The sequence below is a fragment of the Streptomyces sp. NPDC003456 genome, assembly GCF_042878735.1.
Classification (GTDB): Bacteria; Actinomycetota; Actinomycetes; order Streptomycetales; family Streptomycetaceae; genus Streptomyces.
This window is the reverse complement of record NZ_JBIAOK010000002.1, coordinates 1069224-1182069: the sequence shown is the minus strand read 5'-3', so window position 1 is coordinate 1182069 and position 112846 is coordinate 1069224. Positions and strand designations below refer to the sequence as shown.

98 protein-coding genes and 1 pseudogene are annotated in these 112846 nt (G+C 71.3%); 37 read left to right on the top strand and 62 right to left on the bottom strand.

The features are described 5' to 3' along the window. The first annotated feature begins 169 nt into the window (after positions 1 to 169). On the top strand, positions 170 to 460 hold the full coding sequence (locus tag ACFYWG_RS10740) for a hypothetical protein (RefSeq protein ID WP_385418378.1): 291 nt from the start codon (positions 170 to 172) through the stop codon (positions 458 to 460). A 135-nt stretch (positions 461 to 595) separates the two neighbouring features. Here the strand turns inward: ACFYWG_RS10740 and ACFYWG_RS10735 are convergent, their stop codons facing one another. Both ACFYWG_RS10735 and ACFYWG_RS10730 read right to left on the bottom strand, forming a co-directional pair. Next, complete coding sequence (locus ACFYWG_RS10735) at positions 596 to 2428, bottom strand: FG-GAP-like repeat-containing protein (RefSeq protein ID WP_389200617.1); 1833 nt, start codon at positions 2426 to 2428, stop codon at positions 596 to 598. A 97-nt stretch (positions 2429 to 2525) separates the two neighbouring features. Then, positions 2526 to 3245, bottom strand: a complete 720-nt coding sequence (locus ACFYWG_RS10730; RefSeq protein ID WP_389200616.1) for a hypothetical protein — start codon at positions 3243 to 3245, stop codon at positions 2526 to 2528. 410 nt (positions 3246 to 3655) lie between these two features. On the opposite strand from ACFYWG_RS10730, the gene ACFYWG_RS10725 reads away from it, so the two are divergent. Together ACFYWG_RS10725 and ACFYWG_RS10720 are read left to right on the top strand one after the other, a co-directional pair. Beyond that, positions 3656 to 4750 (top strand): hypothetical protein, encoded by a 1095-nt coding sequence (locus tag ACFYWG_RS10725; RefSeq protein WP_385418372.1) that lies wholly within the window; start codon positions 3656 to 3658, stop codon positions 4748 to 4750. A gap of 45 nt (positions 4751 to 4795) precedes the next feature. Beyond that, complete coding sequence (locus tag ACFYWG_RS10720; protein ID WP_383507038.1) at positions 4796 to 5302, top strand: hypothetical protein; 507 nt, start codon at positions 4796 to 4798, stop codon at positions 5300 to 5302. A 66-nt stretch (positions 5303 to 5368) separates the two neighbouring features. On the opposite strand, the gene ACFYWG_RS10715 is transcribed toward ACFYWG_RS10720, so the two are convergent. Further along, positions 5369 to 6892, bottom strand: coding sequence for an RICIN domain-containing protein (locus ACFYWG_RS10715; RefSeq protein ID WP_389200614.1), 1524 nt, complete (start codon positions 6890 to 6892; stop codon positions 5369 to 5371). A gap of 469 nt (positions 6893 to 7361) precedes the next feature. Here ACFYWG_RS10715 and ACFYWG_RS10710 point away from each other — a divergent pair, with 469 nt between their 5' ends. The 3 genes and pseudogenes from ACFYWG_RS10710 to ACFYWG_RS10700 all read left to right on the top strand — a co-directional run. Next, on the top strand, positions 7362 to 8756 hold the full coding sequence (locus ACFYWG_RS10710; RefSeq protein ID WP_389200613.1) for an alpha/beta hydrolase family protein: 1395 nt from the start codon (positions 7362 to 7364) through the stop codon (positions 8754 to 8756). 227 nt (positions 8757 to 8983) lie between these two features. Beyond that, entirely contained in the window at positions 8984 to 10846 is a 1863-nt protein-coding gene (locus ACFYWG_RS10705; protein ID WP_389200611.1) for an alpha/beta fold hydrolase, read from the top strand. After that, positions 10843 to 12030, top strand: a pseudogene (locus tag ACFYWG_RS10700) (serine hydrolase domain-containing protein); the annotation flags it as partial. The gene ACFYWG_RS10705 and the pseudogene ACFYWG_RS10700, both read left to right, overlap by 4 nt. Before the next feature lie 319 nt (positions 12031 to 12349). Here ACFYWG_RS10700 and ACFYWG_RS10695 read toward each other — a convergent pair. Both ACFYWG_RS10695 and ACFYWG_RS10690 read right to left on the bottom strand, forming a co-directional pair. Then, positions 12350 to 13684: an MFS transporter gene (locus ACFYWG_RS10695; protein ID WP_389200609.1), complete on the bottom strand. Its 1335-nt coding sequence runs from the start codon at positions 13682 to 13684 to the stop codon at positions 12350 to 12352. Continuing rightward, positions 13681 to 15087, bottom strand: a complete 1407-nt coding sequence (locus tag ACFYWG_RS10690; protein ID WP_385418354.1) for an NAD(P)-binding domain-containing protein — start codon at positions 15085 to 15087, stop codon at positions 13681 to 13683. Before ACFYWG_RS10690 ends, ACFYWG_RS10695 begins: the two co-directional genes overlap by 4 nt. Before the next feature lie 244 nt (positions 15088 to 15331). Between ACFYWG_RS10690 and ACFYWG_RS10685 the strand changes: the two genes are divergently transcribed. Continuing rightward, the gene (locus ACFYWG_RS10685; RefSeq protein WP_383507119.1) at positions 15332 to 15709 is read left to right on the top strand and encodes an ArsR/SmtB family transcription factor; all 378 of its coding nucleotides are present in this window, start codon (positions 15332 to 15334) and stop codon (positions 15707 to 15709) included. A 7-nt stretch (positions 15710 to 15716) separates the two neighbouring features. Here the strand turns inward: ACFYWG_RS10685 and ACFYWG_RS10680 are convergent, their stop codons facing one another. The 3 genes from ACFYWG_RS10680 to ACFYWG_RS10670 form a co-directional block, all read right to left on the bottom strand. After that, the gene (locus ACFYWG_RS10680) at positions 15717 to 16478 is read right to left on the bottom strand and encodes an SDR family oxidoreductase (RefSeq protein ID WP_385418351.1); all 762 of its coding nucleotides are present in this window, start codon (positions 16476 to 16478) and stop codon (positions 15717 to 15719) included. Then, positions 16475 to 17524, bottom strand: coding sequence for a zinc-binding dehydrogenase (locus ACFYWG_RS10675; protein ID WP_389200606.1), 1050 nt, complete (start codon positions 17522 to 17524; stop codon positions 16475 to 16477). The genes ACFYWG_RS10680 and ACFYWG_RS10675 overlap by 4 nt, the downstream gene beginning before the upstream one ends. Before the next feature lie 65 nt (positions 17525 to 17589). Next, positions 17590 to 19524 carry a heparinase II/III family protein gene (locus ACFYWG_RS10670; protein ID WP_389200604.1) on the bottom strand — a complete coding sequence of 645 codons (1935 nt, stop codon included), beginning with the start codon at positions 19522 to 19524 and terminating at the stop codon, positions 17590 to 17592. Between the two features lie 300 nt (positions 19525 to 19824). Between ACFYWG_RS10670 and ACFYWG_RS10665 the strand changes: the two genes are divergently transcribed. Further along, the gene (locus tag ACFYWG_RS10665; protein WP_383507131.1) at positions 19825 to 20610 is read left to right on the top strand and encodes an SDR family oxidoreductase; all 786 of its coding nucleotides are present in this window, start codon (positions 19825 to 19827) and stop codon (positions 20608 to 20610) included. A 40-nt stretch (positions 20611 to 20650) separates the two neighbouring features. On the opposite strand, the gene ACFYWG_RS10660 is transcribed toward ACFYWG_RS10665, so the two are convergent. Continuing rightward, a complete protein-coding gene (locus ACFYWG_RS10660) occupies positions 20651 to 21472 on the bottom strand; it encodes a helix-turn-helix domain-containing protein (RefSeq protein ID WP_389200602.1) in 822 nt (273 codons plus the stop codon). A 220-nt stretch (positions 21473 to 21692) separates the two neighbouring features. After that, on the bottom strand, positions 21693 to 22526 hold the full coding sequence (locus tag ACFYWG_RS10655; RefSeq protein ID WP_385418339.1) for a helix-turn-helix domain-containing protein: 834 nt from the start codon (positions 22524 to 22526) through the stop codon (positions 21693 to 21695). 121 nt (positions 22527 to 22647) lie between these two features. Here ACFYWG_RS10655 and ACFYWG_RS10650 point away from each other — a divergent pair, with 121 nt between their 5' ends. Next, complete coding sequence (locus ACFYWG_RS10650) at positions 22648 to 23580, top strand: phytanoyl-CoA dioxygenase family protein (protein WP_389200600.1); 933 nt, start codon at positions 22648 to 22650, stop codon at positions 23578 to 23580. 66 nt (positions 23581 to 23646) lie between these two features. Here the strand turns inward: ACFYWG_RS10650 and ACFYWG_RS10645 are convergent, their stop codons facing one another. The 11 genes from ACFYWG_RS10645 to ACFYWG_RS10595 all read right to left on the bottom strand — a co-directional run bounded on the left by ACFYWG_RS10645 (position 23647) and on the right by ACFYWG_RS10595 (position 38031). Then, positions 23647 to 25122, bottom strand: coding sequence for a GH1 family beta-glucosidase (locus ACFYWG_RS10645; RefSeq protein ID WP_389200598.1), 1476 nt, complete (start codon positions 25120 to 25122; stop codon positions 23647 to 23649). Positions 25123 to 25174: 52 nt separating this feature from the next. Then, the gene (locus tag ACFYWG_RS10640) at positions 25175 to 25366 is read right to left on the bottom strand and encodes a hypothetical protein (RefSeq protein WP_389200595.1); all 192 of its coding nucleotides are present in this window, start codon (positions 25364 to 25366) and stop codon (positions 25175 to 25177) included. A gap of 137 nt (positions 25367 to 25503) precedes the next feature. After that, positions 25504 to 27432, bottom strand: a complete 1929-nt coding sequence (locus ACFYWG_RS10635; RefSeq protein ID WP_389200593.1) for a DUF2264 domain-containing protein — start codon at positions 27430 to 27432, stop codon at positions 25504 to 25506. 32 nt (positions 27433 to 27464) lie between these two features. After that, a complete protein-coding gene (locus tag ACFYWG_RS10630; protein ID WP_383507150.1) occupies positions 27465 to 28487 on the bottom strand; it encodes a hydroxyacid dehydrogenase in 1023 nt (340 codons plus the stop codon). A 9-nt stretch (positions 28488 to 28496) separates the two neighbouring features. Next, the gene (locus tag ACFYWG_RS10625) at positions 28497 to 30704 is read right to left on the bottom strand and encodes an alpha-galactosidase (RefSeq protein ID WP_389200591.1); all 2208 of its coding nucleotides are present in this window, start codon (positions 30702 to 30704) and stop codon (positions 28497 to 28499) included. 153 nt (positions 30705 to 30857) lie between these two features. Then, positions 30858 to 32507: an extracellular solute-binding protein gene (locus tag ACFYWG_RS10620; RefSeq protein ID WP_383507156.1), complete on the bottom strand. Its 1650-nt coding sequence runs from the start codon at positions 32505 to 32507 to the stop codon at positions 30858 to 30860. A gap of 163 nt (positions 32508 to 32670) precedes the next feature. Beyond that, the gene (locus ACFYWG_RS10615; RefSeq protein ID WP_383507160.1) at positions 32671 to 33558 is read right to left on the bottom strand and encodes a carbohydrate ABC transporter permease; all 888 of its coding nucleotides are present in this window, start codon (positions 33556 to 33558) and stop codon (positions 32671 to 32673) included. After that, entirely contained in the window at positions 33555 to 34562 is a 1008-nt protein-coding gene (locus tag ACFYWG_RS10610; RefSeq protein ID WP_383507190.1) for an ABC transporter permease, read from the bottom strand. The genes ACFYWG_RS10615 and ACFYWG_RS10610 overlap by 4 nt, the downstream gene beginning before the upstream one ends. 73 nt (positions 34563 to 34635) lie before the next feature. After that, the gene (locus ACFYWG_RS10605) at positions 34636 to 35790 is read right to left on the bottom strand and encodes a glycoside hydrolase family 88 protein (protein WP_389200588.1); all 1155 of its coding nucleotides are present in this window, start codon (positions 35788 to 35790) and stop codon (positions 34636 to 34638) included. Beyond that, complete coding sequence (locus ACFYWG_RS10600; RefSeq protein WP_389200586.1) at positions 35777 to 36481, bottom strand: RraA family protein; 705 nt, start codon at positions 36479 to 36481, stop codon at positions 35777 to 35779. The genes ACFYWG_RS10605 and ACFYWG_RS10600 overlap by 14 nt, the downstream gene beginning before the upstream one ends. Before the next feature lie 248 nt (positions 36482 to 36729). Beyond that, positions 36730 to 38031, bottom strand: a complete 1302-nt coding sequence (locus ACFYWG_RS10595; protein WP_389200584.1) for a polysaccharide pyruvyl transferase family protein — start codon at positions 38029 to 38031, stop codon at positions 36730 to 36732. Positions 38032 to 38279: 248 nt separating this feature from the next. Here ACFYWG_RS10595 and ACFYWG_RS10590 point away from each other — a divergent pair, with 248 nt between their 5' ends. Beyond that, positions 38280 to 39833 carry a right-handed parallel beta-helix repeat-containing protein gene (locus ACFYWG_RS10590; protein WP_389200582.1) on the top strand — a complete coding sequence of 518 codons (1554 nt, stop codon included), beginning with the start codon at positions 38280 to 38282 and terminating at the stop codon, positions 39831 to 39833. Positions 39834 to 40151: 318 nt separating this feature from the next. Here ACFYWG_RS10590 and ACFYWG_RS10585 read toward each other — a convergent pair whose 3' ends face one another. Beyond that, positions 40152 to 41165 (bottom strand): LacI family DNA-binding transcriptional regulator, encoded by a 1014-nt coding sequence (locus ACFYWG_RS10585; protein ID WP_389200580.1) that lies wholly within the window; start codon positions 41163 to 41165, stop codon positions 40152 to 40154. Positions 41166 to 41620: 455 nt separating this feature from the next. Between ACFYWG_RS10585 and ACFYWG_RS10580 the strand changes: the two genes are divergently transcribed. From ACFYWG_RS10580 to ACFYWG_RS10570, 3 genes are all read left to right on the top strand, one after another. Further along, entirely contained in the window at positions 41621 to 44233 is a 2613-nt protein-coding gene (locus ACFYWG_RS10580) for a glycoside hydrolase family 9 protein (RefSeq protein ID WP_389200578.1), read from the top strand. 117 nt (positions 44234 to 44350) lie between these two features. After that, positions 44351 to 44923: a TetR/AcrR family transcriptional regulator gene (locus ACFYWG_RS10575; RefSeq protein ID WP_385418306.1), complete on the top strand. Its 573-nt coding sequence runs from the start codon at positions 44351 to 44353 to the stop codon at positions 44921 to 44923. After that, on the top strand, positions 44920 to 45750 hold the full coding sequence (locus ACFYWG_RS10570) for an oxidoreductase (protein WP_385418303.1): 831 nt from the start codon (positions 44920 to 44922) through the stop codon (positions 45748 to 45750). The genes ACFYWG_RS10575 and ACFYWG_RS10570 overlap by 4 nt, the downstream gene beginning before the upstream one ends. 68 nt (positions 45751 to 45818) lie before the next feature. Here ACFYWG_RS10570 and ACFYWG_RS10565 read toward each other — a convergent pair whose 3' ends face one another. Then, complete coding sequence (locus tag ACFYWG_RS10565) at positions 45819 to 46457, bottom strand: phosphatidylserine decarboxylase (protein WP_389200575.1); 639 nt, start codon at positions 46455 to 46457, stop codon at positions 45819 to 45821. 287 nt (positions 46458 to 46744) lie between these two features. On the opposite strand from ACFYWG_RS10565, the gene ACFYWG_RS10560 reads away from it, so the two are divergent. Beyond that, positions 46745 to 47590 (top strand): hypothetical protein, encoded by an 846-nt coding sequence (locus ACFYWG_RS10560; RefSeq protein WP_389200573.1) that lies wholly within the window; start codon positions 46745 to 46747, stop codon positions 47588 to 47590. Positions 47591 to 47675: 85 nt separating this feature from the next. Here ACFYWG_RS10560 and ACFYWG_RS10555 read toward each other — a convergent pair whose 3' ends face one another. The 9 genes from ACFYWG_RS10555 to ACFYWG_RS10515 all read right to left on the bottom strand — a co-directional run bounded on the left by ACFYWG_RS10555 (position 47676) and on the right by ACFYWG_RS10515 (position 59543). After that, the gene (locus tag ACFYWG_RS10555; protein ID WP_383508956.1) at positions 47676 to 48668 is read right to left on the bottom strand and encodes a LacI family DNA-binding transcriptional regulator; all 993 of its coding nucleotides are present in this window, start codon (positions 48666 to 48668) and stop codon (positions 47676 to 47678) included. Positions 48669 to 48776: 108 nt separating this feature from the next. Then, a complete protein-coding gene (locus tag ACFYWG_RS10550; RefSeq protein WP_389200771.1) occupies positions 48777 to 50900 on the bottom strand; it encodes an alpha-galactosidase in 2124 nt (707 codons plus the stop codon). 80 nt (positions 50901 to 50980) lie between these two features. Next, a complete protein-coding gene (locus ACFYWG_RS10545; RefSeq protein ID WP_389200571.1) occupies positions 50981 to 53014 on the bottom strand; it encodes a beta-galactosidase in 2034 nt (677 codons plus the stop codon). Further along, entirely contained in the window at positions 53011 to 53910 is a 900-nt protein-coding gene (locus tag ACFYWG_RS10540; protein WP_383508961.1) for a carbohydrate ABC transporter permease, read from the bottom strand. The genes ACFYWG_RS10545 and ACFYWG_RS10540 overlap by 4 nt, the downstream gene beginning before the upstream one ends. After that, entirely contained in the window at positions 53907 to 54818 is a 912-nt protein-coding gene (locus tag ACFYWG_RS10535; protein WP_383508964.1) for a carbohydrate ABC transporter permease, read from the bottom strand. Before ACFYWG_RS10535 ends, ACFYWG_RS10540 begins: the two co-directional genes overlap by 4 nt. Positions 54819 to 54882: 64 nt before the next feature. Then, a complete protein-coding gene (locus ACFYWG_RS10530) occupies positions 54883 to 56244 on the bottom strand; it encodes an ABC transporter substrate-binding protein (protein ID WP_389200568.1) in 1362 nt (453 codons plus the stop codon). A gap of 333 nt (positions 56245 to 56577) precedes the next feature. Continuing rightward, positions 56578 to 57933, bottom strand: coding sequence for a pentapeptide repeat-containing protein (locus tag ACFYWG_RS10525; protein ID WP_389200566.1), 1356 nt, complete (start codon positions 57931 to 57933; stop codon positions 56578 to 56580). Next, positions 57917 to 58264, bottom strand: coding sequence for a hypothetical protein (locus tag ACFYWG_RS10520; protein WP_389200564.1), 348 nt, complete (start codon positions 58262 to 58264; stop codon positions 57917 to 57919). The genes ACFYWG_RS10525 and ACFYWG_RS10520 overlap by 17 nt, the downstream gene beginning before the upstream one ends. A gap of 103 nt (positions 58265 to 58367) precedes the next feature. Next, the gene (locus tag ACFYWG_RS10515) at positions 58368 to 59543 is read right to left on the bottom strand and encodes an FG-GAP and VCBS repeat-containing protein (RefSeq protein ID WP_389200562.1); all 1176 of its coding nucleotides are present in this window, start codon (positions 59541 to 59543) and stop codon (positions 58368 to 58370) included. A gap of 565 nt (positions 59544 to 60108) precedes the next feature. Here ACFYWG_RS10515 and ACFYWG_RS10510 point away from each other — a divergent pair. The 4 genes from ACFYWG_RS10510 (at position 60109) to ACFYWG_RS10495 (ending at position 62940) form a co-directional block, all read left to right on the top strand. Continuing rightward, positions 60109 to 60648, top strand: a complete 540-nt coding sequence (locus ACFYWG_RS10510) for a hypothetical protein (protein ID WP_383508976.1) — start codon at positions 60109 to 60111, stop codon at positions 60646 to 60648. Positions 60649 to 60700: 52 nt separating this feature from the next. Continuing rightward, positions 60701 to 61444, top strand: a complete 744-nt coding sequence (locus tag ACFYWG_RS10505; protein WP_389200560.1) for a transporter substrate-binding domain-containing protein — start codon at positions 60701 to 60703, stop codon at positions 61442 to 61444. 9 nt (positions 61445 to 61453) lie between these two features. Continuing rightward, the gene (locus ACFYWG_RS10500) at positions 61454 to 61765 is read left to right on the top strand and encodes a hypothetical protein (protein ID WP_389200558.1); all 312 of its coding nucleotides are present in this window, start codon (positions 61454 to 61456) and stop codon (positions 61763 to 61765) included. A 293-nt stretch (positions 61766 to 62058) separates the two neighbouring features. Further along, a complete protein-coding gene (locus tag ACFYWG_RS10495; RefSeq protein WP_389200556.1) occupies positions 62059 to 62940 on the top strand; it encodes a universal stress protein in 882 nt (293 codons plus the stop codon). Positions 62941 to 62987: 47 nt separating this feature from the next. Here the strand turns inward: ACFYWG_RS10495 and ACFYWG_RS10490 are convergent, their stop codons facing one another. Continuing rightward, entirely contained in the window at positions 62988 to 64094 is a 1107-nt protein-coding gene (locus ACFYWG_RS10490; RefSeq protein WP_389200554.1) for an SPFH domain-containing protein, read from the bottom strand. Positions 64095 to 64123: 29 nt separating this feature from the next. Continuing rightward, entirely contained in the window at positions 64124 to 64558 is a 435-nt protein-coding gene (locus tag ACFYWG_RS10485; protein ID WP_383508990.1) for an NfeD family protein, read from the bottom strand. A 209-nt stretch (positions 64559 to 64767) separates the two neighbouring features. Here ACFYWG_RS10485 and ACFYWG_RS10480 point away from each other — a divergent pair, with 209 nt between their 5' ends. The 6 genes from ACFYWG_RS10480 (at position 64768) to ACFYWG_RS10455 (ending at position 71242) form a co-directional block, all read left to right on the top strand. Next, positions 64768 to 65367 (top strand): molybdopterin-dependent oxidoreductase, encoded by a 600-nt coding sequence (locus ACFYWG_RS10480; RefSeq protein ID WP_389200551.1) that lies wholly within the window; start codon positions 64768 to 64770, stop codon positions 65365 to 65367. Then, entirely contained in the window at positions 65337 to 66092 is a 756-nt protein-coding gene (locus ACFYWG_RS10475; protein ID WP_389200548.1) for a ferredoxin reductase, read from the top strand. Before ACFYWG_RS10480 ends, ACFYWG_RS10475 begins: the two co-directional genes overlap by 31 nt. Position 66093: 1 nt before the next feature. Further along, a complete protein-coding gene (locus ACFYWG_RS10470) occupies positions 66094 to 66393 on the top strand; it encodes a DUF6510 family protein (protein WP_383509000.1) in 300 nt (99 codons plus the stop codon). A gap of 465 nt (positions 66394 to 66858) precedes the next feature. Beyond that, positions 66859 to 67224, top strand: a complete 366-nt coding sequence (locus ACFYWG_RS10465) for a peptidase inhibitor family I36 protein (protein WP_383509003.1) — start codon at positions 66859 to 66861, stop codon at positions 67222 to 67224. Beyond that, positions 67218 to 68117: a hypothetical protein gene (locus ACFYWG_RS10460; protein ID WP_389200546.1), complete on the top strand. Its 900-nt coding sequence runs from the start codon at positions 67218 to 67220 to the stop codon at positions 68115 to 68117. Before ACFYWG_RS10465 ends, ACFYWG_RS10460 begins: the two co-directional genes overlap by 7 nt. A gap of 347 nt (positions 68118 to 68464) precedes the next feature. After that, the gene (locus ACFYWG_RS10455; protein WP_389200544.1) at positions 68465 to 71242 is read left to right on the top strand and encodes a glycosyl hydrolase; all 2778 of its coding nucleotides are present in this window, start codon (positions 68465 to 68467) and stop codon (positions 71240 to 71242) included. A 136-nt stretch (positions 71243 to 71378) separates the two neighbouring features. Here the strand turns inward: ACFYWG_RS10455 and ACFYWG_RS10450 are convergent, their stop codons facing one another. Further along, positions 71379 to 72599, bottom strand: coding sequence for a metallophosphoesterase (locus ACFYWG_RS10450; protein WP_389200542.1), 1221 nt, complete (start codon positions 72597 to 72599; stop codon positions 71379 to 71381). 309 nt (positions 72600 to 72908) lie between these two features. Between ACFYWG_RS10450 and ACFYWG_RS10445 the strand changes: the two genes are divergently transcribed. Then, a complete protein-coding gene (locus tag ACFYWG_RS10445) occupies positions 72909 to 74162 on the top strand; it encodes a low temperature requirement protein A (RefSeq protein ID WP_389200540.1) in 1254 nt (417 codons plus the stop codon). Positions 74163 to 74300: 138 nt separating this feature from the next. Here the strand turns inward: ACFYWG_RS10445 and ACFYWG_RS10440 are convergent, their stop codons facing one another. Then, positions 74301 to 74570, bottom strand: a complete 270-nt coding sequence (locus ACFYWG_RS10440) for a hypothetical protein (protein WP_383509939.1) — start codon at positions 74568 to 74570, stop codon at positions 74301 to 74303. Between the two features lie 208 nt (positions 74571 to 74778). Between ACFYWG_RS10440 and ACFYWG_RS10435 the strand changes: the two genes are divergently transcribed. Beyond that, positions 74779 to 75384 carry a dihydrofolate reductase family protein gene (locus tag ACFYWG_RS10435; protein WP_383509942.1) on the top strand — a complete coding sequence of 202 codons (606 nt, stop codon included), beginning with the start codon at positions 74779 to 74781 and terminating at the stop codon, positions 75382 to 75384. 11 nt (positions 75385 to 75395) lie between these two features. On the opposite strand, the gene ACFYWG_RS10430 is transcribed toward ACFYWG_RS10435, so the two are convergent. Further along, positions 75396 to 75773, bottom strand: coding sequence for a MerR family transcriptional regulator (locus ACFYWG_RS10430; RefSeq protein WP_385418251.1), 378 nt, complete (start codon positions 75771 to 75773; stop codon positions 75396 to 75398). 243 nt (positions 75774 to 76016) lie between these two features. Here ACFYWG_RS10430 and ACFYWG_RS10425 point away from each other — a divergent pair, with 243 nt between their 5' ends. Next, positions 76017 to 77927 carry a Na+/H+ antiporter NhaA gene (locus ACFYWG_RS10425; protein WP_389200537.1) on the top strand — a complete coding sequence of 637 codons (1911 nt, stop codon included), beginning with the start codon at positions 76017 to 76019 and terminating at the stop codon, positions 77925 to 77927. A 51-nt stretch (positions 77928 to 77978) separates the two neighbouring features. Here the strand turns inward: ACFYWG_RS10425 and ACFYWG_RS10420 are convergent, their stop codons facing one another. Then, positions 77979 to 78377 (bottom strand): STAS domain-containing protein, encoded by a 399-nt coding sequence (locus ACFYWG_RS10420; RefSeq protein ID WP_385418247.1) that lies wholly within the window; start codon positions 78375 to 78377, stop codon positions 77979 to 77981. A gap of 131 nt (positions 78378 to 78508) precedes the next feature. Then, positions 78509 to 80173, bottom strand: a complete 1665-nt coding sequence (locus ACFYWG_RS10415) for a SpoIIE family protein phosphatase (protein WP_389200535.1) — start codon at positions 80171 to 80173, stop codon at positions 78509 to 78511. A 289-nt stretch (positions 80174 to 80462) separates the two neighbouring features. On the opposite strand from ACFYWG_RS10415, the gene ACFYWG_RS10410 reads away from it, so the two are divergent. Next, entirely contained in the window at positions 80463 to 80795 is a 333-nt protein-coding gene (locus ACFYWG_RS10410) for an STAS domain-containing protein (RefSeq protein ID WP_389200533.1), read from the top strand. A 29-nt stretch (positions 80796 to 80824) separates the two neighbouring features. Here the strand turns inward: ACFYWG_RS10410 and ACFYWG_RS10405 are convergent, their stop codons facing one another. The 8 genes from ACFYWG_RS10405 to ACFYWG_RS10370 all read right to left on the bottom strand — a co-directional run bounded on the left by ACFYWG_RS10405 (position 80825) and on the right by ACFYWG_RS10370 (position 89191). Next, the gene (locus ACFYWG_RS10405; protein WP_389200531.1) at positions 80825 to 82441 is read right to left on the bottom strand and encodes a SpoIIE family protein phosphatase; all 1617 of its coding nucleotides are present in this window, start codon (positions 82439 to 82441) and stop codon (positions 80825 to 80827) included. Beyond that, positions 82438 to 84336, bottom strand: a complete 1899-nt coding sequence (locus tag ACFYWG_RS10400) for an ATP-binding protein (RefSeq protein ID WP_385418236.1) — start codon at positions 84334 to 84336, stop codon at positions 82438 to 82440. Before ACFYWG_RS10400 ends, ACFYWG_RS10405 begins: the two co-directional genes overlap by 4 nt. Next, positions 84333 to 85370, bottom strand: coding sequence for an ATP-binding SpoIIE family protein phosphatase (locus tag ACFYWG_RS10395; protein ID WP_389200529.1), 1038 nt, complete (start codon positions 85368 to 85370; stop codon positions 84333 to 84335). Before ACFYWG_RS10395 ends, ACFYWG_RS10400 begins: the two co-directional genes overlap by 4 nt. After that, the gene (locus tag ACFYWG_RS10390) at positions 85367 to 85789 is read right to left on the bottom strand and encodes an anti-sigma regulatory factor (protein WP_383509968.1); all 423 of its coding nucleotides are present in this window, start codon (positions 85787 to 85789) and stop codon (positions 85367 to 85369) included. Before ACFYWG_RS10390 ends, ACFYWG_RS10395 begins: the two co-directional genes overlap by 4 nt. Continuing rightward, positions 85786 to 86163 (bottom strand): STAS domain-containing protein, encoded by a 378-nt coding sequence (locus ACFYWG_RS10385; RefSeq protein WP_383509970.1) that lies wholly within the window; start codon positions 86161 to 86163, stop codon positions 85786 to 85788. The genes ACFYWG_RS10390 and ACFYWG_RS10385 overlap by 4 nt, the downstream gene beginning before the upstream one ends. Continuing rightward, positions 86160 to 86984: an STAS domain-containing protein gene (locus ACFYWG_RS10380; RefSeq protein ID WP_383509973.1), complete on the bottom strand. Its 825-nt coding sequence runs from the start codon at positions 86982 to 86984 to the stop codon at positions 86160 to 86162. The genes ACFYWG_RS10385 and ACFYWG_RS10380 overlap by 4 nt, the downstream gene beginning before the upstream one ends. Positions 86985 to 87137: 153 nt before the next feature. Beyond that, complete coding sequence (locus ACFYWG_RS10375; protein WP_389200526.1) at positions 87138 to 88382, bottom strand: FAD-dependent oxidoreductase; 1245 nt, start codon at positions 88380 to 88382, stop codon at positions 87138 to 87140. 212 nt (positions 88383 to 88594) lie between these two features. Then, positions 88595 to 89191, bottom strand: a complete 597-nt coding sequence (locus tag ACFYWG_RS10370; protein ID WP_389200524.1) for a hypothetical protein — start codon at positions 89189 to 89191, stop codon at positions 88595 to 88597. 172 nt (positions 89192 to 89363) lie between these two features. Here ACFYWG_RS10370 and ACFYWG_RS10365 point away from each other — a divergent pair, with 172 nt between their 5' ends. Then, the gene (locus ACFYWG_RS10365; protein ID WP_383509982.1) at positions 89364 to 90125 is read left to right on the top strand and encodes an isocitrate lyase/phosphoenolpyruvate mutase family protein; all 762 of its coding nucleotides are present in this window, start codon (positions 89364 to 89366) and stop codon (positions 90123 to 90125) included. A gap of 282 nt (positions 90126 to 90407) precedes the next feature. Further along, the gene (locus ACFYWG_RS10360) at positions 90408 to 90983 is read left to right on the top strand and encodes a dihydrofolate reductase family protein (protein WP_389200521.1); all 576 of its coding nucleotides are present in this window, start codon (positions 90408 to 90410) and stop codon (positions 90981 to 90983) included. On the opposite strand, the gene ACFYWG_RS10355 is transcribed toward ACFYWG_RS10360, so the two are convergent. Next, complete coding sequence (locus ACFYWG_RS10355) at positions 90965 to 91675, bottom strand: helix-turn-helix domain-containing protein (RefSeq protein ID WP_385418220.1); 711 nt, start codon at positions 91673 to 91675, stop codon at positions 90965 to 90967. The two genes, ACFYWG_RS10360 and ACFYWG_RS10355, sit on opposite strands and share 19 nt — an antisense overlap. Before the next feature lie 176 nt (positions 91676 to 91851). Here ACFYWG_RS10355 and ACFYWG_RS10350 point away from each other — a divergent pair, with 176 nt between their 5' ends. Next, positions 91852 to 92607 (top strand): DNA polymerase beta superfamily protein, encoded by a 756-nt coding sequence (locus ACFYWG_RS10350; RefSeq protein WP_385418217.1) that lies wholly within the window; start codon positions 91852 to 91854, stop codon positions 92605 to 92607. Between the two features lie 35 nt (positions 92608 to 92642). Here ACFYWG_RS10350 and ACFYWG_RS10345 read toward each other — a convergent pair whose 3' ends face one another. Beyond that, complete coding sequence (locus ACFYWG_RS10345) at positions 92643 to 93200, bottom strand: DM13 domain-containing protein (RefSeq protein ID WP_389200519.1); 558 nt, start codon at positions 93198 to 93200, stop codon at positions 92643 to 92645. Between the two features lie 239 nt (positions 93201 to 93439). On the opposite strand from ACFYWG_RS10345, the gene ACFYWG_RS10340 reads away from it, so the two are divergent. The 4 genes from ACFYWG_RS10340 (at position 93440) to ACFYWG_RS10325 (ending at position 96411) form a co-directional block, all read left to right on the top strand. After that, the gene (locus tag ACFYWG_RS10340; protein ID WP_383511657.1) at positions 93440 to 94273 is read left to right on the top strand and encodes a DUF4397 domain-containing protein; all 834 of its coding nucleotides are present in this window, start codon (positions 93440 to 93442) and stop codon (positions 94271 to 94273) included. 83 nt (positions 94274 to 94356) lie between these two features. Next, complete coding sequence (locus ACFYWG_RS10335) at positions 94357 to 95031, top strand: sortase domain-bontaining protein (RefSeq protein WP_389200516.1); 675 nt, start codon at positions 94357 to 94359, stop codon at positions 95029 to 95031. Between the two features lie 47 nt (positions 95032 to 95078). Beyond that, the gene (locus tag ACFYWG_RS10330; protein WP_383511661.1) at positions 95079 to 95639 is read left to right on the top strand and encodes an RNA polymerase sigma factor; all 561 of its coding nucleotides are present in this window, start codon (positions 95079 to 95081) and stop codon (positions 95637 to 95639) included. After that, entirely contained in the window at positions 95623 to 96411 is a 789-nt protein-coding gene (locus ACFYWG_RS10325; RefSeq protein WP_383511663.1) for an anti-sigma factor, read from the top strand. Before ACFYWG_RS10330 ends, ACFYWG_RS10325 begins: the two co-directional genes overlap by 17 nt. A 215-nt stretch (positions 96412 to 96626) precedes the next feature. Here the strand turns inward: ACFYWG_RS10325 and ACFYWG_RS10320 are convergent, their stop codons facing one another. From ACFYWG_RS10320 to ACFYWG_RS10310, 3 genes are all read right to left on the bottom strand, one after another. Further along, entirely contained in the window at positions 96627 to 97754 is a 1128-nt protein-coding gene (locus tag ACFYWG_RS10320; RefSeq protein WP_389200513.1) for a ferrochelatase, read from the bottom strand. A gap of 173 nt (positions 97755 to 97927) precedes the next feature. Then, positions 97928 to 98527, bottom strand: a complete 600-nt coding sequence (locus ACFYWG_RS10315; protein ID WP_383510900.1) for a lipocalin family protein — start codon at positions 98525 to 98527, stop codon at positions 97928 to 97930. A gap of 208 nt (positions 98528 to 98735) precedes the next feature. Continuing rightward, positions 98736 to 101408, bottom strand: coding sequence for a SpoIIE family protein phosphatase (locus ACFYWG_RS10310; RefSeq protein WP_383510902.1), 2673 nt, complete (start codon positions 101406 to 101408; stop codon positions 98736 to 98738). A 174-nt stretch (positions 101409 to 101582) separates the two neighbouring features. On the opposite strand from ACFYWG_RS10310, the gene ACFYWG_RS10305 reads away from it, so the two are divergent. Next, positions 101583 to 102710 carry a PP2C family protein-serine/threonine phosphatase gene (locus ACFYWG_RS10305; protein WP_389200510.1) on the top strand — a complete coding sequence of 376 codons (1128 nt, stop codon included), beginning with the start codon at positions 101583 to 101585 and terminating at the stop codon, positions 102708 to 102710. A 12-nt stretch (positions 102711 to 102722) separates the two neighbouring features. Here ACFYWG_RS10305 and ACFYWG_RS10300 read toward each other — a convergent pair whose 3' ends face one another. The 4 genes from ACFYWG_RS10300 to ACFYWG_RS10285 form a co-directional block, all read right to left on the bottom strand. Then, positions 102723 to 103097: an STAS domain-containing protein gene (locus ACFYWG_RS10300; RefSeq protein WP_383510904.1), complete on the bottom strand. Its 375-nt coding sequence runs from the start codon at positions 103095 to 103097 to the stop codon at positions 102723 to 102725. A gap of 40 nt (positions 103098 to 103137) precedes the next feature. Next, positions 103138 to 104334, bottom strand: coding sequence for a PP2C family protein-serine/threonine phosphatase (locus ACFYWG_RS10295; RefSeq protein ID WP_389200769.1), 1197 nt, complete (start codon positions 104332 to 104334; stop codon positions 103138 to 103140). A 301-nt stretch (positions 104335 to 104635) separates the two neighbouring features. Beyond that, positions 104636 to 105382, bottom strand: coding sequence for a DUF1275 family protein (locus ACFYWG_RS10290; protein WP_389200508.1), 747 nt, complete (start codon positions 105380 to 105382; stop codon positions 104636 to 104638). Positions 105383 to 105463: 81 nt separating this feature from the next. Beyond that, positions 105464 to 106507 (bottom strand): zinc-dependent alcohol dehydrogenase family protein, encoded by a 1044-nt coding sequence (locus ACFYWG_RS10285; protein ID WP_383510908.1) that lies wholly within the window; start codon positions 106505 to 106507, stop codon positions 105464 to 105466. A gap of 110 nt (positions 106508 to 106617) precedes the next feature. On the opposite strand from ACFYWG_RS10285, the gene ACFYWG_RS10280 reads away from it, so the two are divergent. After that, the gene (locus ACFYWG_RS10280; RefSeq protein WP_383510909.1) at positions 106618 to 107532 is read left to right on the top strand and encodes a LysR family transcriptional regulator; all 915 of its coding nucleotides are present in this window, start codon (positions 106618 to 106620) and stop codon (positions 107530 to 107532) included. 42 nt (positions 107533 to 107574) lie between these two features. Here the strand turns inward: ACFYWG_RS10280 and ACFYWG_RS10275 are convergent, their stop codons facing one another. The 6 genes from ACFYWG_RS10275 to ACFYWG_RS10250 form a co-directional block, all read right to left on the bottom strand. Continuing rightward, complete coding sequence (locus ACFYWG_RS10275) at positions 107575 to 107910, bottom strand: STAS domain-containing protein (RefSeq protein ID WP_376334907.1); 336 nt, start codon at positions 107908 to 107910, stop codon at positions 107575 to 107577. Positions 107911 to 108220: 310 nt separating this feature from the next. Beyond that, entirely contained in the window at positions 108221 to 108655 is a 435-nt protein-coding gene (locus tag ACFYWG_RS10270; protein ID WP_389200505.1) for a hypothetical protein, read from the bottom strand. Then, on the bottom strand, positions 108652 to 109074 hold the full coding sequence (locus tag ACFYWG_RS10265; protein WP_376334922.1) for a phage holin family protein: 423 nt from the start codon (positions 109072 to 109074) through the stop codon (positions 108652 to 108654). The genes ACFYWG_RS10270 and ACFYWG_RS10265 overlap by 4 nt, the downstream gene beginning before the upstream one ends. A 389-nt stretch (positions 109075 to 109463) precedes the next feature. Continuing rightward, positions 109464 to 110012 (bottom strand): phosphatase PAP2 family protein, encoded by a 549-nt coding sequence (locus ACFYWG_RS10260; protein WP_389200503.1) that lies wholly within the window; start codon positions 110010 to 110012, stop codon positions 109464 to 109466. Positions 110013 to 110115: 103 nt separating this feature from the next. Further along, complete coding sequence (locus ACFYWG_RS10255; RefSeq protein ID WP_376333120.1) at positions 110116 to 111168, bottom strand: YihY/virulence factor BrkB family protein; 1053 nt, start codon at positions 111166 to 111168, stop codon at positions 110116 to 110118. An 84-nt stretch (positions 111169 to 111252) separates the two neighbouring features. Then, a partial coding sequence (locus ACFYWG_RS10250) for a SpoIIE family protein phosphatase (protein WP_389200500.1) occupies positions 111253 to 112846 on the bottom strand: 1594 nt, incomplete at its 5' end.

The window sequence follows — 112846 nt, the reverse complement described above, 5'->3', positions numbered from 1 at the left end:
CGGTGGGCGGCGGGCATGCGCAGGCCCTCTCGTGGCGGCGTCCCGGAGACGTCCAAGCACGGCTTCGCACACCGGTCCGGCGGCAACGGCCCTGCTCGACGGTGCATGGCAGGGACCGTACTTGTGAAAGGGGCATCAGCAGCGATCCCGATCAGGCGGAAGCTTCGTTGTGCAGGACATGAACCGAACTTTCACCACCACCTGTCTCGCTCTGCTGGCTTCCGGTGTTGCCGCGGCACCGGCATCAGCGGGCGGTCTTCTGCCGATCGGCTCGCCGGCGTTCGGCACCTTCTGCGGCAACAAGGGCACCAGCCAGACCAGCGGAGCGACGTCCCACGCCACCGGCGCAGCCAGCGCAAACTTCGCCGGACTGCCCATCAGCAATCCCACCAACCAGTGCGGTGGAGCCGACGATCCCGCGCAATCTCTCCAACTGCTCCTCACGGAGCGGGGCTTCTGAGCCTGACCACCGCTGGCGCGGCCGGTGCTCATCGACCCCGCACCGGCCGCGCGGTGCATCAGAAACCGATGGTCTTCCTGGCACGCGATCGGCAGGCATGTCAGCGTCGCGACTCGGGATGACAGATGTGCGGCGTCACCGGGTCTCGAAGCGGCGGTGGAGGTTTCGGGCCACGTAGACGCCCGGGCCGCCGAACCCGACGATGTCGACCCGTCCGTCACCGGTGATGTCGGTGAGGAAGCGGGGGTGGCGGTCGACCCGCCAGCCGCCCGCGTCGTCGTGGTACCCGAAGCCGCGGCACACCAGTTGCGCCTGCTCGAAACGGCCGTCGCCGCGGTTGTGCGACACCCAGACTCCTTCGTCGCCGAAGCCGACGATGTCCGGGGTGCCGTCGCCGGTGACGTCGGCAAGCAGGCGCAGGTGTTTGTCGCCTGTCCACCCCTGGGCGAGTCCGAAGTCGTTCAGGACGAGTTGTGCCGGCTCGAACGTGCCGTCGCCCCGGCCGCGTGCGACGACGACGCCCTGCGGGCCGAATCCGACGAGGTCCGCCGCACCGCCGTCGGTGGTCCGGAGCACGAACCGGGGGTGCTGCCGGACCGAGCTCCACCCTTGGTCGGTCCCGAACTCGTCCAGCACGTACAAGGGTTCGGCGAACATGCCGTCCTCGCCCTGGAGCGAGATCCACACGCCGTCGTCGTGGCAGCCGACGAGGTCGGTGCGCCCGTCACCGGTGGTGTCGACAAGGAACCGCGGATGTCGGTCGACGAGCCAGCTACCCGCCTTCTCGCCGTGGCCGAACGCGCGGAGGACCGGGGTGTCTCCGACCGGGGCGAACGTGCCGTCCTCGTTCTGGAGCGAGATCCACACGCCGTCGTCGTGGCAGCCGACGAAGTCGGCGCGGCCGTCACCGGTGGTGTCGACGAGGAAGCGGGGGTGCTTGCCGGCGAGCCAGCCGCCGGCCTGCCGGCCGTGTCCGAATGCCTTGAGGACCAGCTTGCCGCCGGCGGGTGCGAAGGAGCCGCTCGTGTCCTGGGAGGACACCCGGACACCGTCGACGGCGAGCACGACGACATCGGGCTTGGGATCGTCCGGCTTCTGCAGTGAAGTCCACACGTCAGCGGGATGAGGGCCAGGTGCGGGCGGGTGCAGGACGCGCTCGTCGTCGTCGAAGGTCCCGTCGCCTCTGCCGGACGCGGTCACCGCGCCCTTCGCGGCTGTGATCGCGACGATGTCCACACGCCCTGTTCCTGTGGTGTCGGCGAGGAACCGCGCGCCGGGCCCGGCCCACCGGGTGGGTTGCCCGTGGGAGAGGTGATCCGTCCCGTCGTCCTTCCATCCGCCGGCCTCCTGGTCGCTGCCGAATCGTCTGAGGACCAACAGCACATCGCTGAAGGAGGGCGTGGCGTCGGGCGCCGGCCGCAGTGAGGCCGACCGGGTCAGCCGCCACGATCGGCGGCCGTTCCAGTGATCCAGGGGTGACCAGCGCAGCACCGGGTCACTGGTGCGCTCCGGCTCGGCCGGGACGAACCTCCAGCGCTGGGTCTCCGCCACGTCGTCGTACTCGCGCAGGACGACCCGGGTCTCTGCCGCACCCGCCTCGCCGAGGTCCAGGACAGCACCCTGCGTTGCTTCCTCGATGAAGTAGAGACCCGCTTCGCCGTCGACGGGGACGACCCGCCACTGCTGACTCCTCTTGCCGGCAGCAGCGTCCCCCTGACGTACTCCGCGGTCGGCGGTCGCCGGATTGTCGAGCACCTTGCCGCTCATCGCGTTGCGGATCACGTGGATCAGGTCGTCCTGCACAGTGCGCACAGGGGCGAGTTGCCACAGTTGCCGGCTCGGGTCGCCGTCGGGCAGTTCGCGGACGACGAGCGCTCCGTCCGCGCCCGGCACGGGCTTGGCCCAAAGAGCCGTCCCCGTGGCGGCGTTGACGATCTGGACCTTCAGGTCTTCCAGGGGCACGGGCATCGTGATGCCTCTTCCAGGCGAGGGGGGCGCCGAGGCAGGTCGGCGGCAGCCGGCCGGCCTCGGCTCGGGACGGGTGCGGCGCGGCGGTGGCCGCGCATCACGTGAAGACGTGGTGGTAGGGGACGTCCCACTCGTGGGGCAGCCGCGGGTAGAAGGTGTTGATGACGGTTCCGGTGAAGTCACCGCCCCAGTTACGGGTGACGCGCACCTCGCTGTCGGCGGTCACCGCGTGGTCCTTGAACCCGAGGATGGTGTCGGGGTGGGTGATCGGCACGAAGGTGATCCCACCCCAGGGCGTCACCGTGACGACCCAGAGCTGCGTGTCCTCGGGTGCGCCGTTCCTTCCGCGCCATTTGTCCCCCACTTTGTCGGGCAGGCCGACCTGGACGGTGTCGCACGTGCTCTTGGGGGCGTCCTGGTGGACGGTGATACGCCTGCGCTTCGGCTTCGGCACACCGTCATCGCCGCGTCCTTCGTCGGCGTCGCCCGCAGCGGCGGGCTTGGGCGAGACCTGGCCTGCGGCGCTCTCGACGAAGTACAGCGGTCGTTGCCCGAAGAAGCCGGCGGGGGTGATGTGCCAGAGGTGGCCCTTCGCCTCCTTGGTGGCTTCGTCGAGCGCGGTGGCCAGCTTGACGCCCTTGTCGTGGCTCTCCTCCTTCAGTTCCGCGGGGCGCAGATAGCCACCGTTGAAGGCGTGGACGAGCATGACCGGCCGGTTCTCGACCAGGGCCGCCACGATGGCGTTGTCGTAGCTGTTCACCGCGACCGGGCCGCCGACCACCAGGTTCGACATCGCCGTGCGTTCTTGGGTGTACATCTCGAGACCTCACCTCTTTCCGAAGGGGGAGAGCGACGGGTCGGACGTTCCTGGAAGTGCCCTGTCGCGATCTGCAGCCGCAAAATCGACTGAACGCGCGGAAAGGAGCAGCGGAAAGGAAGGGAACGACTGAAGCACAGAACCGGCCACAGCAACGAAAGAGCCTGTACCGAATCCGCTGTCCAGCATTGCTACCAGGTTGCATCCGATTGCCCGACAGCTTCCCAAAATACTGTCCACGCAAGCGAGTTGAGGACGCGGCAGGAGATTTATCACTCGATTGAGCGCATGGTCCGGTGACCCCTTTGTGGCGAATGAAGGAAGTGCTAGCTTCACACTTCGGGACCGCGCGGAGATTCTTGTTCAGATTGTCACCGGTGACATCCGGTCAGATGAGTCGAGGACGAGGAATGCCTTCCACTGCGTACAACTTGGTGCAGGCCAAGCGTCAGCCGCTGACGAAGAAGAACCTGCGGGAACTCAACATCCAGCAGACCTGGCAATCCATTCTGAACCACCCCAACCTGATCTACGTCGACGGCAACGGAGCGAAGCACAAGCCCATCGGGTTCTCCGTGAACAAGTCGAGCTTCGGCGCCTTTCCCGGCACCGCGTTCCAACTGGGCTGGCTCGCCTACATGAACCTCGGGGAGCCGCTGATCGAAGTGCGGGGCGACATCGGCCAGCCTCCGCCCGACACCTTCTCCTCGCGCACCTATGTCAACCGCAGCCAGTCCGAGATGACCTTCACCGACTCGGTCGACTTCACCGTCTCGAACGGAGTCTCCTGGTCGCTCCACGGAGACGCAAAGCTCACGTTCGGCGGGACCGTCGGCGCCTCGCTCCAGCTGCAGTTGCAGAACCAGCTCCGGTTGGACCTCCAGTCGCAGCTTCAGGCGTCGTGCCAGAACGGGACGGCGAACAAGAACGCGAACACGGTGACCAACAAGAACAGCAAGGACAGCGTCGGCGTCGACAACGCCAACACCACCGAGACGTCCGCGAGCAGCTCGGCGACGAACTCCGCGTCGAACGGGATGACCCATTCGGTGGGATTCACGACCACCGGCAGCGCGACCGGGAACGCGTCGCTCAACGCGCAGCTGGCACTCGGCATCGCGGCGACCGTGGGTGGGTCCCTCAACACCAGTTGGGCATCGAAATCGCAGATTTCCGGCAAGGTCCCGCCGAACTCGCGCGTGCAGACCCTCGTCACGCAGCGACGCAGCCGTAAGCAGTACAGCTATGAGATCCCGGTGACCTTCTCCGGACTGATCGCGGTGCAGTACGCCGTACCGGTGACCGTTCTGTCCCCTCCGCAGTCCGGCCTCTACCCGGGCCTCGATCAGGTCGTCGCCCGGGACATCGGCGACATCGACCTGACCCCCGGCGGCTTCCGCATGAAAGGACTGGCCGAGGTCGTGTCCGCTCTGGAGGTCCACCACACGATGCTCGAAGGCGAGAGTCTGGCCGTCAGCCCTCAGACGCTGTACAAGCAGCCCTGACGGCACCGAACCGCCACCACAACGACGACGATCGAGGTGACGACCATGGTGTTCGACAACATCTTCAACTCCGCCGGCACGGGCGCGGGATTGTTCTCCGTGACCACCGGCAGCGCAAAGCCCCGCTACGGCGAGGACGTCGATTTCGAGGACGCCGACGACGACGCGTACGACGACACCAGCACGAGCCTCTTCAGCAGCGCGATCCACGGCGCCTCCTCCCGGGCGAAGGTCGTGCAGGAGACGTCACCGGAAGCGCGGGCCGTCCTGGGTTTCCTCGGCTCCTTCATCCGGACCACCCAGGCCTCCGCCGAGGCACAGGCCCAGTACGCCGGCGATCCCGGGTCGGTGAGCCAGGCTGCGTCCAGCGGCATGAACAAGGCGAGCGCGACAGTGACCGATCACAGCGATCTGCAGAAGGACGAGGACTTGCAGAGCAGGCCGAGGCGAAGCGACCACGCCCAGCCGCCCAGGACCCCGCAGACACCGAAAGCGCCCGAGGCACCCACCGCCCCCAAGGCGACCGCGGAGCAGCCGTCCCGTTCCCAGTAGGAGCGACCCGGACCGCCTGACGGGCACGTGGAGGGCAGGGGCGAGGGCGCCCCTGCCCTTCACGCGTCATGCGGGAAGCAGTTGCCACTGCCGGCTCTGGTGGTCACCCTCCGATCCGTCCTGCGTGATCGCCACGCGGGCGTTGGTGTCGGCCCGCAGCAGCAGCCCACTGTTGCGGTTCGCGATCTCGAAGACCCGGGGAACGCCGTCCACCTCGCCCACCGGGATCAGACGCCACTGCTGGTGATGTGCTTCCGGGCCCTCGTAGCCGCGCTGCGCGATGACGGCCCCGGACCTCGCTTGTGCTCCGACGACCTCGAGAACCTTGCCGCTGCGTACGTTCTCGATGCGGTACAAGACATCGCCTTCGTGCCGGCCGGCCGCGACCACCCTCCACCGCTGATGGTCTCTGGGCACGGCGAGCAATTGGTGGACCTCCGCCCCGTCCCTGACGGACTCGCGCACGACCCCCATTCGCAACCGGCTGCGCACGTTGGCCCACGAGACCACCGTGCCCGAGTCGGGCAGCCCGGCCAGCCTCACCGACGCGACCCTCCGGACCCGGTTGTTGACGTGATCGGCGACGTAGAGGGTGTCGACGCAGTCCACAGCCAGGCCGTACGGGTGGTACAGCTGGGCCTTTCCGGCGGCGCCGCCGTCACCGCCGAAGCCCGCCGTTCCTGTGCCGGCCACCGTACTGATCCTTCCGTCCGCCGCGACCATGCGGACGCGGTGGTTGCCGTAGTCGGCGATGTAGAGGACGCCCGCGCTGTCCGCCACCACGCCCACCGGGCCGTTCAGCCGGGCCGAGGTGGCGGGACCGTCGTCCCCGCTGAAGCCCGCGGTGCCTGTGCCGGCCACGGTGCTGATCTCCCCGTCGGCCGTCACCTTGCGGATCCGGTGATTGGCATAGTCCGCGATGTAGAGGGCGCCCGTGTCGTCGATCGCCAGTGCGTGCGGGCGGTTGAGCTGCGCCGAAGCAGCCGGGCCGGCGTCGCCACCGGCGCCGACGGCCCCGGTGCCGGCGAATGTGCTGATGCGGCCGTCGGTCGTGATCCTGCGGACGCGGTTGGTGTGGTACTCGGAGATGTAGAGGGCGCCGCCACTGTCCACGGCCACCCCCATGGGTAGGTTCAACCGGGCGGCGACGGCCGGGCCGTCGTCCCCGCTGAAACCCGCGGCGCCGGTGCCGGCGACGGTACTGATCCGTCCGTCCGGGGTGACCTTCCGCACCCGGTGATTGTTGCCATCGGCGATGTAGACGGCGCCCGCACCGTCCACCGCTACCTCACGGGGCCAGTTCAACTGCGCTGCCGTGGCGGGGCCGTTGTCCCCGCTGAACCCCGCGACCCCGGTGCCCGCGACCGTGCTGATCCTCCCGTCGGTGGTGACCTTCCGGACGCGATGGTTGTTGAGGTCGGAGAAGTAGAGGGTTCCGGCGCTGTCCACCGCGACGCCGTACGGGCGATTCACCTGTGCCGACACGGCCGCCTCACCGTCCCCCTTGAACCCCGCGGCCCCGGTCCCCGCGACCGTACGGATCGGCGCACCGGCTTCCTCACCACCCGTGCTCGACTGGGCAGTACTCATCGTCCCTCCGTCCCTCGCACCCGCTCCGGACGGTCCTGGCCTACCGTCATACGGCTCCCCTGTCTCGAGATTCATCCTTTGGCACGCACCCGAAGGCGACCTGCGAAATTGATCCTCCCGGCGCCGAGGACTTCAGAAAATGGGAATGTGTGTGCAAAAGGGATTTCCGGACAAGGGGCGTCTAGACGCAACAACGTTTCCTCAGTGGGCGTGCACGTCCACCCCGCCTCGGGCCGGCACCGGGAAGCAGGCTGAGAGCAGGTCACCCACAGGGGTTCGCAGCGGTACGGCACGGGCAGCCCGGCACTCGGGGGGGTGTTTGCCGGAGTCGTCGAGATTGCTGATCATCGTGAACAGCGCGTCCTACGCACCCTGGGTTAGCCGAACGGGCCAGCCGCACGGGCCCGTTCGGAGCACCGGAGGGCGCGTCACGAATCCGCGCCGGGTGGAGCGTCGTAGCGTCCCCCGCATGACCGCAAGCACACCGCACCAGCCTGCTTCCCTCACCCGCCGCGCGGCCCTGACCGGGCTCGCCGCAGGGGCGGGCACGCTCGCCGTCGGGAGCGCCGCTCCTGGCGCGGCCGCCGCGCCCACCGCGCCTTCGGCGGCGCCCGATCCGACACCGGGAGCGATGCGGCTCTTCGCCGATCCCGGCTTCAACTTCGCGGGGTTGCTCGCGCTGGGGGCCGCGGGCATGCGCGCCTCCGAGGTCGGCGAGGTGCTGACCGCGGTCAACGCCATCAACGCGGCGGGGCTCTCCGAGCAGACCTACACCGACACCTTCCGGTCCTGGGGCGACCGGCTCTCCGCTCCCCCGGCCGTGGACCGGGACGGCCGCGGGACGCCGTCGCAGACCCGCCGTTTCCGCTCGCTGCGCGCGGCCCAGTACTACGCCCAGGCGCTGTTCTACGTCCTGGGCACCGACCAGCCCGGTGACGAGGAGGCGGTCTACGAGGCGGGACGCAGGGCCTGGGACACCTTCGCCCGGCTCTGCACGCCCGCTGCCGTCACCGCCCGGGTCCCGTGGGGCAGGACCCGGCTGCCGCTGTGGTTCTTCCGCCCGGACGGCCCCGTCGAGCGGCGCCCCACCGTCATCCTCACCAACGGCAGTGACGGGCAGAACGTGGACATGTGGACCTACGGCGTGTCCGCGGCCCTCGACCGCGGCTGGAACGCCCTCGTCTACGACGGCCCCGGACAGGGACAGTTGCTGTTCGTCGAGGAGATCCCTTTCACCACCCGCTGGGAGACGGTGGTCGCCCCGATCGTCGACTGGCTGCTGCGGCGCGAGGACGTGGACGGCCGGCGGATCGCCCTCACCGGCCTCAGCATGGGCGGCAACCTCGCCCCGCGGGCCGCCGCCTTCGAGCACCGGCTCGCCGCCTGTGTGGCCATGCCCGGATGCCTCAGCCCCTGGCTCGGCTTCGACGAGGCACTGCGTGACATCGTCACACCCGACAAGGAGGAGACCAACCGGATCTGGAACGAGGAGGTCGTCCCGGGGCTGTCCCCGCAGGAGGCCTTCATCGTCAAGAAGCGCTTCGAGATCTTCGACCGGAAGGCGCTGCGCCAGGCGCGCCGGGGCCAGGTCCTCACCGACCTCTGGACACCGGCGCAGGTGGCCATGGGCCTCGACATCACCGGGATCGTCGGCAGGATCAAGGTCCCGACGCTCGTCCTGGACTACGACTTCGAGCAGTTCTACCCGGGCCAGCCGCGGCAGATGTACGACCTGCTGCGCACGCGGCGCGACTACGTGAAACTGACGAAGGCCACCGGGGCCCAGTTGCACTGCTCCCCGATGGCGCCCCAGCAGCACTGCGACGTCGTCTTCGACTGGCTCGCGGACGTGCTCCGGCGCTGAGCGCCCGGGTGAGCGCCCCTCGGCATCGTCTCAGCCCGACCGGACGGCCTGCCGCGCCACGCTCCGGTCGGGCCCGGACCCGATCCGGGCGGCCGTGACCCCTTCGGGCCTGCCGGAGTGCGCAGCGCGCGTCGTCTTCGCAGCATGGCGTCTGACGCCCCCACCCTCCGGGTGACCGCATGCGACCGGTGCTGGTGCCTGTCACCGCATCGGTCCGGAAGGACGACATGCCCATACGCACCCGCGGCACGGCTGCCGCGGCCGCCATGTTCCTGACCGGTCTGACGGTACTGAGCGCGGTTCCCGCCCACGGCGCGCCCGGTGCAGCCTCCGTCCGCCTGACGTCCGCGGGCGAGGAGGGCGGCCCGCCTGTCGTGACCCGCCCTCAGCGCGTTGGGCAGCCGGGACGGGCGTCCGGTGATCCGCCGCCCGGGCCCGCGGCGGCCGGTGCGTACACCGTCGCCTCCGGGGACACGCTGTGGGACCTCGCACACCGCTTCCTCGGTGACGCCCTGCGGTGGGACAGTGTCTACGCCCTCAACCGACAGACCATCGAGAGTGCGGCCCGTCGGCACGGGTACGCCTCCAGCGACCGGGGGCACTGGGTCTTCCCAGGCACCTCGCTCACCCTCCCCGGGACCGAGCGGGCGCCGGCGCAGCCGTCGCCGCGCTTCGAACCCGCCGCGTGCCCGACGACGTACGGGCCGCTGGAGCACACCCGCTGCGGCTTCCTCGTCGTACCGGAGAAGCGGTCCCACCCCACGGGGCGCACCCTTCGCCTGGCCGTTGCGCTCGTCCGCTCGGCGTCGCCCGCACCACGCCCCGATCCGATCGTGTTTCTCACCGGCGGGCCCGGGGCGGACGCCCTCGGGAACATCGAGGAGCTGACCGAGGCCGGTGTGAACCGTGACCGCGACCTGGTCGTCCTCTCCCAGCGCGGCACGTTCTCCTCTCAACGGCCGCTGCTGTGCCCCGAGATCGACCAGTTCTACGCGGACCGCGTCCACCTCCGCTACGACGCACCCTCCACCGGGGACCGGTACGCCGGGGCCGCGGCCCGGTGCCACGAGCGCCTGACGGCCCAGGGAGTCGACCCCACCGCGTACAACACCAGCGAGAACGCCGCCGACGTGGCGGACCTGCGGAAGGCCCTGGGCATCCGGGAGTGGAACGTCCTGTCGCACTCCTACGGGACACAGCTGGCGCTGACCTACATGCGCATGTTCCCTCAGGGAGTGCGCTCCGTGACGGTCGACGGCGTCGTACCGCCCTCCGAGGCCACGCCCGGATGGACGTGGAGCAGCATGCGGGAGTCGTTCGACAACATCGTCGGCGCCTGTGCGGCGCAGCCCTCCTGCCGCCGGCGCTACCCGGACATCGGTGCCACCTTCCTGCGGATGGTGGGTCGGCTGGAGGCCCGTCCGGTCACCACATACGTGACGGTGCCGCAGGTCGGCCGGGTGAAGGTGGTCCTGGACGGCGGGGCGCTGCTGAACTGGATGGTGCGTGCCAGTCACGCCCCCGCCGACTTCCCGCTGGCCGTCGACGAGTTGGCCCACGGCCACCCCGAGCGCATCGCCGAACAGTGGGCGGCCGCCTGGCTTCCCGGTTCGCAAGGGATGTTCGCCCACGGATTCTCCCTGAGCGTCTGGTGCAGCGAATGGGTGCCGTTCGAGACACCCGGCGAGCAACTCGCCAAGGGCCGGCAGGCGTTCCCGGAACTCCCCCGTTCGGTCCTGGCCCAGGCCCCGCAACTGCCGTTCCTGCGGCAGGCATGCCAGAGCTGGCCCGTCCCCAAGGCGCCCGACTCCGTGCGCGAGGTCACTCGCAGCGACATCCCCACCCTTGCCATCTCCGGGAGCTTCGACGCCCAGACCGGGGCCCAGTGGGGGCGCTTCGTGGCCCGGACACTCCCCCGCTCCACGGTGGTGACGCTGGCCGGTGTCGCCCACGGCACGTTCGACAACCCGTGCGGCGCCGAGGTGATCACCTCTTTCTTCGAGGACCCCGAGCACCCTGACACCAGCTGCGTGAGCTCGGTGGAACCGGTGCCGTTCATCGTCGGCGATGAGGGGACCGGAAGCTCATGACCCCTGATCTGCTGTCGGACGGTTCGACTGCCCACCAGGCCGCGGACAGCCGGTGGTCCCGCCGCGGCTTCCTCGGCGCCGCGGCGGCGCTGGGCTGCGCGAGCGCCACCCTGGGCGCTGCGTCCCCGTCGGCCGCGTCCCCGGGCTCCGCCGTACGCGGCGGCGACACGGGCGACACCGGCGACCCGGGTGACACCGGGAACCCGCTGTTCGCCGCTCTCGACGCCAGGATCGAGCACGCCATGAAGGCCTATGCGATCCCCGGAGCGGCCGTGGGCGTGCTGTGGAACGGCATGGAGTACGTCAAGGGGTACGGGGTCACCAATGTCGATCACCCGGTCCCGGTCGACGGTGACACCGTCTTCCGGGTCGGCTCGACCACCAAGACCTTCACCGGCACCACTCTGATGCGGCTCTTCGAGCGGGGCGAGGTCGACCTGGACGCGCCGGTGCGCCGCTACCTGCCCGGTTTCACGGTGGCCGACCCCTATGCGTCGGCACAGGTCACCGTGCGTCAGCTGCTCGACCACAGCGCCGGCTGGCTGGGCGACGACTACCAGGACTTCGGCCCCGGGGACGACGCGCTGGCCCGGTTCGTGACGTCCATGGCCCGGCTCCCGCAACTCAACGCCCCCGGCAAGGTGTTCGCCTACAACAATGCGGCGTTGTGCGTGGCCGGCCGGATCATCGAGGTGGTGACGGGCACCACCTACGAGGCGGCGGTGCGCGACCTGGTCATCGATCCGCTTGGGCTCGACCACAGCCGGTTCTCCAGCGACGAGATCGTGGGCTTCAACGTCGCCGCGTCCCACGACGTCGTCGACGGCAAGGCCGTGCTGGAGCCGGCCTTCTGGCTCCAGCCCCGCAGCCTCGCGCCGACCGGCGGGCTGATCTCCAGCGTGCGCGACCAGTTGGCCTGGGCCCGCTTCCACCTCGGTGATGGAACCGCCCCCGACGGCACACGGCTGCTGAGCAGGGCATCGCTGGAACGGATGCGCTCCGACCCCGGACCGGGCGGCACCCTGGTCGTCGAACTCGACGGCATGGGGGTCACCTGGATGCTGCGCCCGACAGCCCAGGGACCACGGATCGTGCAGCACGGCGGGACCTGGCCGGGCCAGATGTCCGGCTTCCTGATGGTGCCCGCCCGCGGTTTCGCCCTGACCCTGCTGACCAACTCGGAAGGCGGAACGCTGCTCCGGGACGAGCTGTTCACCGACGACTGGGCCCTCAGCCGGTTCGCCGGGGTGACCAACCTGCCGGCCACGGCCGAGGTCCTGACCGGGCGGGAGCTGGCGCCCTACGAGGGCCGCTACACGGCCCAGCGGATCAATGAGGAGGGCGCCGTCGAGGACGTCGTCGTCGACCTGACGCGGCACGGCGGACGGCTGCGCGGCACCCGGACGTTCCTCGGCGCGGCGAGCGACATCGCCCCCGAGGAGGAAGAGGACGCGGCCGCGGGCGACACCAGCGAACTGGGGGCGGCCTTCTACCGACCCGACTTCACCCTGGACCTGGACGCCGAGGGCCGGCCGACCGGTACGCGCTCCGACTTCGTGCGCGGACCCGACGGCGAGGTGGTCTGGTGGCGCAATCACGGTCGGCTGTATCGCCATCAGGCCGATTGACGGTACCCGTCCAGGGCGCGGTGAGCGCGCCGGCCGTCGAGACGGCGGCGAGAAGGAAGAAGAGCGGTCCGTAGCCGCCGAGCGGTACCACCAGAGCGGCGCCGGCGAAGGGCGCGAGGGCTGCGGCGGTGGTTGCCGGTGCGGCCAGGAGTCCGGAGAGGCGCCCGTAGTGGGTGGCGCCCCAGCGGTCGGTGATGGCGGTGGCCTGGAGCAGGGTGAGATTGCCGCGGACCATGCCGGCCGCGATCGACACCGCGATGAGCAGCGCGTACGGGCCGGGGACGGCGGCGAAGGCGCTGGTGGTCAGGGCACCGAGTGCGACGAGCAACGTGGTGCGGGCCGTGGCGGTGGTGCGGCGGGCGAGCGTGGCGTACAGGGTGCGGCCGAGGGTCTGTCCGGCGCCGCCGATCCCGAGGGCCCAGGCGGCCTGGCTGGTGGTGTACCCGCGTTCCAGGAGGAGGGGGACGAGGGCGACGACGACAGCGTGCAGGGCGAAGCTCGACAGGGTGAAGGTGGCGGCGAGGAGGAGGAACGGGCGGCTGCGCCCTGTGCCGGCGGCGTCTCCTGTTCCGTGTGCGGGGGCGGTGGGGGCCGCGGGCCAGGGTGCGCGCAGGGCCAGCGCGTGGGCGGGGATGGTGACGGCGGCGAGGAGGGCGGCGAGGACGAGGTAGGTGTGGCGCCAGGACAGGTGGCCGGCGAGGGCCGCGGTCAGCGGGGCGAAGACGGTGGAGGCGAGTCCGCCGGCGAGGGTGACGACGGTCAGGGCACGGACGTGGTCGGGGGCCCACCAGCGGGTGAGGGCGGCGAAGGCGGGCTGGTAGAAGGTGGCCGCCATGGCGAGTCCGGCCAGCGTCCAACCGGCGATGAAGACCGGGATGTTCGGGGCTGCGGCCACGATCAGCAGGCTGATCACGCCGAGCACGGAACCGGTGGTCATGACGGTGCGCGGGCCGCGCCGGTCGAGGATGCGGCCGACGCGGATGCCGGCGAGGGCGGAGACGGCGAGGGCGAGCGAGAACGCCGCGGTGGTCGCGCCGGCCGGCCAGCCGGTCGCGGCGGTGATCCGGGGGTTGAGCACGGGGAAGGCGTAGTAGACGATGCCCCAGCTCGCTATCTGTGTGGCGCAGAGGGCGGGCAGGGCGGCGCGGGGCCGCGACCGGTCCCCTGTTCCGGTCGCGGCCCCGTGCGCTGTCGCGGCCGGCTGGGTCACGAGCCGCAGCAGCCGCCCGCCGGGGCCTGCTCGGTTGCCGCCGCCCCGACCGCGGCGGGGGCGCCGAGCTGGACGAGCTGCGGCGCGGGTGCGCAGCAGCCACCGCCGTCGCCCTCAGCGGCCTCGGGAGCATCGAAGAGGCCGGCGCCGCCGCACACACCGGTCTCGGGCAGGGTGAGTTCCACACGGTCGGCGGAGGCGAGGTCGCCCGCGATCGCCGCGGCCACGGAGCGGACCTGCTCGTAGCCGGTCATGGCCAGAAACGTGGGGGCGCGGCCGTAGGACTTCATCCCGACCAGGTACACGCCCTGCTCGGGGTGGGACAGCTCGCGGTGGCCGTGGGGGTAGACGGTGCCGCAGGAGTGCTGGTTGGGGTCGATCAGCGGCGCCAGCTCGACCGGGGCCTGGAGGCGCTCGTCGAGACCCAGGCGCAGCTCGTCGAGGAAGGACAGGTCGGGGCGGAAGCCGGTCAGGACGATCACTTCATCGACCGGGTCCAGGCGACGGCCGTCCTCACCGACCAGGACCAGGCGGCCGTCGGCGTCGCGCTCGATCGTCTCGGTGCGGAAGCCGGTGACCGCCTCGGCGTGGCCGTTGTCGACGGCGGCCTTGGCGGCCAGGCCCAGGGCGCCGCGGGCGGGGAGCTGGTCGGCCTCTCCTCCGCCGAAGGTGGAGCCGGAGATGCCCCGGCGCAGGATCCACACGCCCTTCGTGCCCGCGCCGCCGTCGGCCTCGGCGAGGTCGGCCAGGTAGGCGAGGGCGGTGAAGGCGGAGGCCCCGGAGCCGATCACGGCGGTGCGCTTGCCTGCGTAGCGGGCGCGGACGGCGGGGTCCTTGAGGTCCGGGACGCGGTAGGTGATCCGGTCGGCCGCGGCCTTCTCGCCGAGCGCGGGCAGCCCGCTGCCGCCGGCCGGGGACGGCGTGGCCCAGGTGCCGGAGGCGTCGATGACGGCGCGGGCGAAGAGGCGCTCCTCGCGTCCGTCGGCGTGGGCGACGTGCACGACGAACGGCTGGGCCTCGCGGTCGGCGTCCACGATCCGGTCCCGGCCGGCCCGGGAGACACCGGTGACGCGCGCGCCGGTGCGGACGCGGTCTCCGAGGACGTCGGCGAGCGGCTGCAGGTACAGCTCGGCCCAGTCGCCACCGCTGGGGTAGGTGGCCGGGTCGGGCCTCGTCCAGCCGGTGGGAGCCAGCAGCTTCTCGGCGGCGGGGTCGACGACCTCGCCCCAGGTGGAGAACAGCCGGACGTGGGACCACGCGAGCACGGCCGCGCCGGCGGTGGGCCCGGCCTCCAGGACCACGGGCTCGATGCCGCGGTCGACCAGGTGGGCGGCGGCGGCCAGACCGGCGGGTCCGGCCCCGATCACGACGACGGGCAGCTCGGGGTGGGCGGGCGCGTTCACGGCGACTCCTAGCGTGTTTCGACATCTGTCGATGGCTTGCGCGGCCCAGCATGGCACCTGTATCGATGGGCGTCAACATAGACAGTCATCAATTTTGCAGGGTCACTGTCGGAGGGCAGCGCACCTGCCGTCGGCCTCGTCGCGCGGTGCCGGGCGGGATGCGGAGCCGATCGCCCGACGCCTGACCGCCCATCCGCGGTGACGGACCTCGCCGTACTGGTTCGACATGTGTCAACATAGACGCATGTCGAACGCGAAGGTGCTGCCGCTGCTCGAACCCGCCGACGGTCAGGGCGTGGAGCCGTGCTGCCCGCCGCTGACCGAGCGCCCGATGACCGCCGACGAAGCCGAGACAGCCGCGCGCATGTTCAAGGCACTCGGTGATCCGGTGCGCCTTCGGCTGTTCTCGGCTGTGGCCTCGCACGAGGGCGGTGAGGCGTGCGTGTGCGACATCTCCGACGTCGGCGTCTCCCAGCCCACCGTCTCCCACCACCTGAAGAAGCTCAAGGAGGCCGGTCTGCTCACCTCCGAGCGGCGCGGCACCTGGGTTTACTACCGCGTCGAGCCGTCCGTGCTCGCCGCCATGGGCCGGCTGCTGGTGGGTGCCGCGGCCGCGGCATGACCGAGGGTCACCGGCCGAGCCATCCTCCGTCGACGGGCAGGACGGTGCCGTGCACGTACGCGGAGGCGTCCGAGGCGAGGAAGACGGTGGCGCCCGCGAGGTCGTCGGCGGTGCCCCAGCGACCCGCGGGGATGCGGTCGATGAGGGCGCGGCTGCGCTCGGGGTCGTCCCGGAGGGCCTGGGTGTTGTCGGTGGCGATGTAGCCGGGGGCGATGGCGTTGACGTTGACGCCGCGCGGCGCCCACTCGTTGGCCAGGGCCTTGGTCAGGCCGGCGACGCCGTGCTTGGCGGCGGTGTAACCGGGGACGTTGATGCCGCCCTGGAAGCTGAGCAGTGACGCGGTGAAGACGACCTTGCCCCGGCCGCGGGCGAGCATGGTGGCGCCGATCGCCCGGGTGAGGGCGAACTGGGCACTGAGATTGACCTGGAGCACCACATCCCAGTCGGCGCCCGGGTGTTCGGCGGCCGGGGCGCGGCGGATGGTGCCGGCGTTGTTGACGAGGATGTCCACGGGTCGTTCGCGCCCGGCGAGTTCGGCGCCGAGGGCGCGTACCGCCTCGGGGTCCGCGAAGTCGGTGCGCAGGGCCTCGAAGGACCGTCCCGTGGCGCGGACGTCCTGCTCGACGTCACTGCCGGTGTCCTCCAGGGTGGCGCTGACGCCGATGACGTCCGCGCCGGCCTCGGCCAGAGCCCGGGCCATGGCCCGGCCGATGCCCCGGCGAGCGCCGGTGACGACGGCGAGCCGTCCGGTGAGGTCGAAGAGGGTCATGGGCGGGCCTCACGGGTGTTGTCACCGCAGTCGACGAGGATCTTCATCACGTGGCCGCCGTCCTCCAGAGCGGCGAACGCGGACGCCGCCTCGGTCATCGGCACGACCCTGCTGATCAGCCGGCGGGTGGGGACGGTGCCGGCGGCGACCAGGCCGACGGCTGTCTCGAAGTCGGCGCGGTCGTACAGACGGGCGCCGACCAGGGTGAGCTCGCGCCAGAAGAAGCGGTGCAGGTCCACCTCGCGGGGACGGGGGTGGATGGCCACCAGGCACAGCCGGCCGCGTACGCGCAGTACCTCCACGACGGTGTCCATCCCGGCCGCGGCGCCGGACACCTCGAAGGCGATGTCGGCGCCCGCACCACCGGTCCACTCCCGCACCTGTGCAGGGACGTCCGCGGTGGCCGGGTCCCAGGCGGTCAGGCCAAGTTCCCCGGCGAGCTCGCGCCGGTGGGCGCTCGGTTCGACGACGCGGACGTCGGCGCCCGCGGAGGCGGCGACGAGGGCGATGAGGACGCCGACGGGGCCGCCGCCGACCACGACGATGCTCTCGCCGGCCCGGACACCGGCCCGGCCGACGTCGTGCACGGCGACGGCGGTGGGCTCGACGAGCGCGGCCTGGTCGAGGGGGAGCGTGTCGGGCAGCCGCACGAGGGCAGCGGCGGGGACGGTCCAGCGCTGTTGCAGGGCACCGGGCGAGTCGATGCCGATGAAGTCGAGGTCGTGGCAGATGTGCCGGTGACCGGCGCGGCAGGCCGGGCAGGTGCCGTCCCAGCGCAGCGGCATCACCGTGACCGCGTCACCGGGCCGCCAGCCTTCCACGTCGGGGCCGACGCGCAGGATCCGGCCGGACATCTCGTGCCCGAGGACGGCGGGCCGGGCCACCCGGGCGTCCATGTCGCCGTGGAAGACGTGCAGGTCGGTGCCGCAGATGCCGACGTACGCGGGGGCCAGTTCGACCTCCCCCGGGCCGGGGGCGGGAGGGTCGGCCGGGGCCGCGGCGGTGGTCAGGGTGCGGGCGGCCGTGTAGTGGACGGCGAGTGTCATCGTGCTCCTCACGAGATTCTGTGCGGAAGGGCGCGCCGACGAACGGTCCTGCCTGAGTGAGACCGTCAGTTTGCGGCCGGGCCGCGGGCGGTGGCATGGCGTGTGTCGATCCGTACGTGGGTGCCGTCCGGTCGTTCGACGTCGACGACGCCGGAGTCGTCGATGCCCACGTGCCAGCCGCGGATCTCGCTCTCGGCGTCCAGCACGATCGAGTACGCGGCGCGATGGCGCCTGGAGGGCCTCGGCGCGGTGACACCGCAGAGGACGCCGCTGCCCTCCCTGCCCTGCGTGGGCGAGTTCGGCTGCGGCTGGTAGATGTCGTGCACCGTGGCCCAGCTCCGCTCGAACGCCGGCGTGGTCTGCCCGCCGTCGTCCTCCGACCGCAGCACGAAGAACTTCGCGGCGGCCGCGCCGCGGCGAAGGACGAGCTTGGCGTCCGCGGCCTGGTTCACCCGCAGGGCGTGGTCCCGGTCGTTGAGCAGGAAGCGCGACTCGACGGTGACGGGTTCCGCGGCGACGATGTCGTCGAGGACGATCACGATGTGCGGGAGGACGGTGATCCACGAGCGCTCGGCACGCAGCACCGACGCGGGGTAGCTGTCCGCGAGGTCCACGGAGAACACCGTGCAGCCCGCGCGTTGCCCGGGTTCGCGCCGACGGCCCACCGGTGCGCCGTGGGCATGGCTCCGCTCGATCGTCGAGCCGGAGGCCGCGTCCTTGAGCACCCAAGTGCTGTGGCTCGCGGCCTGCTTGGCGATCTGCTGGGCGGGCAGCCGGTAGGAGCAGTGGCCGGGATCGGTGAAGAACAACTCGTTCCGGTGGCTGAGCACGAAGCTGCCGTGGTCGTCGTGGCGGTGGCCGTCGACGCGCAGCGTGGTGTTGCCGGCCTGGGCTGCGAGGACCGTTCTGGTGTCCTCCCACCGGTCTCGCACCGCGACCGTTCCGGTCTCGAAGGACCGGGCCAGCGGGAGCGAGAGCTGCTCGGGGGACTGCGGCTCCACGAGGTCCAGCGAGTTGACGACCGACCGCCAGCCGACCTGGGAGAAGAACCCGAAGGACGACAGACTCGACGGCTCCAGACGGGGATCGCGATAGGTGTGCTCGAACAACCACCGGGCGAGTGCGGCGTTCTCCGGTGTGGCGCCGCTGTCACGCCGGGCGATGCTCGTCAGAAGGTCGGCCGGAGGCCGCGCCGTCATGGCGGAGTCACCGAAGTTGACCATCGTGGTGTAGGTACCGGGTCCCAGTTCGGGGCGAGGCCCCTGGAACATGATCGACTGCGCCACCCACGGCATCAAGTCTGCGTCGGGGGCGGGCAGTTGCGCCATGGGCAGCTGTCCGTGGGCGGAGAGCAGCTCGCGGAGGTTGCTCAGATGCAGCGAGGCGTACCCGAAGTACTGGAGGCTCTCCCCGTAGCTGTCCCCGTTGTACAGACGGGCGGCCTGCGCGCAGCGCTCGGGCAGTGTGCCGATGCGGGCGTCGTCCCCGGTCAGCAGGGACACCGCGCCGAAGGCGTCGAGGATCACCAGGTACCAGTTGTTGAGGGCCGTGCCCTCCTCGCCGCGGCTCTTCGCGTGCAACTCGGCCTGCCTCTCGTACGAGCGGAGGGCGCGCTCGCAGAGGACCAGACAGTGGTCGACGAGAGCGTCCGTCACGGCACGCTGTTCACGGGTGGTGAAGATGTCCGGGGCGAGTTCGAGCACCTCGGCCACGCCCAGACCGACGTGAGCGGTCTCGAGCGCGCCGAGCAGCGGTGCCGTCCGTGTCCGGAAGTACGGTCCGACCCATGCGTCGACCGGAAGCGCGCACAGCCGCAGTGTCTCGGTCCGAAGCCAGCGGGCCGACTCGGGATCGGGGTGGAGCGCGTGGGTGAACGCCACGTCCCCGAGGCGCTCCCAGGCGACGTGCCACCACTCGGGGAGCTCGCCGGGCACGGACAGCGTGGGGTTGCGCTGCCAGCGCTCCGCCCGATCGCCGATCGTCCGTACGAGAGCGGCCACACGAGGATCCTCCGTCATGCGCTGCCGTACGGCATGGGCGTCCAACCGTGTGCCCACCTCTGGTGTCAACGGCGTCTGTCGCACCCCGGTGCTCCTCGTTCTCGAGATCTTCCGACGCCCTCATCATGCTGACGACCACCGCGGAAGGACCCGGGAAGCACAGCGACGTCTTTACACGAACTGCCGGTCCCGACCGCCGGGAAGCCTTCCAGGCACCGTCGTCGCTTCGGCGATCGGATCGGGTAAACATCCGGCGCCCGGCCGATGGTGCGAGCCGGCCAGCAGGGCGACGCTGTTGCCATGGCGAACTCCTTCGACGCACCGGCGGCCGCGCCCGCGCACATGTCGGCTCCTGACAGCTCGGACCTCCTCCTGGAGCAGGGGGCCGGGGCCATGGCCGGGCGGCGCATCGCCGTCATGGGTGCCACCGGCGGAATCGGCAGGGCGCTCGTCGACCGTCTTGTCGCGCAGGGCGGGCAGGTGGCGGCGGCAGGGATGTCGCATGAGCGGCTCGAGCAGGTGAGGGCCACGCATCCGCAGGTGCTCGCGCGGGCCACGGACGTCACCGACGAGGGCGACGTCGAGGCCTTCTACGCTGAGGCGCGGCGCTCGCTGGGACCCTTGGACGCCGTCGTGAACCTCGTCGGTGCCTCGGTTCCCGGGGACGTAGCGACGACGAGCGTGGAGACCTTCGACCGGCTGATGTCGGTCAACGTGCGGAGCACCTTCCTGTCGTGCAAGCACGCGCTGCCGAGCCTCCGCGACCACGACGGGCTCATCGTCAACGTCGGGTCGCTGGCCGGCGTCCGCCCCAATCCGGCTGCTCCGCTCTACTGCACGGCGAAAGCCGCCGTCGCCATGTTCACCCGGGCGTTCGCGACACAGGTCCAGGACAGGCGCGTCCGGGTCACCAACCTGACGCCGGGCGGCGCCGACACTCCGTTCTGGGGAGACCGCGCCGTGGACCGGGCCGCCCTCATGGCGAGCGACGACGTCGCGGACGCCATCCTGTTCGTTCTGTCACGACCCGCCCACATCGTGGTGCACGACATGCAGTTCGAGTCGACGGGCCGCGAGCGGGAGTGAACCGGGTGCGCGACGCGACGCTCCCTCCGGCGGGAGACCCTCAGGAGCGCGCGACGGCCGACGGATTGATCCCCGTGAGCTTCTTGTACAGGTAGCTGAAGTAGTAGACGTCGCGGAAACCGCTCGCGCGTGCCGCTTCGGTGACGTTGTACTCGCCGCTCGCGAGGAACTCGGTCGCTCGGGCGATCTTGAGGTGCTGCTGGTACTGGGTCGCGGTCAATCCGGTCGCGCGCTTGAACAGCGTACGGAAGTGGGAGGAACTGAGGTTGCACAGTCCTGCCAACTCCTCGACGGAGTAGGTTCGGTCGACGTTCTCCGCGAGCAACTGCGTGACCTTGCTGATTCTCCGCTGGTAAGGCGCTTCACGCTCCGGCGCATTGCCCGCGGCGATGATCTTGTTGAGCGTGAGCGCGATCGCGCCCCGAATGCGAAGCAGGTGGCCCGGGTCCTTCCCAGCCCAGGCCGTGTACATGTCCTGGAAGTACGGGGCTGCGTCCGTCCGCACCCCCCTCGTGATGACGGGGATGGCCTCCGGCTCCGACGGCTCGGCCAGCGTGGGATCGACCAGGGTGAACGCGGTGGAGACGAAGCGCCAGGGATCGCCGGAGTCGCTCGACGCGGTGTGCGGAGCGCCTCGGCGCATGTAGAGCACGTCGCCCGCCGTGACTTCGTAGGCCGTGCCGTCTATCAGGTAGTGAGCCCGCCCGGAGACGCAGTAGGCGAGGATCGAGGAGCGCGGGTTGGCGAAGTCCGTGATGCGCCAGTCGGGATGGGGCTGCCGCTCGATCACGTACTCGATGTTCGTGACGAGCAGGTCGTACGCGGTGCGGTCGCCGAACGTCTTCGACAACTGGGATGGCATCGATTCCTCACCGCACTGGTTCAGCTCGCGCGCCTCAGCGGAATTCGGGCGTTGCACCGTCCGCACATGACTCCCCGCGGTTGTATCGACCACGGCTGCGCTCGGGAAGCGTCGTCGAGCTGCGTGATCGTTCCGCGGTGAACGTACCGTACCCCGGAGCCTCGGGCCCAGGTCAAGACACCTGCCGCAGACCTCGCCGAGGGAAGAGCGGACCGAGCGACTACCGGCGATGCAGGCGCCGGTACGTCGCCGGGGGCATCCCGTGGGCAGCGGCGAAGCGGGAGTAGAAGTGGCTCTGCGAGCCGAATCCCGCTGTCGTCGCGACCTCCGCGACGGGCAGTTCCGTGGTCATCAGCAGGCGCCGCGCGTCGGCCAGCCGGCACTCGGTGAGGTAGGCGTGCAGGGTGGTGCCGATGACGTCCTTGAACACACGCATCGCGTAGTGCGGGTGCAGGGGGACGGCACCCGCCACCCGCTCGACGGTGAGCGGTTCACGGGAGTGCGTCGCCATGAAGTGCGCCAGTTCCGCCGCGTGGTGTGCGGCGACGTCCTGTGGGGATGTATGCGTTCCGCGGTCCTCCCGCACCGTGGCCAAGGCCAGCCTGCGCAGCCTGGCTTCGACTTCCAGCAGGACGATGCGGCGCAGTTCCTCGTTCTGCCGTGACAGGTCCTGCGACCAGCGGTCGAAGAGGGCCTGCTCGGCCTCCGGGTCGTCCGCGGGCCCGTCCGTCAGCACCGTTCCCCGCAGCAGTGCCCTCAGGAGCGGGTCGGGCATGCGCCAGCGCAGGAAGACGGCGCGCGGCACGGTCAGCCAGCGCATCGTGCTGTCCGGGTTCGCGGTGACGAGCTGGTGCGGGAGAGCGGCCCAGAAGAAGGCCGTCCCGCCGGGCCGCACCACGGTCCGCCGCCCTCGGAACAGGTAGACCAGCTCACTGTCACCGGAGAAGTTGATCTCGATGTCGTCGTGGCGGTGGGCGTGGCTCATGACCTCGGCCCGGCCTTCCCAGCAGGCGAGACCGAAGACGTCCCGTCGGGGTTCGTGTGACTGCAGCAAGTGACTTTCCAGGAGGCAGGGGCGAGCGAGGAGGAGGAACCTGCTCCTCGGTGCTGATTACGTGGGGCTCGCACGAGCCTGCCAACAGGCGTGTCCGATGTCCACAGAAGGAGCACAACCCATGTCCGTCCCGGCCGCAACCGCCATGTCCCCCCATCATCTGACGCCGGAGCAGGTGGCGTTCTTCGACGAGCACGGCTACCTGGTGCTGCGCGACCGCATACCGGAGGATCTGCTCGGCCGCCTGAAGCGGGCGGCCGAGCACTGGACCGCGTCCGCCCTGCGGCCCCCGCAGGACGAGCAGGACTACCACTTCGCCGATCGTCCCGGCGGCCGTGTCCTGTTCCGGGTGGACTACCTGCACGGCAAGCGTGAGGCCGCCTCCCTGGAACTGCTCGGTTCGCCCGCCGTGCTCGGGATCGCGGAGACGCTGGCCGGACCGAACTTCGTCCCCACGTACGAGTCGCTGGTGCTCAAGCAGGAGGGCGACGGCGCTCCCGTTCCCTGGCACCAGGACGCCGTCCACCCCCGCACGCACCGCATCTTCAACGTCGACGTGTACCTCGATGCCTCACGGTCCGCCGAGGGCGCCTTGCGTGTCGTCCCCGGCTCCCAGCGCCACAAGGCCGACATCTGCACGCTGACCGCCCGGCACGGCTGGGACGTCCCGGGCGCGGTGACGGTGGAGATGGAGCCCGGTGACGTACTCGTCCACGACGTGATGCTCGTGCACGGCTCGGCTTCCGTGCGGGGCAACAGGCTCAGGCGCACCCTCTACTACGAGTTCCGCGCGGCGGAGCAGATCCTCGCCGAGGGCCCGTGGGACGAGGCGTGGGTCGACGCGCGCCTGCGCCTGATGCCGCTGGCCCTGGAGCAGTACGGGGCCCTTCACCCGGGGGAGGCCGGCTTCGCCTGGAACGTCGCGGCGGCTCTCCGGCCCCGACCGCGCGGAGGAGACCGCCAGGCCGAACTGCGGTTGGTGCACGGGACCCACTCCCCCGGGTCGTACTGCAGCGCGGGAGACGTGCCCGACCGGGCCGGTGAGCCGGCCTGAGAGCATCCGTCCGCTGATGCGACGCCCGGCGCCGTGGCGTGCGGCGTCGCATCAGGCAGCGGCGCCTCAGGTGTCGAGCGGCTCGGCGTCGGCGATCGCCGGCAGGGTTCCGGTCGACGCGAGGCGGGCGTACCAGTACGCCGAGTCCTTCCACGTGCGCTCGCCCGTCGGGTACTCGACGCGGATGAGGCCGAACCGCTTGGAGTAGCCGTAGGCCCACTCGAAGTTGTCCATCAGGGACCAGGCGAAGTACGCACGCACGTCCGCCCCGGCGTCGACGGCCGCCCCCACGGCGTCGACGTGGTCGCGCAGGTAGCGTACGCGCCGTGCGTCGTGCACGCGGCGCCGGCCGGCCGCGTCGACGACCGGCTCGTCCGCGAACGCGGCCCCGTTCTCCGTGACGGCGAGCGGCAGGCCGGGGTACCGGCGGTGCAGGTCGACGAGCAGCCGGGTCATGCCCGCGGGCTCGATGTTCCAGCCCATCTCCGTGTGGGGGCCGGGCTGGGGCAGGAACTCGACGTCGGTCACCCCGACCCAAGGAGAGGCGCCGGCGGTCTTGTGCCCGTCGGCTCGCTCGGGCGTGCCGCCGCCGACGAGCTTACGCACGAGTGTCGTGAAGTAGTAGTTGACGCCCAGAACGTCCAGCGGCTGGCGGATCACCTCCAGGTCGCCCTCGTGCACGAAGGACCAGTCGCTCACCTGGGCGGTGTCGGCGAGCAGGTCGTCCGGATAGGCGCCGTCGAGCATGGGGCCGGTGAAGGCCCGGTTGGCCAGCGCGTCGATCTGCCGGACCGCGTCCGCGTCGGCCGGCGACGCGGGGTCGGCGGGATGGATGAGGTGCAGGTTGAGCGTGACGGAGGTGCGCGCGCCGGGAATCTCCTCGCGGATCGCCCGGATCGCGAGGCCGTGCGCCAGGTTGAGGTGGTGCACGGCCGCGAGCGCCGCCGCGGGTTCGGTCCGGCCAGGGGCGTGCACCTCGGAGGCGTAGCCGAGGTAGGAGCTGCAGAACGGCTCGTTCAGCGTGGTCCACACCTCGACCCGCTCCCCCAGTTCGCGGGCCATGTGCCGGGCGTACTCGGCGAACGCCAGCGCCGTCTCGCGGTTGGCCCAGCCTCCCGCGTCCTCCAGTTCCTGGGGCAGGTCCCAGTGGTAGAGCGTCACGTAGGGGCGGATCCCGTGTTCGCGCAGCGAGTCGAGCAGCCGCCGGTAGAAGGTGACGCCCTCGGGATTGAGCGGACCGCGCCCGCCCGGCTGCACACGCGGCCAGGAGAGGGACAGCCGATAGGCGCCGACGCCGAGCCGTGTCAGATGCTCGACGTCCTCGGCCCAGCGGTGGTAGTGGTCGCAGGCGGCATCGCCCGTGTCGCCGTCCTGCGTCCGTCCGGGGGTGTGCGAGAAGGTGTCCCAGATCGACGGGCCGCGGCCGCCCTCACGGGCAGCGCCCTCGATCTGGTAGGCCGCTGTCGCGGTGCCCCAGACGAAGTCGGTCGGGAAGGTACGCGGTGCGCTGGACGCCACCTGCGTCTCGGTCGGTTGATTCATGGTCCAGCCTTCGGATCGGGTCCCGCCGTGTCAGCTCCACGGCGGAACGGGTTCAGGAGGGTTCGTGCAGGGCTGTGCTGCCGCACCGCGCGAGAGCGCCGGCAGTGGTCTGCGACCTCAGGGCGATCGCGGGCCGGTGCCCCCGCTCGACGAGCGCGAAGAAGGCGTCGGCGAACTCCAGGTCCGGGGCGCGGTCGTCGTCGAGGACGAGTGCGAGCGGATGAAGCGCCGATGCCCGCCGCATCGGGCCGCCCTCGAGAGAAGGCTCGGTGGATGGTCCAGCATGGTCGGGCTGACGAGACGGGGGTGGGGCTGGAACAGCGGCCACGCCGAAGCGCGGTACATCCTGTTCTCCCGCTGCGTGGCTTCGCGGCCGGGTGCTCATGCGGTGGGCCCCCTGACGTCGGAAAGGCGTACGCGATGGGTGGAGCCGTCGTTCCAGGTGACGGTGCACAGGTCGGTCTCGAGTGCGACGCGCGGCGGCGGCGTCGGGTCCGCGCCGCTCAGTTCGACGATCGCGGCGTGCCAGAGTCCGCACTCCGGTTCGTCGAAGACGAGCCAGGGTGTGGCGGTCGCACCGGGCAGCGGCGTGGCGTCGGAGTCGGTCTGGACGCCGCTGCGGGGATTCCCGCTGACCGGTCGGACGCTGGAGCGCAGTCCGTCGGTGACGACGGCGGCGCCGCCGAGGGCCAGCAGGCGGACACCGGTGACCGGCCATCCGGTGACGGCGAGGGACGTGGCGCGGTCCGTCTCCCCGGGGTGGGAGTCGAGCCTGACCAGGCGGACTTCCCATGCGTCGCGCACGACGGACCCGACCGTGAGGACTGGCCCGTACCGGTTCGAGCCGTACCGGCCGTGGGCGATGTCCGGCTGGCCCTCGTGAAGATCCATCCATCGGCTCGTCCAGCGGGAGAACCCGAACGCCGTCCCGTCGGCCGCGCAGCCGGTGGCCAGCCGTTCGAAGCCCGCGCGATGGCTGGCCCGGCCCCGAACGTCCCGGACCACGACCGCGGAGTCGGGAAGACGGCCGGCCTCCGCTCGCACCAGGGGGAACGTCGCCGTCGAGTACGCCAGGCGCGCGTAGGTCGGCTCTTCGCTCACCTCGTCGCCGGGCAGGGCATGGTCGGTGCCGTGGTTGTAGACGCGGACGAGTCCGTCGGCGGCCGTCGAGCTGACCAGCCACCCGGGCGCCTGGATCACGGACACCATGTTCGACCGCTCGCTCGGCAGCGGCTCCTCGACGGCGTTCCACAGGGGATGGTCGGCCGGCAGCACCAGACCCATCAGGCCCTTCGCCGCCCAGTACGGAGAGCCGGTGCCCGAGTACGCCTGGGCGAGGTCCGGCCACTCGCGGAACCACCCCAGCGACAGGATGCCGCGCTCGTCGGGCACCCCGTGATCGACGAAGTGCCTGACCATGCCCATGGCCGCGCGACGGAGCTGTCCGAGCGGGAGTACGTCGCTGCCGATGAGCGCCGCCGTCCAGAACGGTGCGGCGGCGGCGAAGCGGTAGATCAGGCTCCGCCCCTGTGCCAGCGGGGCGCCGTCGGCTCCGACGAGCCGCGCCGCGTCGGCGAGGAAGCGGTCGAACCGCCTCCGCCAGGCCGCCTCGGCGGCCTGCGTTCCTCCTCCCATGGCGCGCCACAGGAAGGGGTACAGCTGCAGGGCCCAGCCGTTGTAGTGGTCGAAGGCCCGCGTGACGCCGTCCGCGTACCAGCCGCCTTCACGGGCGAAGGACTCGTGTGCCTGGAGGTCGGCGCGCACGTCGTCCGGGTCGCCGGCCCCTCCGGCCGTGTCGAGGAACTGCTCGACGACCAGGCGGAACCAGACCCAGTTGGTGTTCGGTCCGTCGGTACCGATCACGGTGGACAGGTACGCCACAACGTTGCCCTGTTGTTCCCCGGTGAGCCGGTCCCACACCCACACGCGGCTGAAGTGGAGGCCGATGGCCAGGGCCGCGGCCTCGACCTTCGCCTGAGGGTGCTCGTCCGGGCGCGGCCAGCGGCAGGGGTTCGCGGGGTCGACGCCGGCGGCCAGGCCCGAGGCGTACCACTCGGCGAGGCCGAGGGGGTCCTCACCCCGTTCTCCGGCCAGGCGGAACGCCGCGAGCAGAAAGGTTCTGGCGAATCCCTCGAGGCCGTCGATCGGTCGCACGTCGCGGCCGTCGCCTGCGGGGATCAGGATGTGGGAGCGGTCCGCGGTGGCGTACGGCCGCACCGCCAGCAGCAGTTCGTCGGCGAGGACGGCGAGGTGCTGCCGCGTCCATCCCGTGTGGGGCGCGAGGCGCCGGTCCTCGGGGACCTCGCGCATTTTCTGCCGGACGGTTGTCGTGCGGGGGGAGCTCAAGCCGATCTCTCCAGGTCTGTTCGCCGGACGGGGCTGAGGGGAGGCCGCCCGCGGGCCAGTCGTTCGAGTTCGTCGATCGCGCGGTCCGTGAGGCGGTGCGTCTCGGTGTTCAGCGACCCGGCGATGTGAGGGGTGAGGGACACGTTCTGCAGCGTGTGCAGGACACTCGTCTCCGGCAGCGGCTCGGGGTCGGTGACGTCGAGGACCGCGTTCAGCCGGCCGGAGGAGCACTCGGCCTCCAGCGCGGCGGTGTCGATGAGGCTTCCCCGGGCGGTGTTGATCACGGTCGCGTGGTCCGGGAGGAGGGCCAGTTGCCCGGCCCCGATCAGATGCCGGGTCTCCGGCAGCTCCGGGGCGTGCAGCGACAGGATCGACACCCTGGGCAGCAGGTGTTCCAGTGTGGTGAGCCGTCCGCCGGCAGCGGCGACCGCCGAGGCGTCGGCGTAGGGGTCCACGACCCAGCAGGTCGCCCCGTCCATGCCGCGGCTGACGCGCTCGACGACGAGGCGCCCGATACGGGAGAAGCCGACGATCCCGATCTCGGGGCGGTAGTTGGTCGGCGGGCCGAAGGGTCCGTGCGGTGCGTCCTTCCACACCACGCGCCGCGCGGTGCGGGAGCGGGCGAGGAACTGTGCCTTCTTCCCGGCGAGCAGGATCGACGCGAAGGTGAACTCGGCGACCGGTACGGCGTTGACGTCGGCCGTGTTGGTGAGCAGGATCCCCCGCTCCCAGAACGCGTCCCCGACCAGCTGCTTGACGGTCCCGGCGCAGTGGAGCACCGCCCGCAGCCGGGGCATCCGGTCCAGGGTCTCCTGGTCGAGGGCCGGCGTCCCCCAGGAGGTGAGCAGGACCTGGACCTCGCGCAGGAGCAGGTCGTGGCGCGGGTGGTGCAGGTCCGCGACGAAGGGGGGATCGCACAGCTCGGCGACCCGCTCCAGCCTCGCCAGGTGCGTGGGGGCGAACTGCTGCTCGTAGGCTGCTCGGCTCGCCGCGATCAGGGTGCGAAGGGAGTCAGGCATGTCGGTCGTTCACTTTCCGGCCGGGTCGGCGGCGCCGTGGCGCCGGGGAAGCGCGGTGAGGCGCGTGCAGGAACTCACGAAGTCCTCGGCGGAGAACCGCTGGGTGCCGTTGGTCGGGTGCGTCAGACGATCGGGGTGCACGGCCAGGCCGCGCTCCATGAGGAACGAGCCGCTGGCCTCGGTGGTTTCCCCCCTGCCGCTCATGTCCTCGACCCGGTAGCGGGTGTCCGGGTCCAGTCCGGTCAGCCGGAGCCGGCGGGGTCCGGCGTACAGCGAGCGGCGAGGGTCGTAGGCGAGCAGCACGGCTTCCTCGTCTCCGACGTAGAGCACGCCGCTCGGCTCGTGACCCGGTCGTCCCCCCACCCGGTGCTGGCACCCGTGCTGGACGGTCGCGCGGATCTGCTTGTACTGCGCGACAAGGCCGGCCGCCTCGGCCAGTTCGGCGTCGCTCCACCGGTTGAGGTCTCCCCCCACCCCGAGCACGCCGGCCATCGCGACGTGGAAGCGGTATCCGAGCGGCACGGCACGTCCCGACATGGGGTTCGGCGAGTCGGTCACCCAGTTGCACATGACCGAAGCGGGGTACAGCTGCGAGAAACCGTGCTGGATGGTCTGCCTGTCGAGCGCGTCGGTGTTGTCGGAGGTCCAGAACTGGTCGACCCGCTGCAGGATGCCGGCGTCGACCCGGCCGCCGCCACCGGAGCAGGACTCGATGCGCAGGTACGGATGACGCGACCGCAGCACGTCCATGACGCGGTAGACGGCCTCGGTGTGGCGGTACCAGATCCACCCCTGGTCGGTGGGGCGCTCCGGCCACCCCACCTGGGAGAACGGGCGGTTCATGTCCCACTTCAGGAAGTCCAGCCGGTACTCCCCCACCAGGGCGTCCAGCCGGCGCAGTGCCCACTCCTGGACGTCGGGGCGGGCGAAGTTGAGGACCAGCTGGTTGCGCGCCTCGTGCCGGACCCGGTCGGGGAAGTGCAGCACCCAGTCGGGGTGCTCACGGTAGAGGTCGCTGTCCGGGTTGACCATCTCGGGCTCCACCCAGAGCCCGAACCCCATGCCGAGGCCCCGCACGTGGGCGGCGAGCGGGTGCAGCCCTTTCGGGAAGCGGTCGGGGTTCGGGTGCCAGTCGCCCAGGCCGCGGGTGTCGTCGACGCGGCTGCCGAACCAGCCGTCGTCCAGCACGAACAGCTCCGCTCCCAGCCGGGCCGCACGCTCGGCGAGAGACATCTGGTCCGCCTCGCGAACGTCGAACCCGGTCGCCTCCCACGCGTTGTAGAGCACCGGTCGCACCTCGTCGGGCGAGGGCTTCACATGGGCGTTCAGGTAGTCGTGCCACGCCCGGGACGCCGCGCCGAACCCACCGACCGTGTAGCTGCCGAGCGAGGCGGGGCCCTCGTAGGAGTCGCCGGGCGCGAGCCGGAGGTGTACGCCCTCGTGCCCGAACCCCGCACCGACGGCGACGTCTCCCTCGCCTCGCCGCTGGAGGGTGAGGTGCCAGCTCCCGCTCCAGGCCAGGGCCACGCTGCGCACCTCGCCCTGGTCCTCCGTGGCACCGGGGGGATGCAGCATGACCCAGGGGTTGTTGTGGTGGCTCGTCGTTCCCGTGCGGGCCGTCAGGGTGAGTTCACCGTCGGGGACCGGGGACCGGCGCAGCCGGTTCTCCGCCCCCCAGTGACCGTGCACGGTGCTGAACCACGGGTCGCTCTCCTCCTCGACGCGCCAGGAGGCGGAGTCCGCTCGCAGCACGGTCAGGTCTCCGGTGGCGGTCTCGGCCCAGTCGAGCGTCAGCCACCGGCGGATGACGTCGGTGTCGTCCCGCACCGCGTAGTGCAGCGTCACGGTCAGGGGGAACAACCGGTCCCGCAACCGCAGGTGCAGCTCCTGCTGATGGGCGCTGTCGGTGGTCTCGTATCCGTCGTACTCGAGTTCCAGAGCCCGGACGTTGCCGGGGAACTCGACCTGCAGGCCCGGCAGCGCCCAGCCGAGACCGCCGTCCGGGATGATCTCCTGTTCGAGCTGGGCGGGGCGAGCGCTGTCCGTCTGCCACCGTGGCTGCTCGCCTCGGCGTACCGTCTCCCAGTCGCCTGGCGGCAGGGCGGCTCCCCAGTGGCGTTGCACGGGCAGCCCGGCCTCGGACAGGGCGACGGCGTACAGCGTGCGGGGTGTGCACAGAAACCACGCCCTGCGGTCGTCCGCGACATGAAGGGGCATCGGACGGTGTTCCTTCCTTTCGTGCGGGAGGGCCGGAGGGACGCCGCGCGGGGCGTCAGGAGTGAGCGGCGCCCCTCCGGGGATCAAGCGGGTACGGGCACGAACGCGTGCGGCGCACCCCGTTCGGGCGAGTGTCCTCGAGCCCGAGGCGTCTCACTGCTTGGCAAGCGCCTTCTCGTACTCGGTCCTGATCTGCTTGCCGCCCTGCGCCTTCCACTGGCCCACCAGGTCGTCGAGTGCGGACATCGGCTTGCGTCCCACCGTGACCGAGGTGACGGTGTCGTCGATCAGGGTCTGCAGCGACGAGGCGACCCGGGACTCCGTCGCGGAGGTCAGGCCGTGTACCGCATTTCTCACGCCGTTCTTCGACAGGTCGCTCTGCCATGCGTGGGCCGGCTTGACGTACTCGTCCACGTACTTCGCGTCGAACAGCACCTGCTCGGCGGCCCCCACGTACTGGTAGGAGAGGATGATCTCCTTCTGCCCCAGCTTCGTGAGGGCGGGGCCCGTCTTGGAGTCGGTGCTGTGTACCTTGCGCTGGCCGAAGTTGACGAGGTCGTACTCCTGGCTGCCGAAGGGAGCGGCGAGGTAGTCGGCGATCGCGAGGATCTCCTCGACGCGGTCCTCCGCCTCCTTCGTGATCACCGTCATGCCGAACGAGCCCGCGCCGAGGTTGTTCTGCCCGGGGCCGCCGTCGGCGCCGATCTGCGGGAGCGCGCCCACCAGCAGGTCGGGATCGACGCTCTGCCCGTCCCGCTGGATCGCTCCCCAGCCCTGGTTACCGCGGAAGGTGATCAGCGCCTTGCGCGTGGTGAACAGGTTCGCGCCCTTGTTCTGGTCCATCGAGGGGCTGTCCGGGTGGTAGACGCCCGCGTCCCACAGCTTCTTGCTGAACGCGACCGAATCCCGGAACGCGTCGGTCTCGATGAAGTGGGTCAGCTTCCCGCCGTCCTCGGCCCAGCCGTTGGGCACGCCGAACATGCCCCGGTAGTAGTCGATGCCGAAGGGGTTGGCGGGATTGGTGCCGGCTATGGCGTACTCACCGCGCCGGCGGTTGGTGAACTCCTTGCAGAACGCGACGAATTCGTCGGCGTTGGTGGGAAGGGCGACGCCCCGTGCCTCGACGATGTCCTTGCGGTAGAACGGGGCGGGCTGGAACGGGTTGCGTGGGATGGGGACACCCCAGATGCGGCCGTTGAGCCGGACACCGCTCCAGCTCGGCGTGGGGATCGCGGCGAGGTTCGGGTACTTCTTCACGGCGTCGCCGGCCAGGTGGTCCGACAGGTCGACGCACTTGGCCCGCAGGAACTCGGTCAGCCGCGGGAGCCCGAGGTACCACACGATCTCCATCGTGTGGGGAAGGTCGCCGCCGGCGACGACGGTGCTGAAGCGTTGCGCGTAGTCGGCCGCGGGCACCATCACCAGGTCGACGGGGGCGTTCAGGGCCTTGTTGACGGCCTCGAAGTACTTCGAGCGGGCGGGAGCCGGTGAGAAGGTCATGACCATCGACTTGAGCTCGGTCCCGCTGCCGGGCGCCTTGTCGACCGTCCGGATCAGCTGGTCCGGGTAGGTGAAGTAGCCGGGTGCCACACCGGCGGACGTGGCGGGGAGGTCGGGCTTCAGCCCCTTCGGCGCGACGTACGTCGGAAGGTCGACGGCGGCGCCGCCGCCGCTGCCCCCGGAGCCGCCGGAGCTGCAGCCGGTGAGCAGACCGGTGCCGACCGAGGCGCCGGCCAGCGCGGCCAGGGACAGGAACCGTCGTCTGTCGAGCGACGGGGTCGGGATGTTGCGGGAGCGGCTCATTGCTTCACTGACCCTTCGGAGAATGACGGACGTGACTGTCGTCGGCAGTTCGGCCGGGGCGCTGGGAGGGAACGCCGGAACGGCCGGCGGCCGTAGGAACGGCCCGGGGGTGACTCGGGGGCGGCCGGGGCCGCAAGCGGGAGGATCGCGTGGTCCTCACCGGTCAGCCCTTGATGGCGCCGGTGATGACTCCCTTCGTGAAGTGCCGCTGCACGAAGGGGAAGGCGATCAGGACCGGGATGACGGCGACGACCACGATCGCCATCTGCAGGGCCTGCTGGGGAGGAGGCGCTTCGCCGGAGACGGCCATGTCCTGGCCTTCGAGCACGAAGACCCTCAGGACCAGCTGGAGCGGCCACTTCGACTCGGTCGTCATGTAGAGCATCGCGCTGAAGAAGGAGTTCCAGTACGCGACTCCGTAGAACATCGCGATGACCGCGACGATCGCCTTGGACAGCGGGAGGACGACGCGTCGCAGGATCATGAACTCCCCCGCGCCGTCGATGCGCGCGGCCTCCCGCAGTTCGGCGGGGATGTCGAGGAAGAAGTTCCTGAGGATCACGAGGTTGAAGGCGTTGATCGCCGTGGGCAGGATCAGTGCCCAGTAGCTGTCCAGCAACCCCAGCTCCTTCACCACCAGGTAGCTGGGGATGATGCCCGGGGTGAACAGGAGCGTCAGTAGGACGATCGTCAGCAGGGGGCCGTGGCCGAACGAGTCGCGCCGGCTCAGCCCGTAGGCCGCCAGCACCGTGCAGGACACGCTGAGAAGGGTGCCGACGACGGTGATCACGATGCTGATGACGACGGCCCGGCTGACCACGCCGCCGCCCAGGATCTCGTTGTACGCGGCGAACGAGAGGTCCGTCGGCAGGACGACCATGCCTCCCGCGCGGGAGATCGCCTCCTGACTCGACACGCTGGTCGACAGGACGACCAGGAAGGGGAAGACGACGGCGACCAGTACGGCGGCCAGCACGGTGAACTTGACGGTGCGGGCGAGCAGGGAGGGCTTCTCCATCCACGCCGGGCGGTTCGCTGAGTATCGGCTCATCTCTTCGTGTACACCCCGTCCTGGCCGAACTTGTGGGCAAGCTTGTTCGCGCCGAGCACCAGGAACAGCGCCACGATCCCCTTGAACAGGCCGGCCGCCGCGGCGACCGACCAGTTTCCGTTCTCCACACCGAAGAAGTAGATGTAGGTGTCGAGCACTTCCGCGGCCTCCGGTCCCACGCTCGAGCGCTGCAGCAGGACTTGCTCGAAGCCCACCGTCAGGGCGTCCCCCAGGCGCAGGATCAGCAGCAGGATGATCACCGGACGCAGCCCCGGCAGGGAGACGTGCCACAGCCGCCGCCAGTACCCGGCCCCGTCCACGGCGGCCGACTCGTACTGGCTGGAGTCGATCGAGGCGAGCGCCGCGGTCAGGATGATGGACGCCCATCCCGCGTCCTTCCACGTCACCTCGGCGACCAGCAGCAACTTGAACAGCGACTCGTCGCCGATGATGTCGATGGTGTCCCAGCCGCGGTCCAGCATGAACTGGTTGATGACGCCGGCGTCGCCGAGGATCTGCTGGAAGAGCGCGACGATGACGACCCAGGAGATGAAGTGGGGCAGGAACATCGCGCTGCGGATGAGGCCCTTGATCCGCTCGTGGAACAGACTGTCGAGCAGCAGGGCGATCGCGATCGGGACGGGGAAGAACAGGACCAGGTTGAGCAGCGTGATGACCAGGGTGTTGCGGACGGCGTTCCAGAACGCCGGGTCCGCGAAGAGCGTCTCGAAGTTCTGCAGCCCCACGAACGGGGAGTCCGGGATGCCGATGAACGGAACGTAGTCCTGGAACGCGATGACGTTGCCCAGCAGCGGCAGGTAGTGGAAGACGAGGAACAGCAGCAGGCCCGGCAGGACCATCAGAAGCAGTGCCCGGTCGCGGACGAACCGCTTGCGTCGCGATGTCCCGGCCGGCTTGCGCCGGTCGGGGCTCCCGGCCGAGACCCCCGTGGGTTTGCCGTCGTTCGGTCCGGCCCTGCCGGTGCCGTGCGCGGCGCTCGGCATCCGAGACGGACGGGCCTGCGTCGCTGTGACGGCCCCGCCCTCGTCCGGCACGGTGCGGCCGGCTCTTGTGTGATCAGCCATGAGCGTGGCGCCCCTTCCATGGTTCCAGGAACGTGGTCTGCTGCGGCTCGGCGCGCAGGACCACGCGATCCACGCCCGCGACGGGCGCGACGCCCAGCGCCAGGACCAGCGGCCCGCAACCGTGCGGCTCGTCGCGGTACGGGGCCTGGGCGGTCAGATACGCCTCGACGGTGCCCCTGGCCGCGCCGGTTCCCGGGCACAGCGCGCCCGGACAGCTGTTCTCGATCGAGAAGTCCTGGTTGACGCAGCTCGCGGTGAGACCGGTCAGGCCGCGGCGCAGCGCGTCGCGCCACACGGGCCCTTCGAGGACGCCGCACTCGATCCCGACCCCGATGCCGTAAAGGATGAGACCGGTGCCGGAGGACTCCTCCCAGGCCGTGGGCAGCGGTATCTCCTGCCGCCACAGACCCCGGGGACTCTGATGCGGCAGCAGCGCCTGGGACAGGGCCCGGAACCGGCCGACCACCTCGCCCCTGCGGGGGTCGTCATGGGCCAGGCCGCGCACCAGCTCGGCCAGGGCGAAGTACCCCCAGCCGTTCCCGCGCCCCCAGTGGTCCTGGGAGAGGACTCCCGGGGCGATGAATCCGCGGCACTGGTGCAGCAGACCGTTCGCGCTATCCAGCAGTTCGTCGTACGGGAGCACCGCCTGGTCGACGGCCTCGTCGATGTAACGGCGATTCCGAAGTGCCTGGCCCGCGTGGAGGAGGAAGGGCGTCGCCGCCATCGCCGCGTCGATCCAGATGAGATCGCCGGAGCTGTGCGGGAGCTTGAGGATGCCCTTGCCGTCGCGGGGGGCCGCCATCATCTCCTCGGCGTACTCACGCACCCACTCCCGGCGCTCCGGCATGCGGCCCTGGGCGAGGAGGAAGCTCTGCGCCATCCCGCCGATCCGATAGCTCGGGAAGTTGTACGGAGGGTGCTCGATCTCGTCGGGGAACCGGCGCAGCACTCGCTCGACGCGGTCCAGCACCGCGGAGTTCCCGGTGCCCTGACCGACGCGCGCCAGCGCGTAGAGGGCCAGGAGTCCGTAGTAGGCCTTGACCTCGCCGGACCGCTCGTAGTGGTCGTACAGGTCCACGGCGAGAGAGGCCGGCGCGGCGACGGCAGGCGACCCGAGCCCGTGCGGGGCGTGCTCAGAAATACCCACCGCGCTCCACCACCTCTCTGGGGGTCAGCCCGTCGTGGATCAGCGACTTGATGTCGTTCTCCTGCTCCTCGACGGCCTCAGCGGCTAGCAGGACCTCGGCCGCTCGGTCCCTGGGCACCACGATGACGCCGTCCAGGTCGCCGACGATCACGTCACCGGGCTCGATGGTCACCGAGCCGATGCGGACCGGTGTCTGCCAGGCGGACATCCGGAATCTGCCGAGCATGCCGTTGGACGTGCGGTATCGGCAGAAGACGGGAAAGCCCAGTTGGAGCAGCTTCTCGGTGTCGCGCACACCCCCGTCGACGACCGCTCCGCGGGCGCCCCGGCGCATCGCCGCCAGGGTCATCACCTCGCCCCACTGGGCGGATTCGTCGTCCCCCGACGTGTCCCAGACGCACACCGAGTTGCTCGTGATCGCTTCGAGCATCGCGGCGCGCTCCTCCATCTCGTCGTCGAGGACCAGGTTCTTCGAGCCCTTGATCGTGAAGGCGATGCCGGCGGTGCGTGCCGTCGGCATCAGGGGTGTGACAGCCGGCGGGAGCACCTGGTGCAGCAGGCCGTGCGCCCGGAGCACGTCGTTGATGGCTGCCGTGGGTACGTCGCCGAAGCGGTCACACAGCTCGCTCTCGCCGATCTGCGGGGTAGGGACGACTTCGCCGGTGGCAGGGTTCGAGACATCGTTCGACAACGCCGGATCCTTCCTTCTTCGCCTGAGCATGCGGTCGGCCCGGGTTCCGCTCGTGGGGGCGACCTGCTGGTGTGTGCGATGTGGTCCCACGAAGGTATGGGGGCGTGAGGCCGGTGCGACGGTGCCGCCCGGCGAACCTTTGCACGATGTGACGGTCGTCGGAGTCGGCCCGGATCGAGCAGCCACCACGGTGCGGCGCCGGATGTGCGGGCACACGGGTGCGGCCGGGAGGCCGCCCGGGGAAGCCGTCACCGGCTCCTCGCGACGGCCCTGCTGACCGTCACCCGGATCGTCTCGACGGCGTCGCTGATCAGCGATTCCGCGGCGGCACGTACGTCCAGCGTCGCCCGGCCGGCTTCCTCCCGGTCGGAGAGGATCTCGCCCAGCACCCGGCCGGCGTCGCGGCCCGCTGTCGGCCCCGCCTCGACGAGCCGCCCGCCGATACCGAGGTCCCGGTACATGTGGCCCTTGATGGTGTCGGTGGGCTGGCGGAGGTAGATCGCGGGCACACCGGCCGCCAGTGCGATCAGCGGACTGTGGCACTCCATGCTGATCACCGCGGCCGCTCGGCGGTAGACCGCGGCGGCCTCCGTCAGGGACCAGAAGTGCGGAACGACGTGGACACGCGGCGCGACGTCGGCGGCGAGATCACCCGGACCGAAGTGCGCCTGCGCCAGCGGCACTTCGTACTCCATCTCCGGGCAGACCAGGACGTGCTGTCCGGTCCGGCGGACGTGACGCTCCACGATCTCGCGGAGGGCGTCCATGTCGGACTGCTCGAAGGTGGCGTTCACCGCGTCCTGCAGCACGTGCCGGCGCTCGGGTTCCAGGTCGAAGATCTGGTGGTACGGGGTGAACCGGAGCCGGGGGATGACACAGATGAAGTCCTCGCCGCAGCCGAGCCGGGTCAGCAGCGCACTCCCCGCTTCCGCGTCCTGGAGGTCGCAGCAGACCACGGCGTCGGGCATGAACGAGGCGGACACCAGGCCCTGGCTCCACAGGTACTTCACCGACAGCGAGTCCCGGCAGTAGAGGAAGGCCGCCCCCTCCAGCAGGCCGCGGTCCGCCGCACTGAGGATGGGCTGCGAGATGGCCTCGACCATCGCCGTCACCTCGTCGAGGGTGCCGAAGAATCCCGGCCCGGCCACCTGCGCCAGTGGATCGAACGTCACGCCGAAGAACCCGTAGGGCTTGTCGGTGTGGGCGCGCCAGGCCTCCAGCTCCGCACGGGCGAGGATGGACGGGCCGGAACCGTGCACGAGGACGTCGGACTCCTCGAAGAGCCGCAGGATCCTCCTGCTGGGGGCCTCCCCCTCGACCAGCCGCTCTTCGACGATGGTGACGTCGGGAAAGTGCTCGGCGAACATCTTCCGTTCGCGCTCGCCGGAGGACCACGCCCACAGGGTCACCTGCGCGCCCTCGCAGAAGCGCTGGAACGCCCTCAGGGCGCCGGGGCTGTGAGCGACGTCCCCGATGTTGATGGTCTGCCAGGACGAGACCAGCAGGATTCGCGGGGGACGATCTCGGACGCCGTCAACAGGGCGCATCATGCCACTCCATCATCGAGACACAGGGCTCGGCTTCGAACCGGCCGCGCCCCAAGGCTGGCAGTGATTAATCGAAAAATCAACGCTTCGTTCAGCTTGAGTTCGAGGGTGAGGACGGAAGCACCGGGACAGCCGCGCCCGTGGAGCCTCCGGGCGCCCCGGGCCACCGCGCGACGTGGAGCCGCTGCTTCGCTGTCTGTTACGGTCGTCGCGCCAACTCGCCCGGACCGCACACATGTTGAGGTCCTACCGTGCTGACGCTGATGGCCGGCTGCGCCGCCGGCGAGGAGGACGGCGCGCACGGGTCGGCCCCTGCGCAGACAGCCTCCGGCAGCAGTGGCGTGCCGGAGGCCGAGAGGAGTCCGACGCCGCCGGACAAGCCGGCGCCCAGCAGCAGCGAGCCCGGATCCTCAGCGACAAGCCGTGCTCCTCAGGAGACGACCGCCGACGAGATCGGTGCGGCCTCCGCCCGGGTACCGGCCCCCGCCTGGCAGGGCAACGCCGCACCCGTCGAGGTACTGCTCGTACGGGCCGGCGCGCGGGGCGGCAACGAGTTCGCCACCCTCGACGCGGCCCTGGAGGCCGCCCGCCGGCGCGGACCCGCCGGACTCCTCATCCGGGTGCAGGGTATGCACACGCCGACGAAGGAATCCGCGGTCAACCTGTCCGGGACGCGGGGCCGCCCACTGATCATCGAAGGCGCCGGACCCGGATCAGGGATCGACATGAGCAAGGCGCCCGCGGTGCCGCTCAAGAGCTTCCAGGGCCCGAACTGCCTCGCGGTCAACCACGCCGAGTACGTCGTGGTCCGCAACCTCACGTGCCGGAACAACCGCAGTGGTGCGGGCATCACCGTCTACGCGTCCGCCCATGTGCGGATCAGCAACACCAAGGTCCTCCACGTCAAGAACGCGGGAATCAACTCGCTGGGCACCGCGAAGCGACGCAACCGGCAGATCCTGCTCGACGGCAACGAGGTCACCGCGACCAGCACGCGGCACAGCCCCGCACTCCGGCCCCGGGGCGCCGACTGGAGTCCCGCGGTCGTGGCCCACAACACCGATGGCGTGACCATCACCGGCAACGAGGTCTACGAGAACTTCGGCGAGGGCATCGACTGTCTGCTGTCGACCGGCTGCACCGTCTCGCGCAACACCGTCCGTGACAACTGGAGCGTGAACGTCTACGTCGACAATGCGTCGCACGTCAGCATCGACCGCAACTTCATCACCAGCACCGGCAAGGAGACGTTCGAGCGCAACAGCCGGCCCGCCGCGGGGATCCAGCTCGCGCAGGAGCGCTATCGGGGTTTCGTGCCCCTGAAGAACGTGTCGATCACCCATAACGTGGTGAGTGGCTCCGCCGCCGCCCTGAGCTACTACCCCTATGAGTGCGACACCCGGGACGACGCCGCCGAGGCGTGCGGCATGCGCGATGTCCCGGTCGCGCACAACACCTTCGCCCGGCCCGCACGCCTCGCGAAGGTCTCCGAGGCGCTCGTCGTCGTCGGCGGAACACCCGACGAGCGCACGGTGGACAATCTCAGCCTCGTCAACAACGTCTTCGCGGCCCCGTCGCACGGCCTGCTGGAGATCGGCAGCGGCTCCGGGGTCCGCTTCGACACCAACTGCTGGTCGAACCGTCCGCCCCAGCAGGTCGACACCCGGGCGACCGTCGGCGACCCCCGCTTCAGGGACGCCGACAGCCAGAGTCCGAAGGACTATCAGGTCGGTTCGGGCTCTCCCTGCACCCGTACCCCGTCGAAGGCCGGTCGTCCCGGCGTGAAGACCCTCGGCGCGCTGTAGGGACGAGGGCGCCTGATGGCGGGACGGACAGGTCCACGCGGGAAACCTGTTCCGTCCCGCTCTCTTCTCGGCAGCGGCGTCAGCGTGTGCAGCCGTGCCTGGTCGTGGGCGTCACCGATGCGGCCCTCGTCCCCAGGCCGGCCTGCTCGACATGCCCGCCCGCCGCTCCGCCACCGGAAGCATGGATGTGCGCTTGCGAACGGTCGGGCTCGGCGCCGCCCGCGTACCGCCGCAGCCCGGGAGGGGACGCTCTGCGCGCACTCCGAGCACCCTGGGCGCCTCGTCGCTGCCGGGGCGGGGTCCGGCCGGCCCGGCCCGTTACGTCGGGCCGAGGGGAGCGGTGGAGCCCCGGTCGATGATCGTGGGAGCGGGCTTGCGGACGGTCGCGCTGCGGCCCTGGCCGCCGTCGATCATCCGCATCAGCGTCTCGTAGCCGCGGACGCCCGCTTCGTAGAGAGGCATCTTCACCGTCGACAGCGCCGGCCGGTAGAAGTCGGCCTGCGGGATGTCGTGATAGGCGATCACGGAGAGGTCGTCGGGCACCCGCAGGCCGAGGTCGGCGACCGCCGCGATGAGCCCACGCGCGAGCACGACGTTGTCGATCACGACGGCCGTCGGAGGGTCGCTCCGGCGCATCAGGGAGGACAGGCGCGTCTTCACGTCGTGGGGCTCGTACCCGGGCATGATCCACTCCCGGCCGGGAGGCGTCAGCCTCCGGCTTCTGAAGGCCGCGCGATAGCCGTTCCCCCGGGCGTCCGCGGTGAAGGGCGTGGGCGGACCGCCGATGAGCGCGATTCTCCGGTGGCCCAGTTCCAGGAGGTGATCCGTCGCGAGGAAGATCCCTTCGCGGTCGTCGACCCACACACAGACGTGGGTGCCGTCGGACGGGCCGTTCAGAATGACGCAGGGCACCCCTCGCGCGGTGAACGCCGCGATGTTCTCGTTGTCGACCGCCATGAACCGGACGAGGAAACCGTCCGCCATGCCCGTGCCCACGAGGCGGCTCATGAGATTGCTTCCGGGGGAGATGCGGTCGGAGTCGGATATGAGCACGACGCCTTCGTGGGCGTCCGCAGCATCCTGCACTCCGCGCAGCGCCTCGTCGAAGACAGGGTTGGAGATCTTCGGCGTGATCGTGGCGACGATGCCGGTGCGCGAGGTCTTCAGCGACCTGGCGGCGTGATTGGGCACGTAGCCGAGCTCACGGATCGCCTCGAGCACCCGCTGCCGCGTGGCTTCGCTCATGCGAACGGTGCTGCTGCCCGAGATGGCGGCGGACACGACAGCCGCTGAGACGCCCGCGTGCTCGGCCACCGTGCGGAGAGTAACCATGGGCACAGAATCTACCGCAACGCATTCTGCGTCCACCCCGGGCGGCCCTGCCGTGACCTGGCGCAATTCTCGCCTCGCCGGGGAAGCGGACACCGCTGAGGAAAGCCTCTGCAAGGCGTCGACCTCCGGGTCGGAACCAATGTGTGACGCGACCCTTGATTTTGCGTTCAATCGCCGTGACGATGGGGCCTCGAGTCAGGCACCCCATGCCCAACGCCTCTGCGTGGAGCGGACGTTCTGTGGTGACGCGACACCCGGTTCCGGGGCTGATGGATGCGGTGCCTCACCCCTGACCGTGCGACGGCTGATCGGGATGTCCGTCCGGTGGGCCGAGCGCCGTCACCCAGGAGTGGTGAACGGCGATCCGGAGGGGTCGACCGCCTGCTCGGCGTCCTGGCCCGGGCGCCCGGCGGGGACACGTCGACTCCGACGTCAATGAAGACAGGAGAGTGACCATGAACAAGCCGACGCCTCCGCGCGGCAGCGCGTCGCGCCGTACGTTTCTGACCGCACTGGGGGTCGCCACCGCCGCGGTCGGTGTGTCGTCCGCTGCGGCGAACGCGGCCGCGGGGACGGCGTCCCCGGCGGGTGCGGCCGCCGCCGGGCACCGGCCGCGGCCCGATCTGCCGCTCAACTTCCAGCCCTATCAGGGCGTTCAGCGTGCCCTGGTGCGCCAGGCCGACGGCGGGCCGGCGACGGCCGAGCCGAAGCTCCGGCACATCTACGCGGCGGCGCCCGACACGCTTGCCCTCGTGGTGGACGCCCAGTTCATCGTGGCTTTCCCCGTCGAGAAGTACGTGGCTCAGCCCGGCGACAGGGTGGAGCGCAGCCGGCTGGTGCCGTACGGCCCGAACGGTGAGCACAGTTGGGCGCGGGGGCGGGAGCTGCTCCGCGACGGCACGAGCCTGGGCACCCTGGCGGGACCGGACAACGACCTGTACCTGTGGCCCCACCGCCGGCTGCTGGGCGAGGAGTTGGACCTGGCATGGGCCGATGCCAGGTCCAGCTACGCGCTGGAGTCCAAGAACGACGTGGGCTACCGCCGCCCGGCCGAACCCCTGGAGGTGTTCCGCAAGAGCAGGCCGCAGATGGCCGAATGGGCCATGACGGACAACGGCCTCGTCGAGAACGTGAGCACGGCGCGGCACGAGATCTACCTGAAACTGCCGCGCCCACTTCAGCCGGGCGCCACCTACCGTGTTCGGCTGGCGGAGGGCTCGCCCCTCGGGCCCGAGCTGCGCTTCACCTTCGATGACCGGCGCCTGCGCACCGAGGCCCTCCACGTCAACCAGGTGGGACACCACCCGGAGGAGAAGGACAAGGTCGCCATGATGGCGATGTGGCTGGGCACCGGCGGCGACGCCGCGCTGTCGTCGCTGACGCGGTTCCATCTGGTGGAGGCGCGCAGCGGTGCGAAGGTGTTCAGCGGCAGGGTGAGGGTACGACAGGAAGCGGTGCCGGGCAAGATCACGCCGCTCTATCCGGCCAAGGATCCCGACGGCGCGGCGATGCCGGTGACGACGTACGCCCTGGACTTCTCCTCGTTCGACAGGCCCGGCGTGTACCGGGTCTGGGTGCCCGGGCTCGGCTGCTCCTTCCCCTTCCGTATCGACCGTCGGGTCTGGGAGGAAGCGGCCAGGGTCTCGGCGCACGGCTACCTGAACCAGCGCTCGGGCATCGAACTGGGCCGACCCCACACCGAGTTCCGCATCGCCCGCGCGCTGCACCCGGACGACGGCTTCAAGGTGCACTCCACCGACCCGGCGATCTTCTTCGACCCGGTCCGGTTCCCGAGCAAGTCGGGCGAAGGCAACCCGTTCAAGCGGATCCAGGCGTCCATTCTGCTGGACACCCACAACCCCGACGCCTGGGGCGGCTGGCACGACGCGGGCGACTACGACCGCAACATCGGGGGCCAGAACCACACCCGGGCGGTCCACGTGATGCTGGACCTGTACGAGAGCAACCCGCGGTACTTCGAGCGCCTGCGGCTGAACCTTCCCGAGTCCGGCAACCACCTCCCCGACCTCGTCAACGAGGCGCTGTGGTGCATGGAGTTGTTCCGTCGCATCCAGTACGCCGACGGAGGCATCCCGAGCAGCGTCGAGTCGATCGAGCACCCGGACGAGCCGGGCTTCGCCCACGGCATGCCGACCGCGGTGACGCCCTCGACTCCGCAGGTCTCCTACGCCTACGCGGCCGCCGCCGCCCAGCTCTCGACGGTCCTGCGCCGGTTCGATCCGCGGCTGAGCGAGGAGTACCGCGCCAGCGCGGCACGGGCGATGGAGTGGGCGGTCGCCAACCCGCAGGTCCCCGACATCTTCCACACCGGTCACTTCCCGCGGGACGAGACGCAGAACCTGGCGGCCGCGTGGATGTACCGCCTGACCGGCGAGTCTAGTTGGCATGACCTGTTCAAGGAGTCCTTGGGGCGCATCCACCCGGACGGCGATCTGCGACTGGACCGCTTCTCGTACTCCGGCCCGTGGGGCCTGGGCGTCTACGCGACGCTGCCGGCCTCCATGGTCGACGAGGACCTCCAGGCCCGGGCGATCGAGACGCTCGCCGCTCATGGTGACCAGGCGGCGGCAACCGTCGACGGCTCGCCGTTCATGCTCATGGCCACGCCCAGGGACTGGGAGGATCGCCTGGGCGAGCCGTACCCTCTGGTGCTGGCCCACCGGGTGACGGGTGACGACAAGTATGTCCGCGCCCTGGCACAGATGGGGCAGTTCGGCCTGGGCCGCAATCCGCACAACGCCAGTTTCACCGGCGGTCTGGGATCACGCCAGGTGGTGTCGTTCCACCTCCAGGCCTACTTCACCGGACAGCGCATCCCGAAGGGCCTGTCCGCGATAGGACCGCTGCACCAGTCGACCTGGGGCGCGCAACACGCCAAGGCGGCACTGACCCCCCGCATCCACCCGGCGTGGGAGCAGTGGCCCTGGGCGGAGAGCGCGTTCGACATCCGTCACTGGACGCTCACGGAGCACACCGTGGCCGGGGTGATGGCCAACCAGCTGCTGCTGCGGGGCTATCTGGCGCAGGCCCACGGCAGACGCCGCTGATCGCACGCGCCGTTGCCGTCGCTGGAGCCCGGGCCTGGTGGTGCGCCCGGGCTCCGGTTCGCGCGCACCGCACCACCCCGCATTGACACTCTGACATTCCATGCATAGATTGTCAGCGTGTTCACCGATGCCCGCATGGAGACCATCCTCGACGCGGCCTACGTCTGCTTCACCCGGCACGGCGTGCGCCGCACCACCATGGACGACATCGCCCGAGCAGCGGGCATGTCCCGGCCGGCTGTCTATCAGCACGTCCGCAACAAGCAGGACGCCTTTCACCGGCTCGTCCAGCGCATGCTCGACGACGCACTGGACGCCTCCCGGCGGGCGCTCGAAGGGGACGAGGCGCCGGCTGCCCGGATCCACGGGGTGCTGCGGCCCAAGCTGGAGATGGTGATGCGCATCTGGCGCGACAGCCCGGCACACGCCGCGGAACTGCTCGCCGTGGACGCGCGCGTCTCCTCCGACCTCCTCGCGCACTACGACGAGACGATGCGCACGCTGCTGCGCGGCGCCCTTGAGCAGTCCGGGCTGGGACCCGGATCCGCGCGGACCGCCGATCTGCTCCTGGCCCTCACCCGCGGACTGGAAGCGGACCCCACCGACCCCGAAGCCGCTCTCGACCTGCTGGGCCGAGGCGTCGACCTCATGATCGCCGGCCTGACCGCCGGCCGGGAGACCACACCATGACCACTGCCGTACTGATCACCGGAGCCTCTTCCGGCATCGGCCGCGCCACCGCGCAACGCCTGGCGCGCCGAGCCGATCTCACCGTCTACGCCACGGCGCGCCGTCCGGCCGTACTGGCCGGACTCGCCGATCAGGGAATCCGGTTGCTCGGCCTCGACGTCACCGACGAGGCATCGATGGCTGCCGCCGTGCGCACGGTCGAGGAGCAGCACGGCTTCGTGGGAGCCCTGGTCAACAACGCGGGGTACGGCCAGTACGGCACCGTCGAGGAGACCGATCTCGACGCCGTACGCCGCCAGTTCGAGACCAACGTCTTCGGGCTGGCCCGGCTGACCCAGCTCGTCCTGCCGGGCATGCGCGCCGCCGGCACCGGCCGCGTCGTCAACATCGGCTCCATGGGCGGACGGATCGTCTTCCCGTCGGGAGGCTACTACCACGCCAGCAAGTACGCCGTGGAGGCGCTCAGCGACGCCCTGCGCTTCGAGGCGGCCCCCTTCGGCGTGAAGGTCAGCCTGATCGAACCCGGTCTGATCCGGACCGGGTTCGAGGAGACGGCCTCCGGCACCCTGGCCGAGTCCGAACGGGGCGACAGCGCGTACGCCGCGTTGAACAGGGCCGCCGCTCGGCAGATGACGGAGTCCTACCGCTCCCGGCTGCTCACGGCCGGTCCGGAAGCGGTGGCAGCAGCCGTCGAGCGAGCCGTGACGGCCAGGCGTCCCCGCACCCGCTACCTGGTGACGCCGGCCGCCGTCGCCCTGGTGCACACCCGCCGGCTTCTGGGAGCGCGGGCCTTCGACGCCTTCCTGCGCCTGCAGTTCAGCAGCTGACGGCAGCCCCGCGCGAGCCGCCGCAACGAGCTTGCCCTTCGACAGGGCGCAGTGCGCAGGTGGCGGGCTCAGCCGCGATCGATGCGGGTCACCCCGGCCACGGTCTTCTGTCCCACCTCGACCGCGACCTCCACGCCCTCGGGCAGATAGAGGTCGACGCGCGAGCCGAAGCGGATCAGGCCGATCCGCTCGCCCTGCTCGACCTTGGTGCCCTGGGGCACGTAGGGGACGATGCGGCGGGCGACGGCGCCGGCGATCTGGATCATCTCGATGTCGCCGAGCTCGGTGTCGAAGTGCCAGACGACGCGCTCGTTGTCCTCGCTCTCCTTGTTGAAGGCAGGAACGAAGCCGCCGGGCACGTGCTCGACCGACGTCACGGTGCCGGCCAGCGGGGCGCGGTTGACGTGCACGTTGAGCGGGCTCATGAAGATCGCGACGCGGGTGCGGCCGTCCTTCCACGGCATGATGCTCTGCACCACACCGTCGGCGGGCGAGATGACCCGGCCCTGGGTGATCTCACGCTCGGGGTCGCGGAAGAACCACAGCATCCCCGCCGCCAGCGCGGTGGCGGGAACGGCCACGGCCCTCGCGGCGCCGGAGCGGCGTGCGCGGGCCAGGCTGAGTGCTGCGGTGGCGACGGTCGGAAGGAGCCACGGCGATGCTCCGCGCGCGAGACGTACGGAACGGGCGTCGGAAGAAGAGGGCACCAGGACTCCTTGCAGGCAGAACGTCGAAAAGAACTCTGGGTCCATCCTGCCGGTGCGGACGCAGGCCGGGAGTCCGCCTCGATGACGGTCCCGTCGTCCCGCTCCGGGCGTACCCGAACGTGCCGGGCTGGTACTGGAGCGGTACACACGCCTACACCCACGACGGTACGACGGCACCGAGCAGCGTCCGCGCGACTGCTTCACACGGATGGGCGCCGGGAAACCACCGCTTCGCGCCTCCTCCTCTGGCAAGGTCGACGGGTGATCAGCATCGCCGTCCCGTCCGCATGACGTCCACCGAGCAGCGCGCCCAAGGCGCCGGACCCTTCACCACCCGACTCACCTGGCAACCGCCCGGCGGCGGCAGCGCCGTATGGGAGTCCCGCCCGGCTCGTCGCCGCGGCGTCATCGCGGCGCGGCCGCCGGGAGCGTCGACCGACCGGAACGTCAGCGCCGACGAGCGCACGCTCCACCGGCTGCGCACGCTGAACGCGATCGCCGCGACGGCCTTCATCATCGGCGGCGCGCTCTTCGCGGCCGGAGCCGGTGTCGCCCAGTTCGGCTCCGCGGACGCCACCACCTGCGCCTCGATCTACTTCGCGGGTGGCTTGTTCTTCACCACCGGCGGGTACGTCTCCGTCCTCCAGGTCGTCAACGCCCCCCGCCATGACCCCGGGGGCGAGGGGCGCCTGTTCACCCACGGCTGGCGCTGGTGGAGCTACGAGCCGACCCGAGTGGACTGGCTGAGCGCGTTCGTGCTCCTGGCCGGCACCCTGGTGTTCGCCGTCGACCTCCTGGACTCCTTCCTCCAGGGGCTGAGCGTGCAGCAGGTCAACCGGCTCGTCTGGGCACCGGACGTCATCGGCTGCCTGCTGTTCCTGATCTCCGGCCACCTGGGCTTCGCCGAGATCTGCCACCGCGGATGGCCCTGCCTGCGCCGGCGGAGCATCGGCTGGTGGATCGTCGCCGTGAACCAGCTCGGTTCCGTCCTGTTCATGATCTCGGCCGTGGCTGCCTACACCCGCCCCGGCACCGGGGGGCTGATCAACGCCGACATCGCCGACTGGGGCACCCTCCTGGGTGCCGGATGCTTCTCCGTGGGCGGCCTGCTCCAGCTGTTCGAACGTCCGTGACCCTCGTGCTGGGCGCGACCGCGAGTACCGCCGGTGAACGTCGGCGGGAACCCCGCTCGGCTCCGGGGGCCGGTGACCGGGCGGGTCAGACGGAGGCCCGAGCGACGAACTCCGCCTTGACCCGCACCGTCTTGTGAATGCTCCGCCCGTTCAGGCGCTCCGTGAGCAGCCGGGCGGCCGCTCTGCCGACCTCGGTCGCGGGATAGCGGATGGTGGTCAGCCTCGGGCGTACGAGCGAGGCGAAGGACGCGTCGTCGTGTCCTATCAGCGCCACGTCGCCGGGGATGTCGATGCCCAGTTCGTGGGCCTTGTCCAGCGCGCCGACCGCGATCACGTCGTTGCCGCAGAAGACCGCGTTCGGGCGGTACCGGCGGCTCATCAGCGCGCCGAAGCCGGCCGCTCCGGCTTCCCGGGTGTGTTCTCCCCGGACCACGAGCTCGTGCGGCAGGGACATGCCGTACTGCAGCGCAAGTGCCCTGAGGTGTTCGAGGCGGGGATCGCCGCCCGTGGCATCGCGGGGGCCCGCGATCATGGCTATCCGCCGCCGCTGGGCCGCGACGACCGTCTCGAGCGCGCGGCGCGTGGCCGTCCGCGCGTCCGGCGTCACGAGGTCGATCGGGCCGAAGGAGACGTCGGCGCTGACGACGAGAGGCATGCCGGCGTCGACGAGGGGCTCGAAATCCTGCGGTTTCAGTCGGAACGGGGTGATCACCACCCCCGCGAACCGCTGCTGCACCGCCTCCGCCAGCAGGGCCCGCTCCTCGTCCCGGCGTGCTGCGGTGTTGCACACGACGACGTGCAGCCCCAGGCCGCGCAGCTCCTCCTGGAGGGTGGCCGCGAGCTGCGCGAAGAAGGGGTTGGAGATGTCGGGCACGATCAGCGCCACGAGGCTGGACCGACCGGTGCGCAGGCTGCGGGCGGCGACGTTGACGGTGAAGCCGAGTGCGGCGATGGCCGCTTCGACCGCGGCCCGGGTCTCCGGAGCTACCGGCCGCTTGCCGGACAGCACGTAGGAAACGGTGGCGGAGGAGACGCCGGCGGCACGCGCGACGTCGGCCATGGTGACCCGCTCTCGCACAGCACACCCTCCCTTCCGTGATCACCATACTTCACGCCCCTCCCCCGCCGGGAAAGCGCTCTCAGCGTCGCAAGAGGGCGGCGTCTCCACGGTGTGTGCCCCGGAGAGTCAGCCGTCGCACGGGTCCTGCACGCGGCGCAGACGGACCAGTGCGCTGGCGCAGTCTCCCGGCGGCAGGTCGGGCAGGGGCAGACCGAAGTTGGACAGGGTGGCACCGGACCACTCACGTCCGGTGTCCTCGTCGCGGTAGCGGGAGCCGTCGTGCAGTCCGCGCAGCCGCAACGGTGGCTGCGCGGGAGCGAAGGCCGTGCTCGGTCGCCAGATCAGCACGACGGTCCGGTCGCCGTCCTCCCCGAGGTACTGCACGGCCGTGACCGGCCCCTCGCCCGGAGCCAGGAGGCGGAACTGCCTGCCGTGCTGGACGACGGGGCGGATGTCCTTGTAGTCCCGGATCAGGTCGGTCGCCTCGGCGCGCTCGGCGTCGGTCCAGCGGGTCAGGTCGCCTCCGATGCCGAGGACGCCCGCCATGGCGCTGTGGAAGCGGAAGCGCAGCGGCACCGTGCGGCCGGTGAGCGGGTTCGGGCTGTCGGTGACCCAGGCGGCCATGACACCGGCGGGGTAGAGCTGGCTGAAGCCGTGCTGGATGGTGAGGCGGTCCACCGCGTCGGTGTTGTCGGACGTCCACACCTGGTCGGTGCGGGCGAGGATGCCCGCATCGGTACGACCGCCGCCGCCGGCGCAGGCCTCGATGCGCAGGCGGGGGAAGTCGCGGCGCAGCTGGTCCAGTACGCGGTACACGCCGCGCGCGTGGTGCACGTGGACCCGGCGGGCGTCGGGGCCGCCGGTGTGCACGCCGGCTTCCGTGAAGGACCGGTTGAAGTCCCATTTCAGGTAGTCGACGCCGTTCTCCGCCACGAGTTCGCCCAGCAGGCCGAGAGCCCACTCGGTCACCTCCGGGCGCGAGAAGTCGAGGACGCGTTGGTGGCGCAGTTCGGTGGGGGTGCGGTCGGGCAGGTGCAGGACCCAGTCGGGGTGCCGCCGGTACAGGTCGCTGTCCGCGTTGACCATCTCGGGTTCCACCCACAGGCCGAAGTCCATGCCGAGCCGGTGCACCTCGTCGGCCAGGGGGCGCAGGCCCCGGGGGAAGCGCTGCGGGTGGGGCGTCCAGTCGCCGAGGCCGGCCCGGTCGTTGTCGCGTCCGCGGAACCAGCCGTCGTCGAGGACGAACAGTTCGGCACCCAGTTCGGCGGCACGGCGGGCGAGGTCGAGCTGGTTGTCCTCGCTCACCTCGAAGGAGGTCGCCTCCCAGGAGTTGTAGAGCACGGGCCGCAGTTCCTCGGGGTGCGGCAGGACGTGGGTGCGCAGATGACGGTGGAAGGCGCGGCTCGCGCCGCCGAATCCGCCGCCGGTGTACAGCCCGAGGCTGACCGGAGTGCGGTGGCTCTCGCCGGGTGAGAGCCGCAGTTCGACGCCCTCGTGCCCCTCCCCCGCCAGCACGCCGGCCCGGCCGGCGGCGGTGCGCTGGGCGGTCAGGCGCCAGCTGCCGCTGGCCGCGAGCGCGACGACCCACACCTCCCCGTGCTCTTCGCCGGTGTGCCCGTCGTCCAGCGCCAGCCAGGGGTTGGCGTGGTGCCCGGTGTGCCCGCGCCTGCTGCCCAGGACGGTCTCCCCCACCGGCAGCCCGGACCGCTCCAGGCGCCCCTCGGCGGACCAGCCGCCGTGCACCGAGCCGATGCGCCAGTGCGGCCGCTGGGGCACGGGCCAGTGGGCCGCGGAGCAGCGCGGCAGCAGGATGTCCCCGTCGTCGGCGGTGCCCGTGTGGTGCACCTCCGCCCACCGCTCGATCACGTCGCCGTGCGGGGGGACGCGGTAGTGCAGGTGCCAGGCCAGAGGCCGGGCGCGGTCCCGGAGGTGGACCACCAGATGGTCGTCGGCGGCCAGGACCAGGTCCTCCAGCACCGCCTCGACGGGACTGGAGCCGTCCGCGAAGCGCACCTCCAGGGCGGGTACGCCGAAGCGGGCACCGCCCTCGACCGGGTACTCCTCCACCCCGTCCCAGCGGCCGGCGAAGCTGTTGTCGTGTTCCGACCACAGCGGCAGGGCGACCGCGTCGGCGAGGGGCAAGGGAGCGCCCCAGTGGACGTGGCGCACCGTACCGGTGTCCCGGTCCGCCTTCAGCACGTAGGCGCTGTGAGTGGTGCGCAGCAGCACGGTGCCGCTTGCCTCGTCCATCTGCACGGGCGGGGCCGGCGCGGTGTGCTTCGTCGTCACGGGGACGCTCCTTGCGGGTTCTGACTGGGTGTGACGGGTGGTCAGGCCGAGGCGGGGGCGAGGTCCTCGCGGATCACGACCACGCCGCCGGCCGGCACCACGGCCCGGCCGTCGGCCAGTTCGGCGCCGGCGAGGGCCGTGCCGTCGACGCGCACACGGACCGTCTGCGGCGTGTGGTTGATCAGGAAGAGGTAGGCGTGCCGGTCGCCGGTGCGGCGTACCGCCTCCAGTCCGGGCGGGGCCTCGACGACGGGGTGCGCCCCGGCCGTCTCGCACACGTCCCGGACCACCGTGCGCAGGGCGGGTACCGGCAGGCGGGCGGCCGTGTACCAGGCGGTGCCCCGGCCGTAGGTGTGCCGGGTGACGGCGGGTCCGCCGCGTGCCGGGCCGCCGTCGGCGGTGTCGGCGAAGCGGAGCACCGTGGCGCAGCCGCGGGACTCGACGCGTTCCGTCCACCGGCGCACGGCCGTTCCGTCTTCGAGCAGGGCGGTGTCCCCGGTGCGCAGCGGCAGGTACTCGTCGACGACGAGACCGAGGACGTCGCGCAGCGCGCCGGGGTGGGCCCCCGGGTGCATCCGGTCGTGCTCGTCGACGACGCCGCTGAAGCAGCCGACGGCGAGGTTGCCTCCTTGTTCCACGTAGCGGGTGAGGTTGTCGGCGTCGTCGTCGGTGAGCAGGTAGAGGCCGGGGGCGAGGACGGCGCGGTAGCCGCTGAGGTCGGCTCCCGGCTGGACGATGTCGCAGGTGATGTTCTGCGTCCACAGCGCCTCGTACCAGTCGCGCACCGCGTCGAGGTAGCGCATGCGGTCCGAGGGGCGGGCCTGCAGCTCCAGCGCCCACCAGGAGTGCCAGTCGAAGAGCAGCGCGACGTCGCCGCGTACCCGGCTGCCGGTCACCTCGCTCAGCGCGCCGAGTTCGGCGCCCAGCGCTGTGACCTCCCGGTGGATGCGGCTGTCGGCGCCCGCGTGCGGGAGCATCGCGGAGTGCCACTTCTCGGCGCCGGCGCGGGACTGGCGCCACTGGAAGAACATCAGGCCGTCCGCGCCGCGGGCCAGGTGGGTCAGGCTGTTGCGGCGCGTCTCGCCGGGCTGCTTGGCGACGTTCACGCCCTGCCAGTTGACGGCGGACGTCGAGTGCTCCATGAGCAGCCAGGGGCGGCCGCCCGCCATGCCGCGGGCGAGGTCGGCGTTGAGAGCCAGGTCGATGTGGCCGTCGGGGTCGGCGGCGGGCAGGTAGTGGTCGACCGAGACCAGGTCGCACTCGGCGGCGAAGGCGAAGCCGTCGATCTTCTTCTCCAGGGTGCCCATCACGTTGGTGGTGATGGGCACGTGCGGGGCCGTCCGGCGCAGGATGGCCGTCTCGGCGAGGTGCCGGGTCAGCAGCGCGTCGGAGGAGAAGCGGCGGTAGTCGAGTTCCTGGCCGGGGTTGCGGAAGGCGGTGGTGTCCCGGGGCGGGTCGATCTCGTCCCAGTCGCCGTAGCGCTGGCTCCAGAAGTCGGTGCCCCAGGCGTCGTTGAGTGCCTCCACCGTCTTGTACCGCTCGCTCAGCCAGGCGCGGAAGGCCTGTGCGCTGGTCTCGCAGAAGCACAGCGCGTTGTGGTTGCCCCATTCGTTGTGGACGTGCCACATGACCACGGCGGGGTGGTCGCGGTAGCGGGCAGCCAGTGCGGCGGTGAGGGCGTCGGCCGCTTGCGCGTAGGCCGGGCTGCTGGGGCAGAAGACCTGCCGGCTGCCGTGGGCGAGGCGGGTGCCGGTGGCGGTGACCGGGCGGGCGTCGGGGTGCTGCCGGGTGAACCAGGGGGGCGGGGCGGCGGTGGCGGTGGCGAGGTCCACCGCGATGCCGCCGGTGTGCAGCAGGTCGAGCACCTCGTCCAGGAGGCTGAAGTCGTGGACGCCGGGGCGCGGCTGGATGCGGGACCAGGAGAAGACGCCGACGGTGACGAGGTTGACGCCCGCCTCCCGCATGAGGCGCACGTCGTCCTGCCAGACCTCCCGCGGCCACTGCTCCGGGTTGTAGTCGCCGCCGTAGGCGATCCCGCCGAGGGCGCGGGTCACGTCGGTGAGGGGGTGGTTCACGATTTCACGGCTCCAGCGGCGAGTCCGGCGCGCCAGTAGCGCTGCAGGAGGAGGAAGGTGAGCACGATGGGAACGACGGAGACCAGCGCTCCTACGATGGTCAGGGTCTGCAGTTCGGGCAGGCGGCTGGTCTGCGACTGCCAGGTGAACAGGCCCAGGGTCACCGGGTAGAGGCGTTCGTCCTGCAGCATGATCAGGGGCAGCAGGAAGTTGTTCCAGATGACGACGAACTGGAACAGGAAGATCGTCACCAGAGCGGGGGCCATCAGGCGCAGGGCGATGGTGCGGAAGATGCGGAACTCGCTCGCGCCGTCCACGCGGGCGGCCTCCATCACCTCGTCCGGGACGGACGCGGCGGCGAAGATGCGGGAGAGGTAGACACCGAACGGGCTGACGATGCTCGGCAGGAACACCGACCAGAACGTGTTGGTGGCGTCGAGTTCGGCGAACATCAGGAACAGCGGCAGCGCGAGCGCGGTGGCCGGGACCAGGACGCCGCCGAGGACGACGGAGAAGACCGCCTCGCGTCCGCGGAAGGCGTACTTGGCCAGGGCGTACCCGGCCGCCGCGGCCAGCAGGGTGGCGACGGCCGCTCCCGCTCCCGCGTACAGCAGGCTGTTGAGGAGCCAGCGGGCGTAGACGCCGTCCTGCTGGGCGAAGAGCGAGGACAGGTTGTCGCCGAAGTGCCATTCGGCCGTGAGGAAACCGGGTGTGGTGACGAGGTCGCTCTGGCTCTTGGTCGACGAGACCAGCAGCCAGTAGACCGGCAGCAGCATGTAGCAGGCGACGGCGGCCATGAACGTCACGGCGACGACGGTGGACAGGCCGGTGCGGGGCCTTCGTGTCGCGCCGGCGCGGACGGCGTGGGCGCCTTCGGTGCGGGTGAGGAAGCTCATCCCTGCCTCCTGGAGGTGAAGCGCAGGAACGCGAAGGACAGGACGAAGGTGACCAGTGCGAGGACGACCGACAGGGCGGCGGCCTCGCTGTAGCTGTCGCCGGAGGCGAGGGAGTAGGCGGCGATGTTCGGCGTGTAGGTGCTGGTGACGCTGGTGGAGATGGAGCGGAAGACCTGCGGCTCGGTGAAGAGCTGGAAGGTGCCGATGATCGAGAAGACACCGGTGAGGATCAGAGCCGGGCGGATGATGGGCACTTTGATGCGCCAGGCGATGGTCCAGCCGCCGGCGCCGTCCATGCGGGCCGCTTCGCCGATGTCGGAGGGCACGGCCTGCAGGGCGGCGTAGATGATCAGCATGTTGTAGCCGGTGTAGGTCCAGGTCACGACGTTGGCGATGGACCACAGGATGGCGTCCGGGCCGAGCAGGTCGACGTGCGCACCAGCGGACCGCAGCAGGTCGACGACGGGTGACAGGCGCGGGTCGTACAGGAACGCCCACATCAGGGCGGCGACGACGCCGGGTATGCCGTACGGCACGAAGTACACGAGCCGGAAGAACTTCTTGGCGCGTGCGACGGCCGAGTCCAGCAGCAGGGCGAGGACCAGGGCCAGCAGCAGCATCACGGGGATCTGCACGAGTGCGAAGCCGAGGACGCGCAGCAGGCTCTCGCTGAAGTAGTCCTCCTGCAGAACCCGTCCGTACTGCTCGAACCCGGCGAAGACCGTCTGGGTCCTGCCGAAGGTGCCCCCCGTACGTTCGGTCTTGTGCAGGCTCTGCCAGAAGGCGTAGCCGACCGGGACGAGGGTGAACAGGACGAACGGGATGAGGAAGGGGGCGAGGAAGGCGTAGGGCGCGAGGGTCCGGCGAGGTCGGCGGCGCGCCGGGGTGGGTGCGGTGGTGGATGTCACGGGCAGCCTTAGAGGTGCTGTCCCCTGCCGCCCGGGGGCGGCAGGGAGGGCAGGAAGGGACCGATCACTCAGTCACGTCGAGCGACTGCTTGCGCAGGGAGTCGGCGCTCTGGGCGCCGGTGTCCTTGAGCACGTCACCGAGGGTCGTCTTGCCCGCGACGGTGTTGGCCGTGCCGTCGCTGAGGAAGCGGTAGGTGTCCGTCATCGTCGGACCCCAGGTGAAGTTCGTGTCGACCCCGGTGGAGGCCTGCGCGAAGACGTCGAAGATCTTCTGCTTGCCGTAGAAGTCCACCGGCTCCTTGAGCGCGGGCAGGTCCAGTCCGGCCTTGGCCGCCGGGTAGAGGCCGCCTTCGCGGTTGAGGATCTCCAGCGCCTCGGCGTCCGTGTTCAGCCACAGCGCGAACTTCGCGGCCTCCGCGGGGTGCTTGGTCCCGGACATGACCGTGGTGGTGGAACCGCCCCAGTTGCCCGCCTGCTGCCCGCCTTCCTGCCACTGCGGCATGGGGGCGACCGCCCACTTGCCGGCCGTGGACTTGGCGTTGTCGCGGATGGTGCTGTAGCCCCAGGCGGCGCTGACCCAGGTGACCACCTCGCCGCTGTTCCAGGCCTTGTAGAGCGCCGGGGAGAAACCCTGGAGGTCGGTCGCGACGAGCTTGTCGTCGATCAGCTTCTGCCAGTAGTCGGCCACCTGACGGCTCTCGGGGCGGTCGACGGTGACCTTCCAGGCGTCTCCGTCACGCTCGAACATCGTGGCCTTGTTCTGCCACAGCAGCCCGGTGAACCAGTTGGGGTCGGTCTGGGAGAAGTGGGTGATGTACTTGCCGTCCTTCTTGAGGGTGCGCGCCTGCTCCGCGTACTCGTCCCAGGTGGTCGGCGCCTTGAGGCCGAGCTTGTCGTAGACGTCCTTGCGGTAGAACAGCGCCATGGGCCCGGTGTCCTGGGGGACGGCCCACACCCCGTCCTTGCCGTCGGCGCCGAACTCCGCCTGGGACCAGGTCCAGTCGACGAACTTGTCGCCCGCTTCCTCGACGCCGGGGCAGGAGGAGATGTCGGTGAGGCCCTCCTTGAGGCGGAAGCTCGCCAGGGAGTCGTACTCGACCTGGCCGAGGTCGGGGGCCTTGCCGGCCTTCAGCGCGTTGGAGAGGTTCTGGTACGTGCCGGCGTTGCCCGACGGCGTCGTCTTCAACTTGACCTGTATGTCGGGGTTCTCACTGTTCCAGAGGTCGACGGCCTTCTGCATGCCCGGGACCCAGGACCAGTAGTCGAGCGTGACCTTGCCCGAGGACGGCTTGCAGGAGGCTCCGGCTGCACCGTCGGCCTTGTCGCCGCCGTCGCCTGCGCCGCAGGCGGTCAGAGCCGTCAGAGCCAGGACCGTTCCGCCGATCACACAGCGTCTGGCCAGGGATTCGCGATCACGCACTGCCATGGGTAGCTCCTTGTCCCGAGTCCGCTCCGGCGAAGCGGTGGGCACACGAGACAACAAGAACTCCCACAAGTCAACAGGTTCGGTGAGATTCGATGACCTCGCAGCGCTATCGTTACCACGCCAGGGCGTCTCGAAGGGGAGCTTGCAGTGCCCTGAACTGGCCTTTTACTGTTCGACCACGAATTCGAGCTTCCGGAACGCCGACGCGGAATCGATTACGTTACAGTGGCCGAAGTCGCGAGGAGGGGAGGGGCCTTCACGAGAGGCAGGCCGGACACGGGGCTCCCATGGGGGCCACTGCACAGACCGGGTGACCGCTGGGTCGCCCGTGCGTCACCGCTTCACGCGGCTGCGGACGGCGAGGACGGCCATGCCCAGGAGGACGGGCTCGACCAGCCGGGAGGCCATCTCGCTGTAGGTGCCGGCGGTGGTGAGGTCCTGGCCGGAGGAGCGGAAAGCCACCGAGTTGATCACTACACGCAGGGCCTTCTCGAACCGGTCGGTGGTGATGCGCTCGGCCAGGGGGCCGGTGGGGTTGGCCGGGGCTGAGGTCTCGGTGGTCCGAGCGGCCTCGACCTGCTGCCCGTTGACGAGCCGGCGGCCGGTGACGGTCGGCTCGGGAGCATCGGCCGGCAGGCCCCACAGCACCATGACCGCCAGCGTCACGGTCATGGCCGCGACCAGGCAGGCCAGGGCACGAGAGGCGCGCAGTCCGTATCCCGACAGGGCCCAGTAGACGCCCAGCAGGGCCCGCTCGGACCACGGGGTGGTGTCGGCGTCACGGCGGCGCATCTCGCACTCGCCGACGTAGAAGTGGGCCGCCCCCGGCTCGTTCTTGCCGTCCTCCAGAGACTTGCGCAGCTGCCGGTACAGCGCGGCCACCGCCGCCGGCCGCAGCTCGGGGGCGTCCTCCGGTGGAGGCGTCCAGCCGCGCGCGAGGGCGGGGTGGCGGGCCGTGCGCACCCGCCAGTGGTGCTCCTCAGCCAGCGTGTCGCGCCGGGCCCACCGCCAGGGGAAGCGCCGGCCCGCTCCTGTGGGGGTGCGGGCGAAGGTGCACCAGCCGTCCACCTTGAGCTGGTCCAGGTGGACCGCCCCGGCGAACCGGCACTCGCTCAGGTCGATGTCGTGCAGCGCCAGGTGCGCGGCGTCCACCCCGCCCAGCGTGGTCAGACGCACACCAGGGGGCAGGCCGGACAGCTCGGTCTCCGGCAGTCCCGGGGAGGGGAAGGGGGTGGGGCGGGCGGAGATCACCACCGGGTGCTCCAGGACCGCGTCCCGCAGGTCCAGCTCGGCGTGACGCAGGTGCAGCGTCGCGGTGGAGGCCCACCACGTGCGCGCGCAGCTGACCCGGCGGGCGGCGACCTCCAGCGTCACCGGTTGCTCGAACACGGCGCCGTCCAGCACGACCCGCTGACGGCATACCAGCGGCCCCAGGCGCGAGGCCGCCTCGAACCGCGCCCTGTCGAACCGGAGGTCGCCGGTGAAGACCGCCTGGCGGAGATCGGCGTCGCCGGTGAAGGTCACCTCTTCGAACTGGGCGTCGCGGGTGAAGGCCGCCCCGGCGAAGAGGGCACGGCCCGCGAAGGTGGCTCCGCCGAATACGGCTTGGTCGGTGAAGGTCGCCGCGGCGAAACTCGCTCGGCCGGTGAAAGCCGCCCCGGGAAACCGGACTTCACCGGAGAAGGTCACCTCGTCGAACTTCGGATCGCCGGCGAAGGGTCGCCCCGTCGAACAGGGCGGCGCCGGTGCGGGGCCGGTGGGTGGCGGGGTCGCGGAGGGCGGTGAGCAGCCGATGCAGCAGGTCCTGGGTGAACGGGGTGCCGCGGTGATCGATGTCGGCGCCGGGTGACAGGGTGTCCAGATAGGCGGCACGGTCGGTCTCGTTCAGGTGGGCCAGGCAGGCGGTGTGGCTTCCGGCGTGGACACCGGGGCAGCCGACCGGATCCTCGACCGTGGCGCCGTGGCCGCAGACCGGCCAGTTGCGAGCCGGCGGCAGCGGTGGAGGGCTCGGATGTGTCATGTCCGAAGGACGGTCAGCTGATACGGACCGGTTGCACGGACCGCTGTCCCGGAAGGACAGAGGCGCAACGCAGCCTGCTGGTGCAGCAGTTCGCCCGCGGGCGTCAGTTCCGCTCGTTCAGCCCTGCCTTGGCGCCCTCGGTGAGTTCCGGTTCCCTGGCGGGGAATCCTCCTGTGCCTCCCGGGAAGAGCAGAAGGCCGTCCGGTGTCTCGGCCACGACGTCCGTACACCCGTCGCCGTTGACGTCGAGCAGCGGCACGCCGGCCCTCATCGATCTCCCGCCGTAGGTCGTCGCGTCGAAGGCGGTGGCTCGGGACGGGTCGGGGCCGGAGCCGTCGGTTGCGCCGGGCAGCAGGGTGAAGCGGCCCGCCCTGTCCTCACCCGGGGTGTTGATCACCAGGTCCGGATGCCCGTCGCCGTTCACGTCGCCGGTGCCGGAGGTCGCGCCGAACATGTCCTTGCCCTGCGCATCGCCGGGGATGCCCGGAGTCTCCTGGCTGTACACGGTGTTGCGGCGACCCGTACCGGGGCCGCCCGGGGCGCCATGGACGACGGTGAGCTGTCCCGGATCGAGACCTTCGGCAGGCGACGCGATGCCGCCTCCTCCGACGAGGAGGTCGGTGATGCCGTCGCCGTTCACGTCACCGGCCAGCGGCGTCAGGACTCCGTCCTCGACGCCGTTGTCCAGCCCCCGGGGCGGGCCGGACCGGACGGGACCGTCGGCGCTGCCGCGGAAGTAGGCAGTTGCCGGGATCGCGTCTGCACCCGGCTCCTCGTCCTCCGCGTACGGCGGGCTTCCGGTGAACAGCAGGTCGTCGAAACCGTCGGCGTCGAAGTCCCCGGAGGTGGTCCCGCCTCCCGCGGCCACCCAGTCCTGCTCCACAAGCCGCGCCGGGGCGCCGCCTCGGTCGAACGGGCCGTACGCGATCCGGCCGGGAATCCGCTCCGGGTCCTTCTGCTGCGCTCCCTTGCCGCGGTCGATCAGGTCGACGGCCCCGTCACCGTTGACATCCGCGACGGCCACGGCGAGGAACCGGCGCGGGGCGGCCACCGGCACCGCCTTGCCGAGACCGTTCCTCCCGCCGAACATGACCACCGCCTCGTAGGTGCCGCCCGGCTCGGCCTTCCGGCCCTGGCGCGCGGGTTCACGGGTGGCGACCAGGTCCGTGAATCCGTCCCCGTCGAGGTCGCCGCGGAGCAGCGGGCCGCTGTAGACGTCGTCGTACCGCGTGGCTCGGGCCGCATCGAGCCCCTTCTTCGAGCCGGGGACCACGACCACGTGCCCCGATGACCCTCCGGAGCCGCGCTGGGGATCAACAGTGACGAAGTCGTCGTAGCCGTCCTTGTCGAAGTCGCCGGTACGGGACGTGCTGCGACCGTCACGGTCCCGGGGCGCCGGTCGGCTCTCCCCCGCACCACCGGCTGTGCCGTCGCGCCTCCCGCTGTCGCCTGTGCACCCGGTGAGCAACAGGAGCGCACAGCCCAGAACGGCGAACAGGAACCGGGACCCCCTCACATGAGCTCCTGACGCAAGAGCGTTGCGGGCGGACGACCTGCCATGCACCACAGCGGAATCCGGATTCGATGCCATGTCCGCCCCCGCGCCCCCACCGCCACCCCCGACGTCCAGCGCCGGGTGCGACTCGACTGTCGAGGGCACAAACCTAGTGATCATCAACCTCGGATGGCAACGCTCCGTTCGACGGCACAGGGACAGGGACTTCGGCGCTCACCGGTCTCCCCGGCTTCGTCCATCACAACGGCCAGCGGCCGTCGGCCTTTTCGGGTACTCCGTGAGCGCTGCCTCGCCGGAGGCTGTCAGTGCTCGTTCATAGGATCACGGTATGCCTGATGCCTTCACCGTCTTGTGGACCCATGACACCTGCCGTGCGCTGCGCAAGGCGGGCCGCGTGAACGAGCGGCCGCCGGTCGCGTTCAGCGGTGCTCACTCCTCATTGCCCGCCTGGACGGGTGCCCGCTCCGGGGACGAGGTGTACGCGCTGCACGTGAACCAGCGCGAGGTGTTCGTGGTGAGCCGGATGCGGGTGCTCGACATGGCGCGACGCGACTGCTGCGGCGCGGCCCCCGCGAACTGGGCGGACACTTCATATCCCGGACACGGCGACTGGTCGATGCTGGGCGCCGGCGGCTGCGGCGCCGAGGCGGTGCACGTGGACGCGACGCCTGTGCGCTTCGACGTGAAGATCCCCGGCGACCTGCTCGCGACGCTCACCTGGCGCAACAGCCGGGGCCGGACCCGCGGTCTGAAGTACGTCGTGGACGGCCGCCTCGAGAGGTCGGTCAGCCTTCAGGGGTTCTACCGTCTGACCCCCGAGGCCGCTGATGCGCTGGCGGACGTCGTCGACAGCTCCGCCCTTCAGTGAATCGAGCAGCACATCCCAAGGCTGCGATGAACTCACCTTCTAGGCTTGGGGCATGATGCCGACAGACGCAGAGCTCGTTCACGATCTGGCCCCCACCGGAGTGCTGCGTGCCTCCATCAACCTCGGCAACCCCGTCCTTGCTCAGGGCGACCCCGACAAGCCGTTCGGGGTCACGGTCGAACTTGCCCGCGAGGTCGCCGCGCGTCTGGCTCTGCCGGTGCAATTCCTCTGCTTCGATGCCGCGCGCAAGTCGTACGCTGCGATGGCCGAAGGCTACGCCGACCTGTGTTTCCTGGCCGTGGATCCGGACCGCGAGAAGGAAGTCGCCTTCAGCGCTCCGTACGTGCACATCGAGGGTGTGTACGCGGCACCGGTGACGTCCGCGTTCGTCTCCGCCGAGGACGTGGACCGGGACGGGGTGCGCGTCGGGGTCAAGAAGGGGTCCGCCTACGATCTCCACCTGACGCGCACCCTGCGTCACGCCACCGTGGTGCGCGGCAGCGAGGGGGTCGAGGTCTTCCACGCAGAGGACCTGGACGTGGCGGCCGGCATCCGCCAGCCGCTGACCGAACACGTCGCCCAGCGGACGGACCTACGGCTGCTCGAACCGGCTTTCATGACGATCCGCCAGGCCATGGGTACCACCACGGAGCGGCTTCCGAGGACCAAGCAGTTCCTCAACGAACTCGTGACCGAGCTGCTGACGTCCGGCTTCGTCGCCACGGCGCTCCGCCGATCCGGCCAGGACCCGGCGCTGGCGGCCCCAGCCGCACGAGCTTCCGGCTGTCGGTGGTGAGATGGCTGCATGCGACCCGAACATTGCGTGACCGGACATCACGTCAAGGTGTGGCATCAACAGGTGCTGCCGTCGGAGCCGGAACACATCGGACTCGGTGCGGTCCTGCGGGGCTCGCTCCTGCCGATTCTCGTCTGGGCCGGCATCGCGTGCTTTGTCTGCTTCATCTACAACCCACTTGTCTCGATGGCCCTGGGTGGGCTCTTCGCGCTGTCGTTCATCGTGGGATACGGACTGCGCCGGAAGGCGAAGCACTCGGTTCGTTGCAGCGTCTACGGTGCATTGGGTGGAGTGCTCGACAAGTCCATGGCGGGGTTCTGAGCGGTTGCGTCAACCACCGGGTCGGCGCGCTCGCGTGAGAGGCGCGCTGCGGATGCCCGGCGGCGATGCGGCCGGCGCGTGCGGAGATCATGGCGTCACTGGTACCGGCGAACGGCGGTTGCGACCGAGCCCAGTGCCTCACACCGGCCGTGCACGTGCGTCGGCGGGGCACTGCGGGCTCCCCCTGCGGCACTCTGGCGTCACAGCCCACGACGGTGGCGGACAACGGGCCGGGGCGGTCAGGATGGGAATGAGCTGAACCGTCGGGTGGCCTTCCGGGACGGGAGTACGCCATGAGTGATCCGGTGATCGTGGGGGTGGACGGCTCCGCCCGCAGTCTCGAGGCGGTCGTCGTCGCTGCCCGTGAGGCCCAGCTGCGTGCCGTGCCGCTGCGGATCGTGCACGCCCTGGGCCGCCACACGATGCACCCACCGTCGACCGCCACTGCGCACGACTCGACCGACCATGGATCGGCGGCGCCGACCCTGGCGCTGATGGCCGACGCCGAGGAGCGGGCGCAGACGACCGCACCCGGCATCGAGCTCTTCCGCCTCGTCCTGCCCGGTGAGCCCCGGCAGGTCCTGGAGAACGAGTCGCGCCACGCGGCGCTCACCGTGCTCGCGAACCGGGGACACTCCCGCATCGCCGATCTGCTGCTGGGCTCGACGGCGGTGCATCTGGCGAGTCACAGCCACTGCCCACTGATAGTGGTACGTGGTCGCTCCGACCCTGCGGGCCCCGTGCTGCTGGCCGTGAACGGCACCCCCACCGAGCAGACGGCGGTCGAGTTCGCGTTCGCCGAAGCCGCGCTGCGCGAGGCACCCCTCCGGGCGATGCACGTGTGGAACACCTGGAGCGAGCGGGCCTACGAAGGCCCCGGCGATCCACTGAACGCCATGGTGACCGACATCGAGCACCTCCGAGCTGCCGAGGGAGAACTGCTCGAGAGAACCGTCGCGCCGCTGCGGCGAACCTTTCCCCACGTCGCGGTCGAGCATCGCCTGGTGCGCTCCCGGACCCGGCCCGCCCTGATCGACGCCAGCCAGGAGGCACAGCTGGTCGTTGTCGACCCCGGGCCGCACGGAGCACGTACCGGCCTGCTCCTGGGCTCGGTCAGCCAGAGCCTGCTGCACCACGCGCACTGCCCGGTCGCCGTCATACGCGGCAGACGATGACTCTCGGGCCGTCGGCTCGTCGGGACCGGCCGTGGCCGAGCGGGGACTCAGCCGTCGGAGGCCGGCCCGCGCCGCGGTATCTGCGGGGACTTCGCCGCCTCGGCCTCCGCCTTGGCGTCGCTCACCGCGGCGGCAGCCTGCTTGCCGGCCTCGTCAGCCGCCGCCGCAGCGTCGAACGAAGCGGTCCAGCCCGCGTCCAGCTCCGGAGTCCGGCCTTCGGCCGCCCCGCCGGCGGCCTCGGCACCCGCCGCTCCGTCCGGTGGCGTGACGCCGGGGACGCCGGTCGACTGGTCACCGAACGCGCGCGTGACGGTCCGGACCGCCTCGGTCAGCTCCCCCGGAATCACCCAGAACGTGTTGTTGTCGCTGCTCGCCAGGTGCGGCAGCGTCTCCAGGTACTTGTAGGCCAGGACCTTCGGGTCTGCGTTGTTGCGGTGCACGGCCTGGAAGACGAGCTCCACCGCCTTCGCCTCACCGTCCGCTCGCAGGATCATGGCCTGCTGCGCTCCCTGCGCCTCCAGGATGTCCTTCTGCTTGGTGCCTTCCGCGGTGAGGATCTTGGCCTGCCGCTCCCCTTCGGCGTGCAGGATCGCCGCGCGCTTGTCGCGCTCGGCCCGCATCTGCTTCTCCATCGCCTCCTTGATGGTGTGCGGTGGATCGATGGCCTTGATCTCGACCCGGTTGACCCGGATACCCCACTTGCCCGTGGCATCGTCCAGGACCGCGCGCAGCCGGGAGTTGATCTCCTCACGCGAGGTGAGCGTCTCCTCCAGGTCCATGCTGCCGATGACGTTGCGCAGCGTGGTCACGGTCAGCTGGTCGATCGCCTGCAGGTAGTCGGCCACCTCGTACGCCGCCGCCCGCGGGTCGGTGATCTGGTAGTAGAGCACGGTGTCGATGTTCACCACGAGGTTGTCCTCGGTGATCACCGGGCGGGGATCGGACGAGTAGACCTGCTCGCGCACATCGAGTTTCGTGTTGATGCGGTCCGCCACCGGCACGACGAGGTTCAGCCCGGGCTGCAGGGTGCGGCGGTACCGGCCGAACCGCTCGATGTTGTAGCGGCGCGCCTGCGGCACGATCCGCACGGTGGAGGCCACCAGGAAGACGATCACCAGGGCCGCCACGAGGGCGAGGATGACAACAGCGTCCACAGTGCCTCCGTTGCTGTGTGCTCAGCCGATCACGGGAGGAGTTCCCGGGGGTAGACGACGGCCGTGGCGCCTTCGATCTCCAGGACGTCCACCAGCGCGCCCACCGGGATCACCAGGCTTTCGTCGTAGGCGCGGGCGGACCACTCCTCACCGGACAGCTTGATCAAGCCGCGTGTCGCGGTGACCTCGCGCACCACCTCGGCCCGCCTGCCGATCAGCGCGTCGCTGCCCTCGTAGGTGAGGGGCTGTTCCATGTGCCGCAGCGCGATGGGGCGGACGACGAGGAGGCCGGCAGCCGCTGCCGCGCCCAGCGCCAGGAGCTGGCCGAAGAGGCCGATGCCCACCCCGGCGACCACCGCGGCGACCAGGGCGGCCCCGGCCAGCAGTCCGAAGACCAAGGTTAAGGTGAAGAACTCCGCAGCACCCAGCGTCACGGCAGCGAGCAGCCACAGGAACCACGGCATCGAATCCCCCCTCCTACTGGGGCCTTCTCCTCCAAGCTACCGCCCAGAAGCTGGGGCAGACAGACGTCGCGACCGCCGTTCTGGAGTCCGCCGGGACCCGTCGGTGGAGCACGGGCAGCCGACGGCCTTGCGGCTGACGCCGCGGATGCTCCGATGCGCCGCGTCGCGAATAATGGCAGAGGGGTCATTCCTCAGAACGGCAGCACGGTATGGGCATTGTTTCGCGCGGATTCCGCGGCCGACCAGGCGATACGCACCACAGACTGCCTCCCGGGCAGTACGAGACCACCGACTTCCCGGTCCTGTCCGCGGGGCCCACGCCGAGGGTGGACCGTGACGCCTGGGAGTTCACCGTCCGCACCGAGACGGGCGTATCGCGCAGCTGGAACTGGGCGCAGCTCATGGCGCTGCCCAGCCAGACGCCGACCGTCGACCTGCACTGCGTCACCAAGTGGTCGAAGTTCGCCACCCAGTGGCAGGGGGTGTCCCTGGATCTCCTGCTGGAGGACGTCGAGACCGCCGCCGACTTCGCACTGGTGGACTCCTACGGTGGGTACACGACCAACCTTCCGCTGGAGGACCTGCTCGACGGGCAGGCGTGGATCGCCTACCGCTACGACGGGGAAGACCTGGCGCCCGCGCACGGCGGCCCGGCGAGACTGCTGGTTCCGCACCTGTATCTGTGGAAGTCCGCGAAGTGGGTGCACGGCATCCAGCTGCTTCTCGCCGACGAACCGGGCTTCTGGGAGAGCGCCGGCTATCACGATTATGGGGACCCATGGCGCGAGCAGCGGTATCAGGGCGACTAGGCGACCGGCTGCGGTGGAAGGCCGCCCGGCTGGCCGACCGGCGCCGCGAGTCTCCCACCGCGCACACCCTGGCCTTCGACGTTCCCGGCTGGCCGGGCCACCTGGCGGGCCAGCATGTCGATCTGCGGCTCACCGCGGAGGACGGCTACAGCACCCAGCGCAGCTACTCCCTGGCCTCCGCGCCGGACGGCGAACGCATCGAGCTGACCGTGCAGCGCGTCGCCGACGGCGAGGTGTCCCCCTACCTCGCGGACGACCTCGCGGTCGGGGACCTGCTGGAGCTGCGCGGGCCGGTCGGCGGCTGGTTCGTGTGGCGCCCTCAGCAGACGGAACCGGTTCTGCTGGTGGCCGGCGGCTCCGGTCTGGTCCCGCTCATGGCGATGATCCGCGTCCGTCGCGCGGTGGGCAGCCGCACGCCCTTCCGGCTGGTGTACTCCGTCCGTACACCCGAGGACCGCCTCTACCTGCCCGAGTTGCAACGGGACGACCCGGGTCTCGACCGGGCGTACGTCTACACCCGCTCGGCCCCGCCGCAGTGGCCGCGGCCCGCCGGGCGGCTCACGGCGGGGGACTTGTCACGCGCCGGGTGGCCGCCCGACTTCGAACCCACCTGCTACGTCTGCGGCCCGACGGACTTCGTCGAGACGGCCGCTGATCTGCTGGTGGCCCTGGGCCACGCCCCGGACCGCGTCCGCACCGAACGCTTCGGCCCCAGTGGAGGATGACATGTCCCACCACCTCGATCAGGACCCCGGCACCGGCCTGCACGAGTACGAGGACGGCAACGCCCTGGCCGGGCCCCTCTCCGAGATCCTCGCGGTCGACCCGACCACCGCTCTCGGCCGGTGCACCGGCTGCGGCAGCGACTGGCCCCTGGCGCAGCTGCACGTCTACAGCCACGCCCCGGGTTACGTCGGCCGCTGCCCCGGCTGCGACCAAGTGATCCTTCGCCTCGTCCGCAGCCCCGACGCCGCCTGGCTCGACCTCCGCGGCACCGTCGCCCTCACGTTCCCCCTCGGCACCTGACCGCCAAGACCCTTGGCACGGGGTGGTGCGACGGCGCCTGTCGCCCGAGTCGGCGCCGTTGGCGCGGGAGCGAGCAGCCCTCGGTTCACCTTCCGCTCCCCCGGGCGGGCGGCGGCAGCCATGACGCGGGGAACGAGGTGGCGGGCCGGGCGTAACCGATGATCCCGGGCGCGTTCGGGTGACGGACGCGGTCGACCGCCGCTTCAGCCACCGGCATCGGCTCGCCTCGCTTCGCGTGCGGTGTCACGCCTGCCCAACTATGGCCTGTTCTCTGGTGTATGAGGCCGCTGTCCGCTGAGAGCCTTGGCCGGACGGTCCTCCAGATGTCCTGGATGTCCCTCACATGGTCGGCGACGCCTCGCGGAAGTGCGACGCGCACCCCGCCCGGCACGTCGCCACCGTCTCGGCGCCACCTCTCACCCGTCATGACCGCTGAGCAGGGCGGCCACCGATCGAAGGACAGGTATGAAACAGATGGTCTCCAAGGCCGGTGTCGTCTTGGGTGCTGTGGCGCTGGCCGCCACGACGCTGCTGACCGCCGGCCCCGCCGACGCGGCGTGGTCCGACTGCCCGTCCGGGGCGCTGTGCGCGTACCTGGGCACCGGCGGCGCGGGCGACCCCGGCACGGTCTACGGCAACAACACCAACCTGCTGCAGTACAACAAGTTCAACAACGCGGAGTCGCTGTACAACAACGGGAACAACTGCGATGTCCGCGTCTACTCCGGCCTGAACTACACCGGTTCGGTGGCCTTGGCGCAGCGGGGCTGGACGTACTCCCCTCTGTACAGCCCGTGGAAGGACAACGTCGCCTCCAACCGCTGGTGCTGAGCCGAACCCGCGGGCGGTTCCCTTTCCTGGCGCTGATCACCGCGCTGGCCGCGGCCGGTTGCTCCTCCTCCGAGGAGCCCGGCCGCGGGCCGTCAGCCCCCGATGTCCGCCCGCTGTCGGGAGTCACCGCGGTCCGTCACGTCGACGCGGTGCGCCTGCACGACCGTACGGAGCGTGCCGTCACCGCCTGCATGACCGCCCGTGGCCACGCTTACACGGCGCAGCCGGCGAACTCCTCCGCGCGCGGTGCGGAGACCAACCCGTACGGATTGCTCACGCCGGAGCGGGCCGCGGCCGACGGGTACGGCATCGCCGGCGAGCACCTCCACCTGCGGTCGGCTCCGCCCCCTGCCGAGAAGCCGCGTGCGAAGGCCTGGCAGGAGGCCCTGACCGGAACCCCCAAGCACCGGGTGACGCTGCGCCTGCCGGGCGGGACCACGGTGCGGTACTCGGCGGACGGTTGCGTCGCCCGCGCCAACGCGGAGGTGTACGGGCCCGAGTGGAACACGCTGGAGCCGCTCACCATGAAACTGGCGCACCGGGTGCTCGCCTCCGTCGAGGAGGATCCGGCCTACCGTGAGGCGCTCCGGCGCTGGTCCGCCTGCATGACGAAGTCCGGGCATCCGGCGGCGGACCTCCAGGCCGCCCGCGCACCGCTCAACGCTCGTCTGACCGCTGCTGCGAAGGACGAGGACCGACTGCGCGCGCTGGGCCGTGACGAGATCGAGGCCGCGACAGTCGACGCCCGGTGCCAGACGAGGACGGAGCTGGCCGAGGCCGTTGCGGACGTCCAGCGGGACGTCGAGCGCAAGCTGCTCACGGCGGAGGACCGCAGGACCGTCGCGCGCTATCGGCAGGCCAAGGAACGGGCACTGCGCGACGCGACCGGGTGAGGCGACCGCGCCCGGCCCGCATGCGGCAGGCGCGCTGACCGGACCGGCGAGGCCGGCATCGGACTCGGCGACCGGCGGGTCGGGAAGTCCCCGACAGGCACGCGGGTCGCTGTACTGCGCGTGCCTGCGCGAGGTAAACGGCAGTCTTCGCCCGGCCCCCCTTCCCTGCTCCGCGCCGAACCCGGCCCGCCGCGCCCCGTCGTCAACCTGCGAAGGCACGACGCAGGCGACGGTTCGTCAACTAGCGGCTGCGTTCAAGCCATTGACACTTCTATTACCCAGCATTTACGTTCCGGCCATCTGAGAGCGCTCTCAGACTCCCCTCCGGTGAAGACTTGAGGTGCCGCATGCCATCCCCACACAGCAGACGGGCAGCGATCCTGCTGCTCGCCCCAGCCCTCGCCGCGTTCGGTCTGGGCCCGGCCGCCACACCGGCGGCCGCGGCCACCGTGCCCGTCGGCTCGGGCAGTTACTCCGACACCCGGCCGTCGGGCACGTCGGGCCCCTCCACCAACACGGGAACGCCGGTCACGCCCAAGGTGACCGCCGCCGCGCGGAACCGGGCCGTGCCCACCAACGACTGGTGGTCCTCCCTCGCCTTCCAGCGCTACGGCGACAATCCCTGGTCGACCCCCATGTACGGGCATCCCCTCACCTACCAGGCGACGTCCGGCGGGCTCGACGTCGGCTACCCGACCTCCCCCTCGATCGTCGGTGACGGCCGTCAGTACGAGTACGCCCACAAGCGCGACCTCACCATCGGCCTGAGCGGGCTCAACTCCCCCGACACCAAAGCCGACGACTGGTCCGACTGGACGGTCACCCCCCTGTGGTCCGACGGCACCCGCACCCTGCGCACCACCATCGGCCACGGCTCCCCGTTCGTATACGCCAAGGGCACGGGCGGCACCGCGCAGATCACCACCGCCGGCGCGCCCACGGTCTTCAGCGACCAGGGCAACGTCCTCGGCATCACCGTCGCCGGACATCACTACGCCCTCTTCGCGCCGACCGGCAGCGACTGGAACGTCTCCGGCTCCACCGTCACCGCGGGCTTGGGGTCGAAGGACTACTTCTCCGTCGCCGTGCTGCCGTCCACCGGCGCGCTGGCGACCTTCAAGAAGTACGCCTTCAGCTTCGTCACCGACTCCAAGGTCGCCTGGAGCTACTCCGGTGGCACCGTCAGAGCCACCTACACGCTCACCACGGAGGCGAAGGAAGGCACCGAGCGGGGCACGCTCCAGGCGCTCTACCGCCACCAGTGGCTGAACACGTCCGACGCGCTGACCTCCTACACCTACGTCTCCCCCCGCGGCACCATGAAGGTCCGCGAGTCGGCCTCGTTCACCACGAGCCAGAAGGCGGCGGCGGTCCTGCCCGGGCTGCCCAGGTCCAGCGGTGTGGACGCGGCCCGGCTGCGCGGTTACCTGAACGAGGTCGTGAACGCCTCCGACCCCTTCTCCGGCGCCACCGACACCTACTGGACCGGCAAGGCGCTCGGCCGTCTCGCCCAACTCGTCCCGCTCGCCGAGCAGATCGGTGAGACCGGCACCCGCGACCGCCTGCTCGGGCTGCTCAAGGGCAAGCTCCAGGAGTGGTTCACGGCGGGCGGCGCCAACGAGTTCAGCTACGACAAGGACTGGAAGACCCTCACGGGCTACCCGGCCTCGTACGGCAGCGACACCGAACTCAACGACCACCACTTCCACTACAGCTACTACGTCTACGCGGCGGCGATCGTCGCGCAGTACGACCAGGGTTGGGCCGCCGACTCGGCCTGGGGCGGCATGGTCAAGGCCCTCGTGCGCGACGCCGCCAACCCCAGCCGCACCGACACCGCCTTCCCCTTCCTGCGCGGCTTCGACGTCTATGCCGGCCACAGCTGGGCCTCCGGCCACCAGGGCTTCGCCGCCGGCAACAACCAGGAGTCGTCCTCCGAGTCCACGAACCTCAGCGCGGCCCTGGTGCTGTGGGGTTCCGCCACCGGAGACGCCTCTCTGCGCGACCTCGGCACCTACCTGCTGACCACCGAGTCGGAGTCGATCGCGCAGTACTGGTTCGACGCGGACGAGCAGGTCTTCCCCTCCTCCTTCACCCACGACACGGCCGGCATGGTCTGGGGAAGCGGCGCCGCCTACGCCACCTGGTGGACCGCCAACCCCGAGGAGATCCACGGCATCAACGTCCTTCCCGTCACGGGCGGTTCGCTGCACCTCGGCGGCGAGAAGGCCGCGATCCGGCGCAACATCGCCGAGATGGAACGGGAGAACGGCGGCCCCGCCGTCGAGTGGCGCGACATCCTCTGGGAGTTCCAGTCCCTGGCCGACCCCTCCGCCGCCAAGTCCAAGTGGGACGCGGGCCACGCGAACTACACGCCGGAGCAGGGAGAATCCAAGGCGCACACGTACCACTGGATCAACACGCTCGACGCACTCGGCGCACCGGACGCCTCGGTGACCGGCGACCTTCCCACCTCGGCCGTCTTCACCAAGGGGACGACCCGCACGTACGTCGCCCACAACCACGGGTCGTCGGCGCGGACCGTCACCTTCTCGGACGGGAAGACCCTCTCCGTCCCGGCCCGCTCCACCGCGAGCGGCACGGGGCCGGGCTCCTCGGACCCCGACCCCGACCCCGACCCGCCGACGGGGAACACCTTCCAGCTGCGCAGCGGTGGGGCCCTGACCACGGCGACCGGTGGCACCTCCGGCAGCGACACGATCGCCTCCGGCGGCGGCGCCAACCACGACGGCACGCCGTACCAGCCTCTCGTCTACGAGGTCCGCGGAGTCAACGGCACGCTCACCGCGGGTGCGGGCACGACGTTCCGGCTGCAGGTGGACGCCGGCACCACGGTCGGCCTCGGCCAGCAGGCACGGATCAGCTACGACCTCACCGGTGACGGCAGCTTCGACCGGACGGAGACGTACAACTACTTCGCCACCGACCCGGTCGCCGGGTGGGAGGAGTACACGCAGGCGCGGGGCCTCAAGGCGTCCACGGGCACCCTCGGCGATCTCAAGGGGGGAACCGTCCGGCTCGAGGTCTGGAGCGCCATCGGCAACGGCTCGTCGAAGCTGCAGACCGGCACGGACAAGTCCGTGGTGGTGATCCCCTACAGCTGAGCCGGCGCGTGCAGCACGTGCGGAGGGCAACGGCACCACCCCGTTGCCCGCCGCACCGCTGCGCAGCCCGGGCGCAGCTCTTGCCCGGGCATCGGACGCAGCTCACCCCCCCGGCACCACGCCCCACCGTCGACCGTCATGTGCGGGAAGGCGCCTGCGGGGAGCGCAGCACGAGCAGGGTGATCTCGCTGGGGGCGAAGATGCGGAACGGCGGCCCCCAGAAGCCGGTGCCCCGGCTCGTGTAGAGGACCGTGCGGTCGCCGTGGCGGCTGAGGCCCGCGAGGGCGGGCTGGTCGACGCGCACGAGGTGGTGGAAGGGCCAGATCTGGCCGCCGTGGGTATGGCCGGAGAGCTGGAGGTCGACGCCCGCGGCTGCCGCCCGGTCGACGAACTTGGGCTGGTGCGCCAGAAGCAGGACGGGCAGGTCGGGATCGGCGCCGTCCAGGGCTCCGGCCAGGTGGGCGCGATGACCGGCCAGGCCGGAGGACTCGGCGGTGACGTCGTCCACGCCGGCGACCACGAGGGAGTCGCCGCCGCGTTCGAGGAGAAGGTGGCGGTTGCGCAGCGGCTCCCAGCCGAGCTCGTCCATCAGGTCGACCCAGCCCTGGGCCTCGCTGTAGTACTCGTGATTGCCGGTGACGTAGACACGGGCACGAGTCGCCCGCACGGTGGCGAGCGGGGAGGCCTGGGCGCGGCGGCGGTCGGCGGTGCCGTCGGCGATGTCGCCGGTGTGGCAGACCAGGTCGGCGTCGAGCGTGTTCACGGTGTCACACACCCGTGCGGACCAGCGGGCCCGGTCGAGGGGCCCGTAGTGGGTGTCGGTGATGAGGACGACCCGGACACCGTCCAACCCCGGTCCCAGGCGCGGGAGCCGGACCTCGAGCCGGCGCACGCGCGGCACGCGGCGGGCCTCGCTGTACCCCCAGGCCAGCAGTACGGCGCTGACGCCGAGGACGGCCCAGGTGACGATGCGGGCCCGGTCCTGCGCCTCGCCGACACCGAGCACCGCGAGGGCGAGCCGCAGCGCGACCCCGAGGAGAACGGACCAGGTGAACAGGACCCAGCTGACGCCCAGCAGGGTGTCACCGGCGATGGCCGCCCGGTCCTCCTGGCGCCGGCCGTGGCCGCGCGCCATCGCGAGCGGCATGCCGGCGAGGCCGAGGGCGAAGAGGCCGGTGCCTGTGAGCGTGACGGGCATCGGCCAGTGCTGGCCCGTGTGCAGGAGGACCCAGCAGGGCACGGCCCACAGCAGGACGGGCGCGATCATGGGGAGGTAGCGCAGGACGCTGCCGAGCAGGCTCCGTCGCGGCGCCTGTGCTTCCCCGTCGGCGGGTCGGGTGTCACTCGTCTCGGTCATGCTTTCCCTCACAGACCAGGCTGCCGTTGCGCGCACTGTATCCGGCCGGGCTCGCTCCGGTGGGACCGGTGTCCGATCCGGCGCACCCCCCGGTCCGTCCCTCGCACGCCGCCCGGTCCGCACGCCCGGACGCGATCACGGCACTGCTTTGGCAGGATGAGGCCCGTGTGCGGGACGATCCGCCGCTGCTCCGCCGCGCCGCATCACCGCCGGCGGTCCGGCGTCGTGCGGCGTGCCCACGGACAGCGCGGCCGTGCAGCCGTCACGATCACTTCGCACCACGTCCGGCCGCTTCCGCAGGAGCCACGCATGTCCGACAGCGCCCCCGAGCCCCAGCCCGCCGCCCCGAAGGCAGTCCCGCTCGGTGCCGGTACCCGGCGATGGCTGTTCCGCCCGCCGCGGCGCCACGGCGAGGTGGATCCCGGTCGCGGCGTGAGTTTCCTGGAACTCTTCTACGACCTCGTGTACGTCGTCCTGGTCGGCCAGGCGGCCCACACGCTCGCGGAGCACTTCACCTGGCGCGGCACGGCGACCTTCGCGGTGGTCTTCGGGCTGATCTGGATCGCCTGGCTGAACGGCACGCTCTTCTACCAGCTGCACGGCCGGGAGGACGGCCACACCCGCTCGCTGATCTTCGTGCAGATGCTGCTGCTGTCCCTCATGGCGGTCTACGTCGGTCACGCGGACGGCGGCGACGGCCGCACCCTGGCCGTCCTCTACGCGGTGCTGCTCGCCCTGCTGACCTACCAGTGGTTCACCGTGTACCGGCTGGACCCGCCCGAGCTGCGCAGGACGCCCCGCCGCTATCTCGTCGTCATGCTCGCGGGCGTCGTCGTGATGGCGGCGTCGGCGCCCCTGTCGGCCGACGCCCGCCTCGCCGTCTGGGCGGCGTTCGTCGTCGCGTGGTGTGCCGTGGAGTGCGTGATCCTCATCTCCTGGCGCAGAGCACCGAGTTACGACGTGGTGACGGTAGCGCTGGTCGAACGGTTCGGCCTGTTCATCATCATCGTGCTCGGTGAGGTGGTCATCGGGGTCGTGAACGGGCTGGCGGAGACGGAACGCGGCGCCGTCGTGACGACGACGGGCCTGCTGGGGCTCGCCGTCGGCTTCGGGTTCTGGTGGAACTACGCCGATCTCGTGTCCCGGCGCCTGCCCCGCGAGACCGGCCACTCCCTCGCGACGTGGATCTTCGCTCACATGCCGTTGTCGATGGCCGTGGCGGCCGCCGGCGCGGGCATGGTCGGACTGGTGGAGCATGCCGCCGACGACCGGGCACCCGTCGCCGTGAGCTGGCTGATGGGCGGATCGGTGGCCGTCATGCTGATCACGACCGTGGTGCTGCTGCCCACCCTGGCGGACTACGACCGCCATCCCTCCCTGTACACGTCGGTGCAGGCGGCCCTCGTCACGGCGGCCGTCGCCGCCCTCGTGATCGGATGGGCCCGCCCCGCCCCCTGGCTCCTCGCCCTCGCCCTGCTGCTCGTGCTCTTCGCGACGTGGGTCTTCGCCTTCGTCCGCTGGCTGGGCGAAGGCTCCCTCGTCAACGAACGGCCGACCGCCTGACGGGCTCGCGTGGAGCGCCGCCCGGGCCGGGGGCACGAGAGCCCTGCTCCCCTCCCCTTAGCTGTGGCTCAGAGCCCGACCCGGGAGATGAGTCAGGCGCCCACGGGCGGCCTGACCGCAGCGCGGCGGGCCCCTACGTCACTCCGTGTCCCGCTTCGGCAGGGACGAGTAGCCGCTGGGGCCCGGGGTGCGGCCCTCGGGCGGGTACTCGCAGTCGAGGCTGCTGATCTCGTAGTCGCTGCCCTCGTTCTGCTCCTGGTCGACGACCACCGCCGCGGTGCAGACGCGGCCGTGCTTGTCGGTGAAGGTGACGATCTCGCTGTAGTCCGTCGGAGTGCTGCATCCTGCGACCAGCAACGCCGTCAACCCGGCGGTCACTGCCGCGCCCGCTCTGCACAGTCGCCTCATGTCCGGTCCCCCCAACTCTGCCTGGCAGCAGCCCAGTTGCCGCGCTCACAACGTAGCGTCCGGCCGACGGTGGCGTCACGGGGATATGGGGGCGACCTGACCGGCTGCGGCGTCATGAGGGGGTTTTCCCGTCGCTCCGGAGCGCGGCCGATGAGTTCGCGGCTCCCGGCCGGTCCACACTCGTGACACCTGAGGAAAGGACACCGCCATGTCGGAGCTTCTCGTCGACTTCATCACCTCCCTCGACGGCTACGCATCGGGAGAGGGATGGCCCGGGTTCTGGGGTCTGGAGGGCCCGGAGTACCTCGCTTGGCTCGGGGAGCAGCCCGAGGCCACCTATCTGATGGGAGCGAACACCTACCGCCTGATGTCGGGGTTCGCCGCGGGCGAGCTCCCTGACGGCCTGGAGGAGTTCAGGCCGGAGGAGGAGGCGTCCGTCAACGAGCTCACGCAGGCGTCGAAGGTCGTGTTCTCCTCCACGCTCGAGGAGCCGCTGAAGTGGGCCAACTGCACGCTCGTTCGCGACGACGCCGTCGAGACGGTCCGCGCCATGAAGTCCGGCGGCTCGGGGCTCCTCAGCACGATCGGCAGCCTCAGCCTGTGCCGCTCCCTGCTGCGAGCCGGACTCGTCGACCGCTTCCGGGTCGTGATGTTCCCGGTGATCACCGGGGCCACGGGCGAGGAGCGGATCTACGACGGCTATCCGGACGTCGCCCTCGAGATGATCGAGCACCGCACCTTCGACGGCCGTATCCAGCTGGTCGAGTACAGGCCCCAGGTGCTCGACCACCCGCCGCTCGCGGCGCCGGCGTGACCTCGGTGCGCCTACGGGTGTGCGTCGGTGAGGGCGATGATCTCGTCGAGGCGGTCCCGGGCGGCCTGCAGTTCGTCGATCTTGGCCTGGAGCCGCTCGCGCTCGACGCGCAGCATGGAGCGCTGGCCGGTGTCGGTGTGCCCGGAGTCCCAGCACGGAAGGAGCTCGGTGATCTTCCGGCTGGTGAGGCCGGCGGCGAACATCTGCTGGAAGAAGCGCACCCGGTCGATGGCGTCCTGGTGGTACAGGCGCTGACCGGACGGGCTGCGCCCCGCGGTGAGGAGCCCCTGCTGCTCGTAGTACCGCACGGCACGCACCGAGACGCCCGCTCCGCGCGCCACCTCGCCGATGCGGATCAACCGCTCGGCCCCGTCCGCCGCAACCGTCATCGTGACTCCTCCCGCCCGGCCCACGGGCCGGCGCTCGCCCCTGACGTCAGCGTCGGGTTCGAGCGTAACGGACATGAACATCGCCAACTCCGTCACCCATGTCCCGCCTGCCGTTGGCGCCGGAGGAGTGCGACGCCGCGATGAGCGGGCGCGTCCCCGCGCACCCTCCGCACGGAACGGGGCAGGGGGCCGCCCGTCGGGGCAAGCGGGACGGACGGTTCCGTAGCGGTCATAATCGGCGTCGTGAGCGATGAGGGACCCGTCGAGGCACGTCTGGAGCGGACTTCGCAGGGCGCGACGCGCTGGCGCACCTTCGCGCAGACGGAGACGGGCAGTGCGGTCCTGCTGCTGGCGGCCGTCGCCGCGGCCCTGCTGTGGGCCAACATCGACCCGCACTCCTACGAGGCGGTGTGGCAGGCCCACTTCACGATCGGCCTGGACTCCGCCCGTCTCTCGCTCACCCTGCACGAGTGGATCAACGCCGGCTTGATGAGCATGTTCTTCTTCGTCGTCGGACTGGAAGCGCGCAGGGACTTCGACATGGGGGAACTGCGTGACCGCCGCTGGGTCCTCCTGTGCGCGATCGCCGGCCTCGGCAGCATGATCGTGCCGGCGTCGGTCTACGTCGCGATCAACGCCGGGCAGGACTCGGTCCACGGCTGGGGCACGGCGATGTCCACCGACACCGCGTTCGCCCTGGGCATCCTGGCGGTCTTCGGCTCCAGGCTGCCCGCCTCTCTGCGGGCGTTCATGCTGTCGATCTCGGTGGTCGACGATCTGGTGGCCCTGCTGGTGATCGCCGTCTTCTACAGCGACGACATCCAGCTGCCCGCCCTGCTCGTCGCCCTCGGCGCCCTGCTCGCGATCGGGGTCCTGCGCTGGGCCGGTGTCCGCAACGGCCTGTACTGCGCGGTGCTGTCGCTGGTGGTGTGGGTCGCCTTGCACGAGGCGGGCGTCGACCCGGTCGTCACCGGCCTGGCCGTGGGCGCTCTGGTGGTCGCCTACCCGGCGCCCCGGGTGGACCTGGAGCGGGCCAGCCGGTTGTTCAGGTCGTTCCGCGAGCAGCCCACGCCCGAACTGCAGCGCTCGGCGGTGCGCGGGCTGGCAGCGGCGATCTCCCCGAACGAACGGCTCGAGCAGCGGTTCCTGCCCTGGGTGAGCTTCGGCATCGTCCCGCTGTTCGCCCTGGCCAACGCGGGCATCGAGCTGAGCGGCTCCGAGCTCGCCGACGCCTTCACCTCGCCGATCACGCTGGGCATCCTGCTGGGCTGCGTGGTGGGCAAGGTCGTGGGCACCGTGGGCTCGATGGCGGCGGCACGGTGGCTGTCCCGGGGGCGGCTGCGGCCGAACGTGGGCTGGGGCTCGGTGACGGTCGGCGGCGCGATCGCCGGGTCGGCCTTCACGGTGTCCCTGCTCATCGCGTCCATCGCGTTCGACGGTGAGCACCTGGAGCAGGCACGGATCGGCATCCTGGCCACGCTCGTCGGTGCCTTCGCGGCGAGCTGGGCGGTCTCGGCGGTCATCGGGCTGCTGCCGGCGGCCCGCCGGGCGCGGGCCCTGCTCGGTGACGCCGATCCGCTGACGGACCTGGCGGTCCCGGTCGACCTGCGCCACGACCGCATCCGGGGACCCGAGAGCGCTGTCGTGACGGTCGTCGAGTACGGGGACTTCGAATGCCCGTACTGCGGGCAGGCCGAGCCGGTGATCCGGGACCTGCTGGGCGACGAGACCGACGTCCGCTACGTGTGGCGTCACCTGCCGCTGACGGACGTCCACCCGAACGCCCAGCTGGCGGCCGAGGCGTCGGAAGCGGCGGCCCGGCAGGGCCGCTTCTGGGAGATGCACGATCTGCTGCTCCGACGCCAGGACGCCTTGGGGGGCCGTGACCTGCTGCGTTACGCCGGTGAACTGGGGCTCGACGTCGCGCGTTTCCGGCGCGACCTGGAGGCCGGTCAGGGTGCGCGCCGGGTGGCGGAGGACGTCGACTCCGCGGATCTGAGCGGAGTGTCGGGGACGCCGACCTTCTTCGTCAACGGCCGCCGCCATCACGGCGCTTACGACATCGGTGCGCTCAAGCAGGCCGTGCAGAGGGCCAGGCAGCAGGCCGCGGCAGCCCGATCCGGCGTCGTCCGGGCGGAATCGGCGGCGGATTGAGCGGGAGGGCGGCGATGTCGCCCGGCAGCGGGCTCGGCGGCCCAGTGGTGATCAGGGGACACCTGTTCCGCTGAAGCCTTCGCCTTCTTCCGTGCGCAGCACCCCGGTGCGGGCGGGTGGCGCGGTGAGATGGTCGAGGACGTTCGTGACGTGCAGCATGCGCTCCAGGTGGGCGGGCCGGTGGTCCAGGTGCAGGGTGGCGCCGAGGGCACCGGCGTGGCGGTGGATCATCAACAGGACCGCCAGTCCCGAGGAGTCGATGAACGTCAGCTCGCGGAAGTCGAGCCGGACGTCGCGGGGCGGTGGGTGGTACGCCGTCAGTCGAGTGGTGACCTCGTGGAGAAGGTCGTCGCCGGTGTCGTGGTCCAGTTCGCCGCCGACGCCGACGGTCAGGGTGCGGGGGTCGCGGAAGACGGTCAGGGTGAAGGGTCTGGGTGGCAGATGCGTCATACGTGTGGGTGGGGGGCCGGGGACGGGGCGGGGTGCTGTGCTGCCGGTGTGCGGGCTCGCCGCCGCTTCGGCGGCGCCCGGGGCTGCGCGGGTTCGGGCGGCTCCGGGGGCGGTTGCCGCGCTGGGGTGGGTCATGGTCTGTTTCTCCTCGTCGGCCCCCCGTCGACGATGCTCAGCGCTCCTGTCCTCGGCGCGGTGATGGCCATGACGGCCATGTCGTCGTGGCGGCCGCTGTTCAGCCACTGCGCCGCCAGCATCTGCACGCGCTCGACCACCGCTTCGGCGGGCATGCCCGCGCATTCGGCGAGGGCCCGATGCAATCGGATCTCACCGAAGAGTTCCTCGCCTGTCGGGCCGCCGCGGGCCTCGGTGATGCCGTCGGTGTAGAGCAGGCAGGTGTCCCCCGGTGCGAGGACTCTCGTGACCGTGCGCGCGGTGACGGCGGGCAGCGCCCCGACCAGGGTGCCCCGGGTGTCGACCTCCTCCACGGTGCCGTCGCCGCGGACGATGAGAGGAGGCAGGTGCCCGGCGCTGGTCAGCCTCAGCTGCGCCCTGCCGCCGCGGCGGCGGACGGAGACCAGGGCGAGAGTGGCGAAGCGCGTGTGGTGGGAGTTGAGCAGGGCGCGGTTGAGGAGGTTGAGGATGCGCTCGTGGTCCTCGGCCAGGGGCAGCAGCGCGTGCAGGGTGTTGCGGATCTTTCCGGTGAGGACCGCCGCCTCCAGGCCCTTGCCGGCCACGTCCCCGAGCACCGCCAGGGTCTCCTCGGAGGGGCCGGTCCCGGGGTGGACGTCGTAGAAGTCCCCGCCGATCCGCTCGTGGTCGGCCGAGGTGCGGTAGCTGCCGGCGTAGTCCACGCCGTGCACGGTGTGCAGGGCGGGCGGCAGCAGGTCCTGCATCAGTGCGGTGGTGATCGTGGCCTGCTCCGTGTAGAGGCGGGCGGCGGACAGGGCCGCCCCGGCGCGCGCGGCGAACAGGCGGGCGAAGACCTCCTCCCCTTCGGTGAAGGCCTGTTCCGTGCTCGAGCGCAGCAGGATGAGCGCGCCGGCGGGGACGCCGTGCCCGGGCAGCGGTGCGACGATGACGGAGCCGGCGGGACCGGCGAAGCCGTCGGGGATGGCCCAGGCGGGGATGCCTGCGGGGTCGATCCAGCGCGCCGGCACGGGCGGGAAGCCCTGGAGCGCCTCTCTCAGCCCGGGAACGCCCGCGATGTCGACCTGCTTGGTGGTGTGCACGGGGGCCCCGCCCCGGCTGGCGTAGGTGAGGGGGTGGCGGCGGCCTTGCGGCGGGGCGATCAGGACGGCGGCCTCGGCGAGGTGTTCCGCGGCCATGGAAGCGGCCAGCTCCGTGCACCGTGACACGTTCAGCGTGGACAGCAGCATGCTGGAGGCCGCCGACAGCACCTCGGAGCGCCGCTGCGCTTCGCCGAGCGCCTCCTCGGCCAGGCGGCGGTCGGTGTCGTCCATCAGCCACCACACCACGTCGCCGTCGGCTGCGCGGGTGGCGTGCGCGGAGAAGTGGCGGTCGCCGACGGTTCCGTGAGGCGTGTCGGCAGCGGGGCCGGCCCCCGCGGCGTCGCGCACCTGCAGGTGGGCCTCGGCGAGCCATTCGGGTACGTGCTCGGTGAAGCGGGCGCCGCGGGCGGCGTCCGGCAGGATCAGCCGGGCGGCGTCGTTGACGTGCGCCAGACAGCCGTGCCGGTCGGTGACCAGTACGGGACAGGGGGCGTTGAGCCACAAGGGGTCGACATGCCGGCCGGCCTCGGGATCAATGGCGGAAACGCTGCGGGGCGCAGTCACAACTGGAGGCACGCGGGAAGCGCGCCTCACCACCTTCCTTGCCGTCCGAAAAAGTTGTCGTGCGGCAACCGTCCCGCATCGGGACCCCCTCTGGCAACTCGTTGGGCGAAGGCGTGCGAAAACGTCGGACCCCAGGGGGTGCGGCAGGCAGCCGACGGACTCCTGCGATCAGCTCCCCGCTGTCGCCGGCGCGCCGCCGCTAGTAACGTGTGATCCGGTTCTGTGAGAGGTCGCCGGCGTGCTCCCGTGAGCGCGGTGACCCGAGTCCGCGCACGGGGAGGGTACAGCGGTGCTCCACATCGTCGAGCGCACCGGTGACCACGTCACCGGGGCCCTTCCCGTGGACGTCGACCTCTATTCGACGCCCTCGCTGCGCGCCGAGGTCGACCGGATGATCAACGAGGGGTGCCGGCACCTGACGCTCGACGCCTCCCGCATGCTGTTCATCGACTCGACGGGGATCACCGCCCTCGTCAGCTGGTACCAGCGCCTGGCGGCCTTGCGTGGCTCCGTGGCCGTGAGGGGACTGAGCGACCATCACCACTCGTTGCTCACCCGCCTCGGGCTGGACACCGTCATGACGATCAGCGGCAGGCCCCTGCACGAAGTCCCCCCGCCGTAGGGCGCGGGCGGAGCGGCCCTCTGCGCCCGCTATCCCCGCTCGGCGGCGGCGTGTGGCGCGTTGAGCTGTACGGCCATGATGGCGATGTCGTCGCTGCCGTCCGGGGGGATGCGGTCGAGCAGGGCGGCGCACACGTCCTCGGGCGCCTGCGGGGCCTCGGCCAGCACGCGGGCCAGGGCGTCCAGGGAATCCTGCAGGTGCACGTGGCGGCGCTCGATCAGACCGTCGGTGACGAGCAGCAGCAGACTGCCGGTCTCGACGCTGACCCGGTGCGCCGGCGGGTGCGGCAGGCCGAGGCCGAGCATGGGTCCGTGCTCGTCCACGAAGACGGTGCCGCCGTCGGGAGAGCGCAGCAGGGGCGGAAGATGCCCCGCGTTCGCGATGTGGAGGACGTCCGACGCGTAGTCGATCAGAACGACGCACAGGGTGACGGCGGTGCCCGGCTGCACGGAGGCGAGCAGGTGGTCGAGGCGGGAGAGGATCACGTGGGGCGGGTGCCCCTCGAGGGCGTAGGCGCGGAGCGCGTGCCGCACCTGGCCCATGACCATGGCGGCGTCGAGCGAGTGCCCCGCCACGTCCCCGACCGCGACCACCAGCCCGCCGGCGGTGCTGATCGCCTCGTAGAAGTCGCCGCCGATCTCGGTGCGCTCGCCGGCGGGCAGGTAGCGGACGGCCAGGTCGGCCCGTGCCGTCCGCGGCAGGTTCTCGGGCAGGAAGCTGCGCTGGAGCGTCAGGGCGAGGGCGTGCTCCTCGCTGTAACTGCGCAGCGCCTCCAGTGCGAGACCGCTGGCCCGGGCGAGTTGGTGGAGCAACTGGTCGTCGTCGGGGGTGGTGGCGTCGGCGGGGACGACGATGACGACGGGAGGCCGCTCGGACTTGGCGGGGCCGACGACCGTGTGCCGTCGTACGAGATTCTTCAGCCGGGGCGGCAGCCAGGCCGGGTCGGGCCGGCCGCCGGCGAGGTCCGTCCAGGCGTCGGGGCGTTCGTCGAGGGCCGGGACGGGCTGCACCCGCGCCTCGGCGGCCCGCGGGGTCCCCTCCGGCTCGTCGCGGGTGTGGGCGGCCAGGGCGCTGCCCTGCGGAGTGCTGAGGAACACGGCGACCTCGCACCGGAGGATGGACGCGGCCCCCTCGGCCGTGGCCTTGATCAGCTCGTGTGCGGTCGTGGCGCTGTAGACGGCCAGGGTGGCGCGGTTGAGCAGGCGCAGCCGGTCCGCGAGGAGTTCCGCCCGGCGCCGGGCGCGGGCGTATCGCAGCGTGGCCGTGACGGTGGCGAGCAGTTCACCGGGGGCGATGGGCTCGACGAGGTAGGCGTCCGCACCGCGGTAGAGCCCTCGTGTCCGGTCGTCCACCGTGATGGCCGAGGCCGAGATGTTGATCACCGGTATCGCCGCGGTGGCCGGGGTGTCCTTGATGTGCTCGCACACCTCGAAGCCGCTCATGTCGGGCAGCCGTACGTCGACGATGGCGATCTCCGGCAGTTCGCCGGGGCGGCGGAGCAGTTCGAGCGCGCGCGTGCCGTCGTCCGCCGTGGTCACCCGGTGCCCGGCCCGCCCCAGCGTGGTGGACAGGACGTACCGATTGGTCGGGTCGTCGTCCACCACCAGGATGTGGGCCGGAGCCTGGTCGTCGGAGTGCTGGGTCATCGGTCTTCCTCGTGCGGGTACGGCGGCAGGGGGCGGGGGGTCGGCTGGGACCCGGCCGCGGCGCCGGGACGGGTCAGGGCGGCGGTGACGTCCGCAGCGGTGACCCGTCCCTTGTTCAGGACGGCGCGCACAGGCTGGAGCCGGGAGACAGTCACGTCCTGCGGGTCCGCGGCGGTCAGGACGACCACGGGGATGTCGGCCGTGAGCGCGTCGGCGGCCAGCAGGCGCCGTACGTCGTAGCCGTCGAGACCGGGCATGTCCAGGTCGAGGAGGACCGCGTCGGGGCGCTCGCTCCGGATGGTGTCGATGGCTCTGTCGCTGTCGGTGACACAGGTGACGGAGGCGACGAGTCGGCCGATGAGCGTGCGGAAGCCGGCCAGGAACGCCCGGTCGTCGTCGACGATCACCACGGACCACTGGGCCATGGGTCCTGCCGGCGCGAGTGCGCCCGGGCGCGGTGTGCCGGACGGCTCCGGTGACCGCTCCCGACCCGCGGGTGCCCTCCCCTCGGTCTCCTCGGGGAACGGGGGCTGCGGGCCGGCGGCGGGGACGTCGACGACGACCAGTGTGCCGTGTCCCGTCTCGCTGTCGAGGGTCAGCGTGCCGCCCAGCGCCTCCGTCAGCCGGCGGGCGTACGGCAGTCCGAGACCCGTGCCGGTGCGCCCCCGCTGGTGCCGGCCGGGGACCTGGTAGAACTCCTCGAACACCCGCTCGCGCTCCTGGGGCGGGATGCCCACGCCGGTGTCCCGGACACGGAAGACGAAGCGGCGGCCGCCGTCCGCGCCCTCCTCCGTGAGGTCCAGCGTCACCGACCCCTCGGTGGTGAACTTCAGGGCGTTGGACAGCACGTTGCGCAGGATCCTGGTCAGCATCACCTCGTCGGTGACCAGCACACCGTGCTCCACGGGGTCGGGGATGCGCAGGGTCACTCCGGGCTGCGTCATGCTCTGCAGGGTGCCGCGCAGCTGGTGGAAGAGAGCACGCAGGTCCGTGTCGGCCAGGTGCGGCTCCAGGCGGCCGGCTTCGGCTTTGGCGACGTCGAGCAGTTCGTCCACGAGTGCCAGGAGGGTGTTGCCGGAGGCGTGCACGAGCGTGACCTGCTGCCGCTGCTCGGCGGTGAGCGGCTCCGCCTCGGGGGCGAGCAGGAGCCGGGTCAGGGCGATGACCGCGTTGACGGGCGACCGCAACTCGTGGCTGACGTTGGCCCAGAAGCGGGTCTTGTACTCGTTGGCCTGCTCGAGTTGCCTGGTCTTGTCCTCCAGCTCGGCGTAGAGCGCGACGACGCCGCTGTTGGTCTCCTCCAGTTCGCCCGCCAGTTCCGAGTACAGCGCCAGGACGCCGCTGTTGGTCTCCTCCAGCTCCGCGTTGAGTCTTTGCAGTTCGTCCTGCTGGTGCTGTGACTCTTCCAGTGCTGCCAGCAGTTGGCGGTTCTGGGAGCGGAGCGCCTCGATGAGGTCGGTGCCCCCGTCGGTGGCGACGAGCCGGTCGCGGATGCGGTGCGCCAGACCCTCCAGGGGTTCCGTGAGCGCGGCCGCACGCTGCTCGAGCACGAGTTCGTGGCCCTCGTCCGTTCGCGTCGTGCGGCAGTCGTCCAGCAGCCGGGCCGCGGCGGTCAGCAGGGAGCCGGGAGGCCGGCGGGCGCCGCCCCAGCGGAACCGGAGCGACACGACGACGGAACCCGCCCGCTCGGCCAAGGCCAGCCGAGCGGTCAGGCCGGTCGCCCCGAGGAGGTGCTCCCCGGCCTCGCTGACGACGGTGGACAGGCGCACCAGAGGGCTGCCCGTCACGTCCAGGGCGCGGCACGCCGCCTGGGTGCGGCGACGCAGGGTGACCACGTCGCCGCCCTCCCGCAGGGCGAGCGTGAACACCTCGCGGGCCGACGGATGAGCCGTCATGGCTGTCTGTGGACGGCCACGACGATCCCGGCGTCGTCCCTGCGCACCGCGGCCTGGCTGAAGATCTGAGCGGCGACGAGGGAGGAGTCGTGCGCGAAGAGACCGGGGAAGTCCGTGGGCTTCCAGCGGTCGCTCAGGCCGTCGGAGTGCATGACGAGGGCGGCACCGGGCGGCAGAACCGCCTCGAAGGTGCGCGGTCTCGGCAGCTGCACACCCGCGATGCCCGGGAGCGACGGCAGCCCCGTGCGGCCGTTCGGCGTCGCGACCAGCGCCGCGATGTTGCCGGCTCCGCTGAGCTGCACGCGCTGGGCCGCGGGCTCGACCAGCGCGATCGCCACCGCCGCGCCCCGGGTGTTCCGCAGTGCCAGGTGCACGTCCTGCAGGACGGCGGCGGGAGCGGCACTGCGGCTGTCGCGGAAGGCGTTCCTGGCACGGTCGCCGGCCTGTGCCGCCAGCGGCCCGTGGCCCAGGCCGTCGCACATCATCAGCATCAGCGCGTCGGGGCCGTCCGCCGTGCGCACGGCCCAGGTGTCGCCGCACGTCTGCTCCCCGCCGAGCGGGCGCGTCAGCCCGCCGGCGTCCAGCGGCCCGGGCACGGGCGCCGGGATGCCGGAGTCGGCCCAGAAACGCGCCTGCACCACGGTGCCCCGGCCGGGCAGGGAATGGACACCGGAAGTGTCCGCCATGCGCGCGATGGTGCCCATGCCGATGCCGAGACTGCCGGAGGCGGACGTCCCGTCCAGCAAGGCGTGCTGGAGGTTGCTGATGCCGGGGCCGCTGTCGAGGGAGAGGCATTCGACGGCGGCACGGCCGCGGGTACGGACGACGCGCAGAGCCATGGACCCGTCGTGCGCGTACTTCAGCACGTTCGTCGCCATCTCCGTCACGCACAGTTCGACCCGGGCGACCTGCTCCTCGGGCAGCCCCAGGCTGCGGGCGAGCTGCCCGGCCTGGCGGCGCGCCGCCGCCGCCAGGGCGACGTCCGCGCGCAGCCAGTGGACGTCGCCGGCCTCGGCGACCAGGGTGGAGTTCACCGGTTCCACATCACAATGCTCACGGCGGTGCCTCCGGGGCCGGTCCGGATGTCGAACTCGTTGACCAGCCGCTTGGCCCCGCTGAGGCCGAGCCCCATGCCGGTGCCCGAGGACCAGCCGTCCGTCAGCGCCAGTTCCACGTCCGGGATGCCCGGGCCTTCGTCGCGGAACTCCACGAAGACCCCGCAGCGGCCGCCCACGTCCGTCACGGCGGCGGCCCGCACGACGCCTCCTCCGCCGTAGACCAGCATGTTGCGCGCCAGTTCGCTGGCCGCGGTGACGAGTTTCGTCTGGTGGACGAGCGAAAGCCCGCTGCTCAGGGCGAGGTTGCGCACGGTCTGACGGGCCTGGACGACATCCCGGCTGCTCGCCACGGGAACGCTTTCGAGCGTCGCGTTCCCGCTCACGTAGTCCTTCATGTGCGGCCTGGCGCGGACGCGCTGAGACGCCGCAGCAGCTTCACTCCGCGCTCCAGGTTGAGCGCGGTGCGGACCCCCTGCAGGGACAGCCCGAGTTCGACGAGGGTCATCGCCACCGCCGGCCGCATCCCGACGACGACCGTCTCCGCGCCGAGCATGCGGGAGATGGAAGCGTTGGTCGCGAGCATGCGCCCGACGAAGGAGTCGACGATCTCCAGGGCGGAGATGTCGATGACCACACCCTTCGCGCCCGTGCTGACGATCTGCTGCGACAGATCCTCCTGCAGGTCCAGCACCATCTGGTCCTCCAGGTCGACCTGGATGGACACGAGCAGGATCTCGCCGATCTTGAGGACAGGTACGCGGTCGGTCACAGCAGACCCCGCACGTCGTCCTCGGCGTCCTTCGCCACTTCCTTCACGGCCTGACGCAGAGCGTCCGCCAGGGAGGCGTTGGTCGGGATGTCACCGAACTGGATGCCCAGGGCAACGATGGTCTGGGCGATCTGCGGGCGGATGCCGGAGATCGTGCACTGGGCGCCCATCATGCGTGCGGCGACAACGGTCTTCAGCAGGTGCTGCGCGACCTGGGTGTCGACGGTGGGGACACCGGTGATGTCGATGATCGCGTGCGTGGAGTCGGTGTCGACCAGGGTCTGCAGCAGCTTCTCCATGACGACCTGGGTGCGCGCCGAATCGAGCGTGCCCACCAGCGGGACGCCCACGACACCGTTCCAGAGCTGCACCACCGGCGTCGACAGCTCCAGGAGCTGCTCCGCCTGGGAGGAGATGATCTCCTCGCGCGTGCGCACGTACGCCTCGGTCGTCAGCAGACCCAGACGGTCCAGGAGCCGGGCGAACTGGAGATAGGTCCGGGTGCCGTGCTCGTCGTTCGCCAGAGCCGGCTCGAGGACCTGCTTGAGGGCGAACACGCTCATCGCGGTCTCGGTCGGCGTGAATCCCTGCCGGGCCCGGTTGCGGGAGAGTTCGATCAGCAGGCTGCGGGTCTCGCCAAAAGCCTCGCTCGCGGCGTCGAGTGCGCCCGCCGCCAGGGCGCCCAGAACGGCCTCGTACAGCTCGCCCAGTTCGCGGCGCATCTCGGCGACGCTGAGCCTGCCCTGGAGCGCCTCACCGACGACCGAGCTCCACTGCGTGAGGAACTCCTCCCGATGCGAGGTCAGAGTCTCGACCAGCAACTTCGTATTGTCTTCCGGTCCCACGTCGCCCCACTATGCGATTGAATGAATGTGGGAACAAAGATACGACACAACTTTCACAGCAACCTCGCAGGTAGGACGACACCCCGTGCGCCCGAGCGGCCTCGGGCCGCCGGACGGGGAAAGGGCGGCTCAGAGCAGGTCCGCGGCCACTTCCCGTGCCGCTCGGGCTCCCGAGGCGAGGGCTCCCTGGAGCGACCCGGTGGCCCGGTGGTCCCCGCACACGTACCGCCCCACGGACACCCGGGTCCGCCTGCTGAGCGGCAGCGGCGGCTCCATCGCCGGCAGTGCCGCGGGGACGGTACGGGTGGTGATCAGCTCCCAGCCCGCGGTGTCGGTGCCGTAGCACTCCGCGAGTGCCGCCCGGACCGCCTTCTCCTGACCGTCGCCGTCGCCGCCGAGTACCGACGTCGCCACCAGTGCGTATCCCCGCGGTGCGTACCCGGGGTGGACCTCGCTGAGCACCACGCTGTTGGCGAACCGCCGCCGCACGTCCGTCATCAGGGTCGGCTCGCCGAGCGGGGAACGGGACGCCAGGTGGTAGTAGGTGGTGACCGTGCGGTGCGGCGGCACGGCGAGGCCCGGAAGGAGCCGCGCCGCTGTGTGCGCGTCCGTGGCGACGACCACCGCGCGTGCGGGCACCACGCGCCCGTCACCGTCGACGATCCCCTCGTCCGTCAGCTGTGCGACGGGGGACTCCAGCGCGACGGTGCCGGGCGGCAGCGCGGAGGCGAGCAGGTCGGGGACGGCGCCGATCCCGGCGGCGGGCAGGCACAGCGTGCCCCGCGCCATGCTGCGCCACACCAGGTGGAAGAACCGGCCGGAGGTCGCCAGGCCGTCCTCCAGGAACACGCCGGAGAGGAAGGGCCGGAAGAAGCGCTCCACGAACGGGTCGCGGAATCCGTACCGGCTGAGCGCCTGCCGCGTGGACACGTCCGGGACGTCCCGCACCCGTCCTGCGGGGCCCAGCGCGGCGAACCCGGTCAAGGCAGCCAGGGCGGCGATGTCGCGCGGCCCGCCCAGGCCGGACATCAGTCCGCTCAGCGCCTGCCGGGGTGCTTTGGTCGGGTCGGCGAACCGCGTCCGCCGATCGCCGTCGCACAGCAGGAAGCCCCGCGTGAAGGGACGCAGCCGCAGCTCACGCAACGGCAGCCTGCCCCGCACCTGCGGGTAGGCCGTGTTGAACACCTGGAAGCCGGCGTCGACGACGCACCCCTCCACCCGGTCGGTGCGCAGTCGCCCGCCGACCCGGTCCCCGGCCTCCCGTACGCGCACCCGCAGTCCCCGCGCGCACAGATCCCGGGCGCACGCCAGTCCGGCCGCGCCCGCGCCCACCACGACCACGTCCTCGATGCCACGTCCTCGCCGGCCGCCCATCGCCGTCCTCCCGTCTCGCCCGCCCCGCCGTGCACCGGCGGCCTGTCACCCTCTACCCCGCGGCGAGGGGGATCGGATGCAGGCAGGAGGCCGAACGGGGGACGGGGACTCCCGACGGACCGCGGAGGAGGCACGGAAACGTCCCGGGCGGGAACCTGAGGGCCCGCCCGGGACGCCGAGGGTGGAAGTAGGGCCTCCCCCGAGGCCGGGGATCAGAAGGTCGGGTGGGTGCTGGCCGTGCCGACCGTGAGACCCGGGCTGAACACCTTGGTCTTCAGCGTGGAGTTGAGGGCGCCCGCCGCCTCAGGGGTGAGCTTCAGGATGACGTTCTCGGCGTTGAGGCGGTGCTTGGTGACCTTCACACTGGCCTTCGACAGGTCGAGCTTGAAGACCGGGACCCGGGTCGTGGTCCCGGCGACCTGGCCGGTCAGGCGGCCCTTGGTGAGGTCGATCGTGAAGTTCTTCACCTGGAGGGAGCGGCCGTTGAAGACGTTGGTGAACTTCAGTCCGCCCTTGTGCTTGATGGTCCCGCCCAGCGGCTTGGTGCTCAGGGTGCCGCCGGTCACCGGGTACGTGGCCGCCAGCGTGAGCTTTCCGTCCACCTTCACCGCCGCCGGCTTCCCGGGCGCGGTCACGATCGGCGCGATCCCGTTCGACAGCAGCGCCCCTGCCACCGCCGGGGCGACGGTCACCGTCGTCGTGCCGTGCTTGACGTGCACCTTGTGCGGGGCAGCCGAGGCGGTGGAAACGGCCATGGCGCCGACCGCCACGGCCGCCGCGGACACAACCACGCTACGAGCGAGCATCATTGCAACTCCTGTATGTCGAGGAAGCGTTCTGACGGGGACGCATTCCGCGACCCCTCCCCTCCTGGATTCACCGGACGTCGAAAAAAGTTGAGATCCGGTTCGGCTGTCGCCTTTTCACCGGTCAGCGGCTGTCAGCGCGTTGTCCGCGGCGAAGCCGTGTAGCGTCCCGGGCATGGACTCTCACACCACCGTTGAGCGCGCCCAGCGCCTCAAGCAGCTGCACGCCCAGCACAAGCCGCTCGTTCTGCCGACCGTCTGGGACGTCTGGTCCGCGCGCACGGCTGTGGCCGCCGGGTTCCCCGCACTGACGGTCGGCAGCCATCCGCTGGCCGACTCCCGGGGCGCCGACGACCACGAGGGCCAGACCTTCGCCGAGGTGCTCGCCGCCGTCGAGCCGATCATCGCGGCGGTCGACGTCCCCGTGTCCGTGGACCTGGAGGCCGGCTACGGGCAGAAGCCCGCCGATCTCGTCGCCGGGCTCATCGAGGTCGGCGGGGTCGGCCTCAACGTCGAGGACACGGTCCACTCGGACGGCGGCCGTGTGCGCAGCACCGAGGAGCACGCGGATTACGTCGCCGGCCTGCGCGCGGCGGCGGACGAGGCGGGGGTCCCGGTCTGGATCAACGGGCGCACCGACCTCTTCATGCACGCGCAGGACGCCGCCGGCGTCCTCGACGAGGCGATCGAGCGGCTGCGGGCTCTGGCGGAGGCCGGCGCCGACAGCGTCTACCCGGTGGGCATCCAGGACAACGACGAGCTGCTCGCCGCCGTGACCGGCGCCGTCACCGTCCCCGTCAACTCCACGGCCCACCCGGTCAGGCACGACCTCGAGCGCTTCCGGCGTCTCGGTGTGGGCCGCATCACCTACGGTCCGCTGCTGCAGTTCGCCATGGCGGACGCGATGAAGGACATGCTCAAGCCGTGGGCTCCCTGAGGAGTTGACCGGGGACGGTGACCGAGCGGCGCGGTGAACGACGCCGACTCTGCTGTCCGCGAGCGGAGTTGACGCGTACCGGTGCCATCGGGCACCGGTACGCGTCTTCCGGTCGAGGAGTTCGTCCGCCAGGACCGCTCGAGAGGGTGCGGCCCCGCCCGGACGAGCGCCGGGAAGGACGCGCCGCACTCCACGCCACCCCGTGTCGTTTCCGTCCAAGACTCCGGTCCGGGCGCGGCCTAGCCTGATCACAGGAGCTCGGCCCGTGATGAGGAGACGCACATGCGTAAGTTGGTCTACACCGGTTTCATGTCGCTCGACGGCGTTCTGGACTCGCCCGGGGGGCCCGAGGAGGGGCACCGCAGCGGCGGCTGGGTGGTGAAGGATCTGGAGTTCGTGCCGGAAGCCTGGTCGCTCAAGGCCGAGGAGCTCGCCGACACGACGGCGCTGATGTTCGGCCGTCGCAGCTACGAGGCCTTCGCCTCGGTCTGGCCCGGCTCGGAGGACCACGCCTCCTACAAGGAGCTCCCCAAGTACGTGGTGTCGAGCACGCTGCCGGACGACGCCCTCGTCGACGGGTGGGGGCCGTCGACGATCCTGCGCACGACGCAGGACGTCGCCGAGCTGAAGGAGAGCGAGGGCGGCTTCATCTACATCCACGGAAGCGCCGAACTGGCGCGGCGGCTGTCGGAGGCGGGCCTGATCGACCAGTACAACCTGCTCGTCTTCCCCGTCCTGCTCGGCGCCGGCAAGAGCCTGTTCCACCGGGCCGACCAGGACAAGCAGATGCTGTCGCTGCGCGAGTCGGAGAGTTACTCCAACGGAATCCTGAAGCTGGTCTACGACGTCAGGCGCTGACCGAGGTCGAGGGCGATCGCGCCGCCCGTGCCGTCGCGCAGTTGTCCGGCGGTGCGGCCCACGTAGGTGCGCAGCGCCCGCGCGAGGTGCGGCTCATCGAAGTAGTCGAGCTTGGCGACGACGTCGGCGGCCGAGTCTCCGGCCGCCAGCAGTTCCGCCGCCGTACGGGCCCGCTCGATCTGCCGGACTGCGCCCCGCGTCAGACCGGTGGCGGCCCGGAAGCGGCGCTCCACGGTCCGTCCCGACACCGCCGGCTCGTGACCCCGCAGAACCTCGGTGACCAGCGGGTCGCGCCCCACGCTCCCCGCCTTGACCAGCCGCTCCACCAGGGCCTCGGCGTCATCGGCACCCGGGGTCTGCCAGCGGGCGCCGTCCAGCCGGAACGTCCGGCGTGTGGTGTCGGGTAGCTCCACGCCGCCGTCGACCAGCTCCGGCGCGGACAGCGCCCGCAGCGAGGTGCCCACGGCGAACTCGATGCCGGTGAAGACGGCGCCGACCGGCACGGGCGCCGTGCTCGTCCGGGTCTCCGGCCCGGTCACGGCCGCGCAGGACCGGCCGTCCTGCTCCCAGAACACCAGGCCCCAGCGCACACCCGCGACCGCCGTCATCGTCGTGACCTGCTCGCTGGTGCAGGTCCACACGCTGTCGACCCACGGTGAGTCCGACCGGCGTATCTCGAAGCGCAGCTCCACACCCGCAGGATACGACGGGGCAGGCCGCGGGAGCCGGGCGCGCATGCACCCCCGGGGCGGGCCCGGGCGGGTCCGCACGGCCGTCCGGCGCGGCGATCACCGCCGCAAAACCGGGTGACCTCGTCTTCGCACGTCAGGAGAATGGCCCGGTATCCAGAAGCGAAAGGCGGCCGCCCGTGACCGTCCCCAACGTCCTGCTCTCCGGCATCGTCGGATCGACCGCCTACGGCCTGGCCCACGAGGGCTCCGACGTGGACCGCCTCGGCCTGTTCGCCGCGCCCACGGCGCAGCTGCACGGTCTGCACCCGCCCAAGGAGTCACATGTCAGCAAGGCGCCGGACCACACCCTGCACGAGGCGGCCAAGTGGTGCCGGCTGGCGCTGGGCGGCAATCCGACGGCGATGGAGCTGGTGTGGCTCCCGGACGACCTGTACGAGGTGCGGACCCCGCTCGGCGACGAACTCATCGGCATACGGACGGCGTTCCTGTCCGCCCGGCGCGTCAGGGACGCCTACCTGGGCTACGCCACGCAGCAGTTCCGGCGGCTGGAGTCCCGCGGCGACGGCTCCTTCTCCGCGGACACCCGCAAGCGCACGGCCAAGCACGCCCGGCACCTGAAGCGGCTGTGCACCCAGGGCCTGGCGCTCTACACCACGGGACGGCTGACGATCCGCGTCGAGGATCCGGAGGAGTACGTCGCTTTCGGCGAGCGCGTCGCCGCCGACTCCTCGGCCGCGCGACCGCTGCTCCAGCAGTACGAGGACGCCTTCGCCGCGGGCCCGTCGGTGCTTCCGGACGAGCCCGACGAAGCTCCGGTCGAGGCCTGGCTGCACCGGGTCCGGGCGCACTTCTTCACGGAGGCCGCCCCCGGGAATCCGGCTCGGACGACCGGGCGGACGATCGCGGGATCAGGCCCGCGGCCCGCGCGCTGATCGTCCCGGAGTGCAGATCCCGTCGCCGGTGGCCCTCACGCGCGGGCGAGTTCGGCCGCACCGAAGGAGACGTCGAAGCGGTCGCACCAGATGCTGATGCTCGTGTAGCGAGCGGGGTCGACGTCGTCCGGCAGGACGTAGTTCTGGTTGCCCTTGTTGCCCTTCAGCTTGCCCAGGCTGACGTGCTTCCCGTCGTCGAAGACGTGCCAGCCGGCCTTGCCCTCCTTCACGGGCGCGTCGGTCAGCCACACGCGCAGGTCGGGCCCGTTGCTGGTGTCGAGGTTCTCCAGCCGGACCACGTGGGAGCCGTCCGTCAGCCGCACCAGCTTCACCGTGCCCGACGTCGCGTGTTCGTGGCTGATCAGGTCACCGCTCGCCAGCGTCCGCGGTCGCGCCGACGGGGTCGAGGTCCCGCCCGGCGCCGAGGGCGTCGCGGAGGGGGCCGCGGCTGCGGGCAGAGCCTCCTGGACGGTTTCGTCCTGCCACAGCTTCCACGGCTGGAACCAGTACAGCCCGAAGCCGACCCCGGCCACCGCCACCACCAGTACCGCGAGGACCAGTGGTCCGCTCAGTAGCTTCCGTCCACGCCTCATCGTGCTTCGCTCCCTCGGAGTCCGCCTGTCTCTGCCCATTCAACGCGGCAGGACGGCCGCCCCGCAGCCCACTGGAGATGACGGAACCCTTACGGTGCGGCCGGCTCGGGATCACCCGCGTGCCGGGGGATGCGAGCCCGCGCGAAAAAAGTCGCCGTTCGTTGAAACCAGGGCCGACCGGTCGGCGGAATGCGTTCCCACACAGAGCCGAGCACTCCGATCGGGAAGGGAAACTCGCCATGACCACTCGTGTTGCGGGCGCCACCGTGGCAGGGATCGTCGTCGCCATGTCCGTCACCGCTGGGGCCCCCGCCCTCGCCGCCCAGCAGGCCGCCGACGCCGACCAGGCCACCGTGTCGGTGTTCCACGCCGTTCCGGGCCTGACGGTGGACGTCTACGCGGGAGACGAGGAACTGATCCCGAACTTCAAGCCGGGGACGCTGACCGACCCGCTGAAGCTGGACGCGGGATCCTACGACATCAAGATCTTCAAGGACGGCGAAGGCCCGGACGGCAAGCCCGCCGTCGAGAAGACGGTCGACGTGCCCGCCGGCGCCAACGCCACGGTGGTGGCTCACCTGACGGCCGACGGCGAACCGGCCCTGGACGCCTTCGTGAACGACATGTCCAAGGTGCCCGCCGGCAAGGCCCGGCTGACCGTGCGCCATGTCGCGGCCGCACCCGCGGTCGACGTCCGCGCCGGCGAGAAGCCCGTGTTCGAGGACCTGGAGAACCCCGAGGAGGCCAAGGGCGAGGTGGCTGCCGGCACGGTCTCCGCGGACGTGGTGCTGGCCGGTACCGACACCGTGGCGCTCGGTCCGGCCGACCTGGACCTGGCCGAGGGCACCAACACGGTGGTGTACGCCTGGGGCAGCGCGGACGACAAGAACCTGGCCCTCAAGACCCAGAGCCTCACCGGTATGCACTCGGCACCCGGCGGTGTGCCGGCCGGTGAGAGCGGTGCAGCCGCGGCGCACAACGAAGGGGTGCCGCTCGGTGCCCTGGCGCTGGGCGCGGTGTCGGCGATCGGCGCCGCGGGCCTGCTGTTCCGGCTGCGCGCGTCGGCCCGCTAGGGCGCATCGTCCAGCAGGGTGCCGTCACCGTTCCGTCCGGCGACGGCACCCTGCGCTTCCCTCGGCGGAAAGGTCACTTCTGCATGAGCAAGCCTTGGTCACGGCACTTGGTCGTCACCGGTCTGGTGGTGGCACTGCTGGGGCTCGTGGTGTCCGTCGTCCTGCTCGTCCACGTCCGGCCCGGGCCCGAGGACTTCGGCCCGGCACCGTCCAGCGGCGTCCCGCAGGCCGCCGCCCGCACGCAGGGCGCCACGCCGGCGCCGGGCGAGCCGGCCCGCGGCACGGCTTCGCCGGCCCCGGCGAAGCCGTCAGCGCCGTCACGGCTGTCGCTGCCCCGGCTCGACGCGCGCGCCCAGGTCGTACCGGTGGGCGTGGCGTCCGACGGGCAGGTCCAGGTCCCCCAGGACCCGAAGCAGGTGGGCTGGTACCGCTACTCCCCGGCGCCCGGCGCGTCCGAGGGTTCGGCGGTCGTCGTGGGTCACGTGGACTCCGACGGCCGCGGTCTGGGCGTCCTGGTGGCCCTCAACGACGTCCGGAGGGGCGACCGGGTGCTGGTCGACCGCGAGGACGGCAGCAGGGTGGCGTACCGCGTCACCTCGCGCCGCACGATCGGCAAAGAGGACCTGGCGGCGTCGGGAGTGTTCCGCAGGGAGGGACCGGCGGTCCTGACCCTGATCACGTGCGCCGGCCCCTACCGGCCCGACGACGGCGGATATCAGAACAATCTGGTCGTCACAGCCGTGGAGGCTCCGACGTGACGTCACTGTGGGGCGGTTCCCAGGTTCTTGCCGCTAACGTGGCCCCTGTGAAATCCGTTTCGGAGGAGGACCTGGGCCGCGGCTTCGCCGACGGCGACGAGTCGTGCCTCAACGAGGCATACCGCCGCTGGGGCGCACTGGTCTTCACCGTGGCCTCGCGCAAGCTGGGGGATCCCGAGGAGGCGAAGGACGTCACCCAGCAGGTCTTCGTGGGAGCATGGCGCGGGCGGAAGAACTACGACGCACGGCGCGGATCGCTCAAGACCTGGCTCATGGGCATCACTCACAAGAAGGTGGCCGACCAACTCACCCGGCGCTCCCGCCACCTGAGAGACATCGAGGCGGTCCTCACGGCGGCCGGCTCGGGCGTTCCGCAGCAGGAGGGCCCGGCGGAGTCCGTGCTCGACATCGTCCTGCTGACGGACGAGTTGGAAAAGCTTCCCGAACAGCAGCGGACAGTACTGAGAATGGCGTTCTACGAGGATCTCACCCAGGCGCAGATCGCCGAACGCACGGGCATGCCGCTGGGCACCGTGAAGAGCCACACACGACGCGGGCTGATCCGCATGAAGAACCGGTTGGAGGTGGACGGTGGAGCACACCGATGAAGAGACACTGGCACTGATGGCGATCGGCGAGAGCCCGTCCCCTCCGGTCGAGGAGCACGTGCACGCCTGCCCGCGGTGCTCCCGTGAGCTGGACGCCCTGAGCCGCGTGGTCTCGACGATGAAGACACCCGACCCGCTCGAGGACGACCTGATCGCGCCGCCTCCCGGCCTGTGGGACGCGATCGCGAGTGAACTGCAGCTCGACCGGCAGCCCGCGGACCCTGACCCGCCGCCGCCCGCGGACGCGGTCGCTCCCGAGCCGCCTGCTCTGCTCCCGGGCGCAGGCGCGGGCGTGGTCAGCAGGCCACCGCAGCCCGCCACCCCGGCGAAGCGGCGGCGACTGGGCCGCTTCAGCGTGGCCCTCGCCGCCTGCGCGGCCCTGCTGGGCGCGGCGGCGGGCAGCACCATCACCTGGTGGGTCACCCGGGACGGTACCGGCACGTCCGTCGCCGACGGCAGCCGCCTGCAGTCGCTGCAGGCCAGTTCGGCCGGCTACGCCCGGCTGAGCGACAACGACGGTCACCGCACCCTCCGGATCACCGTCGAGGGTCTCCCCCGGACCTCCGGCTACTTCGAGGTCTGGCTGATGGACCGCACCCACACCAAACTGGTGTCGATGGGCGTGCTCGGTCCCGACGGCCGCGCGTCCCTGCCGGTGCCGAACAACATCGACCTGCGCGAGTACTCCGTCGTGGACGTGTCCGTCCAGCCCTACAACGGCAAACCCGACCACTCCGGAGACAGCCTCGTCCGAGGGCCCTACGCCGGCTGACCGGCGCTGCGGGGACCGGTCGTCCGCGGCCGTGGACCGGCGCGGTCGGCACCGGCCGGCCGGGGCGCTCTCCGACGCAGGAGCACCGGAGGCGCTCGCTTCAGGTGCCGGTCCGGAGGGTGCGTGGCAGGCGCAGTCCGCGATCCCCGCGGGGCCCATGACGAGCCGACCGGCAGGGACGCGGGACTGCGAAGAGCCTCATGGCACGGGGTTCCTCACGCGTAGGGGCTGTCGGCGCCGGCAGCGGCGGGCTTGGGGGCGCGGGCCGGGCAGCAGCCGACCGGGCAGAGCTGGTGACTGGCCCCCAGCGAACCGAGGGCACAGGGGGTGACCTGCTGCCCGCGCTCCAGTGCGGCGCGCTCCAGGACCAGGTCGCGCACGGCGGCGGCGAAGCGGGGGTCGGCGCCGACGGTCGCGGAGCGGCGCATCGGCAGGCCCAGTTCCTCGGCCCTGGCCTTGGCCTCGGTGTCGAGGTCGTAGAGGACCTCCATGTGGTCGGAGACGAAGCCGATGGGGGCGATCACCACCGCCGGGACGCCGGCCGCGTGCCGCTCGTCGAGGTGGTCGCAGATGTCCGGCTCCAGCCACGGGATGTGGGGTGCGCCCGAGCGGGACTGGTAGACCAGCTGCCAGGGGTGCTCCACACCGGTGCGCTCGCGCACCGCCTGCGCGATCAGCCTCGCCACCTCCAGGTGCTGGCGTACGTAGGCGCCGCCGTCGCCGTGGCCCTCGACCGGGCCGGAGGTGTCGGCCGAGGCGGTGGGGATGGAGTGCGTGGAGAAGGCCAGGTGGGCGCGGTCGCGCACGTCCTCGGGCAGCTCCTCCAGGGAGCGCAGCACCCCGTCGATCATCGGCTGGAGGAAGCCGGGGTGGTTGAAGTAGTGGCGCAGCTTGTCGACGCGCGGCGGCTCGATGCCCTCGGCCTGCAGGGTGGCGAGGGCTTCGGCGAGGTTCTCGCGGTACTGGCGGCAGCCCGAGTAGGAGGCGTAGGCGCTGGTGGCCAGGACCAGGACGCGGCGGCGGCCGTCGCGGGCCATCTCGCGCAGGGTGTCCGTCAGGTACGGCGCCCAGTTGCGGTTGCCCCAGTAGACGGGCAGGTCCAGGCCGTGCTCGGCGAAGTCCTTGCGCAGGGCGTCCAGCAGGGCGCGGTTCTGGTCGTTGATCGGGCTGACGCCGCCGAACAGGAAGTAGTGCTGCCCGACCTCCTTCAGGCGCTCCTTGGGGATGCCCCGGCCACGGGTCACGTTCTCCAGGAACGGAACCACGTCGTCCGGGCCCTCCGGGCCACCGAAGGACAGCAGGAGCAAGGCGTCATAGGGATCTGTCGACGGGAGCGTGTGCACGGTTCATCCTCGTTGTTCGCGGGCGGGTGCGCCCCTGCGGGCGTGGCCTCACCGGATGTACCGTCCGGAGGGCTTCGGCGGATGCACACGGCGAGCGAGACGCGGCACACACCCGCTGCCCTTCCGCGGAGGTACGGAAGGGCAGCGGGGGAACGACCGGTGCGGAAGGAGGATCAGCAGAGCCGGCCGCTCGTCCTCGCTCCCCCGTCCTGGCGTGTGATGCGGAAGTCGCAGGCGTCCAGCCCTGCCGCCCGGATCGTGCCCCGGACCGCGGTCCACTGGGTCTGGTCCAGTGCCGGGGTCCGGGACAGGACGAACCCGGACCGCCGGTCGCTGTCGGTGACGACGGCCCAGCGGTAGGAGGGGTCGAGGCCGGTCACGATGTAGTTGGCGTCCTCGCCGTGCAGGTACGATCCGGCGATCTTGAGGAAGGCGACGTTGAGGCGCGCGCCGGAGGCATCGAGGGGTTTCGCCTCCCCGGTCACGGAGCTGGTGGTGTTCAGCCAGGTCGTGCAGGTGTTGCGGACGCCGAGGGTGCCGGCTGCGGTGGCGGTGTAGTCGGCCTTCACGTTCTTGGCGCACTGGATCTCGAAGAGCTGGGGAATCGCCGCCACCTGGAACCAGGTGCCCAGGTAGCGGTCCACTTCGACGCGGTCGACAGCCGGCGGGAGGCTCGTCGCGGAGGAAGGCGTCGCCGCGAGCGCGGGCGCGGCCGCCGCGACACCGAGCGAGGCCGCCGCCGCCAGGGCTGCTGTGTACCGGGAGAGTGACACGGTGGTCCTTTCTGCCGCGGCGGCAGGGGAGAGCAGGTCGCCCCCCTTGTCCGGCCACGGCTGTCGGATGCATGCGGCGACGCATTCCGCCGGTCCTGCCGCACCGGATGCACCCCGGACCGTCAACGGCCGCCGTCACGGGTCCCGTTGGTCCCCGGCCCGTCGAACCGGCCGGTCCGTGCCACGCGTCGCTTCGTCGCCGCCGGGCCTAGGGCAGAGCCTGTTCCGCCCAGATGACCTTGCCTTGCGGTGTGTACCGGGTGCCCCAGCGCTCAGCCATCTGCGACACCAGGAACAGGCCCCGGCCGCCCTCGTCCGTCGTCGCGGCGTAGCGCAGATGCGGGGAGGTGCTGCTGCCGTCGGCCACCTCGCAGATCAGCGCGCGGTCGCGGATCAGCCGTACGTGGATCGGCTCGGAGCCGTAGCGGATGGCGTTGGTGATGAGCTCGCTGAGGATGAGCTCCATGGTGAAACCCAGGTCGGACAGGCCCCATGCGTCGAGCCGTCGGGAGACCGCGTCGCGCATGCCGGCGACGGCGGCGGGGTCGGCGGGTACGTCCCAGTCGGCGATCCGATCGGGCGGCAGTTGCCGTGTGCGGGCCACGAGCAGGGCGACGTCGTCCTTGGGCCGCTCGGGAAGCACGGAGTCCAGCACGTCCTGGCAGGTCTGCTCGGGGGAACGGCCGGGGTGGCCGGCGAGTGCCTCGCGCAGCAGCTCCAGCCCGACGTCCAGGTCGCGCCTGCGGTCCTCGATGAGGCCGTCGGTGTACAGGACGAGGTGGGTCCCCTCGGCGAGGCACACCTCCGCGGTCTGGAACGGCATGCCGCCGAGTCCCAGCGGCGGACCGGCGGGCACGTCGGGGAACTCGACCGACCCGTCGGGCCCGACCACGGCGGGCGCCAGATGCCCCGCCCGCGCCATGACGCACCGGCGCGTCACGGGATCGTAGATGCCGTACAGGCAGGTGGCGCCGACGACACCCGCCGCGCTCTGCGCGGTCTCGCGCTGGTCGATGCTGCCGACCAGGTCGTCCAGGTGGTTCAGCAGCTCGTCGGGGGGCAGGTCGAGGGCGGAGAAGTTGTGCACCGCGGTACGCAGCCGTCCCATCGTGGCGGCGGCGTGGAGGCCGTGGCCGACCACGTCACCGACGGCCAGCGCCACCCGGCTGCCCGGCATGGGGATCACGTCGAACCAGTCCCCGCCGACTCCCGACTGGGCGGGGATGTAGCGGTAGGCGATGTCCAGCGCGCTCTGCTCGGGCATCGCCTGCGGCAGCAGACTGCGCTGGAGGGTGACCGCCAGGGCGTGCTCGCGGGTGTAGCGGCGGGCGTTGTCGATGCTGACGGCGGCGCGGGCCACCAGTTCCTCCGCGAGCGACACGTCCTCCTCGTTGAAGGGCTCGTGCTGCCGCGACCGCCAGAAGCTGGCCATGCCGAGGACGACGCCGCGGGCCTGGATGGGCGCGGTGATGAGGGAGTGGATGCCGTAGTCGATGATCGCCCGGGCCCGCTCCGGGTCCTGCACGCGCCAGGCCTCGGCGCTCGCCAGGTCGCTCACCAGCTGGGAGCGGCCGCTGCCGTAGCCGCGTGCCTGCGGTGTGGAGGGCTGGTAGTCGAAGAGCCGGCCCTGCTCGGTGAGCGGATGGTCGTCCGCGATGCCGGACACGGCCGCACGCCGCATCTCCGTGCCCGTGCGGGCCGGCTCCTCGCCGTGCAGGACGGGGTCGGCCAGATCCACGGTGACGAAGTCCGCGAAGCGGGGAATGAGGACCCGGGCCAGTTCGTCGGCGGTCCGCAGCACGTCCAGGCTGGTGCCGATGCGCAGTCCGGCGTCGTAGAGCAGCCTGAGCCGTTCCCGTGCCACTTCCGCCCTGCCTGTCACCGCCTGCAGCTCGGTGGAGTCGCGCAGGGTCACGACCGTCTGCCCGGGCCGTCCTCCCCCGCTCCCGGTGGGGCGCTGATTGACCGCGACGAGCCGCTCCCCCGCGGGCAGGACCTCGTCGGTGGCCTCCCGCCCGGAAGCGAGCAGCGCCCGCATGGCGGGGTCGAGGCCCGGCAGGTCGGAGACGCGTCGCCCCTCGATGTCCGGGGGCAGCTCCAGCAGTCGTCTGGCCTCGTCGTTCGCCAGCATCAGCCGCCCGTCGGCGCCCACGATGAGCACTCCCTCCCGAACCGAGTGGAGCACGGTGTCGTGGTGCTGGTACATCAGGGCCATCTCGTTCGGCGCGAGGCTGTGCGTCTGCCGGCGCAGCCGTCTGCCGACCAGTGCCGTCACGCCGGCCGACAGGGCGAGCGCTCCGGCCCCCGCACCCAGGATGATCGGCAGTTGCCGGTACAACTGGCTCTCGACGTTCTTGACCTTCATGCCGGCCGAGACCAGGCCCACGACCTCGTCGTCGGCGTTCTTGACGGGGACGGTGGCCTGCACCTCGCGGCCGAGGGGTCCGTCGACGCTCTCGACGTAGCGCCTGCCCTGCAGGGACGGCCCGATCTCCCCCACGAACCGCTTGCCGATCAGGTCCGGCAGGGGGTGGGTGTACCGGATCCCCGATGTGTCCATGACCACGATGAAGTCGACGTCGGCAGCGCGGCGTGCCGCCTCGGTGAGCGGCTGGAGGATCTTGGAGGGATCCGGGGTCTGCAGCGCCGCCACGACGCCCGGCGCGCGGGCGAAGGTCTCCGCCACCGCCGTGGAGCGGCGCCTGGCCTCGGCGGCGGCGTCCCGCTCGGACTGCAGGATCAGGGCGAAGACCCCGCACGCCACGAGCAGGACCACGAGGGCCACCTGGAAGACCAGTACCTGCCCGGCTACTGTCCGCACGCTCTTCGCGAAATGACGCTTCACCGACAGGCTTCGCAGACGGGCGAAAAGACTCGCCATGTGACCTTTCTAGCACTGGTGATCCCCACCGGCCAGGCGCGCCCGATGCCCGTCCGGCCGCTCCCGCGTGCGCGCGAGGCCGCGTCCGGCGCGGTTTCGCCGCCTCACCACCGGGCCGTTCGCCGCGGAACCGCGACCACACCTCACGTCCGATTTGCCGGATAAGATACTTACGTGATCATGTCTGGACGGCCGTGGCGCCGTCGCACGGCCTACAGCGGCCGATGGGAAGCTGCCCGGTTGTCGCCCGTGGTCCTGACGCTTCTCATCGCCGGCATGGCGTTCTCCACCCCCAGGGAGATCGCGTTCAGCCGCCTCCTGCCCGCCGCGCCCGCCCTGGCGGCCGCGATGTGGCCCGTGCTCCCCACGGTCCTGCTGGGGGCGGTCTGCCTGCTGCTGATGATCCTTCTGAGCTTCTTCCACACCGATCTGGGGACGCCGTACACCTCGGCCGCGATCATCGCGGTCACCCTGGCCGCCGCCTACGGCAGCCACATCCGGCTCCAGCGGGAGGAGACGCTGTTCCAGGTCAGGCTCGTCGCCGACGCGGCGCAGAAGGTCCTGCTGCGTCCGCTGCCGCACCGGATCGAGAACGTCGAGATCGAGTCGCTCTACCTGGCGGCCCAGGAGCAGGCGCGCATCGGCGGCGACTTCTACGAGGCGATCGGTACGCCGTACGGGGTCCGCCTCCTCATAGGTGACGTACGGGGCAAGGGCCTGACCGCGGTCGGAGCGGCCGCGGCGGTGATCGGCAGCTTCAGGGAGGCCGCCTACGACGAGCCGGACCTGCTGGGGGTCGTCCGCCGCCTGGAGACCACCGTCACGCGCCACAGCGCGGCCTTTCCCGTCCACGACCAGCCCGAGCACTTCGCCACCGCGATCCTCGCCGAGATCCCGCCGGGCGGCGGCCGGGTACGGCTCCTCAACTGCGGGCATCCCCCGCCGCTGATCGCACACCCCGGGGGCGTCCGGGTCCTCGAACCGACGATCGCTTCCCCGCCCCTCAACCTCGCCGCGCTCATCGGCGCGCGCTACTGCGTCGACACCTTCACCTTCGCCCCGGGGGAGCAGTTGCTGCTCTACACGGACGGCGTGTCGGAAACGCGCGACCACTCGGGCCGCTTCTTCCCGTTGCCGGAATGGATGCGGCGGCAGATACCGGAGGACCCCCGGGCGCTGCTGGACCAGCTGCACGGGGACCTGCTCCGGCACGGCGGCGGAAGGCTCGACGACGACATCGCGGCCCTCGCGCTCAGACCCACCACGGCACGGGAACGAGGGGTCCTCGGCGCCGAGGGATAGCCTCGGGGGGCGTCAGTCGGGTACGGCGTCCAGGGAGCCGTAGCTGGTCAGCACCTGGTCCGTGCCGGTCAGGGCCAGCATCTGGCGGACCCGCTCGCTGGGTGCGATCAGCGCCAGGCGGGCACCGGTGGTCCTGGTCGTGCGGTACGCCGTGATCAGGCTGGTCAGGCCGGTGGAGTCGATGAAGTCGACGGACGAGAGATCCACCAGCACGCTGTGGGTGCCGTCCCGCAGCAGCGGCTGCAGGGTGTCGGAGAACTTCCGGGCGGTGTGCAGGTCGAGGGGGCCGTCGGCCGTCACGAGGCAGCGCCCCTTCTCCAGGGGCCGGACGTCGACACGGAGGGCGTCTGACCGGTCATCGTGGGCCGACCGCCGTTCGCTGCTCATAGCCGCCTCTTTCTCCACCTGGGGACGCGTTGTCTGCGTATCACGGGATCAGCTCTTGCTGATGGCCGCCGCGCCACTCGGTGAGCAACACGGTGGCGTCGTCGTCGAGGGTGCCGTCGTGGTGGTCCATGACCGCGGCCATCAGCCGCCGCAGGGTCTCGTGCAGGGTGTGCCGGCCCGAGTGGTGGCGGCGGACGAAGTCGACGAAGCGGTCCCGCCCGAACTCTTTGCCGTCCTTGTCGCGTGCTTCCACGATGCCGTCGGTGTAGAGCAGCAGGCGGTCGCCGGGTTCCAGTTGTTCGGTCGCCATCGTGATCGGCAGGCCGAGGTCGGCCCCCATGGGGCCGGCCGGCGGGCAGGCCAGTTCGCTGGTCCAGCGGTTGCCGCGAACCAGGAGGGGCAGGTGGTGGCCCCGATTGATCCAGGTCAGCCGGCCGCTCGCCATGTCCAGGTCGGCCAGGACGGCGGTGACGTACCGGCTGTTGGCGAACTGCTCCGTCAGCACCTGCTCCACCTGCCGGCTGGTCTCGCTCAGGGACGCGCCCTGGCGGCGTGCGTTGCGGCACGCCGCCACCGCGACGTTGGCGGTGATCCCGGCGGTGGTGTCGTGGCCCATGGCGTCGAAGACACCCAGGTGCAGGGTGCTGCCCGACACCGCGTAGTCGAAGACGTCCCCGCCGACCTGGTAGGCCGGTTCCATGACCGCGCCCACGGTGACGCCGTGCCCGGCGTAGGCGGGTGGCGGGGTGAGGTTCCACTGCATCTCGGCTGCCACGTTCATCGGCTCGGTGCGCACCAGGCGTGCGTAGGAGTCGCTGAAGGACCGCTTGCTCAGCAGCAGCAGGGCCGTCATCGAGGCCAGATCGCGCAGGGACGCGCGCGTGGTCTCGTCGCCGGCGTCGGTGTCGGCCCGCAGGACCCCCAGTCGCTCCACTCCGTCGGTGATGGCCACCCACCAGCGCCGGCCGCCGGCAGAGGTCCCCGTCCTGGCCGGTTCGGGTTCGGGGAGGAGGTCCACGCGTTGGTAGGCCTGGCCGGGCAGGCTCCCCGACACCCTGAGCTCCTGGCCGCCGTCGCCGGCCGCCTGGCCGCGGCCGGTCAGACGGCGCAGCACGGTCTCCTGAAGATCGACCACGAAGACCGCCACGTCGCGGATGCCCGCCGCGGCGGCGTGCTCGGCGATCAGGTCCGGCAACTCCTCCAGCGGGACCGTGTGGCTGGCCTGCATCAACCGCATGAGCGACACCGCACTGCTCACCGTCACGGGTCTTGCCCCCTTATCGGCAGACGTACGGCAGGCCGGAGAAGTACCCCCCACCGGCGCACGCAGTCGCCGCACAGCGCCGGTGCGCGGGTCGTCGGGTGGGAAGAACGGTCGGACAGGCGGCGGACACCGGCTGAGGAGGCACCGCCGGAACCTGCGAGGTGCTCTCGTCAATTGTCTCCCGCTGCCGGACTCGACGGCCATGGGTGACTGCTTCCCGTAGTGCGATCGGGTCAGCTTCGGCTGTCCCTCCGCGCGGCCCGGTGCCGTCCGGCTACGCGGCAGCACGCTTCGGCCCGGTGGTGGGCCGGGGCATGCGAAGGCCGGCAGCGAGCAGGGCGCATCCGGTGAGCAGCACCGGAGGCAGGAGCGCCCAGGCCCGGGCGTGGTCGAGCAGGGCCGCGGAGAGAGCCGCACCGGCGACGAGGGAGGCCAGCCGCAGGGGCACCCAGACGTCCGACCGGCCTGTCCCGATGCCTTTGACGATGTAGGCGGCCAGGGTCCCGGTGAGATAGGTCGTGGGGGCCGCGGCCCGGCCGGCCGTGACCATGGCCGCCGATTGGCCGCCGAGGGCGGTCGCCGCACCGAACTGCAGCAGGTCGCGGAGCGTCTCCGCGGGACGGCCCCCGGCCAGTCCCCACACGAGCGCGCCCACCCCCCACAGCACCAGGTCGGCGGCGAGGACGAGCAGCACGCGGCGGGGCCAGCCGGTGGCCGGCCCGGTCGAGCCACGCGTGTACCAGCCCGCGATCGCCGTTCCCGCGCCGAAGCCGCCGAGCGCCAGCAGGGCCGCGGTGACGTCGACCGGCTCACCGCGGCCGACGGCCATGCCGAGGAGGGCCAGATTGCCCGTCATGACACCGGCGAACACCTCGCTGAGGCCGAGAAAGGACACCGTCTCGACCGCTCCGGAAGCCGCGACCAGCAGCACGACGGCCACGCGCAGCGAACGCTCCGGGACCGGTCCCGGAGCCTGCCGCTTCGCCGGCTTCTCAGGTCCTCGCGAGTCGTCCTCACTCATGGTCAAGGAGCGTAACGGTGAGTCAGCGACCGGGACGGGAGGCGGGTCTGCCGGCCTGCACAGGTGGAGGCCGCGCGGCCGTCAGAAGGTGATGCGGACCTTGAGCGCCGAGCGGTCGTCCATGGCCCGGTAGCCGAGCGGCACGTCGTCCAGGGTGACGGTCCGGTCGAAGACGGGACCGGGGTCGAGGGTGCCGGCCAGGACGTCGGGCAGCAGCTCGGGGATGTACGCGCGGGCGGGGGCGACTCCGCCCGCCAGGTGGATGTTGCGGTTGAACATCTGCTGGATGTCCACCCCCGCGCTGCCGCCGTGCGGTACGCCGACGTACCCGACCGTGCCGCCGTCCCGGGCGACGGAGAGGGCGGTGCGCATGGCCTCCTCGGTGCCGACCGCCTCCACGACGGCGTGGGCGCCCATGCCGCGCGTCAGTTCCCGCACGGCGTCGACGGCGGCCTGCCCGCGCTCGGCGACCACGTCGGTGGCGCCGAAGGCACGCGCGATGTCGGTGCGCGCACGGTGGCGGCCCAGGGCGATGATGCGCTCCGCGCCGAGGCGCCGCGCGGCGAGGACTCCGCACAGGCCGACAGCTCCGTCACCGACGACGGCGACGGTGTCACCGGCCCGCACCCTGGCGCTCACCGCCGCGTGGTGACCGGTGCTCATGACGTCACTGAGCGCGAGCAGCCCGGGGAGCAGCGCCGGGTCCGTCGCGGCTTCCCGGGGAAGTCGGACCAGGGTGCCGTCGGCGTGCGGCACGCGAACCGCCTCGCCCTGACCGCCGTCGGATCCCGGCTCACCCCAGAAGCCGCCCTCCGGACACGACGTGTGCAATCCCTCGCGGCAGTACACGCACGTGCCGTCGGACCACACGAAGGGCGCGACGACGAAGTCCCCCGGGGCGAACCCGCCGACGGCCGATCCCGTCTCCTCGATCACACCGAGGAACTCGTGGCCGATGCGCTGCCCGGCTTGCCGCTCGGCCACCCCGCGGTATGCCCACAGGTCGCTGCCGCAGATGCAGGCGCTGAGCACACGGACGAGCGCGTCCGTCGGTTGCTCGATGCGGGCGTCGGGCACCTCCTGGACCCGGATGTCCTGAGGACCGTGGATGACGGTTGCGCGCACGGCGGTGCTCCTTGATGCAGACGCGGTAGTTGGGGGGTGCTTTCAGCCTCCCCGCACGGCGAGCCCCATGTCCAGCTACATCGACTACAGAGTGAGCTTAAGATGAGCTGATGCTCGACCTGCGACGCCTCCTCCTGTTGCGCGATCTGGCGGCTCACGGCACCGTCACCGCCGTCGCCGAACTGCACCGGGTCACGCCGTCGGCCGTCTCGCAGCAGCTCAAGCTGCTCGAGGAGGAGAGCGGCGTGACCCTGCTGGAACGCACCGGCCGTTCCCTCCACCTCACCACGGCCGCACGCCGTCTGGCCGAGGACACCGAGCACGTCCTCACCGCGCTCGAGCAGGCCGAACATCGCCTCCGCAGTGCGGCCACCGAGCCGACCGGAGCGCTGCGCCTGGCCTGCTTCCCGAGCGCCCTCGTCCCGCTCGCGGCACCCGTGAGCAGCGCTCTGCACCGCAGTCACCCCGAGCTGCTCGCGCACATCACGGAAGCCGAACCCGAGCAAGCGCTGCGCATGCTGCTCGACCGCCGGGCCGATGCCGCGCTGACCTACCGGTACACCAACCTCGCCGTCGGCACGCCTGCGGGCATCACGACCCGGGTGGTGCTCGACGATCCGCTGATCGCCGTGGTCGACGAAGAGCGGTTCGGCGGAGCATCACCCCTGGATCTCCGGGACCTCGCGGCGGAGCCGTGGATCCTCGCCCCGTCGCGGACCGCCTGCGGCGAAGCGGTACTCCACGCCTGCCGCCTCGCGGGTTTCACCCCGCAGGTGCGGCACACGGCCTCCGACTTCTCCGCGATCATCGCCCTGGCCGCCCACAGCCGCCTGCCCGCCCTCGTCCCCCGGCTCGCGGTGACGCACCTTCCACCCGGGCTGACGAAGCGGACGCTGACCGACCGCACCTTGGCACGGACCGTCGAACTCGCCGCACGCACCACCAGTACCGGCGAACCGGCCCTGACGGCCTGCGCGGCCGCCGTCGAGGCAGTGGTCACGACGCTGCGCGATGCCGGTGGGTGACCCGAGGAGCCCGGCTCCGGGATGGCCCCCGGTGGTGCGCGTTCAGGGACCGGCGGTGTCGCCGCTCGGGGTGTCCGGCGTGATGGTGAGCGCACGGTGGAGTCCCATCCGCGTCAGCATCGTCTGGGGATGGCCCGTGAGGCCGGTGAGCGTGAGGGTGCCACCTGGAGGTGCGAGGCGCTGGTACCAGGCGAGGAACGCGGTGACGCCCGTGGAGTCCAGGTGCCTAAGTGCGGAGGCGTCGAGGGTGAGGTGACGGCATCCCTCGTCGATGATGCGGTTCACCACCGCGCACAGGCCCGGTGTGGTGTGCAGATCGACATCCTCGGGAAGCCGCGCGGTGACGTGATCCCCTGCTCGGCCGGTGACGTTGAGCACTGCCGCACCCCCTGGGCGCCGCTCAGAGCTGTCACAGAGGGCGAGAGCGAGGTGCCCGCTGGGTCGGACGTCCAGGCTACTGGTTCCCCGGGCTTGATCGTCCCGCGCCCGCGGCGTCCCCGGCCGCATGCGGCAGGCGCTGTGTGGCGCAGCCCCGGCCGGGCGTGAGGAGGGGTGGCAGGGTGCGCGGTCGGTCCGGTGCACCGATGGGAGGCCGCTCGCGCGGGGCCGGCCGCGGAAGGCGTCGTCGGGGGGCGAACGCCGCACCGCGGCCGGCGGGCTCACAGGCAGGCCGGAAGCCTTCCTCGGCTCAGCCCTTCGTACGGCGCAGCAGCCACAGCCCGACCCCGGCGCCGGCGGCCGCCAGCAGCAGGGTGCGGTTGTCCCGGGCCAGCTGGGCGCCCTGGGCCGCCTGGGCGCGGACCGGCTCGGGCGCCCTGTCCTGTATCAGCTGACCGGCCCGGGCCGCCTTCGCACGGACCTGCCCCGCCGCCTGGATCGCCTTGTCCTTCACCGGGTCGGGCAGCTTGTCCTGCACGCGGGACGCGGCCTCGGCGGCCTTGGCCCTGAGCTCGCCCGCCTTGACGCCGGCCTGCTCCCTGGCCTCGGCCGCCTTGACGTCGGTCTTTCCGGCCGCGGCCTCGATCGAGTGCCCCAGCTCCTGACGGGAGTGCTCGACCTGCTCGCGCAGCTCCTTCGGGGTCGGAGCAGGGGATGCGGTGGTCCGGTCGTGCGGCTGGGTCATCGCTGTGCACTCTCCTTGATCTCGGCCACGTCGGCCTTCACGCTGTCGATCGTCTTCTCCGGGGCGGGCGGTGCGCCCTGCTGGACCTGCTTCTTGCCGCTCAACGCCATGACCGCCGCGATCACGCCCAGCACCGCGGTGACGATGAGGGCCGCGGCCCACACCGGCAGCGGGACCGCCAGGGCGGCGATCGCGGTGGCGACGAGCGCCTGCAGCATCAGGAACCCGACGACACCGGCGGCGCCGAACAGTCCGCCGCCCTTGCCGTAACGCTTGCCCTTCTCCTTCATCTCGGCCTGCGCCAGCTTCATCTCGCCGCGCACCAGGTCGGTCAGCTGCTGCGACGCCCGCTTCACCAGCTCGCCCACCGGTTCGTCGCCGCCCTGGCTGCCCCTGCTCCCGGCAGGGGGTGGCTGCATGGTCGACACGACGATCACCTCCCGTCTCTCTTCGTCCGGACTCACCGACGGGCCTCGGGCTCGTCGGTGGTGCGCACGCGAGTACCCAGAAAGACCCGTTCAGGACATCGAGTTGCGGCGGATCTTGAGCAGGAATCGTGGACGTGGGACACGTGGCGGTACCGCCGCCGCGGAACCGGTGCCCCGCGGCGGCGGCGCGGCCGACGGGTCCGGCCGCGACCGGCAGCCGGGACCGCCGGACCTACGGCGTCGCCCCTTTCGGGCACGCCCCGAGTGGGCTGGCGCGTGCAGGCGGGTGAGGCCCCGTCACCGGCCACCCGGTCGTCCCCGGCACCCTGGCGTGCTGCGACGCGGTTCGGGGACCGGCCGAGCCCGCCCGTCCCCGACGTTCAGAGCCGGCGGCGCAGCAGCAGGTGCGGGATGCGGCGGGTGAGCCAGGCACTGGCGCACCCGATCACGGCACCGGCGGCCACGTCACTGGGATAGTGGGCGCCGCTCTGGACGCGCTCGACGGCCACCATCACGGCCGGCACCGCGCACGCGGCACCGGCCGGCGGCCGGACCGAGGCCACGGCGGCGGTGAAAGCGACCGCCGCCGCGGTGGGCCCCGAGGGAAAGGAGGAGGAGTCCGGCCGGTCCTCGACCTCGTCGTGCGGGAACCACTGCTCCGGCGGTCTGCGCCGGTCGGCGAGCTGTTTGCACACCCCGTTCGAGACGAGCTGCGCGAGCGTCATGGCCGTCAGGCCCGCCACTGCCGCCGCCCGGCCCCGCCGCCCGCCGGCCGCGGCCATCACCGCGGCCGCGCCGCACCACAACTTCGTGCTCTGCGCGGCCTCCTCGACCACCGACAACGCCTTGCCCACGCCCGGCGGCACCCGGGAGGCGGTCTTCTGCGTCAGGATCCGGTCTGCATCGCGCGCCTGCGCCCTCACATCCATGCGCTGCAGGTTTCCCTGAAGCCCGGGGCACATGCCCATGATCGTCGCACTGCCGGGCCGGCCGGATGGGGACCGGCGGCCGGGATGTCCTTCGACGTCCGGGTCAGATGGTGTCCAGGCGGCGCAGGTCGTCCTCGTCCCACTTCGTGGTGTCCCGGGGCTGCGTGTAGGGCTCGGCCTCCGGCGGGTGCCCGCCGGCGACGGCCCGCTGGCGGACGGTCTCGGCGTCGAACTCCAGCCCCAGCAGGATCGCCAGGTTGCTGATCCACAGCCACACCAGGAACACGATGACACCGGCCATCGTGCCGTACGTCTTGTTGTAGGAGGCGAAGTTCGCGACGTAGAACGCGAACCCGGCGGAGGCCACCATCCAGATCACCAATGCCAGGAAGCTGCCCGGAGTGACCCAGCGGAAGCCCTTCACCTTGGCGTTCGGGCACGCCCAGTACAGGAGGGCGATCATCACCGTCACCAGCAGGACCAGCACCGGCCACTTCGCGATCGACCACACCGTCAGCACCGAGTCGCCGATCCCCAGGGCCTGCCCGGCCTGCTGGGCGACACCGCCCGTGAACACGACGATCAGCGCGCTGACCACGGCCAGCACCATGAGCACCACCGTCACGGCGAGCCGTACGGGGAGCACCTTCCACACCGGCCGGCCCTCCGGCATGTCGTAGACGGCGTTGGCGGTACGGATGAACGCCGCGACGTAACCGGAGGCCGACCACACCGCCAGCGCGAGACCGGCCAGAGCCACGACCGAGCCGGTGCCCGCGTTGCCCTGCAACTGCTCCACCGCGCGGGTGATGATGTCCCGGGCGGAACCGGGGGTGAGCTGCTTGAGGTTGTCCAGCACCTTGTCGGTGGCCGATTCGCCGGCGATGCCCAGCAGCGAGACCAGCACCAGCAGCGCCGGGAACAGTGACAGCACCCCGTAGTAGGTCAGGGCCGCCGCACGGTCGGTCAGCTCGTCGTCCTGAAACTCCTTGACACTGCCCTTGAGTACCTGAACCCAGGCCCGCTTGGGCAGCTTCGTCGGCGCATCCGGCGCCGCCTCCTCCACGCCCCGGTCCGGCCCCACCTCCGCCGGCTCCGGAACGCCGTCCTCGTCCTTGTCCTTGTCGTTCCGCCCTGGGAACTTCAGCTTCGCCATGCAGGAGGGAGTAACCCGACATGGTCCGCTCAAGCCCCAGGACCGCGACGGAGGGTGATCCGCGGCCTGCCGGGTGCTCGGAGATCACGACAGCGTGCCGCGGGCGGGGAGGGTGAACCAGGTGGTCTTGCCGTCGTCGGTGGGACGTACGCCCCAGCTGTGGGCGAGCGCGTCGACGAGCAGGAGACCGCGCCCGGATTCGTCGTCGGGGGTGGCCAGGCGGGGCTGCGGCAGATGAGGGCTGTGGTCGCTGATCTCGACGATCACCTCGGTCGCGGTGCGGCGCAGGTGGAGCCCGAGGGGGCCCTGGGCGTGCTGGAGGGCGTTGGTGAGCACTTCGGAGACCAGCAGGCGGGCGTCGTCGGCGAGATGGGCGCAGTTCCAGGCGGTGAGGGTCTTGGTGAGGAAGCTGCGTCCGTCGCCGACCGAGGACGCGTGGGCGGGCAGGTCGGTGGAGGCGGCGGCCAGCGGTGCGGCGGGCAGCCGGGCCAGGAGCAGCGTGACGTCGTCGTCGTGGCCGTCGGTCCCGGGCAGCAGGGCGGTCAGGACGCGGTCGGCGACGGACTCCAGGGCGTCGGTGGCGGTGAAGGACGCCTCGAGGGCGTGAGTGAGGTCGGCGAGGCGGTGTTCGATGTCGCTGCCGGGGGTCTCGATCAGGCCGTCGGTGTAGAGGACGAGAGTCGCCCCGGGGGGTACGGCGGTGCGGGTCTGCTGGTGGAGCATGCCGCCCACGCCGAGCGGCGCGCTGATGGGGGCGTCGAGGGTCCGTACCCCGCCCGGGTCGGCGAGGAGGGCGGGCAGGTGGCCGGCCGAGCAGACGGTGATCTCGCCGGTGTCGGGGGCGAGGACGAGGTAGCAGCAGGTGACGAGCTGGTCGGGCAGGTCGAGGTCGGCGACGATGGCGTCGAGGGCCTGCATCAGCCGGCTGGGTTCCATACCGGTCTTGGCCAGCGCGTGGGCGGCGGCCCGCAGTTGGCCCATGACGGCGGCCGCGTCCAGGCCGCGGCCCATCACGTCGCCTATGAGGATGCCGACCCGTCCCGCACCGAGGGGGATGAGGTCGAACCAGTCGCCGCCCACTCCGGCGCCCTGGGTCGCGGGCAGGTAGCGGTGGGCGGCGGCGAGGCCGGGGATGGCGGGCGGGGTGCCCATCAGACTGCGCTGCAGGGTGAGGGCGATGTGGCGCTGCTGCTCGTACAGGGCGTGGAGTTCGGCCTCGGCCCGCTTGCGGTCGCTGATGTCGCGCACGATGGCGCATGCGCCCTGCACCGTTCCGTCGGCCGCGCGGGTGGGCCACAGGGTGACGTCGACGTCGAGCAGGTGCCCGGCCCGGGTGACGCGGAGGGTCTCGAAGTGCTCGATCTTCTCGCCGCGGGCCAGCCGTTCGAGCAGGGCGGTGATCTCGTGGGTGCGGTCGGGCAGGGCGAGCATCGCCACGTGGCGGCCGATCGCCTCCTCGGCGCTGTAGCCGTACAGGCGCTGGGCGGCGGCGTTCCAGTAGGTGATGTGCCCGTCGAGGGTCTTGGCGAGGATCGCGTCCTGCGAGGACTCCACGAGCGCGGCGAGCTGGTTGATGTGCTGTTCGGCGGCTTTGCGGTCGCTGACGTCGCGGACGGCCGCGGAGACCAGCAGCCCGTCGGCGGTCTCCAGTGGGCTCAGGCTGATCTCCACCGGGAAC

Excerpts from the sequence above, each read along its gene's own strand:
- ACFYWG_RS10735 (WP_389200617.1), bottom strand. The coding sequence starts at position 2,428 with ATGCCCGTGCCCCTGGAAGACCTGAAGGTCCAGATCGTCAACGCCGCC.
- ACFYWG_RS10730 (WP_389200616.1), bottom strand. The coding sequence starts at position 3,245 with ATGTACACCCAAGAACGCACGGCGATGTCGAACCTGGTGGTCGGCGGC.
- ACFYWG_RS10725 (WP_385418372.1), top strand. The coding sequence starts at position 3,656 with ATGCCTTCCACTGCGTACAACTTGGTGCAGGCCAAGCGTCAGCCGCTG.
- ACFYWG_RS10720 (WP_383507038.1), top strand. The coding sequence starts at position 4,796 with ATGGTGTTCGACAACATCTTCAACTCCGCCGGCACGGGCGCGGGATTG.
- ACFYWG_RS10715 (WP_389200614.1), bottom strand. The coding sequence starts at position 6,892 with ATGAGTACTGCCCAGTCGAGCACGGGTGGTGAGGAAGCCGGTGCGCCG.
- ACFYWG_RS10710 (WP_389200613.1), top strand. The coding sequence starts at position 7,362 with ATGACCGCAAGCACACCGCACCAGCCTGCTTCCCTCACCCGCCGCGCG.
- ACFYWG_RS10705 (WP_389200611.1), top strand. The coding sequence starts at position 8,984 with ATGCCCATACGCACCCGCGGCACGGCTGCCGCGGCCGCCATGTTCCTG.
- ACFYWG_RS10685 (WP_383507119.1), top strand. The coding sequence starts at position 15,332 with ATGTCGAACGCGAAGGTGCTGCCGCTGCTCGAACCCGCCGACGGTCAG.
- ACFYWG_RS10680 (WP_385418351.1), bottom strand. The coding sequence starts at position 16,478 with ATGACCCTCTTCGACCTCACCGGACGGCTCGCCGTCGTCACCGGCGCT.
- ACFYWG_RS10675 (WP_389200606.1), bottom strand. The coding sequence starts at position 17,524 with ATGACACTCGCCGTCCACTACACGGCCGCCCGCACCCTGACCACCGCC.
- ACFYWG_RS10665 (WP_383507131.1), top strand. The coding sequence starts at position 19,825 with ATGGCGAACTCCTTCGACGCACCGGCGGCCGCGCCCGCGCACATGTCG.
- ACFYWG_RS10660 (WP_389200602.1), bottom strand. The coding sequence starts at position 21,472 with ATGCCATCCCAGTTGTCGAAGACGTTCGGCGACCGCACCGCGTACGAC.
- ACFYWG_RS10650 (WP_389200600.1), top strand. The coding sequence starts at position 22,648 with ATGTCCGTCCCGGCCGCAACCGCCATGTCCCCCCATCATCTGACGCCG.
- ACFYWG_RS10645 (WP_389200598.1), bottom strand. The coding sequence starts at position 25,122 with ATGAATCAACCGACCGAGACGCAGGTGGCGTCCAGCGCACCGCGTACC.
- ACFYWG_RS10640 (WP_389200595.1), bottom strand. The coding sequence starts at position 25,366 with ATGCGGCGGGCATCGGCGCTTCATCCGCTCGCACTCGTCCTCGACGAC.
- ACFYWG_RS10635 (WP_389200593.1), bottom strand. The coding sequence starts at position 27,432 with ATGCGCGAGGTCCCCGAGGACCGGCGCCTCGCGCCCCACACGGGATGG.
- ACFYWG_RS10630 (WP_383507150.1), bottom strand. The coding sequence starts at position 28,487 with ATGCCTGACTCCCTTCGCACCCTGATCGCGGCGAGCCGAGCAGCCTAC.
- ACFYWG_RS10625 (WP_389200591.1), bottom strand. The coding sequence starts at position 30,704 with ATGCCCCTTCATGTCGCGGACGACCGCAGGGCGTGGTTTCTGTGCACA.
- ACFYWG_RS10620 (WP_383507156.1), bottom strand. The coding sequence starts at position 32,507 with ATGAGCCGCTCCCGCAACATCCCGACCCCGTCGCTCGACAGACGACGG.
- ACFYWG_RS10615 (WP_383507160.1), bottom strand. The coding sequence starts at position 33,558 with ATGAGCCGATACTCAGCGAACCGCCCGGCGTGGATGGAGAAGCCCTCC.
- ACFYWG_RS10610 (WP_383507190.1), bottom strand. The coding sequence starts at position 34,562 with ATGCCGAGCGCCGCGCACGGCACCGGCAGGGCCGGACCGAACGACGGC.
- ACFYWG_RS10595 (WP_389200584.1), bottom strand. The coding sequence starts at position 38,031 with ATGATGCGCCCTGTTGACGGCGTCCGAGATCGTCCCCCGCGAATCCTG.
- ACFYWG_RS10585 (WP_389200580.1), bottom strand. The coding sequence starts at position 41,165 with ATGGTTACTCTCCGCACGGTGGCCGAGCACGCGGGCGTCTCAGCGGCT.
- ACFYWG_RS10580 (WP_389200578.1), top strand. The coding sequence starts at position 41,621 with ATGAACAAGCCGACGCCTCCGCGCGGCAGCGCGTCGCGCCGTACGTTT.
- ACFYWG_RS10570 (WP_385418303.1), top strand. The coding sequence starts at position 44,920 with ATGACCACTGCCGTACTGATCACCGGAGCCTCTTCCGGCATCGGCCGC.
- ACFYWG_RS10560 (WP_389200573.1), top strand. The coding sequence starts at position 46,745 with ATGACGTCCACCGAGCAGCGCGCCCAAGGCGCCGGACCCTTCACCACC.
- ACFYWG_RS10550 (WP_389200771.1), bottom strand. The coding sequence starts at position 50,900 with ATGGACGAGGCAAGCGGCACCGTGCTGCTGCGCACCACTCACAGCGCC.
- ACFYWG_RS10540 (WP_383508961.1), bottom strand. The coding sequence starts at position 53,910 with ATGAGCTTCCTCACCCGCACCGAAGGCGCCCACGCCGTCCGCGCCGGC.
- ACFYWG_RS10530 (WP_389200568.1), bottom strand. The coding sequence starts at position 56,244 with ATGGCAGTGCGTGATCGCGAATCCCTGGCCAGACGCTGTGTGATCGGC.
- ACFYWG_RS10520 (WP_389200564.1), bottom strand. The coding sequence starts at position 58,264 with ATGACACATCCGAGCCCTCCACCGCTGCCGCCGGCTCGCAACTGGCCG.
- ACFYWG_RS10510 (WP_383508976.1), top strand. The coding sequence starts at position 60,109 with ATGCCTGATGCCTTCACCGTCTTGTGGACCCATGACACCTGCCGTGCG.
- ACFYWG_RS10505 (WP_389200560.1), top strand. The coding sequence starts at position 60,701 with ATGATGCCGACAGACGCAGAGCTCGTTCACGATCTGGCCCCCACCGGA.
- ACFYWG_RS10500 (WP_389200558.1), top strand. The coding sequence starts at position 61,454 with ATGCGACCCGAACATTGCGTGACCGGACATCACGTCAAGGTGTGGCAT.
- ACFYWG_RS10495 (WP_389200556.1), top strand. The coding sequence starts at position 62,059 with ATGAGTGATCCGGTGATCGTGGGGGTGGACGGCTCCGCCCGCAGTCTC.
- ACFYWG_RS10485 (WP_383508990.1), bottom strand. The coding sequence starts at position 64,558 with ATGCCGTGGTTCCTGTGGCTGCTCGCTGCCGTGACGCTGGGTGCTGCG.
- ACFYWG_RS10480 (WP_389200551.1), top strand. The coding sequence starts at position 64,768 with ATGGGCATTGTTTCGCGCGGATTCCGCGGCCGACCAGGCGATACGCAC.
- ACFYWG_RS10475 (WP_389200548.1), top strand. The coding sequence starts at position 65,337 with ATGGCGCGAGCAGCGGTATCAGGGCGACTAGGCGACCGGCTGCGGTGG.
- ACFYWG_RS10470 (WP_383509000.1), top strand. The coding sequence starts at position 66,094 with ATGTCCCACCACCTCGATCAGGACCCCGGCACCGGCCTGCACGAGTAC.
- ACFYWG_RS10465 (WP_383509003.1), top strand. The coding sequence starts at position 66,859 with ATGAAACAGATGGTCTCCAAGGCCGGTGTCGTCTTGGGTGCTGTGGCG.
- ACFYWG_RS10455 (WP_389200544.1), top strand. The coding sequence starts at position 68,465 with ATGCCATCCCCACACAGCAGACGGGCAGCGATCCTGCTGCTCGCCCCA.
- ACFYWG_RS10450 (WP_389200542.1), bottom strand. The coding sequence starts at position 72,599 with ATGACCGAGACGAGTGACACCCGACCCGCCGACGGGGAAGCACAGGCG.
- ACFYWG_RS10445 (WP_389200540.1), top strand. The coding sequence starts at position 72,909 with ATGTCCGACAGCGCCCCCGAGCCCCAGCCCGCCGCCCCGAAGGCAGTC.
- ACFYWG_RS10440 (WP_383509939.1), bottom strand. The coding sequence starts at position 74,570 with ATGAGGCGACTGTGCAGAGCGGGCGCGGCAGTGACCGCCGGGTTGACG.
- ACFYWG_RS10435 (WP_383509942.1), top strand. The coding sequence starts at position 74,779 with ATGTCGGAGCTTCTCGTCGACTTCATCACCTCCCTCGACGGCTACGCA.
- ACFYWG_RS10430 (WP_385418251.1), bottom strand. The coding sequence starts at position 75,773 with ATGACGGTTGCGGCGGACGGGGCCGAGCGGTTGATCCGCATCGGCGAG.
- ACFYWG_RS10420 (WP_385418247.1), bottom strand. The coding sequence starts at position 78,377 with ATGACGCATCTGCCACCCAGACCCTTCACCCTGACCGTCTTCCGCGAC.
- ACFYWG_RS10405 (WP_389200531.1), bottom strand. The coding sequence starts at position 82,441 with ATGACCCAGCACTCCGACGACCAGGCTCCGGCCCACATCCTGGTGGTG.
- ACFYWG_RS10400 (WP_385418236.1), bottom strand. The coding sequence starts at position 84,336 with ATGACGGCTCATCCGTCGGCCCGCGAGGTGTTCACGCTCGCCCTGCGG.
- ACFYWG_RS10390 (WP_383509968.1), bottom strand. The coding sequence starts at position 85,789 with ATGAAGGACTACGTGAGCGGGAACGCGACGCTCGAAAGCGTTCCCGTG.
- ACFYWG_RS10375 (WP_389200526.1), bottom strand. The coding sequence starts at position 88,382 with ATGGGCGGCCGGCGAGGACGTGGCATCGAGGACGTGGTCGTGGTGGGC.
- ACFYWG_RS10370 (WP_389200524.1), bottom strand. The coding sequence starts at position 89,191 with ATGATGCTCGCTCGTAGCGTGGTTGTGTCCGCGGCGGCCGTGGCGGTC.
- ACFYWG_RS10365 (WP_383509982.1), top strand. The coding sequence starts at position 89,364 with ATGGACTCTCACACCACCGTTGAGCGCGCCCAGCGCCTCAAGCAGCTG.
- ACFYWG_RS10360 (WP_389200521.1), top strand. The coding sequence starts at position 90,408 with ATGCGTAAGTTGGTCTACACCGGTTTCATGTCGCTCGACGGCGTTCTG.
- ACFYWG_RS10345 (WP_389200519.1), bottom strand. The coding sequence starts at position 93,200 with ATGAGGCGTGGACGGAAGCTACTGAGCGGACCACTGGTCCTCGCGGTA.
- ACFYWG_RS10340 (WP_383511657.1), top strand. The coding sequence starts at position 93,440 with ATGACCACTCGTGTTGCGGGCGCCACCGTGGCAGGGATCGTCGTCGCC.
- ACFYWG_RS10335 (WP_389200516.1), top strand. The coding sequence starts at position 94,357 with ATGAGCAAGCCTTGGTCACGGCACTTGGTCGTCACCGGTCTGGTGGTG.
- ACFYWG_RS10310 (WP_383510902.1), bottom strand. The coding sequence starts at position 101,408 with ATGGCGAGTCTTTTCGCCCGTCTGCGAAGCCTGTCGGTGAAGCGTCAT.
- ACFYWG_RS10300 (WP_383510904.1), bottom strand. The coding sequence starts at position 103,097 with ATGAGCAGCGAACGGCGGTCGGCCCACGATGACCGGTCAGACGCCCTC.
- ACFYWG_RS10295 (WP_389200769.1), bottom strand. The coding sequence starts at position 104,334 with ATGCGGTTGATGCAGGCCAGCCACACGGTCCCGCTGGAGGAGTTGCCG.
- ACFYWG_RS10290 (WP_389200508.1), bottom strand. The coding sequence starts at position 105,382 with ATGAGTGAGGACGACTCGCGAGGACCTGAGAAGCCGGCGAAGCGGCAG.
- ACFYWG_RS10280 (WP_383510909.1), top strand. The coding sequence starts at position 106,618 with ATGCTCGACCTGCGACGCCTCCTCCTGTTGCGCGATCTGGCGGCTCAC.
- ACFYWG_RS10270 (WP_389200505.1), bottom strand. The coding sequence starts at position 108,655 with ATGACCCAGCCGCACGACCGGACCACCGCATCCCCTGCTCCGACCCCG.
- ACFYWG_RS10265 (WP_376334922.1), bottom strand. The coding sequence starts at position 109,074 with ATGCAGCCACCCCCTGCCGGGAGCAGGGGCAGCCAGGGCGGCGACGAA.
- ACFYWG_RS10260 (WP_389200503.1), bottom strand. The coding sequence starts at position 110,012 with ATGGATGTGAGGGCGCAGGCGCGCGATGCAGACCGGATCCTGACGCAG.
- ACFYWG_RS10255 (WP_376333120.1), bottom strand. The coding sequence starts at position 111,168 with ATGGCGAAGCTGAAGTTCCCAGGGCGGAACGACAAGGACAAGGACGAG.